100 protein-coding genes, 1 tRNA gene and 1 pseudogene (1 of these 102 cut by a window edge) are annotated in these 112,930 nt (G+C 68.5%); 51 read left to right on the top strand and 51 right to left on the bottom strand.

Annotated features, from left to right (window positions below; translation table 11 throughout):
• The first annotated feature begins 288 nt into the window (after positions 1 to 288).
• The 9 genes from KMW22_RS02980 to KMW22_RS03020 all read left to right on the top strand — a co-directional run bounded on the left by KMW22_RS02980 (position 289) and on the right by KMW22_RS03020 (position 11,715).
• The gene (locus KMW22_RS02980) at positions 289 to 1,986 is read left to right on the top strand and encodes a VanW family protein (protein ID WP_221088552.1); all 1,698 of its coding nucleotides are present in this window, start codon (positions 289 to 291) and stop codon (positions 1,984 to 1,986) included.
• Positions 1,987 to 2,478: 492 nt separating this feature from the next.
• Positions 2,479 to 4,164 (top strand): biosynthetic-type acetolactate synthase large subunit, encoded by a 1,686-nt coding sequence (gene ilvB / locus KMW22_RS02985; RefSeq protein WP_221088553.1) that lies wholly within the window; start codon positions 2,479 to 2,481, stop codon positions 4,162 to 4,164.
• The gene (gene ilvN / locus KMW22_RS02990; RefSeq protein WP_221088554.1) at positions 4,161 to 4,769 is read left to right on the top strand and encodes an acetolactate synthase small subunit; all 609 of its coding nucleotides are present in this window, start codon (positions 4,161 to 4,163) and stop codon (positions 4,767 to 4,769) included. Before ilvB ends, ilvN begins: the two co-directional genes overlap by 4 nt.
• Before the next feature lie 122 nt (positions 4,770 to 4,891).
• Positions 4,892 to 5,902 carry a ketol-acid reductoisomerase gene (ilvC, locus tag KMW22_RS02995; protein ID WP_221088555.1) on the top strand — a complete coding sequence of 337 codons (1,011 nt, stop codon included), beginning with the start codon at positions 4,892 to 4,894 and terminating at the stop codon, positions 5,900 to 5,902.
• 66 nt (positions 5,903 to 5,968) lie between these two features.
• Positions 5,969 to 7,693: an SWIM zinc finger family protein gene (locus KMW22_RS03000; protein WP_221088556.1), complete on the top strand. Its 1,725-nt coding sequence runs from the start codon at positions 5,969 to 5,971 to the stop codon at positions 7,691 to 7,693.
• Between the two features lie 352 nt (positions 7,694 to 8,045).
• Positions 8,046 to 9,596: a 2-isopropylmalate synthase gene (locus KMW22_RS03005; protein ID WP_221088557.1), complete on the top strand. Its 1,551-nt coding sequence runs from the start codon at positions 8,046 to 8,048 to the stop codon at positions 9,594 to 9,596.
• A 119-nt stretch (positions 9,597 to 9,715) separates the two neighbouring features.
• A complete protein-coding gene (gene lepB / locus KMW22_RS03010) occupies positions 9,716 to 10,552 on the top strand; it encodes a signal peptidase I (RefSeq protein WP_221088558.1) in 837 nt (278 codons plus the stop codon).
• Between the two features lie 66 nt (positions 10,553 to 10,618).
• Positions 10,619 to 10,987: a hypothetical protein gene (locus tag KMW22_RS03015; protein ID WP_221088559.1), complete on the top strand. Its 369-nt coding sequence runs from the start codon at positions 10,619 to 10,621 to the stop codon at positions 10,985 to 10,987.
• Between the two features lie 5 nt (positions 10,988 to 10,992).
• A complete protein-coding gene (locus KMW22_RS03020) occupies positions 10,993 to 11,715 on the top strand; it encodes a metallophosphoesterase family protein (RefSeq protein ID WP_221088560.1) in 723 nt (240 codons plus the stop codon).
• 154 nt (positions 11,716 to 11,869) lie between these two features.
• Here the strand turns inward: KMW22_RS03020 and KMW22_RS03025 are convergent, their stop codons facing one another.
• The 3 genes from KMW22_RS03025 to KMW22_RS03035 all read right to left on the bottom strand — a co-directional run bounded on the left by KMW22_RS03025 (position 11,870) and on the right by KMW22_RS03035 (position 16,350).
• Positions 11,870 to 13,666 carry a DEAD/DEAH box helicase gene (locus KMW22_RS03025; RefSeq protein WP_221088561.1) on the bottom strand — a complete coding sequence of 599 codons (1,797 nt, stop codon included), beginning with the start codon at positions 13,664 to 13,666 and terminating at the stop codon, positions 11,870 to 11,872.
• Between the two features lie 320 nt (positions 13,667 to 13,986).
• A complete protein-coding gene (locus KMW22_RS03030) occupies positions 13,987 to 14,964 on the bottom strand; it encodes a ferritin-like domain-containing protein (protein ID WP_221088562.1) in 978 nt (325 codons plus the stop codon).
• Between the two features lie 411 nt (positions 14,965 to 15,375).
• Positions 15,376 to 16,350 (bottom strand): RluA family pseudouridine synthase, encoded by a 975-nt coding sequence (locus tag KMW22_RS03035; RefSeq protein WP_221088563.1) that lies wholly within the window; start codon positions 16,348 to 16,350, stop codon positions 15,376 to 15,378.
• 195 nt (positions 16,351 to 16,545) lie between these two features.
• Here KMW22_RS03035 and KMW22_RS03040 point away from each other — a divergent pair, with 195 nt between their 5' ends.
• The 3 genes from KMW22_RS03040 to KMW22_RS03050 all read left to right on the top strand — a co-directional run bounded on the left by KMW22_RS03040 (position 16,546) and on the right by KMW22_RS03050 (position 18,190).
• Positions 16,546 to 16,797 carry a twin-arginine translocase TatA/TatE family subunit gene (locus KMW22_RS03040; protein ID WP_221088564.1) on the top strand — a complete coding sequence of 84 codons (252 nt, stop codon included), beginning with the start codon at positions 16,546 to 16,548 and terminating at the stop codon, positions 16,795 to 16,797.
• An 88-nt stretch (positions 16,798 to 16,885) separates the two neighbouring features.
• The gene (locus KMW22_RS03045) at positions 16,886 to 17,425 is read left to right on the top strand and encodes a sigma-70 family RNA polymerase sigma factor (protein ID WP_235692542.1); all 540 of its coding nucleotides are present in this window, start codon (positions 16,886 to 16,888) and stop codon (positions 17,423 to 17,425) included.
• 60 nt (positions 17,426 to 17,485) lie between these two features.
• The gene (locus tag KMW22_RS03050) at positions 17,486 to 18,190 is read left to right on the top strand and encodes an anti-sigma factor (protein WP_221088565.1); all 705 of its coding nucleotides are present in this window, start codon (positions 17,486 to 17,488) and stop codon (positions 18,188 to 18,190) included.
• 199 nt (positions 18,191 to 18,389) lie between these two features.
• On the opposite strand, the gene KMW22_RS03055 is transcribed toward KMW22_RS03050, so the two are convergent.
• The 3 genes from KMW22_RS03055 to KMW22_RS03065 form a co-directional block, all read right to left on the bottom strand.
• Positions 18,390 to 20,159 carry an ATP-binding protein gene (locus KMW22_RS03055; RefSeq protein WP_221088899.1) on the bottom strand — a complete coding sequence of 590 codons (1,770 nt, stop codon included), beginning with the start codon at positions 20,157 to 20,159 and terminating at the stop codon, positions 18,390 to 18,392.
• Between the two features lie 29 nt (positions 20,160 to 20,188).
• Positions 20,189 to 21,232: a DNA double-strand break repair nuclease NurA gene (locus tag KMW22_RS03060; protein WP_221088566.1), complete on the bottom strand. Its 1,044-nt coding sequence runs from the start codon at positions 21,230 to 21,232 to the stop codon at positions 20,189 to 20,191.
• A 92-nt stretch (positions 21,233 to 21,324) separates the two neighbouring features.
• Positions 21,325 to 21,951: a cyclic nucleotide-binding domain-containing protein gene (locus KMW22_RS03065; protein WP_221088567.1), complete on the bottom strand. Its 627-nt coding sequence runs from the start codon at positions 21,949 to 21,951 to the stop codon at positions 21,325 to 21,327.
• A 350-nt stretch (positions 21,952 to 22,301) separates the two neighbouring features.
• On the opposite strand from KMW22_RS03065, the gene KMW22_RS03070 reads away from it, so the two are divergent.
• From KMW22_RS03070 to KMW22_RS03080, 3 genes are all read left to right on the top strand, one after another.
• The gene (locus KMW22_RS03070) at positions 22,302 to 23,201 is read left to right on the top strand and encodes a histone deacetylase family protein (protein WP_328774575.1); all 900 of its coding nucleotides are present in this window, start codon (positions 22,302 to 22,304) and stop codon (positions 23,199 to 23,201) included.
• A 108-nt stretch (positions 23,202 to 23,309) separates the two neighbouring features.
• Positions 23,310 to 24,536, top strand: coding sequence for an MFS transporter (locus tag KMW22_RS03075; protein WP_235692543.1), 1,227 nt, complete (start codon positions 23,310 to 23,312; stop codon positions 24,534 to 24,536).
• 639 nt (positions 24,537 to 25,175) lie between these two features.
• Positions 25,176 to 25,841 (top strand): Type 1 glutamine amidotransferase-like domain-containing protein, encoded by a 666-nt coding sequence (locus tag KMW22_RS03080; RefSeq protein WP_221088569.1) that lies wholly within the window; start codon positions 25,176 to 25,178, stop codon positions 25,839 to 25,841.
• A gap of 320 nt (positions 25,842 to 26,161) precedes the next feature.
• Here KMW22_RS03080 and KMW22_RS03085 read toward each other — a convergent pair whose 3' ends face one another.
• Positions 26,162 to 26,887 (bottom strand): amino acid ABC transporter ATP-binding protein, encoded by a 726-nt coding sequence (locus KMW22_RS03085; RefSeq protein ID WP_221088570.1) that lies wholly within the window; start codon positions 26,885 to 26,887, stop codon positions 26,162 to 26,164.
• A gap of 206 nt (positions 26,888 to 27,093) precedes the next feature.
• Here KMW22_RS03085 and KMW22_RS03090 point away from each other — a divergent pair, with 206 nt between their 5' ends.
• The 3 genes from KMW22_RS03090 (at position 27,094) to KMW22_RS03100 (ending at position 31,607) form a co-directional block, all read left to right on the top strand.
• Positions 27,094 to 28,059, top strand: coding sequence for a TAXI family TRAP transporter solute-binding subunit (locus tag KMW22_RS03090; protein ID WP_221088571.1), 966 nt, complete (start codon positions 27,094 to 27,096; stop codon positions 28,057 to 28,059).
• Positions 28,060 to 28,140: 81 nt separating this feature from the next.
• Positions 28,141 to 30,297 (top strand): TRAP transporter permease, encoded by a 2,157-nt coding sequence (locus tag KMW22_RS03095; RefSeq protein ID WP_221088572.1) that lies wholly within the window; start codon positions 28,141 to 28,143, stop codon positions 30,295 to 30,297.
• A 128-nt stretch (positions 30,298 to 30,425) separates the two neighbouring features.
• Positions 30,426 to 31,607: an AI-2E family transporter gene (locus tag KMW22_RS03100; RefSeq protein ID WP_221088573.1), complete on the top strand. Its 1,182-nt coding sequence runs from the start codon at positions 30,426 to 30,428 to the stop codon at positions 31,605 to 31,607.
• Between the two features lie 149 nt (positions 31,608 to 31,756).
• Here KMW22_RS03100 and KMW22_RS03105 read toward each other — a convergent pair whose 3' ends face one another.
• The 8 genes from KMW22_RS03105 to purB form a co-directional block, all read right to left on the bottom strand.
• Positions 31,757 to 32,638: an amino acid ABC transporter permease gene (locus tag KMW22_RS03105; protein ID WP_328774576.1), complete on the bottom strand. Its 882-nt coding sequence runs from the start codon at positions 32,636 to 32,638 to the stop codon at positions 31,757 to 31,759.
• 81 nt (positions 32,639 to 32,719) lie between these two features.
• Positions 32,720 to 33,472: an ABC transporter substrate-binding protein gene (locus KMW22_RS03110; protein WP_221088574.1), complete on the bottom strand. Its 753-nt coding sequence runs from the start codon at positions 33,470 to 33,472 to the stop codon at positions 32,720 to 32,722.
• 187 nt (positions 33,473 to 33,659) lie between these two features.
• A complete protein-coding gene (locus KMW22_RS03115) occupies positions 33,660 to 34,841 on the bottom strand; it encodes an ABC transporter ATP-binding protein (protein WP_221088575.1) in 1,182 nt (393 codons plus the stop codon).
• Positions 34,842 to 35,367: 526 nt separating this feature from the next.
• Positions 35,368 to 36,444, bottom strand: coding sequence for a type IV pilus twitching motility protein PilT (locus KMW22_RS03120; protein WP_221088576.1), 1,077 nt, complete (start codon positions 36,442 to 36,444; stop codon positions 35,368 to 35,370).
• Positions 36,441 to 37,307, bottom strand: a complete 867-nt coding sequence (gene panC, locus KMW22_RS03125) for a pantoate--beta-alanine ligase (protein ID WP_221088577.1) — start codon at positions 37,305 to 37,307, stop codon at positions 36,441 to 36,443. The genes KMW22_RS03120 and panC overlap by 4 nt, the downstream gene beginning before the upstream one ends.
• Positions 37,300 to 37,668, bottom strand: coding sequence for a phage holin family protein (locus tag KMW22_RS03130; RefSeq protein ID WP_221088578.1), 369 nt, complete (start codon positions 37,666 to 37,668; stop codon positions 37,300 to 37,302). The genes panC and KMW22_RS03130 overlap by 8 nt, the downstream gene beginning before the upstream one ends.
• A 32-nt stretch (positions 37,669 to 37,700) precedes the next feature.
• Positions 37,701 to 39,812, bottom strand: coding sequence for an eCIS core domain-containing protein (locus tag KMW22_RS03135; RefSeq protein ID WP_221088579.1), 2,112 nt, complete (start codon positions 39,810 to 39,812; stop codon positions 37,701 to 37,703).
• Positions 39,813 to 40,141: 329 nt separating this feature from the next.
• Complete coding sequence (purB, locus tag KMW22_RS03140; RefSeq protein WP_221088580.1) at positions 40,142 to 41,449, bottom strand: adenylosuccinate lyase; 1,308 nt, start codon at positions 41,447 to 41,449, stop codon at positions 40,142 to 40,144.
• 182 nt (positions 41,450 to 41,631) lie between these two features.
• Between purB and KMW22_RS03145 the strand changes: the two genes are divergently transcribed.
• Positions 41,632 to 42,168, top strand: a complete 537-nt coding sequence (locus KMW22_RS03145; RefSeq protein ID WP_221088581.1) for a hypothetical protein — start codon at positions 41,632 to 41,634, stop codon at positions 42,166 to 42,168.
• Positions 42,169 to 42,402: 234 nt separating this feature from the next.
• On the opposite strand, the gene KMW22_RS03150 is transcribed toward KMW22_RS03145, so the two are convergent.
• Positions 42,403 to 43,059, bottom strand: a complete 657-nt coding sequence (locus tag KMW22_RS03150; RefSeq protein WP_221088582.1) for a hypothetical protein — start codon at positions 43,057 to 43,059, stop codon at positions 42,403 to 42,405.
• Positions 43,060 to 43,135: 76 nt separating this feature from the next.
• Between KMW22_RS03150 and KMW22_RS03155 the strand changes: the two genes are divergently transcribed.
• Positions 43,136 to 43,309 (top strand): hypothetical protein, encoded by a 174-nt coding sequence (locus KMW22_RS03155; protein WP_221088583.1) that lies wholly within the window; start codon positions 43,136 to 43,138, stop codon positions 43,307 to 43,309.
• A gap of 167 nt (positions 43,310 to 43,476) precedes the next feature.
• On the opposite strand, the gene KMW22_RS03160 is transcribed toward KMW22_RS03155, so the two are convergent.
• Complete coding sequence (locus tag KMW22_RS03160) at positions 43,477 to 45,132, bottom strand: chloride channel protein (protein WP_221088584.1); 1,656 nt, start codon at positions 45,130 to 45,132, stop codon at positions 43,477 to 43,479.
• A 196-nt stretch (positions 45,133 to 45,328) separates the two neighbouring features.
• On the opposite strand from KMW22_RS03160, the gene sodA reads away from it, so the two are divergent.
• The gene (sodA, locus tag KMW22_RS03165) at positions 45,329 to 45,952 is read left to right on the top strand and encodes a superoxide dismutase (RefSeq protein WP_221088585.1); all 624 of its coding nucleotides are present in this window, start codon (positions 45,329 to 45,331) and stop codon (positions 45,950 to 45,952) included.
• A 211-nt stretch (positions 45,953 to 46,163) separates the two neighbouring features.
• Here sodA and KMW22_RS03170 read toward each other — a convergent pair whose 3' ends face one another.
• The 4 genes from KMW22_RS03170 to KMW22_RS03185 form a co-directional block, all read right to left on the bottom strand.
• Positions 46,164 to 47,156: an MFS transporter gene (locus KMW22_RS03170; protein WP_221088586.1), complete on the bottom strand. Its 993-nt coding sequence runs from the start codon at positions 47,154 to 47,156 to the stop codon at positions 46,164 to 46,166.
• A 260-nt stretch (positions 47,157 to 47,416) separates the two neighbouring features.
• Positions 47,417 to 48,943: a tripartite tricarboxylate transporter permease gene (locus KMW22_RS03175; protein ID WP_221088587.1), complete on the bottom strand. Its 1,527-nt coding sequence runs from the start codon at positions 48,941 to 48,943 to the stop codon at positions 47,417 to 47,419.
• Positions 48,943 to 49,455, bottom strand: a complete 513-nt coding sequence (locus KMW22_RS03180) for a tripartite tricarboxylate transporter TctB family protein (RefSeq protein WP_221088588.1) — start codon at positions 49,453 to 49,455, stop codon at positions 48,943 to 48,945. The genes KMW22_RS03175 and KMW22_RS03180 overlap by 1 nt, the downstream gene beginning before the upstream one ends.
• A 286-nt stretch (positions 49,456 to 49,741) precedes the next feature.
• Positions 49,742 to 50,692: a Bug family tripartite tricarboxylate transporter substrate binding protein gene (locus KMW22_RS03185; RefSeq protein ID WP_221088589.1), complete on the bottom strand. Its 951-nt coding sequence runs from the start codon at positions 50,690 to 50,692 to the stop codon at positions 49,742 to 49,744.
• Positions 50,693 to 50,919: 227 nt separating this feature from the next.
• Between KMW22_RS03185 and KMW22_RS03190 the strand changes: the two genes are divergently transcribed.
• The 3 genes from KMW22_RS03190 (at position 50,920) to KMW22_RS03200 (ending at position 54,202) form a co-directional block, all read left to right on the top strand.
• Positions 50,920 to 52,521, top strand: coding sequence for an ATP-binding protein (locus tag KMW22_RS03190; protein ID WP_221088590.1), 1,602 nt, complete (start codon positions 50,920 to 50,922; stop codon positions 52,519 to 52,521).
• Complete coding sequence (locus KMW22_RS03195) at positions 52,518 to 53,228, top strand: response regulator transcription factor (RefSeq protein ID WP_328774577.1); 711 nt, start codon at positions 52,518 to 52,520, stop codon at positions 53,226 to 53,228. The genes KMW22_RS03190 and KMW22_RS03195 overlap by 4 nt, the downstream gene beginning before the upstream one ends.
• Before the next feature lie 95 nt (positions 53,229 to 53,323).
• Positions 53,324 to 54,202 (top strand): hypothetical protein, encoded by an 879-nt coding sequence (locus KMW22_RS03200; RefSeq protein WP_221088591.1) that lies wholly within the window; start codon positions 53,324 to 53,326, stop codon positions 54,200 to 54,202.
• A 285-nt stretch (positions 54,203 to 54,487) separates the two neighbouring features.
• On the opposite strand, the gene KMW22_RS03205 is transcribed toward KMW22_RS03200, so the two are convergent.
• The 3 genes from KMW22_RS03205 to KMW22_RS03215 are packed head-to-tail and all read right to left on the bottom strand — an operon-like array spanning position 54,488 to position 56,201.
• Positions 54,488 to 54,898, bottom strand: coding sequence for an inorganic pyrophosphatase (locus KMW22_RS03205; protein WP_221088592.1), 411 nt, complete (start codon positions 54,896 to 54,898; stop codon positions 54,488 to 54,490).
• The gene (locus KMW22_RS03210) at positions 54,895 to 55,263 is read right to left on the bottom strand and encodes a hypothetical protein (protein ID WP_221088593.1); all 369 of its coding nucleotides are present in this window, start codon (positions 55,261 to 55,263) and stop codon (positions 54,895 to 54,897) included. The genes KMW22_RS03205 and KMW22_RS03210 overlap by 4 nt, the downstream gene beginning before the upstream one ends.
• Positions 55,264 to 55,316: 53 nt before the next feature.
• Positions 55,317 to 56,201: an alpha/beta hydrolase gene (locus KMW22_RS03215; RefSeq protein ID WP_221088594.1), complete on the bottom strand. Its 885-nt coding sequence runs from the start codon at positions 56,199 to 56,201 to the stop codon at positions 55,317 to 55,319.
• A 135-nt stretch (positions 56,202 to 56,336) separates the two neighbouring features.
• Here KMW22_RS03215 and KMW22_RS03220 point away from each other — a divergent pair, with 135 nt between their 5' ends.
• The 3 genes and pseudogenes from KMW22_RS03220 to KMW22_RS03230 all read left to right on the top strand — a co-directional run.
• Positions 56,337 to 57,797 carry a lycopene cyclase family protein gene (locus tag KMW22_RS03220; RefSeq protein WP_221088595.1) on the top strand — a complete coding sequence of 487 codons (1,461 nt, stop codon included), beginning with the start codon at positions 56,337 to 56,339 and terminating at the stop codon, positions 57,795 to 57,797.
• 163 nt (positions 57,798 to 57,960) lie between these two features.
• Complete coding sequence (gene sdaAB / locus KMW22_RS03225; RefSeq protein ID WP_221088596.1) at positions 57,961 to 58,626, top strand: L-serine ammonia-lyase, iron-sulfur-dependent subunit beta; 666 nt, start codon at positions 57,961 to 57,963, stop codon at positions 58,624 to 58,626.
• Positions 58,627 to 58,818: 192 nt separating this feature from the next.
• Positions 58,819 to 61,053, top strand: a pseudogene (locus KMW22_RS03230) (EAL domain-containing protein); the annotation flags it as partial.
• Between the two features lie 10 nt (positions 61,054 to 61,063).
• Here the strand turns inward: KMW22_RS03230 and KMW22_RS19265 are convergent.
• The 4 genes from KMW22_RS19265 to KMW22_RS03245 all read right to left on the bottom strand — a co-directional run bounded on the left by KMW22_RS19265 (position 61,064) and on the right by KMW22_RS03245 (position 65,038).
• Entirely contained in the window at positions 61,064 to 61,900 is an 837-nt protein-coding gene (locus KMW22_RS19265) for an IclR family transcriptional regulator (protein WP_328774578.1), read from the bottom strand.
• A gap of 606 nt (positions 61,901 to 62,506) precedes the next feature.
• Positions 62,507 to 63,763 carry a glycosyltransferase gene (locus KMW22_RS03235; RefSeq protein WP_221088598.1) on the bottom strand — a complete coding sequence of 419 codons (1,257 nt, stop codon included), beginning with the start codon at positions 63,761 to 63,763 and terminating at the stop codon, positions 62,507 to 62,509.
• Positions 63,760 to 64,413: a TVP38/TMEM64 family protein gene (locus KMW22_RS03240; RefSeq protein ID WP_221088599.1), complete on the bottom strand. Its 654-nt coding sequence runs from the start codon at positions 64,411 to 64,413 to the stop codon at positions 63,760 to 63,762. The genes KMW22_RS03235 and KMW22_RS03240 overlap by 4 nt, the downstream gene beginning before the upstream one ends.
• Entirely contained in the window at positions 64,406 to 65,038 is a 633-nt protein-coding gene (locus KMW22_RS03245; protein ID WP_221088600.1) for a TetR/AcrR family transcriptional regulator, read from the bottom strand. The genes KMW22_RS03240 and KMW22_RS03245 overlap by 8 nt, the downstream gene beginning before the upstream one ends.
• A 134-nt stretch (positions 65,039 to 65,172) precedes the next feature.
• Here KMW22_RS03245 and hutU point away from each other — a divergent pair, with 134 nt between their 5' ends.
• A complete protein-coding gene (hutU, locus tag KMW22_RS03250) occupies positions 65,173 to 66,855 on the top strand; it encodes a urocanate hydratase (protein ID WP_221088601.1) in 1,683 nt (560 codons plus the stop codon).
• A 79-nt stretch (positions 66,856 to 66,934) separates the two neighbouring features.
• Here hutU and KMW22_RS03255 read toward each other — a convergent pair whose 3' ends face one another.
• Positions 66,935 to 67,495, bottom strand: a complete 561-nt coding sequence (locus tag KMW22_RS03255; RefSeq protein ID WP_221088602.1) for a Uma2 family endonuclease — start codon at positions 67,493 to 67,495, stop codon at positions 66,935 to 66,937.
• A gap of 32 nt (positions 67,496 to 67,527) precedes the next feature.
• On the opposite strand from KMW22_RS03255, the gene KMW22_RS03260 reads away from it, so the two are divergent.
• Genes KMW22_RS03260 through hutH form a run of 3 tightly spaced genes read left to right on the top strand, consistent with a single transcriptional unit; the run spans position 67,528 to position 71,212 of the window.
• Positions 67,528 to 68,436: an arginase family protein gene (locus tag KMW22_RS03260; protein WP_221088603.1), complete on the top strand. Its 909-nt coding sequence runs from the start codon at positions 67,528 to 67,530 to the stop codon at positions 68,434 to 68,436.
• Positions 68,433 to 69,713, top strand: a complete 1,281-nt coding sequence (hutI, locus tag KMW22_RS03265; protein ID WP_221088604.1) for an imidazolonepropionase — start codon at positions 68,433 to 68,435, stop codon at positions 69,711 to 69,713. Before KMW22_RS03260 ends, hutI begins: the two co-directional genes overlap by 4 nt.
• The gene (gene hutH / locus KMW22_RS03270; protein WP_221088605.1) at positions 69,710 to 71,212 is read left to right on the top strand and encodes a histidine ammonia-lyase; all 1,503 of its coding nucleotides are present in this window, start codon (positions 69,710 to 69,712) and stop codon (positions 71,210 to 71,212) included. Before hutI ends, hutH begins: the two co-directional genes overlap by 4 nt.
• A 29-nt stretch (positions 71,213 to 71,241) precedes the next feature.
• Here hutH and KMW22_RS03275 read toward each other — a convergent pair whose 3' ends face one another.
• A complete protein-coding gene (locus tag KMW22_RS03275; RefSeq protein WP_221088606.1) occupies positions 71,242 to 71,925 on the bottom strand; it encodes a histidine phosphatase family protein in 684 nt (227 codons plus the stop codon).
• 185 nt (positions 71,926 to 72,110) lie between these two features.
• On the opposite strand from KMW22_RS03275, the gene sdaAA reads away from it, so the two are divergent.
• On the top strand, positions 72,111 to 73,001 hold the full coding sequence (gene sdaAA, locus KMW22_RS03280) for an L-serine ammonia-lyase, iron-sulfur-dependent, subunit alpha (RefSeq protein WP_221088607.1): 891 nt from the start codon (positions 72,111 to 72,113) through the stop codon (positions 72,999 to 73,001).
• Between the two features lie 59 nt (positions 73,002 to 73,060).
• Here sdaAA and KMW22_RS03285 read toward each other — a convergent pair whose 3' ends face one another.
• From KMW22_RS03285 to KMW22_RS03310, 6 genes are all read right to left on the bottom strand, one after another.
• Positions 73,061 to 73,519 (bottom strand): hypothetical protein, encoded by a 459-nt coding sequence (locus tag KMW22_RS03285; RefSeq protein ID WP_221088608.1) that lies wholly within the window; start codon positions 73,517 to 73,519, stop codon positions 73,061 to 73,063.
• 23 nt (positions 73,520 to 73,542) lie between these two features.
• Positions 73,543 to 74,109, bottom strand: coding sequence for a hypothetical protein (locus KMW22_RS03290; protein WP_221088609.1), 567 nt, complete (start codon positions 74,107 to 74,109; stop codon positions 73,543 to 73,545).
• Complete coding sequence (locus tag KMW22_RS03295; protein ID WP_221088610.1) at positions 74,106 to 74,654, bottom strand: hypothetical protein; 549 nt, start codon at positions 74,652 to 74,654, stop codon at positions 74,106 to 74,108. The genes KMW22_RS03290 and KMW22_RS03295 overlap by 4 nt, the downstream gene beginning before the upstream one ends.
• Positions 74,651 to 74,959, bottom strand: a complete 309-nt coding sequence (locus KMW22_RS03300; RefSeq protein WP_221088611.1) for a PadR family transcriptional regulator — start codon at positions 74,957 to 74,959, stop codon at positions 74,651 to 74,653. Before KMW22_RS03300 ends, KMW22_RS03295 begins: the two co-directional genes overlap by 4 nt.
• Before the next feature lie 97 nt (positions 74,960 to 75,056).
• Positions 75,057 to 75,743, bottom strand: a complete 687-nt coding sequence (locus tag KMW22_RS03305; RefSeq protein ID WP_221088612.1) for an HAD family hydrolase — start codon at positions 75,741 to 75,743, stop codon at positions 75,057 to 75,059.
• Entirely contained in the window at positions 75,743 to 76,072 is a 330-nt protein-coding gene (locus KMW22_RS03310; RefSeq protein ID WP_221088613.1) for a histidine triad nucleotide-binding protein, read from the bottom strand. The genes KMW22_RS03305 and KMW22_RS03310 overlap by 1 nt, the downstream gene beginning before the upstream one ends.
• A 252-nt stretch (positions 76,073 to 76,324) precedes the next feature.
• Here KMW22_RS03310 and KMW22_RS03315 point away from each other — a divergent pair, with 252 nt between their 5' ends.
• The 4 genes from KMW22_RS03315 (at position 76,325) to KMW22_RS03330 (ending at position 82,328) form a co-directional block, all read left to right on the top strand.
• The gene (locus tag KMW22_RS03315; RefSeq protein ID WP_328774579.1) at positions 76,325 to 76,900 is read left to right on the top strand and encodes an HD-GYP domain-containing protein; all 576 of its coding nucleotides are present in this window, start codon (positions 76,325 to 76,327) and stop codon (positions 76,898 to 76,900) included.
• Between the two features lie 340 nt (positions 76,901 to 77,240).
• Positions 77,241 to 79,613 (top strand): diguanylate cyclase domain-containing protein, encoded by a 2,373-nt coding sequence (locus KMW22_RS03320; protein ID WP_221088615.1) that lies wholly within the window; start codon positions 77,241 to 77,243, stop codon positions 79,611 to 79,613.
• A gap of 296 nt (positions 79,614 to 79,909) precedes the next feature.
• The gene (locus KMW22_RS03325) at positions 79,910 to 80,824 is read left to right on the top strand and encodes a ferritin-like domain-containing protein (protein WP_221088616.1); all 915 of its coding nucleotides are present in this window, start codon (positions 79,910 to 79,912) and stop codon (positions 80,822 to 80,824) included.
• Positions 80,825 to 81,224: 400 nt separating this feature from the next.
• A complete protein-coding gene (locus KMW22_RS03330) occupies positions 81,225 to 82,328 on the top strand; it encodes a DNA glycosylase AlkZ-like family protein (protein WP_221088617.1) in 1,104 nt (367 codons plus the stop codon).
• Between the two features lie 10 nt (positions 82,329 to 82,338).
• Here the strand turns inward: KMW22_RS03330 and KMW22_RS03335 are convergent, their stop codons facing one another.
• Together KMW22_RS03335 and KMW22_RS03340 are read right to left on the bottom strand one after the other, a co-directional pair.
• Positions 82,339 to 83,313: a phosphotransferase family protein gene (locus KMW22_RS03335; protein ID WP_235692544.1), complete on the bottom strand. Its 975-nt coding sequence runs from the start codon at positions 83,311 to 83,313 to the stop codon at positions 82,339 to 82,341.
• Between the two features lie 32 nt (positions 83,314 to 83,345).
• A complete protein-coding gene (locus KMW22_RS03340) occupies positions 83,346 to 83,564 on the bottom strand; it encodes a hypothetical protein (RefSeq protein ID WP_221088618.1) in 219 nt (72 codons plus the stop codon).
• Between the two features lie 104 nt (positions 83,565 to 83,668).
• Here KMW22_RS03340 and glmM point away from each other — a divergent pair, with 104 nt between their 5' ends.
• Positions 83,669 to 85,000 (top strand): phosphoglucosamine mutase, encoded by a 1,332-nt coding sequence (gene glmM / locus KMW22_RS03345; protein ID WP_221088619.1) that lies wholly within the window; start codon positions 83,669 to 83,671, stop codon positions 84,998 to 85,000.
• Positions 85,001 to 85,152: 152 nt separating this feature from the next.
• The gene (locus tag KMW22_RS03350; RefSeq protein WP_221088620.1) at positions 85,153 to 85,659 is read left to right on the top strand and encodes a hypothetical protein; all 507 of its coding nucleotides are present in this window, start codon (positions 85,153 to 85,155) and stop codon (positions 85,657 to 85,659) included.
• 353 nt (positions 85,660 to 86,012) lie between these two features.
• On the opposite strand, the gene rpsT is transcribed toward KMW22_RS03350, so the two are convergent.
• Positions 86,013 to 86,291 carry a 30S ribosomal protein S20 gene (rpsT, locus tag KMW22_RS03355; protein ID WP_221088621.1) on the bottom strand — a complete coding sequence of 93 codons (279 nt, stop codon included), beginning with the start codon at positions 86,289 to 86,291 and terminating at the stop codon, positions 86,013 to 86,015.
• A 223-nt stretch (positions 86,292 to 86,514) separates the two neighbouring features.
• Here rpsT and recX point away from each other — a divergent pair, with 223 nt between their 5' ends.
• From recX to KMW22_RS03375, 4 genes are all read left to right on the top strand, one after another.
• A complete protein-coding gene (recX, locus tag KMW22_RS03360; protein ID WP_221088622.1) occupies positions 86,515 to 87,102 on the top strand; it encodes a regulatory protein RecX in 588 nt (195 codons plus the stop codon).
• Positions 87,103 to 87,652: 550 nt separating this feature from the next.
• Positions 87,653 to 87,729: transfer RNA gene (locus KMW22_RS03365), tRNA-Pro, on the top strand.
• A 57-nt stretch (positions 87,730 to 87,786) separates the two neighbouring features.
• Positions 87,787 to 88,503 carry a metallophosphoesterase gene (locus KMW22_RS03370; protein WP_221088623.1) on the top strand — a complete coding sequence of 239 codons (717 nt, stop codon included), beginning with the start codon at positions 87,787 to 87,789 and terminating at the stop codon, positions 88,501 to 88,503.
• Between the two features lie 226 nt (positions 88,504 to 88,729).
• A complete protein-coding gene (locus KMW22_RS03375; RefSeq protein WP_221088624.1) occupies positions 88,730 to 91,159 on the top strand; it encodes an EAL domain-containing protein in 2,430 nt (809 codons plus the stop codon).
• On the opposite strand, the gene KMW22_RS03380 is transcribed toward KMW22_RS03375, so the two are convergent.
• Both KMW22_RS03380 and KMW22_RS03385 read right to left on the bottom strand, forming a co-directional pair.
• Positions 91,149 to 91,730: a helix-turn-helix transcriptional regulator gene (locus KMW22_RS03380; protein WP_221088625.1), complete on the bottom strand. Its 582-nt coding sequence runs from the start codon at positions 91,728 to 91,730 to the stop codon at positions 91,149 to 91,151. The two genes, KMW22_RS03375 and KMW22_RS03380, sit on opposite strands and share 11 nt — an antisense overlap.
• Positions 91,731 to 91,822: 92 nt before the next feature.
• Positions 91,823 to 92,755 (bottom strand): S1C family serine protease, encoded by a 933-nt coding sequence (locus KMW22_RS03385; RefSeq protein WP_221088626.1) that lies wholly within the window; start codon positions 92,753 to 92,755, stop codon positions 91,823 to 91,825.
• A gap of 130 nt (positions 92,756 to 92,885) precedes the next feature.
• Between KMW22_RS03385 and KMW22_RS03390 the strand changes: the two genes are divergently transcribed.
• Together KMW22_RS03390 and KMW22_RS03395 are read left to right on the top strand one after the other, a co-directional pair.
• Positions 92,886 to 93,269 (top strand): ACT domain-containing protein, encoded by a 384-nt coding sequence (locus KMW22_RS03390; RefSeq protein ID WP_221088627.1) that lies wholly within the window; start codon positions 92,886 to 92,888, stop codon positions 93,267 to 93,269.
• 322 nt (positions 93,270 to 93,591) lie between these two features.
• A complete protein-coding gene (locus KMW22_RS03395; RefSeq protein ID WP_221088628.1) occupies positions 93,592 to 94,518 on the top strand; it encodes a histone deacetylase family protein in 927 nt (308 codons plus the stop codon).
• A gap of 358 nt (positions 94,519 to 94,876) precedes the next feature.
• Here the strand turns inward: KMW22_RS03395 and KMW22_RS03400 are convergent, their stop codons facing one another.
• Positions 94,877 to 95,758: a TAXI family TRAP transporter solute-binding subunit gene (locus tag KMW22_RS03400; protein WP_221088629.1), complete on the bottom strand. Its 882-nt coding sequence runs from the start codon at positions 95,756 to 95,758 to the stop codon at positions 94,877 to 94,879.
• Positions 95,759 to 96,193: 435 nt separating this feature from the next.
• Positions 96,194 to 96,964 (bottom strand): SIMPL domain-containing protein, encoded by a 771-nt coding sequence (locus KMW22_RS03405; protein WP_221088630.1) that lies wholly within the window; start codon positions 96,962 to 96,964, stop codon positions 96,194 to 96,196.
• 210 nt (positions 96,965 to 97,174) lie between these two features.
• Between KMW22_RS03405 and KMW22_RS03410 the strand changes: the two genes are divergently transcribed.
• Together KMW22_RS03410 and KMW22_RS03415 are read left to right on the top strand one after the other, a co-directional pair.
• Positions 97,175 to 98,767, top strand: coding sequence for a peptide chain release factor 3 (locus tag KMW22_RS03410; protein WP_221088904.1), 1,593 nt, complete (start codon positions 97,175 to 97,177; stop codon positions 98,765 to 98,767).
• A gap of 144 nt (positions 98,768 to 98,911) precedes the next feature.
• Positions 98,912 to 99,436: a C39 family peptidase gene (locus KMW22_RS03415; RefSeq protein ID WP_235692545.1), complete on the top strand. Its 525-nt coding sequence runs from the start codon at positions 98,912 to 98,914 to the stop codon at positions 99,434 to 99,436.
• A 67-nt stretch (positions 99,437 to 99,503) separates the two neighbouring features.
• On the opposite strand, the gene KMW22_RS03420 is transcribed toward KMW22_RS03415, so the two are convergent.
• A complete protein-coding gene (locus tag KMW22_RS03420) occupies positions 99,504 to 99,755 on the bottom strand; it encodes a hypothetical protein (protein ID WP_221088632.1) in 252 nt (83 codons plus the stop codon).
• Between the two features lie 97 nt (positions 99,756 to 99,852).
• Positions 99,853 to 101,484: a GGDEF domain-containing protein gene (locus KMW22_RS03425; RefSeq protein WP_221088633.1), complete on the bottom strand. Its 1,632-nt coding sequence runs from the start codon at positions 101,482 to 101,484 to the stop codon at positions 99,853 to 99,855.
• Between the two features lie 360 nt (positions 101,485 to 101,844).
• On the opposite strand from KMW22_RS03425, the gene KMW22_RS03430 reads away from it, so the two are divergent.
• On the top strand, positions 101,845 to 104,934 hold the full coding sequence (locus KMW22_RS03430) for an NAD(P)-binding protein (protein ID WP_235692547.1): 3,090 nt from the start codon (positions 101,845 to 101,847) through the stop codon (positions 104,932 to 104,934).
• A 56-nt stretch (positions 104,935 to 104,990) separates the two neighbouring features.
• On the opposite strand, the gene KMW22_RS03435 is transcribed toward KMW22_RS03430, so the two are convergent.
• From KMW22_RS03435 to KMW22_RS03450, 4 genes are read right to left on the bottom strand one after another with little or no spacing between them, the layout of a single operon-like run.
• Complete coding sequence (locus KMW22_RS03435) at positions 104,991 to 105,446, bottom strand: hypothetical protein (RefSeq protein WP_221088635.1); 456 nt, start codon at positions 105,444 to 105,446, stop codon at positions 104,991 to 104,993.
• Positions 105,434 to 105,973 (bottom strand): AAA family ATPase, encoded by a 540-nt coding sequence (locus tag KMW22_RS03440; protein ID WP_221088636.1) that lies wholly within the window; start codon positions 105,971 to 105,973, stop codon positions 105,434 to 105,436. The genes KMW22_RS03435 and KMW22_RS03440 overlap by 13 nt, the downstream gene beginning before the upstream one ends.
• A gap of 10 nt (positions 105,974 to 105,983) precedes the next feature.
• Positions 105,984 to 106,562: a hypothetical protein gene (locus KMW22_RS03445; RefSeq protein WP_221088637.1), complete on the bottom strand. Its 579-nt coding sequence runs from the start codon at positions 106,560 to 106,562 to the stop codon at positions 105,984 to 105,986.
• A 4-nt stretch (positions 106,563 to 106,566) separates the two neighbouring features.
• Entirely contained in the window at positions 106,567 to 107,655 is a 1,089-nt protein-coding gene (locus KMW22_RS03450; protein ID WP_221088638.1) for an aminopeptidase, read from the bottom strand.
• Between the two features lie 45 nt (positions 107,656 to 107,700).
• On the opposite strand from KMW22_RS03450, the gene purU reads away from it, so the two are divergent.
• Together purU and KMW22_RS03460 are read left to right on the top strand one after the other, a co-directional pair.
• Positions 107,701 to 108,585: a formyltetrahydrofolate deformylase gene (gene purU, locus KMW22_RS03455; RefSeq protein ID WP_221088639.1), complete on the top strand. Its 885-nt coding sequence runs from the start codon at positions 107,701 to 107,703 to the stop codon at positions 108,583 to 108,585.
• A 117-nt stretch (positions 108,586 to 108,702) separates the two neighbouring features.
• The gene (locus KMW22_RS03460) at positions 108,703 to 109,146 is read left to right on the top strand and encodes a hypothetical protein (RefSeq protein ID WP_221088640.1); all 444 of its coding nucleotides are present in this window, start codon (positions 108,703 to 108,705) and stop codon (positions 109,144 to 109,146) included.
• A gap of 156 nt (positions 109,147 to 109,302) precedes the next feature.
• On the opposite strand, the gene KMW22_RS03465 is transcribed toward KMW22_RS03460, so the two are convergent.
• Together KMW22_RS03465 and KMW22_RS03470 are read right to left on the bottom strand one after the other, a co-directional pair.
• Positions 109,303 to 109,650: a metal-sensitive transcriptional regulator gene (locus tag KMW22_RS03465; protein ID WP_328774580.1), complete on the bottom strand. Its 348-nt coding sequence runs from the start codon at positions 109,648 to 109,650 to the stop codon at positions 109,303 to 109,305.
• The gene (locus KMW22_RS03470) at positions 109,650 to 109,859 is read right to left on the bottom strand and encodes a CopZ family metallochaperone (protein WP_221088641.1); all 210 of its coding nucleotides are present in this window, start codon (positions 109,857 to 109,859) and stop codon (positions 109,650 to 109,652) included. The genes KMW22_RS03465 and KMW22_RS03470 overlap by 1 nt, the downstream gene beginning before the upstream one ends.
• Before the next feature lie 182 nt (positions 109,860 to 110,041).
• On the opposite strand from KMW22_RS03470, the gene KMW22_RS03475 reads away from it, so the two are divergent.
• A complete protein-coding gene (locus tag KMW22_RS03475) occupies positions 110,042 to 112,561 on the top strand; it encodes a heavy metal translocating P-type ATPase (protein WP_221088642.1) in 2,520 nt (839 codons plus the stop codon).
• A gap of 115 nt (positions 112,562 to 112,676) precedes the next feature.
• Positions 112,677 to 112,930 carry the 5' portion of a hypothetical protein gene (locus KMW22_RS03480; protein WP_221088643.1) on the top strand. The gene runs 157 nt beyond the window's last position, so the window shows 254 of its 411 coding nt (coding positions 1–254); its start codon is at positions 112,677 to 112,679; its stop codon lies off the right edge, out of view.

The raw sequence follows: 112,930 nt of genomic DNA on the forward strand, positions 1-112,930 counted from the left end.
TGTTCTTCGGGGGTCAGGACGATGTGTGGTGGACGAGGCTGGCGGGCCATGCGACACCTCCGCCCCCAGCTTCTTCCTCTCAATTCCAACTGTCAATGTTTTTCTCCATCAGACCACTAGGTGTAGGGCGCAAGGCTCCTCATCCCCTGCCCATGCCTCTTCTCCAGCCGCCCCCTGTCCAGCCCGGCCGAACCTCCGTTCCCAGCGGCCTTCATGAACCCCTGACCATGAGGGGAACGTGCGGTTTCTGCAATCGCGCGCCCGTGAACTTCCTTACACTGAGCACTGATGAAGCGCTGGGCTGGGGGACTGATGGGAGCGACGCTGGTGGGTGGAGCGCTCGCGGTGGGTGTGGCGACGCAGCCGGGGGGCACGCTGGCCCCGGGCCTGCGCATTGCCGGGGTGGAGGTCGGCGGCCTGACCCGGGACCAGGCCCAGGCCGCGCTGGCCGGGCAAGTGGCCGCCCCGCCCCAGGTCACGGTGCGGGCGGGCACGGCGCGCTGGACCGTGGACGCCGAGAAGCTGGGCTGGCAGGCCGACACCGCGCGCAGCCTGGACGCGGCGTTTGAGGCCACGGCCAGCCGCAACCTGCTGCAAAAGGTGCAGGGCCTGATCGGGCAGGCGCCCGTGCAGGACTTGCCCCTGAGCGTGACGGTGGACACCGCCCAGGCCCGCGCCACCCTGAGCGGCCTGACCGCCGCCCTGAACACGCAGCCCAAGAACGCGGCCATCTTCTTCGACAAGGCCACGAAAAAATACGCGGTCAAGCCGGGCAACCCTGGCCGCCAGGCCGACGTGACTGCAGCGGTGAACACCTACGCCGCCAACCCGGCCCAGACCACGCTGACCGTGCCGGTCAAGGAGTGGACCGCCAAATACACGGCCGCTGCCCTGCAGGTTCATGTGGACCGGGGCAACGCCCTGAACCGCTCCTTCATCGCTTCGCTGGACGGCACGGACCGCACCGGGGTGCTCAGCGCCCTGGAAGTGGCCAACCTGTTCTGGGTGCGCGAGGCCGGCATTGTGCCCGACGAGCAGACCCTGAAAGCCGCCTTTGGCCGCCTGACCGAGGCGGTGGACCGCCCCGCCCAGAATGCCCGCTATGTGCTGCAGGGCGGCAAGCTGGTGGGCACCAAGGAGCGGGCCGGGCGCGTGACCGACCGCGCCGCCGCCTACGCCCTGTTCCGCAAGGCGGTGCTGGACCCCACACAGAAAACGGTGGTGTTCCCCAGCAAGGTGCAGCAGCCCACCCTGACCCTGGCCGAACTGCCCGCCGCCGACCAGCTGCAACTGATCGCTGTGGGCAAGAGCACCTACTACCGCAGCAGCCCCGCGCGGCGCACCAACGTCGCCAACGCGGCGGCCAAGATCAACGGGGCCGTGGTGCCTGCTGGCGAGGTCTTCAGTTTCCTGAACACGCTGGGCGGCATTACCCCCCAGAACGGCTTTGTGGGCGGCCTGATCATCAGTGGCGGGCGCACGGTGGACGGCCTGGGCGGCGGCGTGTGTCAGGTGAGCACCACCGTCTTCCGCGCGCTGTACAACGCCGGGCTGCCAGTGGTGGAGCGCAATCAGCACTCGTACCGCGTGGGCTACTACGAACCCCAGGTGGGCTTTGAGGCCGCCGTGTACGACCCGGGCCTGGACCTGAAGCTGAAAAACGACACCAGCGGCCCCATCCTGATCAAGGCCGTGAACAACGACGCCGCCAGCACCCTGGAAGTGCAGGTCTGGGGCATCAAGCCCGCGCGCACGGTGACGGTTAGCCCGGCTGTGATCACCGCGCGCATTCCGCACCCGGGGCCGCAGTATGTGGTCAACCCGGCCCTGCGCCCCGGCACCGTGCGGCAGGTGGACTGGGCCGCTGACGGCTACAGCCTCTACATTACCCGCACCATCAAGGAAGGCGGCGTGGTCCGCACCGATCAGGTCAAGACGGTCTACAAGCCCTGGCGCGCGGTGTACGAAACCGGCCCGCGCGGGTAAGGCGGGGGTGGGGGAGAGGAGCGGCCCAGGTGGCACGCTCCTCTTTTCGTGGGTCGAGGGGTCGAGCCGTCGAGAGGGTCGAGAAAGCCTGGCCGGCAGTGCTCGACGCCCCGACTTCTGGACCCCTCGACCTGTGAAGCGGTTTTACAACCGGACAGCCCGCTGCCCATTCCCACCTCTCGACCCCTCGACCCTTCACCCCACCCCCTGCCGCCTCACGAACGCCCGTTTGTTCCCCACGCTGGAACGCCCAGGCGTCTAGACGCACCTTGCAGGCCCCTCAATGCGCCGCCTATGGTGGAGCCATGAGCGCGAAGATCGTGATCGTAATTCTTAGCACCGGGGGCACCCGAGGCTAGGTTGCGTCACCGCTTCGCCCACCCCCGCCCCAGATCAGGGCGGGGGCGCTTTTTTTCAGGAGGATCAGGCATGGGTTCAGAGCACGCGCCAGCGCAGCACGCACCGCACCTTTCCGCACCGCAGCGGGGCCAGATGAACGGAGCCAAGGCCCTGTGGGCCACCCTGGCCAACCACGGTATTTCCACGGTGTTCGGCTATCCCGGCGGGGCGATCATGCCGGTCTACGACGCCCTGACCTTCTACCCCGAGGTGCGCCATGTCCTGACCCGCCATGAACAGGGCGCGGCCCACGCGGCCGAGGGCTGGGCCAAGGCCACAGGTGAACTGGGCGTGTGTATGGCGACCAGCGGTCCCGGCGCCACCAACCTTGTGACTGGTCTGGCCGACGCCATGCTGGACAGTGTGCCGCTGCTGGCGATCACCGGCAACGTGGCCAGCCACCTGATGGGCACCGACGCCTTTCAGGAAGCGGACATCACCGGGATTACCCTGCCCATCACCAAGCACAATTACGTGGTGCGCGACGTGGCCGAGCTGCCGCGCATTGTGGCCGAGGCGATTCGCATTGCCCGCTCCGGGCGCCCGGGACCAGTGCTGGTGGATATCCCCAAGGATATTCAGCTGGCGGCTTTTGCCGGCCAGATCCCGGCGCCCCAGGCCCGCCCCGAAGCCCCCGCCCCCAATCCCGAGGCCCTTGCGCGGGCCCGCGAGCTGCTGCGCGGCGCCAAGAAGCCAGTGATGATGGTGGGGGGCGGCAGCCTGGACGCCGCCGCCGAAATCACCGCCCTGGCCCGCGCCTGGGACATCCCGGTGATCACCACCCTGATGGGCCTGGGCACCTTTCCCGCCAGCGATCCGCTGTGGCTGGGAATGCCCGGTATGCACGGCTCGGTGGCGGCCAACCGCGCGATCAGCGAGGCGGATGTGCTGCTGGGCCTGGGCCTGCGCTTCGATGACCGGGTGACGGGCCGTGTGAGCGGCTTTGCGCCCCACGCCGCCATCATCCATGTGGACCTGGACGCTGCCGAGATCGGCAAGATCGTGCGCACCCATGTGCCGGTGCGCGGCGACGCCGCCCAGGCCGCCCGCCTGCTGGCCGAGGGCGCCCAGCCGCTGCCCCGTGCCGAATGGCGCGCGCAACTGGACGCCTGGAAGGCCCGCACCGAGACCCCTGGCCACTGGGGCGCGGGCTACGCTGTCAAGGCCGTGGTGGACCGCCTGCGCCCCGACGACCTGCTCTCAAGCGATGTGGGCCAGCACCAGATGCTCGCCGCGCAGCTGGCCCGTTTTGAAAAGCCCCGCCGCTGGATCAACTCGGGCGGGCTGGGCACCATGGGCTTTGGCCTGCCCGCCGCCATTGGTGCCGGGATGGCCGAGCCTGGGGTGCGCTCGGTGGTCATTGCCGGGGACGGCGGCTTTCAGATGACGGCCCAGGAACTCGCCACGCTGAAGATGTACGACATCCGCAACGTGAAAATCTGCATCATCAACAATTCCTACCTGGGCATGGTGCGCCAGTGGCAGGAACTGTTCCACGAAAAGCGCTACTCCGAGGTGTGGCTGGGCGACTCCAACCCCGATTTTGTGAAGCTGGCCGACGCCTACGACGTGCCCGCCTACCGCGCCAGCACCGCCGAAGAACTGCCCGGCGCCATAGACGCGTGGCTGGCCAACCCCAAGAGCGCCCTGCTGGAAGTCGTGGTGCCGCACGAGCACGGCGTGTTCCCCATGGTCCCGGCGGGCGCCGCCCTGTCCGAGATGATCGAAACCGAGCCGGCACGCCCCGGCGCCCCCACCCCGGAGGCAAGCGAAGCATGACCCCCGAGCAGCCCACGCCCGACCACCTGCTGTCCATCCTGGTGCGCGACGAACCGCGCGTCCTGACCCGTATCACCGCTCTCTTTGGCCGCCGGGGCTACAACATCAAGAGCCTGTCGGTGGGCACCACCGAGCACCCCGGCGTCTCGCGCATGACCATCGTGGTCAGTGGCGACCGGGGCGTGGTGGAACAGGCCATGCGCCAGCTGGAAAAGCTGCACGACGTGGTCAAGATCATTGACCACAGCCTGGAAAAATACGTGGACCGCGAACTGGTGCTGGTCAAGGTGGCGATCAACCCCGAAACGCGCGTGGAGGTGCGCCAGATCGCCGAAGACTTCCGCAGCCGCATTGTGGACGTGGGCCGCCACGCCCTGACCTTCGAGGTGACCGGCGACGAGGGCAAGATCACCGCTTTCATTGAGCAGCTGCGTCCGTTCGGCATCCTGGAAACCATGCGCACCGGCCGCATTGCCCTGACGCGCGGCAGCAACGCCGATATTCCGGCCCACGTCTACCACCCCGGCGAAACCCAGACCCTCCAGCCCGTGCTCTCCGCCGAACCCCGCGAGGAACGGGCGCGCGAAGTGCCGAATCTGTTTTAGAGGAGGGTTGATGGTCGAGAGGTGATGGAAAAGGCCCATCACCATCAACCTTCAACCATCAACGGTCAACCTGCTCTAGTCCACAATCCCACCCAGCTCACGTTCTATAGGAGAATTCCCCAATGGCTGCGAAGATGTACTACGACCGCGACGTGTCCACCGCCCCCATCGAAGACAAGCTGATTGCGATCATCGGCTACGGCTCGCAGGCCCACGCGCACGCCCAGAACCTGCGCGACAGTGGCCTCAATGTGGTGGTGGGCCTGCGCGAAGGCAGCCCCAGCCGCGCCAAGGCCGAGCAGGCGGGCCTGCGCGTGGCGAGCATTGAAGACGCCACCCGGGAAGCCGACGTGATCATGCTGCTGATCCCCGACGAGCAGCAGCCCAAGGTGTACGCGCAGAGCATCGCCCCCCACCTGCAAGACGGCAAGGCGCTGGCGTTTGGGCACGGCTTTAACATTCACTTTGGCCGGATCACGCCGTCCGCCGGGGTGGACGTGTTTCTGGTGGCGCCCAAGGGCCCCGGTCACATGCTGCGCCGCGTCTACGCCGACGGGGCCGGGATGCCCGGCATCTTCGCCGTGCATCAGGACGCCACCGGGCAGGCGCGCGAGATCGCCCTGGCCTACGCCCGGGGCATTGGCTGCACCCGCGCGGGCGTGCTGGAAACCACCTTCAAGGAAGAAACTGAAACCGACCTGTTCGGGGAGCAGAGCGTGCTGTGCGGCGGCGTCACCCACCTGATTCAGGCGGGCTTCGAGACGCTGGTGGAAGCCGGCTACCAGCCCGAAATCGCGTACTTCGAGACGCTGCACGAGGTCAAGCTGATCGTGGACCTGATTTACGAGAAGGGCTTTGGCGGCATGCGCCACTCCATCTCCAACACCGCCGAGTTTGGTGACTACGTGACGGGCCCGCGCATCATCACCGCTGAAACGAAGGCGGAAATGGGCCGCGTGCTGGCCGACATCCAGCAGGGCAAGTTCGCCGAGCGCTTCATTGCCGACGCCGAAGCGGGCTTTCCCTTTATGGAGGAGCAGCGCGGCAAGATGCGCGACCACACACTGGAAGTCGTGGGCCAGGACCTGCGTGACAAGATGCCCTTTATCAGCAAGAAGGCGCTGGAAGTTTAAGCCGCTTCGCCTTGGCCGGCCCCCGCCCGCTGTGGCTGGGGGCCGCATTCTTTATGCTGGGCCCACATGGTCGAACTCTCGGTGAACGCGGCGCGGGCCCATGTGGGAGCCCAAGAGTGGCGCAAGGGGCAGCCCTACGTGGCGGGCTTGACGGCTCTGAGCGCCCAGCCGGACGGCGACACGGTGACCCTGAGTGGGGTCGCCCGGGGCCAGGAGCGCTACCGCGTGCAGGCCACCGTGCGCGCCGGAGCGGTCGAGGCCGCCCACTGTTCCTGCCCAGTGGGCGGCACAGGCGGCTGCAAGCATGTGGCCGCGCTGCTGGCCCGCGCCGCCGGGGCGCCAGAGGACTTCGAGGCGTGGCCGGATCTAGACGTCACGCTGGCCGCCCTGAGCGCCGACGAGCTGCGCGCCCTGGTCCGCCGGCTGCTGCGCCGCGAACCGGACCTGACGCGGCTGGTGGTGGCGGGCGGCTCCGGCGCAGGGCTGGCCGGACAACTGCAGGCCGCCTTTGCGCAGATTGCGTACGACCCCGAGGCAGACTGGGAAGGCGAGGGTCCTGACCTGAGCGACGTGTGGCCGCTGGCCGAGGAGTTAAGCCGCCTGGGCGAGACCCCCGGTGCCGACCCCCAGGCGCTCCTGAACGCGGCGGTGGCCCTGCTGGACGGCGCCGCCGAGCTGCAGGACGAGGACTACGGCGTGGAACTGCACGACCTCGCCGCCCCGGCCCGCAGTGCCCTGCTGCGGCTGCTGGCGCGCGAGCTGGCTGAGGACGTGCGCTCGTCCGCCCACGACGCGTTGCACGAGGCCGCCGAATTCGGCTGGAGCGCCGCCGAGATTGCGCAGGAAGGACAGGCAGACCTGTTCGCCGCGCTGCCCCCCGAGGACCGCGCCCTGACCCTGGGGTTCCTGCAGGGCCTCCTGGACGCCGAGGGCCGGGCCTACCGCCGCCAGGAGCTGGCGCGGACCCTGGGGGTGCTGGGCCAGCTGGGCGCGGGCGAGGTCACCCCCGAAGCCGAGGTGGCCCTGGCCCGCGCGGCAGGCGACCTGGAAGGGCTGGTGCGCCTGCTGCTGACCCAGGGCCGCCCGGCGGACGCCGTGGCCGCGCTGGGCGAGGGCCCGCGCCCCGTCCCCCCCCAGCAGGTGGAAGCCCCGTTCCGTGAATTCGGCCTGCTGGACGCGCTGGAAGCCCACGCCCGCGCCAACCTCCGGGTGTACGGCGCCCGGGCGTGGCTCTACGGACACTTCCGCGAGACCGGCCGTGACGCCGATGCCCACACCCTGGCCCTGGACGCGGTGCTGCACGGCACCGGCGACCACCCCGATTTCACCGCGTCCTTTCTGCCGCGCGATCTGGACTGGCTGGCGGCCCTGAAAGCGGTCAGCCCCGACTGGCCCGCCGACCGCGAAACGCTGATTGATCACTGGGCCCAGCAGCGCGTGAACCTGGGGCGCCTCGTGCTGTTTCTGCTGCAGGAGGGCCTGGGCGAGCGGGCCCTGCCCGTCCTCAGGCGCCAGAAGGCTGACCCGCTGCGGGTGCTGGGGCCCCACCTCGCCACGCGCCTGGCCCTGGCGCTGCCGGCAGCCGAGGCCAAACCGCTGCTGCTTCAGGCCGCCGCTGCCCACATTCAGGGCCGGGGGCGGAAGCACTACGCGGACGCCGCTGGGGCCCTGCGCTCGGCCGCGCCGCTGCTGGGCCACGAGGAAGTGCGCTCGGCGGCCCGGCTGTTCGTGCAGGAATACCCCACCCTGCGCGCGCTGAAAGAGGAACTGACCCGGGCGGGGCTGCTCTAAGGCGCTCGCTGTTGATCTTTAGATCAACCGAGCGGGCTGGAACAGCTGCGTCGCAGAGCGAGAAGCGAAAAAAGTGCCTCGCCCCGAGAATGGAAACGTTTCTGCGCTGTTCTGAAACGTTGCAATGGGAGAGGCGAGGCACTGAGGCTGCCTCCCCTAACGCGCGTTTGCATTAGACAACCTGCGCGGCCCTGGCCGGGGCCCCCTTACGCTGGGCCTATGTTCGCGTTTGGCCTTCTTCTTGCCCGTCCTCCGGTGGAGTGAGCGGCCAGACAGATACGGCCAACCAAGCCCCCAGAGGACACCCCTCCGGGGGTTTTCGCTTGCCTACCTTGCCCACAGGAGCCCTGCCATGACCCAGCCGCACCCCACCGCCCGCATCCGCATTTTCGACACCACCCTGCGCGACGGGGAACAGTCGCCCGGCGTGGCCCTGAACCACGCGCAGAAACTGGAAATTGCCCACCAGCTGGCCCGCATGGGCGTGGACGTGATTGAAGCCGGGTTTCCCATCGCCAGCCCCGGTGACCTGGAAGGCGTGTCGCGCATTGCCCGCGAGGTCCGGGGCCCGGTCATTGCCGGCCTGGCCCGCGCGAACCGCACCGACATTGAAGCGGCGGCCAAGGCGGTGGAAGCCGCTGAAAAGGCCCGTATTCACACCTTCATCGCCACCAGCCCCATTCACATGGCAAAAAAGCTGAACCTGGAACCAGACGCCGTGGTGGAGCGCGCCGTGCAGGCCGTCACCTACGCCCGCAGCTTCGTGGACGATGTGGAATTTAGCGCCGAGGACGCCACCCGCAGCGCCCCCGAGTTCCTGATTCGCATTTTCCAGGCGGCGGTGGAGGCTGGGGCCACCACCATCAATATCCCCGACACCGTGGGCTACACTACCCCCGATGAGATCCGCACGCTGTTTGCCCGGATTCGCGCGGCGCTGCCTGGGCACGTCATCCTGAGCGCCCACTGCCACGACGATCTGGGGCTGGCGGTAGCGAACTCTATCGCGGCGGCCGAGGGCGGCGCCCGGCAAATCGAATGCACCGTGAACGGCATTGGCGAGCGCGCCGGCAACGCCAGCCTGGAAGAACTGGTGATGGCCTTTCACACCCGCAAGGACCATTACGGCCTGGAGACCGGCATCCGCACCCGCGAGCTGTACCGCGCCAGCCGGCTGGTCAGCCGCTTAAGCGGGATGCCCGTGCAGCCCAACAAGGCTGTGGTGGGTGACAATGCCTTTGCCCACGAAAGCGGCATTCACCAGGACGGGGTGCTGAAGGCGCGCGAGACCTACGAGATCATGAATGCCGAGCTGGTGGGGCGCGAGGCCGCCGTGCTGGTGATGGGCAAGCACAGTGGCCGCGCCGCCTTCCGCAAGGCCCTGACCGACCTGGGGTACGCCGACCTGCCCGACGACAAGGTGCAGCACCTGTTTGCCCGCTTCAAGGACCTGGCCGACCGCAAGGGCCAGATCTACGCCGACGACCTGCGCGCCTTGGTGGAAGCCCGCAGTGACATTCCGCAGACCTTCACCCTGGAAGGCTTTCAGATCACCAGCGGCATGAACATGACCCCTGTGGCCTTCGTGCGCTTGAATACCCCCGACGGCCCGGTGGACGCCACCGCCCACGGCGACGGGCCTGTGGAGGCGGCCATTCAGGCCATCAACCGCATCACGCAAATTACCCCAGAACTGGAAACCTACCGCATTCAGGCGGTCACGGGCGGCGGGGACGCGCTGGGCGAGGTCAGCATTGGGGCGCGCTACGGCGAAACCAGTCTGCACGGCACTGGCGTGGCCACCGATGTGGTGGAGGCCAGCGCCCGGGCGTGGCTGCGGGTGATCAATCAGGTGGTGGCGGGCATGGGCAAGACGCGCAGCATCACCCAGACGACACCGTGAGGTGGCAGATGAAGGGGAAGCCCCGCTGGACTTGAAGGGCCCTCCTTTGGCCTGTGGGCGACCAGGCGCTGCTGAGGTTCCGCCTTGCAGCGCCCCGCAGGCCTCTACACTGACCGGGCATGTCCATCCTGCCCCTGCCTGATCCGTATCCCCGGCGGCCCTTCGTGGCGGGCCTGCTGGGGTTTGCCCTGGGGCCTCTGGGTTTGCTCTACACCAGCACGTTGCTTGCGATTGGTACGGCCGCGCTGCTGTTCGTGGCGTGGCCGTGGTTGTTGGGCGCAGAGTGGCGCCTTTGGGCTGCTCGCGTGGCGTTCGGCCTGCTGGCCTTCCTGTGGGCCGAGTACCAACCGCCCATGAACGGCTGGCCACGCCTGCTCCGGCTGGACCGCCCAGGCAAGCGCAAGGCCCTGCTGGTAGGGTTGGGACTCGTTGCCGCAGGCCTTGGCCTGTCGCAACTGGTGACCTATACCCGTACGTCCAGCCCTGTCATGCTGCCCACGGTTGCGCCGGGCGAATTTGTACGGGTACAGCGGCGTTTTGACCGGCAGCAGGCCGTGCAGCGCGGGACTCTGGTGGTTTACCGAATTCCTTTTTCCGGGACACAGGCCCTATCGCGGGTGGTGGCCCTGCCCGGCGACCGCGTGGAACTGCGCCGCGCCCTGCTGTATGTGAACGGTCAAGTGGCCGACGATCCGGCGCGCATCCAGGCGCTACGCGCTGCGGGTTGCATGGAGGAGGCGCTGCCACTGAACAATGAGGCGCAGATAGGTGAGGCGGGAGCTGTGACTGTACCGCTGGATCACGTTTTTGTGCTGGCCGATAACCGAGCGGATCTGTTTGAAGATTCCCGGACTTTTGGTCCGGTAGCGTTAGACCAAGTGGTGGGACTGGTGCAGGCAAACCGGCGACCCTTGACACTGACTTCAGCGCAATGCCGTCTGAAGCCTCTGCCTTAAGAGGGGTAGGAACGTTAAGCGGCTGGGTCCAGGCCTAACTTCACCTCGCCGTGGCAGCATAGCGGGGTGAATCCTTTGCTTCTGCGCACCGCCCTGATTACTGGCGTCGTGATCGGCCTGCTGAATATCGTTTTTGCCGCGCTGGATTACGGCCTGGAAAACCTGCCCCTGTGGTTTTACGCCGCGCAACTGCTGCTGCTCCCTGCCATGATTCTGCCCATGCGGTACTTTCCGCAGGCGTCGGGCACCCGTGACTTTCTGCAGCGCGCGGGGCTGTTCGCCCTGGGCTGGGCCGTCCCGTTTGCGATCTACAAATTTGCCCACGATGTCCTGAGCCCGGTCTTTGATCCGGTGGCGTCGCTGATTTCGTATGTGGTGACGGTGCTGCTCTTCTCGCTGATCTTTGCAGCAATCCGGCGGCCCAAGGCAGGCTGAGGGGCGTGCGGCTGGCCATTCTGGGTGACGTGCACGGCAACGCCTTCGCGCTTCAGGCGGTGCTGGACGACCTGCGCGCTTCGGCGCCCGATCTGGTGCTGAACCTGGGCGATACCGTCTGGGGCTGCGCTGACCCGGCCCGCGCCTGGGCACTGCAACAGGAACACGCGCCGCCCAGCGTGCGCGGCAACACGGACGAACGGGTCGCGGGGCTCAGAGCGGGCAAGGAAGAGATGCGCTCCTGGCTGCGTGCGCAGTTGCCTGACAGGATAGGAGAGACGCTGGCGGCCCTGCCCACCTTCATGGATGTGGCGGGGGGCGAGGTGCGCGTCGCCCACGGTTCCCCCCGCAGCCCCTGGGAAGACCTGATGCTCACGGAAGACGGCCGGTCTACCCGCCCCGCCCACTTCGCCGAATTGCGTGAGCGCCTGGGTGACTTTGCCTATGACAGGGGCGGCCGCGTGTGCGTGGTGGGGCACACCCACCGCGAGATGCTGAGTGTGGTGGACGGCGTAACTGTGGTGAATGCCGGCCCCGTGTCGCGCCAGAAAGACGGTCTGCCCCTGGCACGCTGGGTGGCGCTGACCCGCCGCGCGGGCGTCTGGACCCCAGAATTCCGCCGTGTTCCTTATAACGTGCAAGGTGCAGTGGCCTGGGTCCAGCAGCATGGACCTGATCGGCAGGCCGAGCACGAGGCCCAGTGGCTCAGCGCCGGCCGCGAACCCTGAGCGAGCGGCTGAACAGGCAGGAAGAGACGGGCCACTTTCCCCTAGGGAGCAGCCTGCACCTTGAGGCTCGCCCTGATGGTTGTGCTCCACCCAGGGGCTCGCATCCAAGAAAAGACCCCCTCCAAATCGGAGGGGGCCTTCTCTGGTCTGTCGCTTACCGGCCCGAGGGCACGAACTCGCGGTCAGCGAAGTCTTCGCGCTGGCGCGGGCCACGGTCATCGCGGTCGCGGCTCCAGCGGCCCTGACCGCCGCGTCCACCGCCGCCGCCCTGGCCGCCCCGGTTGCCGTAGCCACCACGGCCGCCGCCCTGGTAGCCACCGCCCCGGTTGCCGTAGCCGCCGTCCTCGCGGTCACGGTAGCCACGGCCACCCTGGTAGCCGCCGCCGTCGCGGCGCTCGCGGGTGGGCTGCTCGAACAGTTCGGGCAGTTCCTGGGCCACTTCCACGCCCACTTCGCCTTCCAGCGGGCTGGCGGCCATCAGCTTCTCCACGAACTCGCTGGGCACGTCGGCCACAGCGCCGCCGCGCCACTGGCGCACCTTGCCCAGGCGGCGGGTGTCAACGTCGGTGGTGCGGGCCAGCAGGGCCACGGCGCGCGCCACGCTCATGCGCTCGGCGTGCAGGATGATGGTGGTCAGACCCTCTTCACCGCTCAGTAGGCTGGCGGCCTTCACAGGCTCGGTCACGCCGCTGATCTTGGCTAGGGCGCGCGCCAGGGCTTCCAGGCCCAGTTCGCTGAACAGCTTCTCGGCCTCGGCCTGGAAGTTGGCGGCGGCGCTGGCGTCCACCTTGCGCACCATGTCGGCGCTGGCCCGCGCGCTGGCGGCGGCCACTTCCTTGGGGGTAGGCAGGGGGCGCTCGGTAAAGCGCACGCCAGTCACGCGCTCCAGGCCGGCCACTTCGCGGTTCTCGCGGTCACCGTACATGATGATCGCGGTGCCGGTGCGCCCGGCGCGGCCGGTGCGGCCCGAACGGTGCACGTAGCTTTCGGGGTCCTGGGGCAGGTGGTACTGCACCACAAGGTCCACTTCGGGGATGTCCAGGCCGCGCGCCGCCACATCGGTGGCGACGAGCACGCCCACGCGCCCGCTGCGGAAGGCCCCCAGGGCCCGCTCGCGCTGGCTCTGGGCCAGGTCGCCGTGGAGCGCCTCGCTTTCAATGCCACGGTGAATCAGCTCGTTGGCCAGTTCATCGGCCTCGCGCTTGGTGCGGGTAAACACGATGGCCTTTTCGGGGTTGTAGACAGTCAGCAGGTCGGCCAGCACGCGGGTGCGGGTGCGGCCCACCTTCACCTTCAGGTGCTCCACGGTCTGGGCGGCCTGGCTCTTGCCCTCGCCCACCATGTCCACGACTAGAGGGTCATTCAGGTACTTGCGGGCCAGACGGTTGATGTCGGCCGTCAGCGTGGCGCTGAACAGCAGGGTCTGGCGGGTTTCGGGGGTCTTTTGCAGAATCGTTTCAATCGCGTCGGCAAAGCCCACCGAGAGCATCTCGTCGGCCTCGTCCAGCACGGCGAACTGCACGTCGCTCAGGTCCAGGTTGCCGCGCTCCAGGTGGTCGATCAGGCGCCCGGGGGTGCCCACCACCACGTCCACGCCACGGCGCAGAGCGTTTTCCTGCGGGCCGTAGGCGGCGCCGCCGTACACGGTGACCGTCGAGAGGTGCGCGCCGCTCTTGGAGAACTCCTCGGCCACCTGCTTGGCCAGTTCGCGGGTCGGGGCCACCACAATGGCGCGCGGCAGGCGGGCGCGCTCACGGCTGGCTTCCAGCTTGGAGAGGATCGGCAGGGCAAAGGCCAGGGTCTTGCCGGTGCCGGTGCGGGCGCGGCCAATCAGGTCGCGGCCCTGCAGGGTGTGGGGAAGGCTGGCTTCCTGAATGGGGCTGGCTTCGGTGATGCCACGTTCGGCGAGACGCGCCGCGAGTTCGGGCGCAATCAGTTGATCAAAGTTCATTTGTCGTCCTTTCGGGAAAGTCCCCTGCAGAACTCCAAACGCCTTCAACCCTGAAAGCTCGTCCTTGAAAGTGGGGGCACTCTCCAGCCGCGTCGGTAAGTCCGGCGCGGCGCACGAAGAAAAATCATACAGGGCTGGAGGAAAAAATGCAAGCCACACAGCGCGCCAGTCGTGGGTTACTTCTGATGGCCAACCTATGAAAACCGCTGGGGCTCTGGAAGACGATCCAGCGCTCTGTTTCCCGCTCCTCTTGTTCTAGAAAGAACAGACAACCGCTCCGGGTACCACGTCCCGGAGCGGCTGAAGGGTTAAACGGTCGCTTAGAGCGCGAGGATGGCCGAGAAGTTGCCGCTCAGACCGTCGGGGAAGAAGCCCCCTTGGGTCTTGGTGCCACTCGTGTCGAGGAAGACGATGTTGGCCACCTGACGGGGGGTGCGGCTGAACGCAATGCCGTTAATGTCGGTGGGGACAATGTTGGCGCTGCGGGCCGGCACGTTGGGGTTCTGGTTGTTGGCGGCATTCGCGCTCAGGCCCTGGTCACGGTCATCGCTGCCGTCCACAGCGTCGCGCAGGTTGCTGATGGCCTGCACCACCTGTTCCACCGTCAGGCCGGCGGCGGCCTGCTGAGTGCGGCGGTTGTACAGCTGCGTGCGTACCGAGCCCGAGTGGTAGGCCTCGACGGCCAGAATCCCGGCCGCGTTCTCCAGGTTACCGCCCGCGCTGTCGTCCACCAGCAGGCGCGCGGCGCCCTTGTAGGCCGTGACACCCACGTCCTCGAAGATAAAGGCGCCGTGCAGGAAGAACAGCTCGTTGGCAAAGGGGTTGAAGTTGGTGATGACGCCGCCCGAGGCCGCGCTGCCAGCGGCCTGGAAGGCCGGGCCCAGGTCCAGGCGGGGCTGGGGTACGGCAACGCCGCCCAGGACTTTGCGAATCACTTTGACGTGGGCGAGCTCGTCATCGGCGATCTCGTGGGCCATCGCCAGCATGTCGCCGGTCAGGCCGGGGACGGCAACGCCGCCGCGTCCGGTAAAGCCAGCGGGCAGGATGACCTTGCTGGCGTCGCCGCCTGCAGCCGTCAGCTCGTCGAGCCGACCCACGGCCGCCAGGTAAAAGGCCGCTTCCAGGTACTCAAGGTTCAGGGCGAAGTTGAAGATGGTGGCGTCCAGATTGGCCTTGGCCGGATGGGTGGCCAGGACGTTGGTGCAGCCGCTCAGGACGGCGCCTGCGCCCATCAATCCGGCGGCCCCGAGGAACTTGCGGCGGGTGCTGTGGCCTGCGGTGCTGTTGTCACTGCTCATGGTGGAAACCTCCGGGAATAGGAACTGAACCAGAACGCTGGAAAAGAGGGTCAACCGTGGGCCCGCCGCTGGGTGGCCCCAGGTGGGGCCGCAGCGCGCTCGTTTGCCTTCACCGCAGGTGTATGCAGCGCCAGTCCGGTCGGATCAGTGGTTCCTCATTTCATGAACAAGCCATGAACATCTGGGGCAGGTCTCTGGCTACGCGGCGACCTCCTCCGGCAAATCAGGCCGGCCAGTCGCAGGTGGGCCTGCGCGGCGGTGCGGGCCCTGGGTGCAGAAAAAATTCGGTGCACAGGAAAAGAACGCAGCACGGGGGGCGCCCTGAGCCCATGATCCGCCCACCCATTCTGGAAGGCGTGAGGGTCGGAAGGCCCTGCGCAGGGGCTGTTGCTGGGCCGCTGGGGCCTGCTCTCAGTTCTGGGTTGGCGCCTCGGCCTGGGCGGGCCACTGGCCCCCCAGAGAAATCCATGCGCTGAGCAGGTCTTCTGGTGCAGGGGCGTGCAGGTGCAGGGCCTCGCCGGTCACCGGATGCGGCAGGGTCAGAAAGTGGGCGTGCAGGGCGTGGCGGCCGATCAGGGCGCTCTCGCGGCCATACACAGGGTCACCCAGGATGGGACTGCCCAGATGGGCCAGATGTACCCGGATCTGGTGGGTGCGCCCGGTGCGCGGCTGGGCCCGCACCAGCGCCAGGGTGCGCCCGTGGCCGTCCGGGCAGCGGGCCAGCGGCGTGAACAGCGTCTGGGCCTCGCGCGCATTGGCGCCGCCCACCGTCATGCGCTGGCGCTGCACCGGGTGGCGGCCAATGGGGGCGTCTACCCGCACCGCTTCCTCGGCGCGCCAGCCCCCGGCGGCAATGGCGAGGTACACCTTTTGCGTCTCGCGCGCCTTGAACGCCTCGGCCAGCCGGGCGTGGGCCGCCACCGTCTTGGCCACCACGATCACGCCGCTGGTGTCGCGGTCCAGGCGGTGCACGATGCCGGGGCGGTAGCCGTCCGGGCCGTCAAAGCCACCCTGCTGGGGCAGGCTCATGCGGCCCAGCAGGGCGTTCACCAGCGTGCCGGTGCTCACGCCCGGCGCGGGGTGCGTCACCATGCCGGGCGGCTTGTTGATGGCAATCAGGTGCTCGTCCTCATACAGCACGTCCAGCGGCACCTGCTCGGGGCGCACGGTGGCGTCTGGGGGTGGCGGGGGCGAAACCAGCAGCGCCTCGCCGCCGCGCAGCTTCAGGCTGGGCTTGGTCACGGTCTGGCCGTCTACCTGCACGTGCCCCCCCTCTATCCACCCGGCCACCTGCGAGCGGCTGGCCCCGCTGAGGCTGGCCACCACAGCGTCCAGGCGGCCTGGAGTGGCGGCAAACGGCAGGGCAGAGGCGGGGCCTTCGGTCACGGGGCGCAGTGTAGCGCCCGGCCCCAGTACGGCGCCCCCGGGCTGGTGGGGAGGAGGGCAAGGCCACTCATCTGGCCTTGAGGTGACCTTGACCCCTGGCGGGGGCAGTCATCCAGACAGAGCCGGGCGGCATAGAGCTGATCAGACCGGGTCTCACCACTGGCCCGGCGCTCGACCAACCCTGAGGAGGTTGCTATGCCCAATCTTGGACCTGCTGAACTGATCGTGATTCTTCTGGTGGCGCTGGTGGTCTTTGGCCCACGCAAGTTGCCGGAGCTGGGCAAGAGCCTGGGCCACGGCCTGCGTGAATTTCGCCGGAGCACCCAGGGCCTGAAAGAAGACCTGGGCATGGGGACCCCAGCCGCTGCACCCACGCCCCCAGCGGCGCCGGCCGCCGTGCCTATGGCCGCTCGCGAGATGGCCGTGGCTGAGGAAGTCAGAGGATAAAGCCCGGTTCATGAGCGCTCTCTAATGCCTGGGCTGTGTGCTGGCGCACTGCACAGGGGGGTGGACCTGTTACTCTGACCGGGCTCTCATGACGCCCTTTTCTTCCGATCTGCCTGATGAGGCGCTTATCCACGCCATGGCCGGGCGGCAGGAAGAGGCGCTGCAGGAACTACACCGCCGGTATGCCCGGCTGCTGTACGCCCTGGGTCGCCGCATGCTTCAGCAGCACGAGGATGTCGAAAGTTGCGTGCAAGACGCTTTTTTTAATGCTTGGCGACACGCGGGGCGCTTCGATCCGGCGCGGGCCAGTGCCAAGACGTGGCTGGTGAGCATTGCCCACCACCGGTTCCTGCAGGAACTGCGCGACCGCCCAGACACGCCGCTGGAACTGGAGGACTGGGACGCCCCCACACGCAGCCCGGACCCCACCGACCGTTTGATGGCCGAGCAGGCTGTGGATGGTCTGGAGCCGCATCACCGCGAACTGGTGGAATTGGCGTACTACCGGGGGTTTACGCACAGTGAGCTCGCCATTCTGACGGGTTTGCCTGTGGGTACAGTAAAATCCCGGCTGCGCTCTGCGCTGGACCGCATGCGCGTCGCCCTGACCCGGGCATCTGGTGCCTGAGGGCCCACCCTGCTGGTTCAAGGCATCCAAGGAAATCCATACAAAGACAGGTGAACTGCTGTGAACGTCAACCGTGAAGATCTGGTCAGTCTGGCGCTGGGGCTGCTCAGTGCCGAGGAGGAAGCGCGCCTGCGCGCCGCCCTCGACGCTGATCCAGCCCTGCGGGCGGCGTACCGTGAGGACCTGGAGACCTTGCACCGCCTCCCCGACACCTTGCCCCCCGCCGAGGTGCCTGAGGGCGCCCTGGAGCGCCTGATGGCCCGCGTTTGGGCGGAAGGGGCGCAGGGGGGACCCGCGCCGCTGCCGCTTCAAGGGCCAGCCGACCCTGCGCCAACCCAGGTGCCGCCCCCCACGTCCCGTCGCCGCCCGTTGGGGCCGGTGCTGGGAGGACTGGCGCTGGCGGCGGCCCTGGCAGCAGGTGTGCTCCTCCTGCGCCCCGCGCCGCCGGCTGATCTGCTGAGCGAATTCCGCGCGGTGCCTGGCGCGGTCGTGACCACCCTGGCCCGAGAAGGTGCCCCCGCCGGCCAGCTGGTGCGCCTGCCTGATGGCCGCGCCTATGCCCGCCTGAACAGTGCGCCGCCGGAAGGCCGGGTGTATCAGCTGTGGCGCCTGGAGAATGGCCAGCCGGTCTCGGCGGGCGTGTTCAGCGGCCAGGACATCCAGTGGCAGGGCGCGGCAGCTGGGCAAACGGTGGCGATCAGCGTGGAGCCCCCAGGCGGCAGCCCCCAGCCCACCACCACGCCCCTGCTGGTTCAGCAGCTATAAAACGATTTCCGGAAGAAGGCCGTCACGCAGACGGCCTTTTCTTGATTGGTGGGCCTTGTAGGGCAGTGGAACAGGGCTAAAACGGATATGCATTGCTGGGCGCCGGGTAACCATCCCGTTCAGTGCTGGATGGTTCGGACAAAGACAGCCGCCTGTATAAACGGCTGTCCTTGCGTGTGGGTCCGGCCCCCACTTCGCTTCACCTCAGCCAGTCTTCGGCCACATCCTGCGCGGCGCGGCCTCCCAGGTCGTCCACCTCGTCCTTGCGGGTGGCCCAGGCCGGGAAGGGGTAATTGACCAGCACCGGGTTGGGCACGTCCGGCTGGCTCACCAGCATCGTGCCGGGCTGCAAAATGCCCGCGCGGCTGCGGAAGCTCTGGGGCAAGAAGCGGTATTCGGGGCGCTCGGCTTCGGCCAGGTCCAGGCGGCCCACCACACGGATGGCGGCGTTGGACACGATGCGCCGCTCCACCTCGCTGGCGGTCTGCTGCGCGCCGATCAGGATGATGCCCAGCGAGCGGCCACGTTCGGCAATGTCCAGCAGCACGTCTTTAATAGGGCTGTGGCCCTCGCGGGGCGCGTACTTGTTCAGCTCGTCCAGCACCACGAACACGGTGTCCTGGCGGCCATATTTCTCCTTGTGCTCGAACAGGGCGCGCAGCAGCACGCCCACCACGAAGCCCTGGGCGTGGGCTCCCAGCTTGTGAATATCCACCACGCTGGTCTGAATGCCCTTGCGCAGCAGGTCCGGGCGGTACTGCGCGGCCTGCTGGGCGCTCAGGTCCCCGCGAACCAGCGGCGAGAGGTGCTTCTGCACGCCCCGCAGCCGGCGAATGAAGGCGCGCAGGGTGCCCTGGTTCTGCTTCAGCACCCATTTGGGGTCGCCCTCGCCGTCGTTCTGCTCCAGCAGCTTGTATTCCAGGTAGGCAATCAGCTGCGAAAAGGTTTCGAGGCGCGTCTTGCCCAGTTCGTCGAAGCGCACGGCTTCGTCCAGCAGCACGTCCTGGTCAGGGTCCCAGTCCTCCACGGTCAGGTAAGGAGCCGTGTCAGTGCCGGCCAGCCGGGCCAGCTTCTCCTCGATATTTCCAATGACGAACCCCAGGTTCAGACTGCTGGTCGCATCGGAAAAGACGTAGGGCAGCATGCGCCCGGCCGCGAACTCGCGCAGGGTGAACACGAAGGGCACCACGCCCCCGGCGCGCTGTTCCACGTCCGGCACGATGGCGCCGCCCCCGGGCTTGGGCGGGGCCAGAAACTGTACGTCGCGGAACGGTTCCACCGGCAGGCCCAGCCGGGCGTAGCGGCCCTGTCCCCAGCCTTTGCGGGCCTGCACGCCGCCTTCTTTTTCGGCGACGCGGCGGTTGGGCTGGTCCAGAAACAGCAGGTCCTCGCCCTTCACGTTAAAGATCAGCGCGCGGGTGTTGTGGCCCTCGCCGCGCGTGTTCAGCACGCCGCCCCGGAAGATGGAGTGCAGCAGGAACAGCGCGTAACTGGTCTTGGTGGCCACCCCGGAAATCCCGCTGATGTTGATGTGCCCGCCGGACTCGCCGTTCACGAACTGATAGTTGACCGGCAGCACCTGCCCGTCGGCCAGCAGGCCCCCGGCAAAGGCGTGGTCCATCTTGTCGGCGCTGAGGGCCAGACGCAGGCTCTCGCCCGTGGCATGGCGCACTTCATCGCCGGGCTGGGGCGGAATGAAGTCTTCGGGGTCCACGCGCGTGACCAGCACCCGCGCCGCGTAGCTGACACTGGCCGGTAGCAGGCCTGCCACCACGTCCTGCACGTCGCTGTCGAAACTCACCCCCTCGTGCCGGGTGCGCACATGGTCCACGATGCCGTAAAAGTGGACGGGCGCGCCGTTGGGCTTGCGGGTCTGCACGGCCACCAGATCGTCCATCTGCACGCTGGCGCCCGGCAGCACCGAGAACCAGAACGAGACTGGCGTGGCGTCTTCGGTGCCCAGCACCATGCCAATGCGGCCACCGCCCTCTGGGGTGCTCACGCCAGCACCTCGCGCCCCAGTTGCGTGGCAATGTGCGCGCGGATGCGCCGGGCCACGAGGTCAGAGCTGCCCATCGCCCGGTTCATGGCGTGTTCCAGCGCGGCGGTGGGAATCAAGTTCTGCGGCGCGCGGGCGTCCTTGTGCGCCTTGCTGCCCAGGCGGCACAGCAGCGTGCCCGACAGGTTCGCCACCTCCTTCACGATGGGCGGCAGGAAGTCCGGTTCTTCCGGGGCGTACATCTCCAGGCGCATCACGCCGCTCATGGGGTGCTGGTAGAACTCGGCCTCGCACAGGCGCACGTACCATGTAAAGCGCGTGGTTTTCCCGGTCTCGGAGGTGAGGTGCATGATGGGCGTGCGCTCGCCCGGCCTCAGCTGACCCAGCAGGCCCACGCGGTCGGGGGGCAGGTACTGGGTTTGCATGGTTTTCACGTAGCCCACCACCGCGCCGCCGAAATTGGTGGCCCGGCGCAGGGTGCCGTCCTGCAGGGTCAGGGCGCTCAGGGCCTCGCGGTCATCCTGCTCGTCAAAGGGCACCGCCGAGGCCAGCCCGTGCGAAAGTTCCTGCTCTTCCTGCAGCATCACGCTCTGCAGCTTGTGCAGCGGCGCCAGGGGCTCGGGGCCATCGGTGGGGATGGGGCGGTATTCCAGTTGCCCGGTGTGCGGGTGGCGCGGCGAGAGGGTGCAGGGGTCCAGCCGCAGGTCTGGCGCATGGGCCAGCAGCCGCCCGGCCCGCACCGACAGCAGTTCGGCCTGCCGGGTGCCGTGCGGGCACAGGCTCACGGCGCCCACCACGTAGGCCCCGAAGCCCCCTACACCCGCGCCGCCGTGGCCGTCTTCCACAAACACGCGCGACTCCATGCGGCGTTTGCCGTCCACCACGTACACGGTGCGTAGCCCCGCCGGCAGGGGGCGCGCGCCAATGGCCGCCCAGCGAGGGGTCTCAATATCAATCAGGTCGCCGCCAAAGGTCGCCAGCCCCAGTTGCCCACTTTCTATGTCCACCGGCCAGGGGTCCAGACGAATCCGCATGGGGCGCATTCTACGCGCCGGGCAGAATGGGTGGGCCGTAAGGTGCCCCGGGCACAAGCAAGCGCCGCCCCCAGAGGAAGCGGCGCCGCGCAGGATGAGGCTCAGCCGTGGTAGCCGCTGAGCAGCCGCAGGCCTTCTTCGTCGGTCAGGGTCAGGCAGCGGTAGGCGGGGCTCAGGAGGCCGTCATCGCGCATCTCACCGATCAGCTTGCTCACGCTTTCGCGGGTGGCGCCGGTGCCCTCGGCGATCAGTTCGTGGGTGGCGCGCACAAAGCGCGTGCCATCGGCGTGCTGGCCGCCCAGGGTGCTGTCCGCCAGATTCAGCAGGTAGCGGGCAATGCGCTCGCGCAGGTCGCCGTCCTGAATGTGCACGCCGTCGGTCATCATGCGCTGCAGTTGGGCGCCCAGGCTACGGGTCAGGTCCCACAGCTCGCCCACGCTGAGGTGTTCGGGGTGAATGGGGGTCAGCACGGCGTCGGTCAGGGCCACCACCTGATGCCCTCGCACCTGCCCTTGCAGGCACTCCTCGCCAAAAATGTCGCCGGGACGGATGTGGCGCACCGTCAGGTTGCGGCCCTGGGGGGTCAGGCGCACCGCGCGCATCAGGCCGCTGTCCAGGCGGTAGAGGCTCGGCGCACTGTCGCCCGCGTAGTACAGCGTCTGCCCGCGCCGCACAGTGCGGTGCAGGTCGGCGTGAATGGTCTGGGTGGCGGTGGCAACGTAGGTCATAGGCGCTCCTGAAGGGTGGGCGGGCGGCAGAGGGGGCGGCGAATTGAGCGCACTGTACAACCCTTGTACAAGGTTGAAACGTTCTCGGAACACAATTTAAAAAGTCAACTAAACCTGTTCGTGAAGCGGGAGGTTCAAGGCAGTTTGACATTCCACCTTTCGTCATTGGTCAGCTGTGGGCCGCGCCCACCCTTGACTGTTCTTTTAGAGTTCGCTCAAGGCCGAGTTGAGGAAACTGGGGCGCCACCATTGACTTTCTCCAGCCTGAAGCCCGCCCAGCGCCGGCGCCTGACCCAGACTGCAATCTGCCTTCAGGTTCGTATGCGCCTGCAGACGCCACACTGGGGCGCGTGACCGCCCACCCCTACCGGGCCTGGAGCCCCGCCTCGTTCACGTTTCCGCTGCCCGAGGGCCACCGCTTCCCCGCCTACAAGTACGAGGGCGTGCGCCAACGCCTGCTGCCTCACCTGCCCGTGCTGGACACGCCCGCCCTGGGCTGGGCCGAGGCGGCGCGCCTTCATGATCCCCATTGGCTGCGCCGCTGGCGCCGGGGCGAGATCAGCGCGGCCGAGGAACGCGCCTTTGGCCTGCCCTGGAGCTCCGGCGTGGTGGAACGGGCGCGCCGGGCGGCGGGGGGCTCGCTGGCGGCCCTGCACGACGCCCTGAAGGTGGGCTGGGGCGCCAATCTGGCCGGCGGCACCCACCACGCCTTTGTGGACCGCGCCGAGGGCTTCTGCCTGCTGAACGACGCCGCGCTGCTCACCCGCCACGCGCTCGACGGCGGGCTGGCGGGCCGGGTGGCAGTGCTGGATCTGGACGTGCACCAGGGCAATGGTACGGCGGCGCTGCTGGCAGGAGAGGCACGCGCCTTCACGCTCTCGGTGCATGGCGAGCGCAACTATCCCTTTCGCAAGGAACGGTCCTCGCTGGACCTGGGCCTGGGCGACGGCGTGACCGATGCCGAATACCTGAACGTGCTGCGCGTCCAGGTGATGCCGGCCCTGGAGGCCTTTCGGCCGGATCTGCTGCTGTACCTCGCCGGCGTGGACGTGCTGGCCGGTGACCGCTTCGGCCGCTTTGCCCTGACCCTGGCCGGCGTGCGCGAACGTAACCGTATGGTGCTGCGCTGGGCGAAAGCGGCGGCCATTCCCGTGGTCACCATGATGGCCGGCGGCTACAACAAGGACCACGCCCTGACCGTCGAGGCCCACGCCAGCGTCGTGCTTGATGCCCTGGATGTCCTGGGCTAGCTGAGTGGCCCCGGCCCTTCCTCTATCACCCATCAACCATCCCCCCTCTCCCCCCTGCCGTCCCTCGTATCCGATCAACGTTGAACCGCTGGGCGGATAATGCGCCGCATGTCGGCCCGTGCCCCCTGGAACCGCAACGAGCGCCTGGGCATTGCCAACGGCTGGGCGGTGTTCCTGGGCGACGGCTTTCTGAGCGTGTCGGTGGTGGTCACGGCGTTCGCGGCCAAGCTGGGGGCGCCCAACTGGGTGATTGGCCTGCTGCCCGCCATTGCGGCCGGGGGCTGGATGCTGCCGCAGCTCCTGGTGGCGGCCCGGGTGCGTGCGCTGCCCCACAAGCTGCCGGTGTACCGCTCGGCGGCGCTGGTGCGCACGGCCACCTACGTGGCGATGGTGCTGACAGCGGCCCTGCTGAGCCACCAGCCCGCGCTGTGCCTGACCCTGTTCATCCTGGCCATGAGCCTGAACGCTCTGGCCTCTGGGGTGTCGGGGCTGCCGTTCCTGGAGGTGGTCAGCAAAACCGTGACCCCGGAGCGGCGCCCGCGCTTTTTTGCCACCCGCAACCTGTACGGCGGCCTGCTGGCCTTTGGCGCGGGTCTGCTGGTGCGCGCCATTCTGGGTTCGGATCTTGCCTTCCCGCTGAACTACGCGCTGATCTTCGCGCTGGGCACCGCCGCCTTTACCTTTGGGTACTGGATTTTCGGGCGGGTGGACGAGCCGCCTGATCCCCCCCAGGCGCCCCACGGCACCCGGGCGGAACTGCGCGCGATTCCCGAAACCCTGCGCGATGGGCATTTCCGCGCTTTCCTCAACGTGCGGCTGCTGCTGGCCGCCGGTAGCATGGCCGAGCCTTTTTTCGCGGTATATGCCCTGCGCGAACTGCATTACGCCCCGGCGGCCCTGGGGGTCTTTGTGATGGCCTTGACGGGTGCCGCGCCCCTGTCCAACGTGGTCTGGCGCCGCGTGGCTGAGCGCAAGGGCTCCCGCCGCCTAATCCGCTACGCCACGGTGTTTGCGGGTCTTGCGCCGCTGTGGGCGCTCACGGTAGGTCTGCTGAACCTGAGTGCCTGGGCCTACCTGGGCGTGTTTCTGCTGTCCAGCGTGGCGAACCAGGGGTTCAACCTGGGTCACACCAATCACCTGCTCAACATTGCCCCGGAGCACGCCCGCAGCCGGTATATCGGCACGCTGAACACGCTGGTCGGTGCGGCGCTCTTTACCCCGGTGGCGGGGGGACTACTGGCCGACGGGCTGGGCTACGCGCCGGTCTTTGTGCTCAGCGCCCTGCTGTGCGCGGCGGCGTGGTGGCGGTGCGGTTGGCTGCGGCGGGATGCGTGAAGGGGGAGGCGGGGGCAGGGAGCGGTGCGCGGGGAGGCTGGCTCTGGGTGGATGGGTGGTTCCGTGTGGTGGGCAAGAGAGTGCTGACGGCGCAGGTTACCAGAGAGACTCTCTCGGTTACGGCAGCGCTGCTTGAGGTTGCGCCAAGAAGTTGTGTTGAGCTGGCGCAACCTCGGGTTTTTCCCTGCTTCCTGCTACTTGCGTCGAGTGGTTCTGGGCTCAGGAGCAGTTGGGCTCGACCTCTGGACTTCTCGACGATCTGACCCGTGACGTTGCTGGGCAGCTATGAGGCCCGCCCATGTTGGGTGGCTTCAGGCTCGAAGAGATCCAAGCTATCTGGCTTGAGAAGTTGGTGGCTTCAGGCTTGAGGGACGGCAGCTTTCCAAGTTGCCTCGCTTGAGAAGACTGCGTCCTTGCTTCCCCGAGGCTCAGCAGCGGTTCAACTCGACTTCTGGTCTTCTCGACGCCTTGACCCGTGACGTTGCTGGGTAGGCCTAGAGGCTGCCAAGAACAGGTTTGAATTTGAGGTGACGAAATCTGCAAGCAGCAGAATAAATTGGAGGCCGCCGAAGGCAACCCCATTCACAGAGCCTCGAAACCGCTTGCTTCCACCCTCAGCCATCAGCAAGGAGAGCCCCCATGAAACTTCTGCTTACGTCCGGCGGCATCACCAACGCGAGCATCAAAGGCGCCCTTATCGGTATGCTTGGCAAACCAATCGCTGAGTCTCGTGCGCTGTGCATCCCGACCGCGCAGTGGGGCCATCCAATGTGTGGCCCCACCTCCGCCCGGCAATTCATCACCGACCAGACCCCAGCGACCATGTGCGGCCTGGGATGGAAGTCGGTCGGCGTACTCGAACTGACCGCGCTCCCCAGCATCGGCCGAGATCGGTGGCTGCCGTGGGTGCAGGAAGCGGACGCGCTGCTCGTGGATGGTGGTGACGCAACGTACCTGAGCCACTGGATGCAGGAATCTGGACTGGCAGAGCTCCTCCCTTCACTGTCCGAGACGGTCTGGGTGGGGCTCAGTGCCGGGAGCATGGTGATGACACCCCGGATCGGCGTTGAGTTTGTCGCATGGCCGTCCGCACCCGATGACCGCACCCTTGGGGTCGTCGACTTCTCAATTTTTCCACACCTGGATCACCCGGAACTCTCCTGGAACACCCTGGCCTCAGCAACACGGTGGGCGGCTGGCATGACGGCGCCGTGCTACGCGATTGATGACCAGACCGCCATCAAAGTGATGGATGGGACCGTGGAAGTGATTTCCGAAGGCCAGTGGAAGCAGTTAACCACCTAGTCCTCTTCGCTGGTGCCCGTCCGCTTTTGCGATTGAGGTTTGGTAGACGCAACGGGTTGGTGGGCGTCACTGGGGCGTTCATCATTCTGTTCTTACCAGAGTGGAGCGCCTTCCCTTCAAACCTGTTCTTGGTAGCCTTTAAGGCCCGCCCATGTTGGGTGGCTTCAGGCTTGGGGGCGGTTCAACCCGACTTCTGGACTGCTCGACGCCTGGACCTATGACGTTGCTAGGCAGCCATGAGGCCCGCCCATGTTGGGTGGCCTCAGGCTCGGGGGCGGCCCCTCGCCTTTCTTGACCAAGTTCTATAGGCTTACTTGTTCTTAGTGCCCCAAAATCTTCCCCAAAAACGCCTTTGCCCGCTCGTGCTGGGGGTTCTGGTAAAAGGCTTCGGGGGTGGTGTCTTCCACAATCGTGCCCTGATCAAAAAACAGGATGCGGTCGGCCACTTCGCGGGCAAAGCCCATCTCGTGGGTCACCACCAGCATGGTCATGCCGCTGCGGGCCAGTTCCTTCATCACGTCCAGCACTTCCTTGATCATCTCGGGGTCCAGGGCGCTGGTGGGTTCGTCGAACAGCATCACCTTGGGGTCCATCGCCAGGGCGCGGGCAATGGCTACGCGCTGCTGCTGGCCGCCGGACAGCTGGGCCGGGTACTTGTGGGCCTGCTCCTCAATGCCCACACGGCGCAGCAACTCCAGGCCGCGCGCTTCGGCGTCGGCGCGGCGCTGGCGGCGCACCCGCACCGGGGCCAGGGTGATGTTCTCCAGCACGGTCAGGTGTGGAAAGAGGTTAAAACTCTGAAAGACCATGCCCACTTCCCGGCGAATGGCGTCCAGGTTCTGACGGCCGTTCAGGGGAATGCCGTCCACCGTGATCTGCCCCTGGTCGTGGGGGTCCAGCGCGTTAATGGTGCGGATAAACGTGCTCTTGCCGCTGCCCGACGGCCCAATGACCACCACCACCTCGCCGGGCTGCACCGTCAGGCTGACCCCGCGCAGGGCGTGAAAGCTGCCAAAGTGCTTGTGGACATCCCGGACGTCAATCATGGGCCCAGCGGACGGCCCACGGGCGGCAGGGTCAGCAGCGGCAGGGGAGAGCGGGCCTTGCGTCATAGCCCCACTGTAGTACGTGGGGGGCGCGCAGGCCCAAACGGGCGCTGTGGGCGGGCCAGAGCGGCTGTGGTACCATCCCCGCATTCATCATTCGGGGTCAGGGCGTGGGCCCTGGGCGCCCCATGCGGAGGACCGATTCCATGAAGACGCAGACCAAGATTGCCGCTGCCCTGCTGCTGGGCACCACCGCTGTCGCCCTGGCACAGGGCACCACCTTCCTGACCATCGGCTCGGGCAGCACCACGGGCGTGTATTTCCCGGTCGCCACTGGCATGGCCAAGATGATCAACGACGCGGGCGACGGCCTGCGCGCCAACGCCCGCTCCACGGGCGGCAGCGTGTTTAACGTGCAGGCCCTTGCCACGGGCGAACTGGATGCCGCCATTGCCCAGAACGACGTGGTGTACTACGCCTACAAGGGCACGGGCCTGCAGGCGTTCCAGGGCAAGGCCAACGCCAAGCTGCGCACCATGGCCGTGCTGTACCCCGAGGTGCTGCATGTGGTGGCCCGCAAGGACAGCGGCATCCGCTCCATTGCCGATCTGAAGGGCAAGCGCGTGGTCATTGGCGACCTGGGCTCGGGCACCGAACTCACCGCGCGGCAGGTGCTAGAAGCCTACGGCCTGGGCTTTGACGATCTGGGTCAGGCGCTGCGCGTTTCGCCCGCCCAGGGCATCTCGCTGATGCAGGACAAGCGCGCCGACGCGCTGTTCTACACCGTAGGCGTGGGCGCCAGCGCCATTTCGCAGATTGCCCAGACCGTGGACGTGGCGATGGTGCCTGTCAGCGGTAACCAGGCCGCCAGCCTGCTCAAGAAGTACCCCTTCTACGTGCGTTACAACATTCCCGCCAAGAGCTACAAGGGCGTGGGCGCCACCATTCCCAGCGTCGCCGTGCAGGCCACCCTGGTCTCCAGCACCGCTGTCAGCGACGACGCTGTGTACCGCACCATGAAGGCCGTCTTCGGCAACGAGGGTGCCGTGCGCGGCCTGCACCCCAGCCTCGCGGCCAACTTCTCCTACGAGAAGGCGGTCAAGGGCCTGCCCGCGCCGCTGCACCCCGGCGCCGTGAAGTTCTTCCGCGAGAAGGGCCTGAACGTCAAGTAAGGCCGCCCCCGGCCTGAATCCAGGGCCAGCCGAAGCTGTTTCGGACTGGCCCTGCCTTCTTTTTTGAACAGTGAGGACTGCATGAGTGACCCCACCCGACCCATAAGCACTGACCCCTCGCTCAGTCCCCCAGGCACCGAGATGTCCGAGGGCGAGCGCCGCGCCCTGGAGATCGTGGAAGCGGCCGAAACCGGCGGGCGCAAGGTGGAGGGCTGGCAGAAGTGGCTGGTGACGCTGCTGGCGGTGGGCTGGTGCCTGTTTCAGCTGTACGCGGCCTGGAACGGTGCGCTGGTGCCCACCACCCTGCGCGCCATTCACCTGGCGTTCGCCTTTGCGCTGGCTTTTCTGGTCTTTCCGTTTCGCAAGACGCCGGGGGCGCCGCAGACCCGGGTGCCCTGGGGTGACTGGCTTCTGGGCCTCGCCGCCACGGGCAGCGCCCTGTACTTTGTGCTGGAGTACGTGAACATCGCCAACAACGGCGGTATTCGCGCCGACGTGCCCCTGGATCTGGTGGCGGGCAGTGGGCTGGTGGTGCTGCTGCTGCTCACGGCGTGGCGCACCATCGGCATTGCCATGCCGCTGATCTCGCTGGCCTTCATCCTCTTTGCCTTCATGGGGGCCAAGGGGCTGATTCCCGCCATTCAGACGCCCTTCCATAACGGCTATACGTGGCCGCAGCTGATGGGCCAGCTGGCCACCAACACCGAGGGCATTTTCGGCACGGCGCTGGGCGTCAGTGCCCAGATCGTCTTTCTGTTCGTGCTGTTCGGGGCGCTGTTCGACAAGCTGGGCGCCGGGGACTGGTTCATGCGCGTGGCCCAGGGGCTGCTGGGGGCCTACCGGGGCGGCGCGGCCAAGGCCAGCATTGTCAGCAGCGCGCTCAACGGCATTATTTCCGGCAGTTCGGTGTCCAACGTGGTCACGGGTGGCAACATCACCATCGGCACCATGATCCGCACCGGCTACAGCCGCGAAAAGGCCGGGGCCATTGAGGTGGCCAGCAGTTCCAACGGCCAGCTGATGCCTCCGGTGATGGGCGCGGCGGCGTTCATCATGGCGCAGAACCTGAACATCGAGTACCGCACGCTGATTCTGGCGGCGGCCATTCCGGCCTTTCTGTGCTACGGGGCGCTGCTGGTGGTGTCGCACATTGAGGCGCTGAAGCTGGGCCTGAAGGGCATTCCGCGCCATGAACTGCCCCGGGTGCGCTCGGCCTTCGCGACGGGCTGGTATTACCTGCTGCCACTGGGCTACCTGATCGGCACGCTGACGGCCAACCCCGAAGCCACCCCGGAGCGCGTGGCCCTGAACACCATCCTGCTGATGCTGGGCATGATGTTCGTGCAGGAGGCAGTGCTGGCCGCCCGCGATGGACGCGGCGCCGGGCGGGGCCTGCTGGACGGCGGGCGCAAGATCATTGAGGCCTTTGAGGCGGGCGCGCGCTCCATGATCGGCATTGCCATTGCCACGGCGGCGGCCGGCATCATTGTGGGCATCGTGACCATCACGGGCCTGGGCTTCGGCATGGCCGAGGTGGTGCAGGGCGTCAGCGAAGGCTTCCGGGGCCTGCTGGGGGGGCTGTTCGGCGCGCAGGTGGCGACCTTTGGCGCCATTCTGATCGTGCTGGTCATGGCGCAGCTCATCGCCCTGGTGCTGGGCATGGGCCTGCCCACCACCGCCAACTACATCCTGATGAGCGCCCTGATTGTGCCCATCATCGCGGCCATTGCGGGCCTGGACACCTCTAACCCCGCCCAGATGCTGCCGGTCCACATGTTCGTGTTCTATTTCGGCATCATGGCCGATTCCACGCCGCCGGTGGCGCTGGCCGCGTTTGCGGCGGCGGCGATCAGCGGCGGCAACCCGGTCGCCACTGGCGTGCAGGCATTCCAGTACGAACTGCGCACCGCCCTGCTGGCCTACATGATGTTCTTTAACCCCCAGCTGCTGCTGATTGCCGATGGCCGCATGAACGGGATCGGCTGGACCGAGGCCATACCGATGGTGCTGTTTGCCTTTATTGGCCTCGTGGCTTTCAGTGCCGCCACCTTGCGCTTCCTGCACCGCCGTACCAACCTGCTGCAGACGCTACTGCTGCTGGTTGCCTCATTCATTCTGATCATTCCCACCAGCCTGATCTGGAACCTGGGCGCCCTGGGGATCATCGCGCTGGTGTACTTCTGGCAGAAGGCGGGCGCCCGCCGCGAGCCACCCACCCAGGCCCCGCTGGCCGCCTGAACCTCCTGTCTGTCTGCGCCCTGGCCGAGGTTTGGTCAGGGCGTTTTCGTTGCCCTGCAGAACCCGCTGGCCGCCTCACGGTCCCCCCGAACAGCGCAACTGCCGCGCCAAGCTGTCACCATAGACGGGTGACCCTTCCTGATCCGGGCTCCCGCACCCCGCTGCGTGCCCTGCGTGACGCTCCGTCTGTGCCCGAATTGCTGCGCCGCCTGTGGGGGTGGCCTGTGACGCGCCTGCTGGCCTACCTGGGGCTGGCGTGGCTGGCCCTGCGCGTGGTCACCTGGACCACCCACGCGCTGGCCAGCGTGATCGTGACGGTGGTGGTGGCCTATGCGCTGGCCTTTCTGGTGAACCCGCTGCTGGCGTGGCTGGAACGGCGCCGGGTCAGCCGGGGCGTGGGGGTGCTGCTGCTGGTCACCCTGTTTGCCGGCCTGCTGACCCTGCTGGTGGCGACCCTGACCGCGCAGCTGCGCGGCCTTGTGGAAAGCCTGCCCTACCTGAGCCTGAACCTGAAAAACCTGCTGAACACGGTGCTGGACTGGCTGGCCCGGGTGCCGGGCACAGCGGGCCTGCGCGAAAGCCTGACCCGCGCCATTGACGAGCAGACCGCCCGCCTGACCACCGACACCGGCCCCATCCTTGAACGGCTGGTCAACTCCGGGCCGGACGTGCTGGGCACGCTGAGCAGCCTTGTGGGCTGGCTGGGGCAGGTGGCTTTTATTATCACGCTGGCGCTGTATTTCATGTTCGAGTACCAGCGTTTTGGGCACGCGGTGATGAACCTGTTTCCCCGGCGCTGGCAGCCCACGCTGTACACACTCACCGAGGACATCAGCGAGAGCTTCGGCCTCTTTTTGCGCGGCTCACTGCTGACCACACTCAGCTGCGCGGTGCTGGCCACGGGCGGCCTGCTGGCGCTGGGGATTCCCAACGCGCTGGCACTGGGCCTGCTCAGCGCCCTGCTGAATCTAGTGCCGTACCTGGGCATTGTGGCGGCGGCGGCGCTGCCCATGCTGGAGGCCATTCCCCAGGGTTCGGGCAAGGTGGGCGCGGTGGCGGTGCTCTACTTTCTGCTGAACCAGCTGCTGGGCAACGTGATTGGCCCCATCATCATGGGCCGCAGCGCCCAGCTGAGCCCGGCGGCGGTGCTGATTGCCCTGCTGGTGGGCCTGGCGTTGGCGGGGGTGGTGGGCGCCATTCTGGCGATTCCGCTGTCTATCCTGGTCAAGCGCTGGACCGAGCGGTACTGGCTGCGCAGCAACCTCTACCGGGGCGAGAAGGGGATGCCTGCGCCTGCGCACAACGAATAGAAACCGGCCAAGGAATCTTCGGCAGGCAAAACCCGATTCCGTTCTGCGTTCAGTCCTGAATGCGGCAGCACTCCAGGTTGATGCCACGTCCTGAAGGCCAGAGAAGCGCGCGCCCCTTGCAGAGGAGCGCGCGCTTGATCTGAACAACCTCAGCGGGAAGCGATCTTGACCCGCTTTTCCAGCTGATCGGTGAACAGGGTGAGGACGGTGGTAAGGGCCAGGTAGACGCAGGCCGCCACCGCCAGGGCCGGAATGGGCTGGAAGGTTGAGGAACGCACCTGATCTGCAATCTTGGCGAGTTCCGTGACGCCGATCACGGCGGCCAGCGACGAGTCCTTGAGCAGCGCCACAATGTTGTTGACCAGGGCAGGCAGGCTGAGGCGCAGGGCCTGCGGCAAAATCACAGTTGACATCGCCTGGGACGTGCTGAGGCCCAGGGAGCGCGCCGCTTCCCCCTGGCCCCGAGGCACGCCCTGGATGCCCCCACGGATCACTTCGGCGTTGTACGCCGCCACATTCATGGACAGCGCCACGATGGCCGCCACAAACACCGACATCACCGGGATGGACGGAATGAGATTCAGGGTGTCTGCCCAGGTCAGCAGCGCCTTGTAGGGCGGCAGAATCTCTGGCAGAGCGTAATAGGCGAAGAGCAACTGAACGTACAGGGGCGTGCCCCGGACAATCCAAATGAGGAAGTTGCAGACCAGGGCCACCGCGCCGCGCAAGAGCCTGCCCGGCAGGCTGGAAGATGAGGCCAGCATGGGACTGCCAGCCATCTTGCCCAGCCCCAGCAGTACGCCCAGCACCAGACCGATCACGCCGCTGATGAGGGTGAGGTAGAGCGTGACCTGTGCGCCCTCTACAAAGAGGGAAGCATTTTCGCGGATGGCTGAAGGCAAGAATGGCTGCTGCAGGATCTGGGTAATCAGCCAGAACAGCACCAGAAAAGACACTGCGGCGCCCAGCAGCCAGAGGGCCAAGTTGCCTCCCCCGGCCACCGGACGCGCAGATTGGGATTTAAGAGTCACTCAGGCCTCGATTTTACAGTGAAGTCATTGGCCCAGCCTGTTTCCAGATGACCGGAGGAAAGGCTGGGCTCCAGGACGAGGTTATTTACAGCGGATGTCCTGACCGAAGTACTTGCTGCTGATCTTGGCGTAGGTGCCGTTGGACAGGGCCTTGGCCAGCGCGGCGTTCAGCTCTTTGAGCAGGCCACTGTTGCCCTTTTTCACGGCCATACCGATGCGCTCGCTGAACAGCATGTCGCCCTGCTGCAGCTTGCCCTTCTGTGCCTTGACCAGATCCAGGCCGGTGAACTTGTCGCCCACCCAGGCAGCGGCGCGGCCCGTCATCAGGGCGGTCTGCGCGTCGGTGTCCTTCGGGAACACCAGGGGCTTAACGCCGGGCAACTTCTGAACGCCAGACAGGTAGGTGGTCCCCACCTGCACGGCCACCACTTTGCCCTTCAGATCGGCGGCCGTTTTGGGTCCGCCCTTCATGCTCACAATGGTGCCGCCCGTGCAGTAGTGGGGATTGGCGAAGTCCACGGCCTTGGCGCGCTCCGGGGTGATGCCGTGGCTGGCGATCACGAAGTCAAAGCGGTCTTGCTGCAGACCAATCAGCAGGCCATCGAACGGCTGGACAACCCACTGAACCTTCAGGCCCAGCTGCTTGGCCAGGGCCTCGGCCAGTTCGACCTCGAAACCGCTCAGTTCCTTGCCTTTTTGCACGTTGAAGGGCGGGAACGCGCCTTCGGTGCCAATCTTGATGGTGCCGGACTGCTTGATGGCTTCCCAAGTGCGGGCCTGCGCACCGGAAGCGAGAAGGGTCAGGGCCGCGATGGACAGCAGGGTCTTTTTCATGGGCACTCCTTGGTAAGAAAAACCGTCTGGCCTGCGCGCGCGGCACAGGGGCATCTGGTCATGGGTGCGCCGATTCTAAAGCATTGCTTAGTGCGTGCGTGCCCCTGGCTTGGGGCACCAACCCAACACAGACAGGCGCCACCCCAGATAGCTCGGGGGTGGCGCCTGTCTGTAACGGCGTGGGTGTTTAGAAGGTGGTGGCCGTCACGTGGGTGGGCGCGTATTCGTAGCCCAGCCCTGGCGTGTCGGCCTGCCCACGGGTGCCAGCGGGCGTGCCCCGGTCAATGGCGACTTCGGTGGTGGGGTCAAAGGCGTGCAGACGGGTCTGGTCCACCACCAGCTCAATGGCGTCTCCGGGCATCACGTTGGCCTGGCCTTCCACCTTGGCGGTGATGTTCTGGCCCGCCACCTCAATAATCAGGTCAGTCTGGGCACCCAGGGGCTCGACGACCACAACCTGCCCGCGCAGCACGTTGGCGCCACGCGGAATATCGGTCATACCCACCATGCCCAGGTGCTCGGGGCGAATGCCCATCAACACGTCCTTGCCCTCGTAGGGCTTCAGGCTCTGGGCGAGGCGGCCCATGGCCGAGACGCGGCTCTCGCCAATCACGAACTCGCCGTTCACGACCTTGCCCGACAGGAAATTCATGGAGGGGCTGCCGATAAAGCCCGCGACGAACTTGTTCTGGGGGAAGTCGTAGAGGTTCATGGGCGTGTCCACCTGCATGATCACGCCGTCACGCATGACCACGATGCGGTTGCCCAGCGTCATGGCTTCCACCTGATCGTGGGTCACGTAGACAATCGTGGCGCCCAGGCGGCGGTGCAGCTGGGAAATCTGCGAGCGCATCTCCACGCGCAGCTTGGCGTCCAGGTTAGAGAGCGGCTCGTCCATCAGGAACACTTTGGGCTCGCGCACGATGGCGCGGCCCATCGCCACGCGCTGGCGCTGACCGCCCGAGAGCTCCTTGGGCTTGCGGCCCAGCAGGTGCTCGATCTGCAGAATCTTGGCGGCTTCTCGCACGCGCTTGTCAATTTCTGCCTTGGGGGTCTTGCGCAGCTTCAGGCCAAAGGCCATGTTCTCGTAGACGTTCATGTGGGGGTACAGCGCGTAATTCTGAAAGACCATCGCAATGTCGCGGTCCTTGGGCGGCACGTCGTTCACGACGCGGTCGCCAATCTTCAGAATGCCCTCGCTGATGTCTTCCAGGCCCGCGATCATGCGCAGGGTGGTGGACTTTCCGCAGCCCGACGGCCCCACGAACACCATGAATTCGCGGTCCTGAATGTGCAGGTTGAAGTCCTTCACCGCGTGGTGCTTGGTGCCGTAGCGCTTGTTGATGTGCTCCAGAACAACGTCTGCCATGTGTGCCTACCTTCGCCCCTGCTCTTATCCGGGAGTGGCGCCCTGCTCCCAGGAAAGGGGAGAGGACTGGTTCGGATAACCGGGGTACGTGAACGAGAATGCCCCTTGTTTCCACTAACGCCGCGCTGACACGCGCAGCTTACCATGCCCCCAAAGCCCAGCCATACGGGCAGGAACAGACAGGCCAGAGGTACAAAGAGCACCGGCTCCAGGCCCTGAATGGTGCACCTGGAGCCGGCAAGAAGGGGTTTGAAACAATGGCAAGAACAGTTTTCGAGCGGTGCAGGGCGGCCGTTGTGAACACGTCGCCTGGGAGGTCGGCCCCCTCAACACCCTCGGCCGCGCCGCTCTGCACGTCCCATGCAAGGGAGAGGGGTAAAAGGGGTAAAAACAGCGTGTTTGTCGAGCACCGCCAGATAGCACTCCGAAGCGGTCCCCATCATTGTCAAATAAGGAGTTCACCAGCGGGATGGCGCGCCCAAGGGCTTTTCCCACTTCCCACAACCCACTTCCCACAACCCGCCCTTCAGTACGCCGCCCCCGCCCGCGTGACCATCAGCTTCACTTCGTGCGGGCTGGTGGCCGCCGCCAGCGCCTCGTCCATGGTGATCAGCGTGTTGCGGTACAGCTGCACCAGATGCTGGTCGAAGGTGTGCATGCCGCGAATGTTGTCCTCGATCAGGGCGTCCTTGATCAGCGGGGTCTTGTCCTCGTCCTTGATGTAGTCCTGAATGAGGGGCGTATTCAGCATGACTTCCAGGCCCAGCACGCGGCCCACGCCGTCGGCGCGGCGCAGCAGGCGCTGGCTGATGATGCCCACCAGAGACTCGGCCAGTTGCAGCCGCACCTGATCGCGTTCGTAGGGCGGAAAGAAGTCGATGATGCGGTTGACCGAGCGCACGGCGTCCTGCGTGTGCAGGGTGCTGAGCACGAGGTGGCCGGTCTGCGCCGCCGAGAGGGCCGCTTCCACCGTTTCCTTGTCGCGCATTTCCCCGATCATGATCACGTCGGGGTCCTGGCGCATGGCGTACTTCAGGGCGGTGCGGAAATCGCGGGTGTCACTGCCGACCTCGCGCTGCACCACGATGCTTTTCTTGTTCTTGTGCAGAATCTCGATGGGGTCTTCCACCGTGATGATGTTGTAGGCGTAGGTGCGGTTGATGTGGTCAATCAGGCTGGAGAGCGTGGTGGTCTTGCCGCTGCCCGTGGGCCCCGTGACCAGGATCAGGCCGCGCGGGTTTTCGGCCAGCTTGCGCAGCACATCGGCGGGCAGACCCAGCGCCTCGAAGCCGGGGATGGCGTCCGAGACAATCCGCATGACCATACCCACCGCGCCGCGCTGCCGGAACACGTTGCAGCGGAAGCGCCCCAGGCCTGAAACGCTGTAAGCAAGGTCCAGTTCGTTGCGGTAGGTGAAATCGTCCCACTGGTCGGGGCTCATCAGGGCCTGGGCCAGCAGCTGGGTGTCGGGGGGCATCAGGGGCTGGGTGCCGAAGGGCACGAGTTGCCCGTCAATGCGGCCCATCGGCGGGCTGCCCGCCTGCAGGTGCACGTCCGAGGCGCGGCGGGAGACCATTTCGCGCAGCAGTTCGTCCAGGGTCATGCGCCGCCCTCCCCAGCATGTAGGGGCATGTTGTCAATCAGGCGCACCCCGAACATCCGGGCCGCCACAAGCACGCGGTTCATGGGATTATTGTCCACCATTTCGCCTGCCTGCATGTCACCGTCCACCACCTTCAGGTAGTCCAGGGTGACCTCTGGGTGGGCCGCCAGAACTGCGAGGCCGGCCGCCTCCAGTGCCTGGGTGCGCCGCTCGCCCCCGGTGTAAGCGGCCTGCACAGCCTTCAGGGCGCGCGACAGCACGGTGGCCTCGGCACGCTGCTCGCCCGTCAGGTAACTGTTGCGGCTGCTCAGGGCCAGCCCGGAGCTTTCGCGCACCGTGGGCACGCCGCGCACCTCCACGGGCACGTTCAGGTCAGTGACCATGCGGCGAATCACCGCCAACTGCTGCCAGTCTTTCTCGCCAAACAGCGCGTACTGCGGCTGCACCAGGTTGAAGAGTTTCAGGACCACCGTGGCGACGCCAGTAAAGTGCCCGGGCCGCGCGGCGCCGTCCAGCCCCTCGCTGACGCCCCCCACCGTCACCTGGGTGGCGAAGCCCGCCGGGTACATGGTCTCGGGCGTGGGGTGAAAGAGCACATCCGCCCCTGCGTCCCCGGCGATCTGCAGGTCGCGCGGCAGATCGCGGGGGTAGCGGCCCAGGTCTTCCTGCGGGCCAAACTGCATGGGGTTCACGAACACGCTCACCACCACCTGCCCGCCGGGCACCAGCCCCCGGGCCCCCCGGATCAGGGTCGCGTGGCCCTCGTGCAGGTAGCCCATGGTGGGCACCAGCGCCACCGGGCCGCCGCTGCGGGCGGCGCGCAGTTCGGCGGGGGTGGTCAGCAGGCGGGGGGCGTTACTCACGGCGCCCGTCCAGTCCCAGGGCGCCCACCACGCCGTCCAGCACCCAGGAAATCACGCCCAGAATCAGCGCCCCCACCACAGCGGCCCCAAAGCCCGACACGTTCAGGGCCGTGGCCGCCGCCACCAGCCACAGGACAATGCCGTTCACCACCAGGGTAAACAGCCCCAGGGTCAGCACGTTCACCGGCAGCGACAGCAGCAGCAGCACCGGGCGCACCAGGGCGTTCACCACGCCCATGACCACAGCGGCAATCAGAATGCTGACCGCATCCGCGCCGGGCACGAAACTGACCCCGCTGTACACCCGGGTCAGCAAATACAGCGCGAGCGCGCTGACCAGCAGCCGAACGAGAAAGCCCATGTGGGTGAGAATACTGCGCCCGGCACAGCGCCTCAGAGGTGCTTCAACTGAGGACTGGTGCCTTTGCTGATATACGCCACCTCCACCTTCTTGCCGCCGCCCAGATTGACCTTGAGATGGGTGTTCAGTTCGGCTTGCCGCTTGCCTGGGAACACATAGCAGACCTTGCTGATCTTCTCGCCGCCGTCGCCGTCGTAGCCTTTTCGCAAAATCCGCACGTAGTCGTCGTGCTGGTCGTTGTTTGTCCCGAGCGGCACCTTGGTGTAATAGAACTTGGCGTCATAGAGCGTTTGCGTCGCGCTGTCATAACTGTCGGAGGAGCGGGTCTGGTTCATCTGGCCCTGCTTGCTGACCGTCACCCGGCCCCCGCTCCCCAGCACGGTCTTGTCCACGAACGATTCGAACATGGAGCCCTTGCCTGACACACTGAACATGCCGCCATTGGAGTGGTCGTTGCTCACCAGCGTTTCGCAGACCTCTTCCATGGCCTCGCGGGTCTGCACCATGTCGGGGATATGGTTTTTGAAAAGGGCCTGGGTAAAGTGCGGGTACTGGTCGCCCTTGGCGGGCATTAGGTTCAGGACATCCTGATCGGTCAGCGGGACCACATTTAGCACGGCGTCCACTGCCACACGGTGCTTTTTGGTGATCAGCTTGTCCTCCATCGTGTCCACCTTGCGCTTCTTGGTTTTCAGGAGGTCAATGACGTCGTCGCAGTCAGCCAGCACAGTTCCCGGATTGGCTGGTTTGATGTCCAGGGCGCCGAATTTCTGAATGTAGCGGTCATCGGCTTCCCTGACGGCGGCGATGAGGGTGTAGGCCTTCCCTTCCTTGTAAATGGCTTTGAGTAGGGTCTGGTACTGGCTGTCGTAAAAGTTGGCCGGTGCGCCCTGTTTTCGGGACGACATGTCGTCAAATGCCTTGCGCAGGGCCAACTCTGGAAATTTCAGGTACAGCTCTGAGCGCTTGCCCTTCTTCTTGATTTGCCGCTGCACTGTGCCCGGCGCCGCCTGGGTTGCTGGGTGGGGTGCAGGACCCGCACCCGCGCCGCCCGGCCCACCCATGACAGCCAGCCGCTTCCCCATCTGCTGCGCTTCCTGCTCCTTCCCGGCGTCGGGGTCCAGGCCGGCCTGAACCCTACCCTGAGCCTGCTGCACCACATGGGTCGCCTCGTGGGCCAGGAGTTCCAGGCCAGAGGCGCTGTGCGGGTTGTACTGGTTCGCGGCGAAGTAGATGTCCGTCCCGGTGGTGAAGGCGGTGGCCTGAAGGCTGCTGGCCAGCTGGGCCGCTTCACTGTCCGTATGGACCCGCACGCGCGAGAGGTCGGCGTTCAGGCCCGCTTCCAGGTGGCGCAATACCGCTGCGGGCAGCGGCTCGCCCCCGCCCTGGCGCGCCTGCACCCGCTGTGTCACGGTCTGCAAGTGCTGCGCGGCCTGCTGGCCCTGCAATTCGGCCAACTCGTGCGTGCGGGCCGCGTGCTGGCCCTGCAGGGCGTGGGCTGTCATTGCCCGCTGCAGGGCGGCGTCCTGGGCCTGCACGCGCTGCACGGCCGCCGCGTAAGCCTGCGCACCGAACGGTTCCTGGGCGGCCTGCCGCTGCAACGCCGCCAGCAAGGTCTCCTGGTCCGCCCCCGCCTGCACATGACGCTGCACCACGCCCAGCGCGTGCGCGGCGCGTTCGGTGGCTGGTATATAGGGCGCAAATTGCCCGTAGGCCGCGCCGACCTCGCCCAGAGCCTGCCCGGTGACGGCGGCGCGCTGCACCGGCGCCAGCTGCGTGGGTGGGGGCGGCATCGTAGGGGCAGGCTGGCGCTGCCACGCGCTCAGGCTCAGCGGCGTGACCCCAGCTTCGGCCAGGGCGGCCCCGCTTTGGTTCACCTCGCCCTGGGCCCGCTGTACGGCGGCGGCCAGCCCACTCTGGGCCGCCTGGTCGGCGCGCAGCAGCGAGGCCGCCTGCAGGGTGGGGGCCACCAGCGCCCGTTGCACGGCGGCCGGGGTCGTCCGGCGCGCGGGTTCCGTGGCGGGTGGGGGTACGCTGTCCCATTCGGCCTCTTCTGGGCCTTGCGGCACAGGGGCGGGCGCAAGATGCGGCGGCAGGCGGAGGTTGGCGCGGGGCGAACGGAAGCGGGATGGGCGCTCAAACATGAAGGACCTCCGGGGTGGCGCCACCGTACCCCGCCGGGCGTTAGCGATCCGTTAAGGCCGAGGCTGGTGGGTCAGGGTTCTCCCAGGTCATTGCAGCGCCTGTCCGCGTTTTTTTTGAGGGGAGAGGCGCAGTCATCAACGGCCCACCTCCTCTCAGGCTGTTTCCATTGCTGCGCGGAGGTCGCCTTTCCGACCTCACCGCCCGAGGTTTGCTGGGGAAGAGTGGCTGGTCCACGATCAAGGCGCCGCTTCCCCGCCCCCAACTTCCCGCAACAGTGCCGGACCCCAGGGCCTATCCCCGGGGTCCGGCGTGGGCCAGCCTACTTCTCTTACAACCCGAAGCGGGCGTAGATGTCGTTCACATGACGCAGATACCAGTTCAGGTCGAACGCGGCGTTCAGTTCGGCGTCGCTGAGGGTGTTTTCAGGGTCGGCTTTCAGCAGGTCGCGCAGGCCCTCGCCGGTTTCCCAGGAGCGCAGGGCATTGCGCTGCACCAGCCCGTAGGCGGCTTCGCGTGACATGCCCTTCTCGTCAATCAGGGCGTGCAGCACCCGCTGGCTGTACACCAGTCCGCCCAGATCGTTCAGGTTGCGCAGCATGCGTTCGGGGAACACCTCGAGGTCACGCAGCACGCCGGTCAGGCGGCGGGTGGCGTAGCTGGCGCTGGCCGTGGCGTCGGGCAGAATCACGCGCTCGGCGCTGGAATGGCTGATGTCGCGCTCGTGCCACAGCGCCACGTTTTCCAGGCCGGTCGCCAGAAAGCCGCGCAGCAGGCGAGCAAAGCCAGTCACGTTCTCAGTCAGGATGGGGTTTTTCTTGTGCGGCATGGACGAACTGCCGGTCTGCCCCTTGCCGAAAGGCTCCATGGCCTCGCGCACCTCGCTGCGCTGCAGGTGGCGGATTTCCACGGCAATCCGCTCCAGGGTGGTGCCCAGAATCGCCAGGGCGGAGAGCACCTCGGCGTGGCGGTCACGGGCCAGGGTCTGGTTGGTCACGGGGGCGGGTTGCCAGCCCCAGCCGTGGGCCACCTCTTCCTCCACGCGCGGCGAGACGTGCGCGTAGGTGCCCACCGAGCCCGAGAGCATGACCACCTGCACGCGCTTCCGGGCGGCGTGCAGACGCTCGAGGTCGCGGTCCAGGGTGGCCATCCAGTTCAGGAACTTCAGGCCAAAGGTCATGGGCTCGGCGTGAATGCCGTGGGTGCGGCCCACGGTGGGCGTGTGCTTGTGGGCCACCGCCTGGGTGCGGCAGACCTCGCGCAGGGCTTCCACGTCCGTGATGATCAGGCCCAGGGCTTCGTCCAGCAGCAGATTCTGGGCGGTGTCCACCACATCGGTGCTGGTCAGGCCGTGGTGGATGAAGCGCGCCTCTTCGCCGTACCGGTCGGTCAGCGCGCGGGTAAAGGCCACGATGTCGTGGCGGGTCACCGCTTCTATCTCGGCCACCTTCTGGGCAAAGGCGTCGTCCAGGGGGTCGGCCTTGCTGCGCTCGGTGAGGGCCTCGAACGCTTCCTGGGGCACCTCGCTGTGCCGGGCCTGCGCCTCCATGGCCGCCAGTTCCACACGCAGCCACGCGCGGTATTTGCTGGCCTCGCTCCACAGCGCCTTCATTTCCGGGGTCAGGTAACGGTCAATCACGTGCCCGAGGCTAACACGCGTTGGCGCATGGCCCTGGGTCAGTGGTGTGCCGTATGTGCAGAGGTGTTCATGTGTGGACAGAAAGCCGTCAGCCAGCCATGACACTCTACGGACCTCACGACATCGCCCGCACCATCAGCTCAAGGACGGGCGAGATCGGTTCATTGACAGGAGGTATCCGCATGTCTAAACGCATTGCTCTGCTCGTGACTGCCGCGCTGACCCTGGCGCCTGCACTGGCCCAGACCACCCCGGCGCCCGCCCCCACCACCAGCACCGTGACCCTGCCCGGTCAGGTGCCAGCCCAGTTGAAAGACGCCTGGGCCAGCTTCCTGGCCTCGGGTGGCACGGCCAGCCTGCTGGACAGCAGCGGCGCCGTGATTGGCACCGTGAACGCTGACGGCACGGTCACCCTGAACGCGGGCAAGACGCTGGCCGACGTAAAGGCCGTGCGCCTGCAGCCCAAGACGGGGGACGCCACCACCGTGAACGTCACCCGTGACCTCACCCGTCCTGGCGCGATCAAGATCGAGTGGATGGGCCCGAACGGCAAAATGCAGTCCCTGCCGCTGCCAGCCGTGGTGAACCGCACCCTGCGCGCCGAGCCGCCGGCGCCGCCCGCCACCACGCCCGATGACAGCAAGAGCAAGGACGACAAGAACAAGTCCGACAAGGGCAAGCCCGATACCAACCCGGGCAAGGGCAAAGGCAAGTCCTAAGCCGCCCAGCAGGCCAGCGCCACTCCGAAAGGGGTGGCGCTGTTGCTGTGGTCAAGTGAGGAACTTTGAGTCTTCGGCTTTGCTTTAAGGCTGTCAGGGTGCGTGTTGTCGAAGATCAAGAGCTCGGCCAGGCCGCTTCCGACCTTGGGCAAAGGGGGCATGAGGAAACGCGGCGCGTTAGGCCGGTGCTCTTGGCTGGGGTCACCGTGAGCCCAGCCAAATGCTGATCTGCCTTCAAGGCAGACCTGGGCCCTGGGGCTGCACGCCCGGTCCGACGCCCGCCCACAGGAGGGTGTTGCCAGGGGCGCTCAGGGCCCCCAGCGGCAGATAGGCGTGCCAGCGGGGGTCGTAGGGCACCGCCTCGGGCAGGCCCATCGCTCGCTGCAGCGCGTTCTGGTAGGTGGCGCAGTCAAAGGCATTCACCTGGCCGCCCAGCAGGTACGGTGCCCCCTGAAGCCGTGCGACTTCGGCATTCATGGCGGCCCAGTGCTGGGGCCGCACGCCGCTGTCGAGCACCAGAATCAGGTCGCGCGACTTCAGGCTGTCCAGTGGTCGCAGGCGCGCCCCCGTGCCAATGGGGCCGGTTTCCTCGCTCAGTGCCGCCTCGCTGACCTTGCGGGTGATGTGGGTGCATTCGCCGTACACCGCCCGCACGCGCTGGCACCCCACGATCAGGCTGCCCAGGGGGGCCCGGCGGGCGGCGTCCTCCAGGGGCAGCACCCGGCTGGCTGGCAGCGCCGACTGGTTCAGCAGGTCTAGGGGTTGCCACGCCGCGTCGGGCACGGTGCGCAGGTCGTCCATGCGCGGCCCGGTGGTGGCCGGCAGGCAGCTGCTCAGCAGGCCAGCGGTGAGCAGCGGAACCAGCAGGGCAGGGCGGGACAGAGGCTTCACGGTGCTTCCACTATGCCGCTACAGTGCGGGGCATGAGGGTGCCCAGGTTGCTCTTCAGGCCCCGTGCGGGCGGCCCATGATCGTGGGCCTGCTGATTCTGGTGCTGCTCAGCGTGAATCTGGGCGGGTTGGCCAGTCTGGTGTTGCAGGTGGGGCGCGGCGAGTGGCTGGCCGCTGCTGGAACGGCCGTGATGCTGACCGTGCTGAACGTGCTGGGCTTTGCTCTGCTGCGGGACCTGCGCCAGCGCTGAGCGAGAGGTAGAGGCCTTCTCCGGGCTTCCCGGGGAAAAAGGCGGGACTCTTGGCGTCGCCCCTTGGGTTTAACGAAGGGACGGAGGAGTTCGCCGCAGCTCACCGTCCAGGCCCCTTTGCTTTCAGGTGAGGCGGTCGGTCATGGACCCTGGCCTCACTCCTCTCTTCACGAGCCGGGCAAACGCAGGATGCCTTCCAGCGCGGCGTAGGCATCCGGGCGGGCCAGGAACACCAGCTCGTCGCTGGGCGTCAGGCGCAGCTGGGGGCGTGGCAGGCGCACGGTGCCGTCGCGCACCACGCCCACAATTTCCACGCCGGGCGGCAGGCTGACCACCTGCATGCGGGCGCCGTGCCAGCTGGGCGGCACCGTGCGGCGGTACAGCTCGCGTTCACTGGACGGTGGGGGCAGCAGGTCGGCTTCCTGCAGGGTGGCTTCGGGGGCGTCGTAGGGAACGGGGGCGCTGGGGGCTGCTGTTGGCACGCGGCGGGGGCGCAGGCGCACGGTGTCGGGCAGCCACGCCGGGCCCCCGGCATGGACCGGGCTGTCTCGCCGGGCGCCCAGCTGCGTGGGCACCAGCCCACTGGTGCCGCTGAGGGTGTGGGCCAGTCCGCTGGCCACCAGCGCCAGGGGCAGTAGCGTTTCGCCGCCCCAGGTCACGGCCAGCAGGCCCGCTGCCAGCGGCACGTTCAACGTGACCGTCAAAAAGGCCACCGCGCCCACCATGCAGGCCACGGCGGTGTCAATGCCCAGCAGGCTGCCCATGCCGGTGCCGATCAGGCCGCCGACCGCCACCGACGGCAGCACGCCCCCGCCCAACGCAATGCGCGCGCCGATGGCCAGCAGCAGCCAGCGCCACGCGCCCTGCCCAGCGGCCTCCGGGCCCAGGAAGCCAGCCGCCCCCAGCTGCAACCAGCCGCTGCCGTCGCCCAGCACGGCGGGGGTGCTGAAGGCGGCAATGGCGGCGGTCAGGGCGCCAAACACCGCACCCACCACCACCCGCAGCGGGCCGTCAGCGGTCCAGCGTTCCGGCAGCACCTGACAGGCCAGCAGCGACAGCCAGCCCATCGCGGTGGCCACCAGCGCCACCAGTAAGAAGGCGGGGAGCTGCGGCGCGGCCGGCACCTGCACGTCGGGCATGCTCAGCAGCGGCGTAAAGCCAAAGGCCAGTCCGTAGACCGCCGTGCCCGCCACCGCCGCCAGCACGCAGGGCATGACCACCTCGAACTCGAATTCAAAGCGGCGGTAGAGCACCTCGGCCACCAGCACCGCTGCGGCCAGGGGCGCGTGCAGCACAGCCCCCAGCGCGGCGGCCCCGCCGGCCAGGGTCAGGGTACGCAGTTCCACGCCGTCCAGACGGGTCACGCGCTGCATCAAGCGGGCGCCCAGTTGCCCGGTCATGGTAAAGGCCGAGTCGCGGCCCACCATCAGCCCCGACCCGTAGCCCAGCAGGGTGCCGCCCAGTGTGCGCAGCTGCGCGATCAGGGGCGGCCACTGGCCCCGGGCGTGGTAGCCCCCCACCAGTTGCGTGAGGGGATCGCCGTGGCTGGACGGAATCAGCCACGCGCACGCCGCGCCGATCAGGGGCAGGGCCAGCAGCCCCCAGGGCTGGGCGGTGCCAAAGGCCATCATCAGGCCGCCCTCGCCGGTGGTGCCGGGCGGCGAGAAATCGGTGAGGCGGCTGCCCAGCCCCAGCAGCAGGTCCAGCGTCAGGCGCAGGACGATGCTCAGGCCCCCCACCAGGGCGCCCAGCAGCACGCTGAGCACCACCAGCCGCCCGGTTTCGAGGCGGTTGAGCACAGCGCGGGGCAACGGAGAACGCATCGGCGCCCATGCTAAGGCATTTGGCGCGGCGCGCGGTGGCACGGGGCGCAGGGCCGCAACATGAAGCTCAGCTTAACCGCGCGGGGCCTCACCTCATCTGTACGCGGCGCGTAAGATACTGGCCGGTTGTCCGGCTGCAAGCGCGAGCGCCGTGCCGCGCCTTGCCCCCCAGCCGGGATTGAAAAGGAGCACCATCATGGCCTACGAACTGCCCAAGCTGCCCTACGCCTACGACGCCCTGGAACCCCACATTGACGCCCGCACCATGGAGATTCACCACACCAAGCATCACCAGACCTACGTGGACAACGCGAACAAGGCGCTGGAAGGCTCCGAGCTGGCCAGTCTGCCGGTGGAAGAACTGATCCAGAAGCTTGATCAGGTGCCGGGCGACAAGAAGAATGCCCTGCGCAACAACGCGGGCGGCCACGCCAACCACAGCCTGTTCTGGCAGGTCATGGGCCCCCAGGGTGCCGGGCAGCCCAGCGGCGAACTGATGGACGCGATCACGGCCGCTTTCGGGTCCTATGACGCCTTCAAGGAAAAGTTTGAAGACGCCGCCAAGACCCGCTTCGGCTCCGGCTGGGCGTGGCTGGTCGTGCAGAACGGGCAGCTGGCCGTGGTGAGCACCGCCAACCAGGACAACCCTCTGATGGGCGAGGCCGTGGCCGGCGTGAGCGGCACGCCCCTGCTGGGCGTGGACGTGTGGGAACACGCCTACTACCTGAACTACCAGAACAAGCGCCCTGACTACCTGAAGGCTTTCTGGAATGTGGTGAACTGGGACGAAGTGGCACGCCGGTACGCCGAAGCGAAGTAAGGCCAAGACAGAAATCAGCGCCCCCAGCATCACAGCCGGGGGCGCTGATTTCTGTCTTGTATCAAGGGTGTGGACCAGCTCAGGCGGGCACTACATCGTCTAGAACAGGGGGCTTTCTGCGCCCTCGTCTGCGAAGCTCTTCGAGACCCATCATCTGCGGCGCCGCTTTGCCAGTGGGGTCAGATGGAACTGTGGTTGCTCAGCGTCTGGCTCAGGTCGCCGCAGGTTCCGGGCGGTTGGGCGCTGTGCGGGGGGTGGCCAGCAGCACGCCCAGGGCCAGCGCCACCGCCGCCGCGCCGGTGCCAAAGGTGGCCGCCGGGCCCAGCCGCGCGTACAGCTGGCCGCTGATCAGGGGTCCGGCGGCCTGCGCCAGTTCGCCCACGGCCTGGGCGCCGCCCTGCACGCGGCCCTGTTCGTGGGCCGGGGTTGCCAGCGAGATCAGGGTGGTCATGCAGGCGGTGTACACGCCCTCGCCCAGCGCCAGCAGCGCCACGCTGAGGTAAACGAGCAGGGCTGCGGGGTGCAGCGGCAGCAGGGCCAGACCCACCATGCCGCCAATCCCCAGCCCAAGCCCGGCGCGGGCCAGCCGACCCTCGCCCAGGGCGCGCACCAGGTGGGGCAGCAGCAGGCCCTGCGCCACGATGTCGCACAGCCCCGAGACCATCAGGACGGTGCCCACCTGCGCCGGGCCCCAGTGCAGGCTGTCGCGGGCCAGGATGGGCAGCGCCACCTGCATTAGCGAGAAGGGCAGGGCAAGCTGGGCGGCCAGGGCCAGCAGCTGGGCGTCCAGGGCCTCGCGGGCGGCGGTCCATTCACCCTGGGCGACCAGCGCCACCACCTCGCGGCCCCAGGGGCTGGCGCTCAGGGTGTCGTCCAGGGCGTCGGGGGCCAGCGCGGCGTGCCAGCCCAGCAGTTGCCGCGCGCCCCAGGGGTACAGTTCGGCCACCAGCGCCCGCAAGCGGCCCTGCCCCACGGCGCGTTCGGGCTGTACGGTAAACGGCGTCAGCACCACCGGGGGCATGGGGCGCAGGGTGTCGGCGCTGGAGCCCAGCAGAATCCGGTCCGCCGAGAACATCAGGCGTAGGGTGCGTTCGGGGAGGTTGTAATTCTGTTCCGGCCACGCCAGGTGCAGGTCCTCCAGTTCCCAGTAGCCCTGCACATGGTCGCGCAGTGGCGGGCTGGGGGCGTGGTGCCGGAAGCGCATGCCCCCACTGTGACAGGTGGGATGAGGTCCGCCTGTTTTCAAATTCCTTCGGGAAGGGGCGTCCCTGGGGGTTCACCGCCGTTCTCCCGTTAACGTGGTTCGGCCTGCGCTCTGTTCTGTTCAGCCTTCGGCAGGGCATGGCGTGGCCCGCACCATGCCCCGCTCCCTTCCAGAGCTGTTTCAGTCCTGCTGCGCCGCTGTGCACGCCCGCTTCAATGGAACGCCTGAGGCCAGGAGGCGGTTGGCGTCCAGCCCAACGGTCAGGCGCGTTTGGTCTCGTCCGTCCCGGCCCCCTGCGCTGCCAGCCGCCGCGCCCTGGCCTTAAAAAGCTGCGGCACCACCAGCGCCGCGAGCACCGCCACCAGCAGGAAGGCCGAGAGGGGCTGGCGCAGGAACACGGTGAAATCGCCGCTGCTGGCCTGCACCGCTGTGCGGAACTGGCTTTCGGCGGCGGGCCCCAGAATCACGCCGATGATGGCGGGCGTGACCGGAAAATCGAAGCGGCGCATGCCGTAGCCGATCAGCCCGAACAGGGCCAGCAGGTACAGGTCGAACACCGAGTTGTTCAGCGAATACACGCCCACCGTGGAGAACACCAGAATCGCGGCGTACAGGAAGGGGCGGGGAATCAGCAGCAGCCGCGCCCAGACGGGCGCCAGCGGCAGGTTCAGGGCGAGCAGCATCACGTTGCCGATGTACAGGCTGGCAATCAGGCCCCACACGAGGTCGCTGTTCGTGACAAACAGCAGCGGCCCGGGCTGCAGGCCGTAGCCCTGAAACGCCGCGAGCAGCATGGCGGCCGTGGCGCTGGTGGGCAGGCCCAGGGTCAACAGCGGCACCAGCACGCCCGCCGCCGAAGCGTTGTTGGCGGCTTCGGGCCCCGCGACGCCCTCAATGGCCCCCTTCCCGAACTCCTCGGGGTGTTTGCTGAGCTTGCGTTCCAGGGTGTACGACAGAAAGGTGGGGATTTCAGCGCCGCCTGCGGGCACGGCTCCAAATGGGAAGCCCAGGGCCGTGCCACGCAGCCAGGGTTTCCACGACCGGCGCCAGTCCTCGCGGTTCATGCGGGCGTTGCCGGCCAGCTTGATCACGTTGGCGCCGCCCTTGCGCAGTCGGCTGGCCACGTACAGGGTTTCGCCCACCGCGAACAGGCCAATCACCACCGTCACGAAATCAATGCCATCAAGGAGTTCCGGGACACCCAGGGTAAAGCGCGCCTGACCGCTTTGCAGGTCGGTGCCCACCAGTCCAATCGCCAGTCCGAAGAACAGGCTGATCAGGCCGCGCAGAGGCGAGCTTCCGAACGTGGCGCTGATGGTGACGAACGCCAGCAGAATTAGCGCGAATTTGGCGCTGGGTGGAATCTGCACCGCCACATTGGCAATTGCTGGGGCCGCGAAGGTCAGCAGGATGGTGCCGATGGTGCCAGCCACAAACGACCCGATGGCGGCGGTGGCCAGCGCGGCGGCGGCGCGGCCCTTCCGGGCCATTCTGTTGCCCTCCAGCGCGGTGATGATGGAACTGCTTTCGCCCGGGGTGTTCAGCAGAATGCTGGTGGTGCTGCCCCCGAACATCCCGCCGTAGTAAATCCCGGCAAACATGATGAACGCGCTGACCGGCGGCAGCTTGGCGGTCACTGGTAGCAGCAGGGCGACCGTCAGGGCCGGCCCAATGCCGGGCAGCACGCCCACCAAGGTGCCCAGCGTGACGCCCACCAGGGCCCACAGCAGATTCATGGGCGTGAGGGCCGTTTCAAAGCCGGTCAGCAGCGACGACAGGGCCTCCATCACAGCACCCCATTCAGCAGACCAGGCGGCAGACTCAGGCCCAGGCCACGGGTAAAGACCACGTAGGTGAGCAGCGCCACCGTTAGCGCCACGCCGATCAGCAGGGGCAGGCGGCGCTCACCGTAGGCGTAGCCCACGCTGGCGTACATCAGGGCCGTGCCCAGCACAAAGCCCAGGGGCTGCAGCAGCGCCGCGCCCAGCAGAAACCCCCCCAGAATCAGGGCGGCGGGGCGCAGGTCGGCAGGCTGGGTGGGGTCGGTGTCTTCTTCGACCGCCGGTTCGGCGCGGTGGCCCTGCAGGGCCGAGACCAGCAGCGCCAGCCCCAGCAGCAGCGTGCCGGCCGACACGATCAGGGGAAAGGCGCGCGGGCCCACCACAGCATTGATACCAAACGGAATCTGCAGGGTGCCCGCCAGCAGCAGGCCGCCCAGCAGCAGCACGCCCAGCGCCACCAGCAGATCAGGAACGCTGGGGCGCGGGCGGTGGGTGGGGGCAACGGAAGGGTCAGTCATAGGAACCTCGGCGGGCACAGGGTGTCCACGGCGGAGCCGGGCCCGAGGCGCGCCAATGGGCGCCTCTGCCCGGCTGGGGGTGTGGGCTCAGAACAGGGAGGAGGGCGGAACGGCGGCGATGGGCACACTCAAGGCGTTCGAAGTTGATCTTGAGATCAAACGAGTAAAGCGAGGATCGACAAAAGGACGTTGCACCGGGAGTGGAGACTGCTCGGCGCTCTCCTGAACAGTCGCCACGTGGGGTGCGACGTCCTTGGCTGGGCGCTAGACCGCGCGCCAGCCGCCGTTACTTCACCAGCCCAATGTCCTTCAGAATCTCGCGGGTGCGGTTGGCTTCCAGTTTCAGGAACACGTCGAACTTGCTGCCGCTCATGTACAGGTCCGTCCAGTTGCGCGCTTTCAGGGTGTCTTTCCAGGCCTTGCTGGCGTGCACCTTATCCATGGCCGCCACCAGCGCCGCCTTTTCGCTGCCGCTCAGGCCAGGGGGGGCCACGATGCCGCGCCAGTTGGCCAGTTCCACGTTGTACCCCTGCGACTTCATGGTGGGCACCGGAATCCCGGCCTGGGCCCTGGGCGCGCTGAGCCCCAGGGCACGCAGCTTGCCGGCCTTGATCTGGGCTTCGAACTCGCCGTAGCCCGCCACGCCAGCGGCCACCTGATTGCCCAGCAGCGCCGCCAGCGTTTCGCCGCCGCCGCTGAAGGGGACGTAGTTCATCTTTTTGGGATCCACGCCCGCCGCCTTGGCGAACAGGCCCACCAGCATGTGGTCGGTGCCGCCCGCGCTGCCGCCCGCAAAGGCGAGGCTGGGGTTGGCCTTCCAGGCGGCGGCCAAGTCGTCCAGCGTCTTGTGGGGGCTGCTGGCGGGCACCACGATCACCTCGTACTCGCCGGTCAGGCGGGCAATGGGGGTCACGCGGCTGAGGTCCACCTTGGAGCTGTTGGTCTGAATGGCGCCCACCATCACGAGGCCCATGGTCATCAGGAGGTTGCCGTCGCCCTTGCTGTTGTACAGCTGCGCCAGCCCAATGGTGCCGCCCGCGCCGGGCACGTTGAACACCTGCACGCCCCGGGCAATGCCCTCGCCCTGCAGCACGCTCTGAATGGCGCGGCTGGTCTGGTCCCAGCCGCCCCCCGGGCTGGCGGGCGCCATGATGCGCAGGCCGCTGAGGCCCTGGGCCGAAACGGTGGAGGTCAGCAGCAGAGCCGACAGAACAAGGGCAGCAGGTTTGAATGTCATAGGTGCCTCCGAAATAGGCAGAACAGAAGTGGTGGCGGGGGCCCGCAGCCGGGCAGAGGGCGCACTGGGTTGTGGTTGCCCTGTCACGCTACGCCCGCGCCCCCGCCCGAACAAGATGTTTTTTGCGTGTTGGCCGCACAGTGGCCCGCACGCAATGCACGGCCGTGAACGCAGTGAACAAAACCCTGGCGCAGGCCCGCTTAGCCCGTAGACTTCTGCCAACGATCATGCGCCGCTCTTTCCGCCGCCCGAACCTGCAGGGCCGCCTGGTGCGCCTGCACCTGCTGGTGCTGTGCGGCATGACGGTGCTGCTGGTGCTGGTGCAGACCGCGCAGCTGTACCGCGAGGCCCGCGAGCGGCTGGGCGAGCGCGCCGTGACCGCCAGCCGGCTGGTGGCGCAGTTGCCGCTGGTGGTGCAGGGCGCCCAGGCGGGCACCCAGAACCCGGCGCTGAACGCGCAGGTTAACCGCCTGCGCGTTCAGGCCGAGGCCGATTTCATCGTGGTGGGCAACCGCGCGGGGATTCGGCTGGCCCACCCGCTGCTAGAGCGCCTGGGCCGCCCGATGGAAGGTGGCGACAACACCGGGCCGCTGTCCGGGCAGGAGGTGGTGAGCGTGGCGCGTGGCAGCCTGGGCCTCAGTGTGCGCGGCAAGGTGCCGGTGTGGCGCGGCGGCGTGCCGGGCACCGAGGTGGTGGGCGTGGTAAGCACCGGCTACCTGATGCCGCAGGTGTGGCATCTGGTGCAGGGCGCCCTGGTGAGCCTGCTGCCCTGGTTCGTGCTGGCGCTGGCGCTGGGCAGCGCGGGGGCGGTGTGGGCCGCGCGGCGCCTGCGCGCCGAGATTCTGAACCTGGAACCCGAACAGATTGCGGCGCTGGCCCAGCAGCAGCGCGCGGTGCTGGCTGCCCTGCGTGAAGGCGTGCTGGCCGTGAACGCGGCCGGGCAGGTGACCCTCAGCAGCGCCCGCGCCGTGGCCCTGCTGGGGGGCGGCGCGGCACCCGCGCCCCTGGCGACCCTGTGGCCGGAACTGGCGGCCCTGACCGCTCCCCACCCCCCGGCGCGGGTGCAGAACCTGGAAGTGCCCCTGCGCGGCCAGCCCGTGCTGGTGAACCTGGAACCGCTGGAAGGCGGCGGCTTTGTGGCGGGCTTCCGTGACCGCGCCGAGGCCCTGGCCCTGGCCGAGGAACTCACCCACGCCCGGGGGTTTGTGGACGTGCTGCGCGCCCAGACGCACGAGTACCAGAACCGCCTGCATGTGCTCTCGGGCCTGCTGCAACTGGGGCGCAGCAAGGAGGCGCTGCGGGTGCTGAACGCCGAGATTCACGCCGACGCCCAGTTCCGGCAGCTGCTGCGTGACGTGCAGGTGCCCCGGCTGGTGGCCCTGCTGGCGGGCAAGCGCGAGCGCGCCCAGGAGTTGGGCATTGAGTTCCGGGTGGCCGAGGGCAGCGCCCTGAGCCCGGTCTGGGAGCGCCACGCCGATACCCTGGTGAGCGCCGTGGGCAACCTGACCGAAAACGCCTTCGAAGCCCTGGCCGGCGCGCCGGGGCAGGTGACCGTGCTGATTGGAGAGGACCCGGACGGCATGCAGATCGAGGTGGAAGACACCGGCCCCGGGGTACCGGCGGCCCTGACAGAGGCGCTGTACACCCAGGGCGCCAGCAGCAAGGGCGAGGGCCGGGGCTACGGCCTGCATGGCGTGCTGACGCGGGTGGCGGCATTGGGCGGCCAGCTGCGCCACACCCGGCGCGGCGCGCGCACGGTGTTTCAACTGAGCCTGCCCGCGCCGCATCTGCCCGCGCCACGCCTGCCGGTTCACGGGGGGCTGCAGTGACGCCCCTGGCGGGCGGGCGGGTGCGGGTGCTGCTGGTCGAGGACGACCTGCGGGTGGCCCGCGTGAACCGCGACCTGCTAGAGCGTGACCCCGAGGTGCATGTGGTGGGCAGCGCGGCCACCTGTGCCCAGGGCGACGCACTGGCCCAGGCCCTGCACCCGGACCTGATCCTGCTGGACGTGCACCTGCCCGACGGCAGCGGGCTGGGCCTGCTGCGCCACTGGCGCACCCAGGGCCGCACCACCGACGTGGCCCTGATCACGGCGGCCGACGACGAAGCCAGCGTGCGCCTGGCGCTGGCCCACGGGGCGTTTGACTACCTGATCAAGCCCTTTACGGGCGCCCGGCTGGCCGAACTGATCGCCCGGCACCGCGCCCGCCGCCTGCCCGGTTCGGCCGGGGCCGCGCGGCTGGACCAGGGCCGCCTGGACCGCCTGCTGGGCCTGAACCAGACGGCGCCTGGACCGCTGCCGCGCGGCATTGACCCCCACACCCTGGACCGGGTGGCCCAGGCCCTGGGCGCCAGCCCCCGGGCCGTGACTGCCGAGGAGGTGGGCGAACTGGTGGGCCTTAGCCGGGTTACAGCGTGGCGCTACCTGGAACATCTGGTGCGCAGCGGTCAGGCGGCGCTGGATCACCAGTACGGGCAGGCCGGGCGCCCGGTGAAGCTCTACCGCGCGGCGGTGGGCCAGGAGAACGGCGGCTGACAGGAGAGGGCCGTGCTGCGGCTGGTCCAGCACCCTGCACGACCCTGACGCCCTACCCAGTTGAGGGCTGGCCTTTTGCCTACACTGGGCGGGCCATGCGTGCCCCCCATCTTCTCGCCCTCTCGCTTCTGGCGCTGCTTGCGTGCAGCTGTGCGCCGCGCCTGACCGTCCGCCCCGCGCAGACCCCTGCCCTGGATCTGGCAGGCCCCGCGCCGGATGTGGTGCTGCTCAGTGTGTCCGGGCGCTGCGGCGTGCCCTGCGAGGCGCCGCACGACAACTGGGACTACCTGACCTCGCGCGGCACCGTGGACCAGGTGGCGCAGGCCCTGAGCGCCCAGGGACTGCGGGTGCAGGTGGCGGGGTACGCCAGCCATCCGCTGGCCGGCCACAGCTCTGGGCTGGTGCCGGCGCCCCAGCGGGGCTTTGCGGCGCTGCAGGTCGATCTGGACACGCTGGCCGCCACCTGGCTGGGCGGGCCCCGGCCTCCCCGGCTGGTCTTGCTGGGACACTCACAGGGCTCGGCGTGGCTGCATCACCTCACGCGGGTGAACCCGCAGGTCACCTTCGACGTGCAGATTGATCTGGACGGCATCTGTCTGGCCTGGAACACGGATTTTGGCCGCCTGGTGCGCGATCTTGCCCCGGGGACCGTCTCGCCGCTGGAAGCCTGCGAAACCTTCCGGGTGGTGGGGCAGAATGTCAGCGGCAAGGACGTGGTGTGGCCCAACGTGCGCGTAAATCTGGAGGTCCAGAGCCAGCGCCTGCCCACCCTGGATGCCCAGGGCTTCCCGGTGAATTACCTCTTTGAACTGGCGCCCAACGTGCGCCTGGACGGCACCCGCAGCGGCATTGAGCGCTACGTCTCGCCCCGCGAGGACCACAGCGCCGTGACCCGCCCGGGCAGCGAGGCCCTGGGCTGGGTGACCGCCCGGCTCGCGGCGCTGGCTGGGGACTGGAGCCGCGCCGCGCCGTAAGACTGGTGCCCGCCTGAGCAATGGTGCGGACAGTTTTCAAGCCATGCATGACGGCCGTTGCGAACACATCGTCTGGGAGGCCCGTCCCGTCACCCCCCTCCCAGCCTCCCCCGCAAGGGGGGAGGAGGAAACACAGCGGCGTCATCGCGTCGCTTCATGCGAAACGCTGAAACTGTCCGCACCATTGGCTGATCCGCTTCTGGATCGGAAACCAGCGGGTTCGTTCTCCGCAGGGGCGTTTGAGCCCTGTCTGCTGGTCTGCATGCAGTCGTTTTGCCCAGCAAGTCAATGGGTACCCGAATCCCCCGTCACCTGGGCCAGCCACGTCTGCGCGGCCTCGGCACCCAGCACCTGTGCCCCGCGTTCGGGGGGAAACCACGCCAGCAGCGCGTGGAGCCCCTGGGGCGCCCCGTCGGCCGCGCCAAAAATCACCTTGTGGTCGCCGTCGTGCAGGTGTAGCAGGCCACTGGGGACGTCCACGATCTCCTCGCCAGCGGGGCGGGGCGGGCCCAGCCACACCGCGTCCACCTCGGCGCCGTCGGCTGGGTTCAGGGTGCCGGGTAGGCAGCCGTAGTTGACCGGGGCGGCCAGCGGCTCGGTGCGCAGCGGTTCCAGACCTGCTCCCCGCCATACAAAGCGCTCGCGGGTGCCTGCCGTCCATTCCACCACCCCGCGCCACGCCCGGGGGGCACTCAAGGCTCGACCTCGTACAGTTCCACCTGCCGCAGCACCGTGCCGCCGAACGAGAGCACCGCGCGGTAAGCGCCCTTGTCAGGGGCACGCAGCGAGAAAGCAGCCTGACGCTGCGCCGCGTCCAGGTACACGCTGTCGGTGCCAATGGGCGCCGAGCCGTTGAACCACGCCACGCTGAGGTAGCCGGGTTCAAAGCGGCCGTCCACCTGCGCCTGCAGCCGCAAGCTGTCGCCGTCGCGGGTCAGGGTGGCCTGTGTCACGCGGGCGGGCAGCTGCGGCTCGATCTGCGGCGGAATCAGGGGCACAAAGTTGTAGCGGCACGCGCTCAGGGCCGGCGCGAGCAGCACACACAGGACAAGGGCGCGCATGGGGGCAAGTCTAGAGCATGGGGCCAGGGTGCACCCTCGCCCCCCCCGTTTCCTCAGCGCAGGCGCCGGGCCTCAATAAAGTCCAGCGTGGCCTTGCGGGTGCCGCCCAGGAAGGTCAGCGGGCGGGCCAGGGCCGCGATCACCGTGATGTGGTTCACCCGGGGCAGCACCGTGCGCGTGACTGGCACCCCGGCGCGTTTCAGGGCCGCTTCCATGTTCAGGGCGTTCTGCGGGTACACCGTGGTGTCGTTTTCGGCCACCAGCAGCAGGTGGGGCGGTGCGTCCGGGCGAACGTGGCGGTCAGGCATGACCTCGTCGGGGGTGGCGCCTTCGGGGAAGGCGCGGGCGCTGGCAAACTGCCGGAAATCGTAGGAGTAGGGCCCGGCCACCCCGATCACGCCGCGAAGGCTGGAGACGGGCACGCCCGCCTCGCGCAGCCATCGTTCATTGACCACCACCTCCACCGCGTTAAAGGCCCCGGCCGAATGGCCCATCACAAACAGGTTGTCGGCGTTGCCGCCGAAGGTCTTGGCCTGATCGCGCAGCACCTTCAGGGCCTGCGCGGCGTCCTGAATGTAGGTGGGGTAGCGGTTTTGCGGCGCCAGACGGTAGTTCATCACGGCCGTTACGTACCCGGCGCGCGCCAGCGACTCGCCCACGAAGGTGTGGCCTTCTTTATCGCCGCCCTCCCAGGAGCCGCCGTGAATGAACAGTACCACCGGGGCATTGGCGGCGTTCTGCGGGGCGTAAATGTCCATCAGGTTGCGCGTGTCCGGGCCGTAGCGCACATCACGGGTCACGTTCAGGCCCGACAGCGGCACCGAGCGGTTCAGGGTGCCCTGCAGGTTCTGGGGAGAGCAGGCGCTCAGCAGCAGCCCAGCGCCAAGGAGGCCGGCACCCAGCAGGCCAGTGCGCAGGGAGGGGGAGGGTCGGGTCATAGGCGGCAGCCTAAAGCGGCGGGCGGCGCGGCGGCAGGAACGCGGGGCACACTCCGCCTTTAGGCTTTGCCCACGCTTGCCCCTGGCGTGCGCGGGCACACTCGGGGACAGCAGCTGGGCAGTACCCTGCCGGGGATGTTCCGCGCGCCCCCGCTCCAGACCGATGTGCTGCTGATCGGGGGCGGCCCGGCGGCCCTGGCGCTGGCGGCGGCGCTGGCGCCCCACGGCGTTCAGGTGCAGGTGGTGGCCCCGCACCACCCCCGCCCCCCGGCCCCCACCTACGGCGCGTGGCTGGACGACCTGCCGCCCTGGGCCCAGGCTTGCGCCGCGCAGGTGTGGAGCGACGTACGGGTGTACACCGGCCCGCAGCCCACGCCGCTGCTGCGCCCCTATGCCCTGCTGGACAACGCGCGACTGCTGCAGGCCCTGCTGGCACGCGCGCAGGGCGCCCTGACCTGGACGGTGGGCGAGGTACAGGAGGCGCGGCCAGACGGCCACGGCTGGACGGTGCAGGGGCGCGGCGGCGAGCATTGGCACGCGCGGGTGGTGGTGGACGCCAGCGGCCACGCCCCCGCGCTGCGCCGGGCCCAGCACCCTGGCGGAGCGGCCCTGCAAACCGCGTTTGGGGTGGTGGGCCGCTTTGCGCACCCGCCCTGTGCGCCCGGCAGCATGGTCTGGATGGACTACCGCGCCCCCCACGGCCCGGGGCCAGAGGCCACCTTTCTGTACGCCATGCACCTGGGCGGCGACCGCTATTTCGTGGAAGAAACCAGCCTGATCGCGCGCCCAGCGCCCACCCGCGCGTGGCTGCGCGCCCGCCTGCACGCCCGCCTGCACGCGCAGGGCACGCCCCTAACGCACACTGAGTCCGAGGAATGGGTGGCCTTTCCCATGAATGCGGCGGCCCCCGGGCCCGGCGGCGCACTGGCGTACGGGGCGGCGGGCGGGCTGGTGCATCCCATCAGTGGGTTTCAGGTGGCCGGGGCGCTGCAGATGGCCCCGGCCGTGGCCCAGGCCCTGGCCGGGGCGCTGCAGGCCGGCACCGACCCCCACGCGGCGGGCTGGGCGGCCCTGTGGTCCCCGGAACGCCGGGCGGCGCGGGCGGTGCATCTGCTGGGCGTGCAGGCCCTGCTGAACCTCCCGCCCACCACCCTGCCTGCCTTTTTCGAGGCGTTCTTTGCCCTGCCCCCGGCGCAGTGGCACGCGTTTCTGGACCCGGCGACCCCGGCCGGGCCACTGGCCCGCACCATGCTGCGCCTCTTCGCGGCCCTGCCGGTCCCGGTGCGGCTGCCGCTGGCCCGCGCCGCGCTGGCCCAGCCGGGCACCAGCGTGCAGGCCCTGGCCGCGTCTCTGAAGAGGTCTTCTGGGCCTTCCCATCCGCAGGCCGGCTGGAGACGCGACCCTGGGCCCATGACCAACCCCGACCACGCCGACAACGCTGTGCGCCGCCACGAAGACACCGACCAGCATGAGGTGATCGAGGACGGCATGCAGGGGGCCACCGGCAGCACCGACGCCAACGGCCTGGACCCCAAGGCTGACCTGGGCCAGAAGCTGGAAGAACTGCGCGAGAACCTGGGCGGCACGGCGGAGTAAGGCGGGTGGGGCGCGTGGGTTAGCCCAGCGTCCGGACCAGGAAGCCACGAACTCGAAAGCCGTGTTCGCCTCGTGAGGCCCCTTCGGCCGCTTTGCCGGCAAGGGGCCTCGCGTTCTGTTTCCCTCCCGAACAGCCCACCTTCCCCCCGCCTATACTCGCCGCATGTCCCTTCTCGACATGATTGGCCCCGTCATGATCGGGCCCAGTAGCAGCCACACGGCGGGCGCCTGCCGCCTGGGGCTGGTGGCCCACCACCTGTTAGGCGAAACCCCCCGGCAGGCCCGGATTGGGCTGCACGCCTCGTTTGCCAAGACCGGGCGCGGGCACGGCACGCACCTCGCGCTGATTGCCGGGCTGCTGGGCTACCGCCCCGACGACGAGCGCCTGCCCCAGGCCTTCGAGCAGGCGCAGGCCGCCGGGCTGGCCTTCGAGTTCCACGACGCCGACCTGGGCGACGTGCACCCCAATACCGCCCTGCTGGAAGTGCAGGGCGAACACGAAGCCGTGAGCGTGCAGGGCAGCTCAACGGGCGGCGGCGTGATTCAGGTCACGCAGGTGCAGGGGCTGGGCGTGAATTTCAGCGGCGCCAGTCCCACCGTGCTGCTGCGGTATCCGGACACGGTGGGCATGATCGCCCGCGTGGCCAGCACCGTCGCGGCCGACGGGGTGAACATCGCCGCCCTGACCTGTACCCGGCAGACGCGCGGCGGTCAGGCGCTGCTGGCCATTGAACTGGACCAGCCCCTGAGCCCCGAGGCCCTGGCTTTCCTGCGCCGCTGGCCGGACATGCACTGGGTCCGGCTGCTGCCCAAGCTGATGGACGGTTAAAGAACGCGGGGTGTGAGGATTCTGTGGTAGGCGGCGCCCTATGGTGGCCGCAGCGTGGCCCTGGCTGCGCCTGCCCCCGCCATGACCAACCCCGCCCTGCCCCCCCCAAGCGACCTGCCCCCGCCCGACGCGGCGCGCGGCGTGACGCCCGGCGCTGACCTGCGCGAGCGGCTGCGCGCCCTGGAAGAAGGCATGTACCGCACCCCCGAGCATTCGGGCGTGGCGGTGCGGGGCCTGCTGGCCGAAGCGCAGGCCACCGGCGACACCTGGGCGCAGGGCTTTGCGCTGGTGCTGCTCAGCGGCTGCGCCTTTTACCTGGGTGACCCGCGCGAAACCATCGCGCTGGCCCAGGAGGGCCTGGCCCTGGCCCGCCGGGTGGGCGCCCTGGACCTGGAATGCCGCCTGATCAACGGGCTGGCGCTGGCCCACCACCGCCTGGGTGAATACGACCGCGCCTTTGACTGCTTCCTACAGACCCTGCGCCTTGCCCAGCAACTGGGCGACGATCCGGGGCGGTTCCGGGCGCTGAACAATCTGGCCAGCCTGTACACCGACACCGGCAACCTGCAGCAGGCCCTGGAGGCCATGCGCGAGGCCCTGAGCATCGCCCAGACCCTGAGCCCCACCTTTCGCGGCGCGGCCATGACGCACCTGATCGCCATTCATACGCGCCTGGGCGAGTACGAGCAGACCCTGGCGCTGGCCCAGGCACACCTGCCGCTGATTCTGGAACACTGCCCGCCGCGCTGGCTGGGCACCATTCAGCGTGACGTGGCGCGCGCCCTGCTGGCCCAGGGCCGCCCCGAGGAATCGCTGGCCGCCGCCCAGGAGGGCCTGGAGGAAGCGCACCGCCGCCAGGACCAGGAAAACATTGGCCAGTTGACGCTGGGTGTGGTAAGCGCCCAGCTGGCCCTGGGCCGTCTGGGCGAGGCCCGCCCCCTGCTGGACGAGGCCCTGGCCCTGAGCCGCGACATGGGCAGCCGTCCCCTGGAAACCGAGGCCCTGGCCCTGATGGCCACCCTCTGCGAGCAGGAGGGCGACCACCACGCCGCCCTGAGCTACACCCGCGCGCACTTTGAGCTGGAACGCCAGATTCATGCCAGTGAGGTCGAAAGCCGCTCGCAGCTGCTGACCGCCCAGATTCGCCTGGAACTGCTGCAGCGCGAAGCCGAAATCGAGCGCCTGCGCAACGTGGAACTGGCGCAGGCCAACACCGCGCTGCAGCAGACCCAGCAGGTGCTGCTGCACCGCGCCACCCACGATCCCCTGACCGGCGTGGCCAACCGCGCCCACTTTGGGCACAGCACCCAGCAGGCGCTGGATTCCCTGCAGGGCGGCGAGTACCTGGGGCTGATCTTTATTGACCTGGACAAGTTCAAACAGGTGAATGACACCCTGGGGCACCACGCGGGCGACCAGTTGCTGCAGGAGGTGGCCCGGCGCCTCAAGGGCGTGGTGCGCGCCTCTGACCTCGTGGGGCGCATTGGCGGCGACGAATTCACGGTATTGCTGCGCCGCGTGTCGGCCGTGCAGGACGCGCGCGCCGTGGCGGCCAAGCTGCTGAGCGTGCTGGCCGAGCCCTTCCGCATCGAGGGCCAGACGGTGCAGATCACGGCCTCGGTGGGCTGCGCGGTGGCCCCCACCGACGGCCAGGACGCCGAGGCCCTGCAGCGCCACGCCGATACCGCCATGTACCGCGTGAAGCACGCGGGCGGCAATCAGGTGCTGCACTTTGAGGCCGACATGGGTGAACCCGCCGAGCGCCGCGCCCTGGAACGCGACCTGCGCGGCGCCCACGAACGCGGCGAACTGCGCCTGCACTACCAGGGCCGTTTTGCGCTGGGCGGCCCCCGGCTGGTGGGCTTCGAGGCCCTGATCCGCTGGCAGCACCCCACGCGCGGCCTGATCTCGCCCGCCGTGTTTATCCCCATGGCCGAGGAATCACGCGCCATCCTGCCCATTGGCGCCTGGGTGCTGCGCGAGGCCTGCGCCCAGGCGGTGCGCTGGCGTTTCGCCGAGCGGGGCCTGTGCATGTCGGTGAACGTCTCGCCCATGCAGTTCGAGCAGCCCACCTTTGTGGCCGATGTGCAGGCGGCCCTGCGCGAGACCGGCCTGCCTGCTGGGCAGCTGGTGCTGGAACTTACCGAGAGCCTCGTGATGCGGGACCTGACCCTGGCGCTGGGCCATATTCAGGAACTCAAGGCCCTGGGCGTGCAGGTGGCGATTGACGACTTTGGCACCGGCTATTCCAGCCTCAGCGTGCTGCAGGCGCTGCCCTTTGACCAGCTGAAGATTGACCGCTCCTTTACCAGCCACCTCACGACCTCGGCCAGCCAGCGGGTGACGGCCCTGCTGAGCGCCATCATTCAGCTGGCCCACAGCCTGGATATGACGGTGACGGTGGAAGGCGTGGAGGACGACACGCAGCGCCGCCTGCTTACAGGTCTGGGGTGTGACCATGTGCAGGGCTTTCTGCTGGCGCGTCCCCTTCCGGAAGCGCAGGCCCAAGCCCTGCTGCCCGGCGAGGCCCTGGCGCCTGGCCCCGGAACCCCAGCGCCCAACTGACCTCGTCGGCGGCGTCGCGCAGGGCGCGCAGCAGGGTGTCGCGTTCGCGCAGCCGCGCGCTGGGCAGGCTAACCCCCAGTGCCGCCAGCACCGCGCCCCCCTCGCCCCGGATGGGCACAGCGAGGCTGCCGGTGCCGGGGGCCCACTCGTCCTGCGTCTGGGCAAAGGCGGCGGCGCGAATATCGGCGGCGTCCCGGGTCCAGGCGTCTGGGGCGGTTACGGTTTGTGGGGTAAAGGCGGCGGCCTGCGGCGGCAGGGGACGCCCGGCCAGGGCCAGCAGCAGTTTGCCACTGGCGGTGGCGTGGGCGGGCAGTTCAAAGTCCAGTTCGCCCGCCACGGGGGGGCCGCCCCGGCCCTGCACGCTGCGGGCCACGCACAGCACCCGCTCGCCTTCGCGCACGCACAGAAAGGCCAGACAGTGGGTGCGCCGCGCCACGCGCTCCATCGCGTCGTGCGCCGGGGCGTACCAGGGCAGGCTGCCGTACAGGGCGCTGGAGAGTTTGAGCAGCCGCCAGCCTAGGCGGTAACGGCCCCGGCCCACGCGCTGCAGCAGGCCCACGGCCGCCAGGGTGGACAGGGCTTCGTGGACGGTGGAGGTGGGCTGGTTCAGGTGGCGGGCCAGGGCGGAGAGGGTCCATTCCGTGTGGTCGGCGTCGAACAGTTCCAGGAGGTGGACGGCGCTTTCCACGGTGGAGAGGGTTCGGGGCACGGGGGGTATGGTAGCGGGGGGAGATGGGGTTTGGGGGCGGGGTTTGGTGGAGGTTTCTGCCGGCTTGCCCCACCCCCCCAGCCCCCCTACCCCGGAGGGGCAGGGGGGAGTTTTCCGCTGCGCTCGGCAAACGTTGACTGACGATTTAGGGCGGCCCGGCTTCGCCCCGCGTTGTACGCCGTGGCCCTTCTCCGCCCATCGTCGTACGCCCGCGCGCTGCGCGCACGACGGCTTCGTCTGGACCTGGGCGGTATGGGGGCAGGAAGGCTGGGTGCGGCCCAGAAGGTTCTACTTTTAAAAACCACCGCGCTGAGGGTAGGTGGCAGACAGTTCAACGGCTCAGCCAGAGAGACTCCAATGAACACGGCGCTTTTCTCCTCCCCCCTTGTGGGGGAGGCTGGGAGGGGGGCAAACGGGCCCAGCGTCCCACACAATCTTTCCGTCACCACCGCTCCCACACACTCGAAGGCTGGCCCTACCAAGTCGCTGGCTTGCCCGGCTATTTCTATGGCGGTGATAGCAAAAGGTGCTTGGTGAGGAGGGGAGAACGCTGCCTACGGCTGCCTCGCCTCTTTGATGGCCCCATCTCTCCGGGCTTGCTGGCCGTCAGCGGTGGCCCAGGGTCTGGGCGTAGCCTTCAATCAGGCGGATGGCTTCGGCCACGCCGTCTTCGGTGCGGATACGGCGGCCCAGGTCGGCGGCGCGCTCGCGCAGGGCGGGGGTCTGGGTCTGGCGCAGGGCGTCGGCCAGGCGGCGGGCGGTCAGGCGTCGCTGGGGGATGGGGGCGGGGCCTGCGCCCAGGGTGCGCACACGCTCGCCCCAGAAGGGCTGGTCGCCAAAAAAGGGTGTGATCACGCTGGGAACCCCCGCGCGCAGGCCAGCGGCGGTGGTGCCCGCGCCGCCGTGGTGGACCACGGCCGAGACCCGGGGAAACAGCCAGCTGTGCGGCAGGGGCGGGGCGGCGAACACGTGGTTGGGCAGGTCGCCAGCGGCCAGGCCACCCCAGCCGCTCAGCAGCACGGCGCGCTGCCCGGTCTGGGCCAGAGCGTCCAGCACCAGCGCGGTGGTGTCGGCCGGGTCGCGCAGGCCCATGCTGCCAAAGCCGATGGACACGGGCGCGGGCCCCGCCGCCAGAAAGGCCTCCAGGGCGGCTGGTGGGGTCCAGGGGCCCTGGGGCAGAAACCACGCGCCGGTCAGGTGCACGTGGGCGGGCCAGTCGCGCGGGCGCGGCACCACCGAGGGGCTCAGGCCGTACAGCAGCGGCGCGGGGGGCACGCCTGGGGTGGGGCGAGGCTGGTCGGGCAGGGCCAGGGCCCGGCGCATCGTCTGGGTGCCCGCCCGCATCCCCAGGCCCAGCGCCTGCCGGGCCAGCGCATAGGAGGCCAGATTCGCCGCGCCGCCCAGGCGGGCCACGCCAGCGGGCAGCAGGGGCGCGGGGAAGGCGCGGGTGGGGGTCAGCGGGACCACGGGCGCCTCCACCAGTGGCAGGCGCAGCTTCTCGGCGGCGGCCTGCGCGGCACTCTGACCCCCCAGGCCAGTCACGATCAGGTCGGCGCCCTGGGCCGCTGCGAGGCCCTGCGTCGCCCAGTGGCCGGCCGCCTCCTGCGCGGCGGCGGCGGTGTAGCGCTGCAGGGCCAGAAAGTTGCCCCGGCGCAGCAGGGCCTGCATCTCGGCCCCCGCCATCAGGGCCTGCGTGTTGCCGTGCATGGGCCAGAACGCCAGCCCCGCGCCGCGCGCCGCCGCCTCGAAATTCTCGTGGCTGGCGATGGCCACCGTGTGCCCCGCCTGCTTCAGGCCGGCCCCCAGCGCCAGATACGGCTGCACGTCCCCCTGCGAACCCAGGGCAAACAGGGTGATCTTCATGCGGCCCCCCCGGCGCGCGGGGTGCGCCGCCAGCGGGCCACAGCACCCACCAGTATCAGGGGAAAGAGTGCCAGCACCCCGGCCAGCAGGGGAGAGCCCTGGGCCAGTTGCCGCAGCAGCGTCACGCCAAACAGGGTCTGTGCGCTCCACAGGGCGCTGCCCACCACCGTGATCAGGAGGTACTGGCCCCAGCGGTAGCCGCCCAGCACGAAAAATGCCTCCAGTGCCGCGCCGCTGCCCAGCGCCAAGCGGGCCAGCAGGCCGCTCAGCACCGGGCGGCGCGCCACCCCGGCCGCCAGCCGCTGCAGCCACGCCGGTCCGTCCTGGCGGCTGGCGTGGCCCAGCCGGAACAGGGCGGCCCCCGTCAGCACGCTGCCCAGAGTGGTGCCGGCCCAGGTGAGCGCCCAGGCCAGGGGCAACGGAAACGACACCGTGGACAGCGCGCCCAGCAAGCCGTTCAGGTGCAGCGGCGCCCCCACCACGCACAGCAGTAGGTACAGCGCCGGGGCCAGGGCGCCGCTGTCGGTCACAGCAGCCTGGAGCGGCCCGGTCAGCCAGGGGGGGCGGGTCACGGCCAGCACCACGCCCAGCAGTGTTAGGGCGGCGGTGCCAGCGGCCAGCGCCCCGGTACGGCGCGCAGCGTTACGCATGGTCAGGTCCCAGGGTGCGCAGCAGGGTGTCGGTCAGCTCGTCGGGCAGGCGGGCCCAGGCGTCGCCGGGGGGCTCGTGGCTCAGGGCCTGTTCCAGCACGCGGCCCAGCACCAGGGTCAGGCCGGTGTGCAGCAGCGGGGTATCCGCGCCTGTGCGCGCCGCCAGGGCCTGGGCGCCCAGCTGCGCGGTCTGGGCCAGCCCCGCCGCAAACTGCCGCCCCAGCTCCGGCCGCACCAGCGCTTCGGAGACGATCACGCGGAACAGTGCGAAGTTCTCGCCCGCCAGGGCCCCCAGCGGCGCGGCCAGCAGCGTGCGCAGGAAGGTGCGCAGGTCGGCGCCGGCCAGGGCATGGGGGTCCAGCGCCGCGCGGGTCTGCTCGCCCAGCGCGTCAAAGAGGCCCAGCAGCAGCGCGTCCTTGTTCTGGAAATGGTTGTAGAGGGTGCCCTCGGCCAGCCCGGCCGCCCGCGCCACATCGCGCATGGTGGTGCGGTGAAACCCTTTCTGGGCAAAGGCCTCCTGGGCGGCTGCCAGGATCGCCGCGCGCCGCTCGGGGTCGGCCGGGGGGCGAGGCGCCGCGCGGGTGGATCGCCGCTCCCTCCTTTCTTCTTCTGAGTGAGTGCTCATTCATTCATCGTAGTCTCGGTCGTGTAAAGCGTCAAGTCATGTCCTTTCCGCGTTATGCGGAAAGTACTCTTGCTGCCGGTGCCGCTGGGGGGGACGATACGCGCAGATCTCAACCGCTGTTTCTAGGAGAAGCCATGACCCAGACCGCCGAGCCTGCCCCTGTCATTCGTGCGCCCCGTGGGCCCCAGAAAACCGCCAAAGGCTGGATTCAGGAAGCCGCCAAGCGCATGCTGATGAACAACCTGGACCCCGAGGTGGCCGAGCACCCCGATACGCTGGTGGTCTACGGCGGGCGCGGCAAGGCGGCGCGCAACTGGCCCGCCTTTCACAAGATCGTGGAGACGCTGGACCGCCTGGAGAACGACGAAACGCTGCTGATCCAGTCCGGCAAACCCGTGGCGGTGCTGAAAACCCACGAGTGGGCGCCGCGCGTGCTGCTGGCGAACTCCAACCTCGTGCCGCACTGGGCGAACTGGGAGACGTTCGACCAGCTGGACCAGGCCGGCCTGACCATGTACGGCCAGATGACGGCGGGCAGCTGGATTTACATTGGCACCCAGGGCATCCTGCAGGGCACCTACGAAACCTTTGCGGCGGCGGCCCGCAAGCACTTTGGCGGCAGCCTGAAGGGCACCATCACCGTGACCGCCGGTCTGGGCGGCATGGGCGGCGCGCAGCCGCTGGCGGTGAAGCTGGCGGGCGGCGTGAGCATCAATATCGAGATTGACCCCACCCGCATGCAGAAGCGCCTGGACACCCGTTACCTGGACGAGGTGGCCGACAACCTGGACGACGCCATTCGCCGCGCCGAAGGGTACAAGGCGCAGGGGGTGGCCCGCTCCATCGGCGTGCGCGGCAACGCTGCCGAACTGGTGCCCCAGCTGGTGGCGATGAACTGGACCCCGGACCTGATCACCGACCAGACCAGTGCCCACGACCCCATGTGGGGTTACATTCCGCCGGTCAGCGCCGATGAGGACGCCGGCAAGCTGCGCAGCGAACAGCCCGAGGAATACCGCCAGCGCGCTTACGCCGCGATGGCCGCGCATGTTCGGGCCATTCTGGAACTTCAGCGGCGCGGCGCCATTGCCTTTGACTACGGCAACAACCTGCGCCAGCGCGCCTTTGAGGCCGGAGTGAACAACGCCTTCGATTACCCCGGCTTTGTGCCCGCGTTCATCCGCGATTCCTTCTGCGAGGGCCGGGGGCCCTTCCGCTGGGTGGCGCTGTCCGGCGACCCCGAGGACATTTACGCCACCGACCGCGCGCTGCTGGAACTGTTCCCGGACGACGAGCGCCTGCAATCCTGGCTGACCTACGCCGCCGATCAGATCGCCTTCCAGGGCCTGCCCGCGCGCATCTGCTGGCTGGGGTACAAGGAACGCGACCAGGCCGCGCTGCTGTTTAACCAGATGGTGGCCGACGGCCGCCTGAAGGCCCCGATCATCATTGGTCGCGACCACCTGGACGCGGGCAGCGTGGCCAGCCCCTACCGCGAAACCGAAGCCATGAAAGACGGCAGCGACGCCATTTCCGACTGGCCGCTGCTGAATTTTGGTGTGGGGATCGCGTCCGGCGCGGCCTGGATGAGCTTTCACCACGGCGGCGGCGTGGGTCTGGGCTTCTCGCAGCACAGTGGGCTGGTGGCCCTGGCCGACGGCACTGAGGACGCCGCCAAGCGCCTCTCGCGCTGCCTGACCAACGACCCTGGTATGGGCGTCATCCGCCACGCCGACGCGGGCTACGACCTCGCGCTGGACGTGGCCCGCGAGCGGGGGCTGGACCTGCCCAGCCTGGGCATTGAGGACAGGAAGTAAGCGGATGGCGGATGGCAGATGGCAGATGGCCGGGGGCGGAAGGCTCATGGCTCATGGCTCATGGCCCATGGCCCAAGACTCAGGGCTCGATCACGCCGGCGTAGAGGTCGTCCAGGGTCAAGGCCACGCCCAGGCACGGCATGGGGATGGACTGCGAACCAGTGAACTCGCTGAGGGTCCACTCCTCGCCCTGGCGCCCGTAGGCGTAGACCCGGCGCTCACTCTGTTCTGCGATCAGGTAGGTCTGCAGGGTGGGAATGCCGGTGTACATGGCATATTTGCCCACGCGGTCGTTGGCAGCGGTGCTGGGCGACAGGACTTCCACCAGCAGGCAGGGCGCCGTTTCGTAGAGGGCGTGGGGAGCGTCAGAGCCGCAGACCAGCATCACGTCGGGGTAAAACAGGGCCGCGCCCACCTGCAGGCGCATGTCGGCCATGTGCAGCCGGCAGCCCTGACGCCGTGCGTGGGGAAAGAGAGTGCCCGCAATATTCATGCAGATCAGGGAATGGCGCTGGCTCACCCCAGCCTGAGCGTGCAAGGGGTAGACGAAGCCAGCCACGTATTCCCTCTTGTACGGGCTCAATTCTTCGGTGCGCAGATATTCCTCCACGCTCATGGATTGAAACGCGGGGTCAGTCATGGGTTTATGGTACGCGCCTGGGGGCGGGCCGCATGAGTGCCCCCACCCACCTGCCCTACGGCGGCATAGCCACCTTTGCCCGCGCGCCCCTGGTCGAGCCCGGCGGCGACTGGCAGGCCGATGTGGCGGCCCTGGGCATTCCCTTTGATATTGCCCTGGGCTTCCGGCCCGGCGCCCGCTTTGCCCCGCGCGCGCTGCGGGAAGCCAGCCTGCGCAGCGTGCCGCCCTTTACCGGCCTGGACGGCGTGACCCGGCTGGCCGGGGTCACCTTTGCCGACGCGGGGGACGTGGTGCTGCCCAGCCTGGAACCCGAACTGGCCCGCGAGCGCATTACCCAGGCGGCGCGGCTCCTTCGGGGGCGCTGCCGCATGCCGGTCTTCCTGGGCGGCGACCACAGCGTGAGTTTTCCGCTGCTGCGCGCGTTTGATGATGTGCCGGCCCTGCACGTGGTGCAGCTGGACGCCCACCTGGACTTCACCGACACCCGCAACGACACGCGCTACAGCAACTCCAGCCCCTTTCGCCGGGCTGCCGAAGCGCTCCCCAACCTCGTGCACATCACCACCGTGGGCCTGCGCGGCCTGCGCTTTGATCCCGAAGCGGTGGCGGCGGCCCGCGCCCGGGGTCACGCTCTGGTGCCCATGACCGACGTGCAGGCCGATCTGCACGCCGTGCTGGAGCGGCTGCCGCGCGGCCAGAACGTGTACTTGAGCGTGGATGTGGATGGCTTTGACCCCAGCGTGGTGCCCGGGACCAGCAGCCCGGAGCCCGACGGCTTCACCTACGCCCAGGGCATGGCGGTGCTGGCCGCTGCCGCCCGGCACAACACGGTGGTGGGTCTGGACCTCGTGGAACTGGCCCCGAACCTGGACCCCACGGGCCGCAGCGAACTCCTGATGGCCCGCCTGATCATGGAAACGCTGTGCGAGGTGTTCGCGTGAGCGAGGTGCTCTTCACGAACATTGCCCAGCTCGTCACTCCAGGGGCTGGGCTGCAGCGTGGCGCGGCCATGCGCGAGCTGACCGTGATTCCTGACGCGGCCCTGCTGGTGTCCGGCGGCGTGATCCGCTGGGTGGGGGAGAGGGCCCAGGCACCGTCGGCGGCCCGCGAACACGACCTGGGCGGCGCCGCAGTGGTGCCGGGCCTGGTGGACCCCCACACCCACGCGGTCTGGGCCGGGGACCGCCTGGCCGACTTTGAAGCGCGCGTGCAGGGCGTCCCGTACGAGGACATCCTGGCGCGCGGCGGTGGCATTCGCAGCTCTATGCGGGCCACCGGCGCAGTCAGCGTCGAGGAACTGGTGCGTCTGGCCCGGCCCCGCCTGCAGGCCCTGCAGGCTTCCGGCGCGACGACCATAGAGGTCAAGAGCGGCTACGGCCTGGACTTCGCGGCCGAGCGGCGCATGTTGGAAGCCATTCGGGCTCTGCAGGCTGAATTTCCCCTGGTGCCCACGCTGCTCATTCACGTTCCACCCACCGAGGGCCGCGCCGAGTACGTGCAGGCCGTCTGCCAGGAATTGATTCCCGAAGTGGCTCAGGCGGGGCTCGCCTCCGCTGTGGACGTGTTCTGCGAGAAGGAAGCGTTTGCGATCGAGGAAACCCGCGCGATCTTGCAGGCGGCCCGGGCCCACGGTCTTCAGCTCAAACTGCACGCCGACCAGTTCCATGCCATCGGCGGCACCGAACTGGCGTGCGGGCTGGGGGCGCTCAGCGTGGACCACCTTGAGGCCAGTGGCTCGGCGCAGATTGCCGCGCTGGCGGGCTCTGAAACGGTGGCGACGATTCTCCCCGGCGTGACCCTGCACCTGGGCCTGCCGGCTGCGCCGGGCCGCGCCCTGATTGACGCGGGCGCGGCGGTGGCGGTGGGCACCGATCTGAATCCAGGCTCATCCCCCGTCTTCAGCACGGGGCTGGCCCTGGCCCTGGCCGTGCGCCTGTGCCGCCTGACCCCCGCCGAGGCCCTGACCGCCGCCACCGTGAACGCCGCCGCCGCCCTGGGCCTGACCGACCGGGGCGCGCTGGCCGTGGGGCAACGCGCCGATTTCCTCGCTCTGCACAGCAGGGACTGGCGCGATCTGCCTTACACCCTGGGCACCAGCCCCGTGCGCGACGTGTGGGTGGGTGGGCAGCAGGCTATGAGCCATGAGCCTTGGGCCATGAGGCAGGCTTCCATCAACCATGACCTGTCAACCATTCGCCTTCCGAAGGAGGCCCCGTGATTCTCGATCAACACCTGACCCTGGACCAGTTTCTGGCCGTCGTGCGCGGCGGCGAGCAGGTTGAACTTGCTCCTGCGGCCCGTGAGCGCATCGCCCGCGCCCGCGCCGTCATTGAGCGCATCGTGGACGGCGACGCCCCCGTGTACGGCGTGAACACCGGCTTCGGCAAGTTTGCCAATGTGCAGGTGCCGCGCAGCGGCCTGGAACAGCTGCAGCACAACCTCATCATCTCGCACGCCATTGGGGTGGGCGAGGCCCTGCCCACCGAAGTCGTGCGCGGCATGCTGCTGCTGCGCGCGCAGTCGCTGGCGCTGGGCCACTCTGGTGTGCGGATAGAAGTCGTGGAGCTGCTGCTGGCCTTCCTGAACCGGGGCGTGCACCCGGTGATCCCTGCGCAGGGCAGCGTGGGCGCCTCGGGCGATCTGGCCCCGCTGGCGCACCTGGCCCTGGCGCTGATTGGCCTGGGCGAGGTGGAGTACGGGGGCGCCGTGCGGCCCAGCGCGGACGTGCTGGCCGAACTGAACCTGCGTTCCGTGCAGCTACAGGCCAAAGAAGGTCTGGCCCTGATCAACGGCACGCAGCTGATGGGCAGCCTGCTGGCGCTGGCAGTGGCCGACACCCGCACGCTGCTGGGCACGGCGAACCTGGCGGCGGCCCTGACCGTGGAGGCCATGTACGGCTCGCACCGTCCCTTTCAGGCCGACGTGGTGGGCCTGCGCCCGCACCCCGGCGCCGTGGCGGTGGCCGGGGAGGTGCGCACCTTCCTGCGCGACTCCGAGATTGCGCCGTCGCACTTGGTGGGCGACGGCAAGGTGCAGGACGCCTACTCGCTGCGCGCCGTTCCCCAGGTGCATGGCGCCAGCCTGGACGCCCTGGACCACGCCGCGCGGGTGCTGGCCGTGGAATTCGCCTCGGTCACCGACAACCCGCTGATTTTCCCGGAGACTGGCGAGGTCGTCTCTGGCGGGAACTTTCACGGGCAGCCGCTGGCCGTCACCATCGACGCGCTGAAAGTGGCGGTGGCGGAACTGGGCAGCATCAGTGAACGGCGCTGCGAACAGTTGCTCAATCCCTCGCTCTCGGGCCTCCCCGGCTTCCTGACGCCGCAGGGTGGGCTGAACAGCGGCTTCATGATCGCGCAGTACACGGCCGCCGCGCTGGTTAGCGAGAACAAGGTGCTGGCCCACCCCGCCAGCGTGGACACCATTCCCACCAGCGCCAACCAGGAAGACCACGTCAGCATGGGCGCCCACGGCGCACGGCAGCTGCGGGCCATCCTGGAAAACGTGCAGAATGTCGTTGCCATTGAACTGATGTGCGCGGCCCAGGCGCTAGATTTCCAGCAGCTGCGCGCCGGACGCGGGGCCCAGGCCGCCTGGGAACACATCCGCGCGCAGATTCCCAACATGACCAGCGACCGCTACTACCGCCCTGATTTGTTGAAGATTGTGGCGATGGTCCGCAGCGGCGAACTCCTGCGCGTGGCGCGGGACGCGTAAGGGCAGATCGGGGGGCCAGCGGGCACCCTTCAGTGCCGCACCCAGTCGGCTGGCAGGTGGTCCACCCGGTTGAGCCAGTGCAGGGTGCCGGGCTGGCCATCCTCGGGGGCCTCCAGCAGGGTGGTGGAGAGGTGCGCCAGCCGGAAGGTGGGCGGCGTCCCGGTGCCGGCCCACCCCAGGGCGGCGCGAATCAGGGCCCCGGCGAAGTCGTGGTGGGTGATCAGGGCCAGGGTGTCGCGCTCCCCATGCGCCGCGCGCAGCCCGGTCAGGACCCCCTGGGCCCGGCGTTCAAACACCGCCTCCTCCCAGGCTTCCGCGCCGCCGTCCCAGGGCAGGCCGGTCAGCTCCTGTGGCCACACCAGTGCCGGGCAGTCGCCCCGCAGCGCGGCGTGGTCGCGCCCCAGGACGGGCGCGAAGTGGCCCGCTGGGCCAGTGGTCAGCCCTCCGTATTCGTAGGCGGCGGCCAGCCCGTGCGCCGGCAAGCCCAGGGCCTGCGCGAAGGGGGCGGCCGTCTGCACCGCGCGGGTCATCAGGCTGGTGTACAGGTGGGTGACGCCGTGATTCTGGGCCGCCAGGTGTGCCGCTGTGTGCTGCGCCTGCTGCCGCCCCAGCGGGGTCAGCGGCGGGTCGGGCAGGCGCCGCTGGGCGTAGTCTGGCCGGTGCTCGGTGAGGTTGTTCTCGGACTGGCCGTGGCGGATGAGCAGCAGCTTCATGGGTCAACCTAGCGCGGCCCACCCCCTCTGGCCCGCCGCTTATGACTGCGCCCCCTGCCTGGCCGTCCATGCGCTCTGGACGTCTTCACCCAACCCGGATTCAGCTAGACAGGGCGCGGCGTACCATGAGAGCCCATTTTCCCGGTCTGTTTCCCCGCCCGCCCTGTTTTGCCCACAAGGACGCCATGACGACGCTTGACGACATTCTGAATGCCCCCGCCCCGGCTTCGGCCTGGATTCTGGCCCAGGACTGCCAGGAAACCGGCCTGAACCCCGACGACATCCGCGCCGAGATGCTGCGCCGCATCCGCGAAATGCGCGCCAGCATTGAGCGTGGGCTGCAGAGCGACGCCAAGAGCATTACTGGCATGGTGGGCTGGAATGCCAAGGGCCTGTGGGACGCCCCGGACGTGCTGGGCGCGCCGCTGCTGAAGCGGGTGCAGGCCTACGCCATGGCCGTGAACGAGGAAAACGCCCGTATGGGCCGCATTGTCGCGGCGCCCACGGCGGGCAGTGCGGGGACCATTCCCGGCGCCCTGATCGGCGTGGCTGACCACCTGGGCCTGGAAGACGAGCGGCTGGTGGCCCCCATGATTCTGGCGGCCGGCATTGGCAAGGCGATCAGCAAGCGCATGTTTATTTCCGGGGCGGCGGGGGGCTGTCAGGCAGAAATCGGCTCCAGCGCGGCCATGGCGGCGGCGGCGGTGGTGGAACTGCTGGGCGGCACGCCGCGCGCAGCGGTCCACGCGGCCAGCCTCGCCCTGATGAACACCATTGGGCTGGTGTGCGACCCGGTGGGCGGCTACGTGGAGGTGCCCTGCGTGAGCCGCAACGCCTTCTACGCCGTGCACGCCGTGAGCGCCGCGCAACTGGCGCTGGCCCAGCTGGAATCCTTTATTCCCCCCGACGAGGTGCTGGGCGCAATGGCCTCGGTGGGCCGCATGATGCCCGCCGCCCTGCGCGAAACGGCCGACGGTGGCCTGGCCCAGACGCCTACCGGTCTGGCGGTCACGGCCCGTATGGAGGGCAGAGACAAAGAGGGCCCCGGTGGCATGATCGAACTGCCGCTGGCGTAAGTGGCAGGGAAAAAGAGCGCCCGGATCTGCTTCGTCCGGGCGCTCTTTTTACGGTGGGCTTACCGGGCCGCAGCCTGCCGCCGCTGTGCCCACGTCTGCGCCAGCGCCGCCCCCAGGGCCGCCAGCACCGCCAGGGCAAAGACGTCGTTGTTGTCAAAGGCGGGCGAGTTGGGCGCGCCCAGCGGTCCATTGGGGAAGGCCTGCAGCCCCACCACGAACAGCCAAGCGCCCGGCAGGAAGGCCAGCGCGCCGGCCCCGGCCTCCAGGGGGCCAAAGCGCCAGCGGCCCAGGCCGGAGCCCAGCGCGAAGGCCACCGCCAGCACGCCGGGCCACAGCTGATCCGGCAGGCTGTCGCCTTGGGCGCGAAACACCAAGGAAAGAAGGAGTTCCTGGGCGGCCCCCAGCAGGGCGAACACCACGGCGGCGCTCAGGGCCTGTCGCCAGCCAAAGCGGTTGGCCGCCAGCCTCGTTTCCATCGCCCAGCGCGAATCCTGTACCGATACGGCTTCGTTTTCCATCCCTTGCCTCCATTCTTCGGGGGTCATGCGCGGCTCCGATGCAGTGCGTGGCGGAGGCGGTGCCCAACAAGGGCACAAAATCCGATGAGCAGGGTGCCCATGACCAACCGCTCTGGGGAAAAGCCGCTGGCATAGCCCGCCAGATCCACCGTGTGGGTGCCGCTCAACGTGGGGTAAGAGAGAACCTCGTGTGTGGAGGTGTAAAGCCACGCACCGACGCCCATGGGGAGAAAGGCTAGGCCGCCCAGTACAGCCAGGAGGCCAGGCGTAAAACGCAACAGCGCCATCATCCCGGCCAGCAGGGCAGGAATAAACAGTTGGCCCAGTTCAAACAACCGGGTGTAGCCCAGGTGGGTCATGACCCATCCGCCCACAGGGTTGAAGTCGCGCAACACCGAGAAGCGGATGGCATGGTCGGTCAGCACGGTCAGGGCATAGCCCAGTCCAGCCAGCAGCAGGCCATAGATTCCCACCTGCAGGCCCCAGGCCACCGGTTGCAAGGCAACCCTGCGCGTCGCCCGGCTCCACGCTGCGTCCTGCACACTGCTCGCCTCATTCTCCATCCCCTGTCGCCACTCTTCGGGGGTCATGCGCGGGCCCGGCGCCCCTGGAAGGGCAGCCCCAGCACAATCCCCAGCGCCGCGACGCCCAGGGCCACCGCCAGGGGATAGGCCGGAAAGCCCATGAAGTCACGCAATACCAGATTGCCCAGGGTCGCGATGGTCAGCACCGAGGCCAGGGCCGCCAGCAGAATGGCCCAGTGAGGCACGCGCAGGCGGCTGGCCACAGCGGCCACCAGAAACAGGGCGAGCAGCAGACCCATTACGGGCAGCTGGGGATCGCTGCTGTCGCGGATCGTGTGCACCGGCTGCGGGTTGCCCAGCACGTTCCACTTCACGAAGGTCAGCGTGTCCACGCCGTTGCGAGCCGCTTCGCGCACCATCACCGGCCACTGGGTCCCCAGGGTGACAGCGGCACTGGTCGCCACACCGAGGCTCAGGCCCACGCCGCCCTGCAACGCCTGACGTCCCAGGGCCGCGCGGCGCAGATGCAGCCTGGTGTCGCGGGCCCACGCGGCGTCTTGGGCGGTGTGCGCTTCATTCTCTATGCCGGCCTTCCATTCGTCTGGGCTCATGTCAGGGCTCCTTTGGTGCGGGTGCGGGGGGCTTGGCCTTCGGCGTGCCGCTGCCGGGCCAGTTCCAGCCCTGTCTGTGTCAGGCGGTAGATGTGCCGGGGGGGCTTGCCGGGGTGCGGCGAGTCTTCCCACTGCGCGTCCAGATACCCCTGGTCGTGCAGGCGCTGCAGGATGGGATACAGCGTGCCACTTTTCAGGCCGGTGCCCTTGCTCAGGTCGTAGCCGTAGGTGTGCGCCGGGTACGCCCGCTGCAGGGCCGCCAGCACGGCGCGGGTGGGAGGACTGCTGTTGGGCAATGGAGGCATATCCCATTAACAACATATGTAGACTTTGAAGTCAAGCGGTTCGTTGGAGAAGGAGAGAGGAGGGGGCAAATCAGCCCCCCTCAGTACCAGCGCCCTGCTACGGCGAGGGAACCAGCAGGCCCAGCGCCGCCTGTAACTCAGCGTGCGAGTGCAGGACCCGGGCCACGCCCAGTTCACGCAACCTCGCCTCGTCGTCCGGCAAGATGTGGCTGCCCGCCAGCAGCGCCCAGACGGTCATGCCCGCTGCCAGTCCGGCCTGTGCCCCCGGGGCACTGTCTTCCACGACCAGGCAGCGCCTCGGCTCGGCGCCCAGCGCGGCGGCAGCGTACCGGTACAGCGCCGGGTCCGGCTTGCCCACGCCGCCCACGCAGGCCGGGTCAAAGGCCCGCCCGGCCAGCAGCGTGTCCAGTCCAGCCCCCCGCAGTTTCAGACCCAGGCGGTGGCGCTCGCTGTTGCTGGCCACCGCAAAGGGCACGCTCGCCGCGTCCAGGGCGCGCAGGGTGTCGGCGGCCCCCGGTACAGGCGGCACATGGTCAAAAGCCGCGTTAAAGCGGGTGTTCAGCAGCGGCAGAAAGTCTTCGGGGGCCCGCCAGCCCCGGCCTTCTTCCAGGGCGCGCACCACGCCTTCAAAGCGCTGCCCAGCCGTCAGGCGCGTGATCTCGGCAGAGCTAAGGTTTAACCCTTGGCCCCGGAAGATCTCGGCCCACAGCTCGGTGATCAGGGCTTCGGTGTCCACCAGCACGCCGTCAAGGTCGAACAGCACGGCGGCGAAGGGCGTGGGCATCAGGTATCGCTGTCTGGACCGTTTTCCCAGCCGGCCAGCACGTGAATATGCGTGTGGAACACCACCTGGCCGCCCCCGGCGCCGCAGTTCACCACCAGCCGGTAATCCTGGGCGTGCTGGCGGGCCACCTTCACAGCCGTCAGCCACAGCTCGCCCATCTCGGCGGCGCCCGTGATCTCGTCCACGCGCGCCGTCACCTTCTTGGGAATGACCAGCAGGTGAATGGGCGCTTTCGGGGCAATGTCGCGGATGGCGATAAACCGCTCGTCCTCGTACACGATCTCGCTGGGCAGCTCGCGCGCAATGATGCGCTCAAACAGGGTGGTCATGGCTGCACTGTACCGGGTCCCCGTCTGCCTGTCGGCTCGTGGCTGTCAAGCAGCGGCTGAAGAGCAAAAACAGCCAAACATGAAGACTCCACAAGAGTTCTGTCACAGCGAATTTTTCACACTCTGGGCATCAAGGGCAGCCCAGACGCTGGACCAGACGCCGCAGTGCCCCGGCGTATTCAAGGGAGGCCTTATGCGCGCAGGGGTGTGTGGAACAACCGCAGAGCAAGCAGGCGGTGAGCGGTGACAGGTGTGCTGCTGTCCCCAGTTCCACTGACGGGCTTGCTGTCGTCATTGACACCGGAACTGCGGGAGCATGGTGAACGCGTGGCCTATCTGTGCCAGGAGGTGGGGTTGGCGTTGGGCCTGAGCCCCCAGCACCTCGACGATCTGCGGGTGGCGGCGTGGCTTCACGACCTGGGCAAGCAGGACCTGTCCAGCGAGATGCTGGCCAAGACAGGTCCCCTTACCCCTGAGGAGTGGGCCCAGATCCGCCGCCACCCGGAACTGGGTGTCCACCGTGCCCGCGCGGTACCAGGGCTCTCTGCAGGCGTACTGGCGGCCATCCTGTCGCACCATGAACGCTGGGACGGCGGCGGCTACCCGCAGGGCCTGCGCGGCCACGAGATTCCCCGTCTGGCGCGGATCATCGCTGTTTGCGATGTCTACGACGCATTGCGCAGCGCCCGGGTGTACAAGCCGGTCTGGACGCCGGCTGCAGCCCTGGCCGAGGTGCGCCGGGGTGGTGGCGCGGCCTTTGACCCCGAAGTCCTGGCGGCCTTTCTGGCCCTTGAGTGGCATGCCCGCTCCAGCAGCGAGGCCCCGTGAACGGGTGAGAACAGACGCTGGGTGGTGACCGCAGTAGCCCGTTTCACCCAGGGGCCATCTGTGGTTGTCCACTTTTAACGCCTCTGGTGTTCGCACCCTTTGCCCAGACTTGGTCAGTGCGCCTCCGGTCTATGGTCCAGCGCTCTCCTATTGAACAGTGAATTTGGATGTTCCCCGTCCTTGCGGCTTTGCAGGCCCGGTACCCATCAACCTGTGTCTGCTGCTCACCGCACTGATTGGCAATTGGCCAGTGTCGGTGGCAGCCCTTTCGGGGCCAGTGCGCTCACTTCCTCCCTTCGGGGGCGATGACGAGCCCATTAAGAAACCTTCATACTGGGGCATGACGCCCTGGTCTGCCGAGGAGGAAGCGCGACTGGCGGTCCTGAGCCGGTATCAGCCGCTGGTTGGGCTCCCGGACACGGCCCTGGCGCGGGTCAAGGTGCTGGCTGCGCACCTGTTCGGGGTGTCCATCGTTTCGGTCGGGCTGCTGGATATAGATCAGGAGTGGGTTCAGGTCGGGGGCGATCTGGGCGGAACGCACGGGCCGCTCCTGGCCCCGCTGGGCGCAACCGTGGTGCTCAGCGGGCAGGTGGTGAGTACCGGTGACGCCCGTCAGGACCCCCGCTTTGCCGGCCACCCCCTGGTGACGGCCGGGCCGCACGTGCGCTTTTACGCCAGCGCTCCACTGCTGAGCCCCGAAGGCGACGTCATCGGCGCGCTGTGTGTGGCCGATTCGCAGGTGCGCCCGGCACTACAAGGCGAGGCGCTGGCACGACTGACCGACATGGCCGCGCTGGTGATGAACGAACTGGAACTGCACCTGACCGCGCAAGTCCTGGCGCGCAAACAGGTGGCTCTGGACCACATGAACCGTGACCTGCGTGTGGCGCTGTCCAGTGCTGAAACCATGACGGCGGTGGCCGAACTGGCCGATCTGGACCTGAGTCCGCAGCAGATGGCGCTGCACGTGACCGAGCTCACTGCCAGCGCCCTGGATGTGGACTGGGGCGCGCTGGTGGCGGTGCGGGGTGACCGGGCCTTTTCTTTCGGAGCGTGGCATTCGCCGCGCGGTGAGGCGCTGGCCCAGCTGGCCTCGCGCGGGATTCGGCGCGAGGAAGGCGGCATGACCTGGGAGGCCCTGAGTGCCGGACAGCCGCTGTTTGTGGACGATTACCCGGGCAGCCACTTCGCCCACCCGGAAAGCCGGAAGACGGGCGTGCAGGCGGCGGCAACCGCGCCCCTGGGCGAGTTCGGCGGCACCTCGTACCTGATGGGCTTTGTGCGCCTGAGTCCGCAGCCCTGGAACCGCACCGACCGCCACCTGATCTACGCGGTGTCGCGTGCGGTGCGCCAGACCCTGCGCCGCGCCGAGGAACGCGCCGCGCTGCGCGAAGCCCAGCACCGCCTGCAGCTGACCCTGGACAGCGCGCCCCTCATTCTGTGGGCCACCGACCTGAGCGGCACGTTTACCCTTTCAGAGGGCCGGGCCCTGACTGGGCTGGGCACCCGGCCGGGGGTGGCGGTGGGGCAGTCCATCTACGAGCTGTATGCCGGCATTCCCGAGATTCGCCGCAACGTTGAGCGCGCCATGTCAGGCGAGGCCTTTGTGGCGCAGGTGCAGGCGCAGGGCCGCGTCTTCGAGGCGCGTTATGAGCCCATGCGCAACGCCGAGGGGCAGCAGACCGGCACCGTGGGCCTCGCCTACGACGTGACCGGGCTGGTGCAGGCCGAGCAGCAGGCGCGCCGGGACCAGATGCGCGCCGAGGCGCTGCTGCACCTCTCGCAGCTGCTCAGCGGCGACCAGCCGTTCGCAGAGGCAGCCGGGCGAGCCCTGGGCACCTTGCAGCAGGTGCTGGGCCCCGGCTGGTTTGTGCTGTGGGCGCGCCAGGGCCAGCGCTTCGTGCCGCTGCTGCAGGTGGGCGAGGCCCCGGGCGCGGTGCAGCGCCACCAGTCGCAGGGCATTCCGGCGGCGCAGTACGAGGCTCTGGGGGTTTTTCAGCAGCACTCTGTCTTTCTGGGGCCGGCCGAGCTGCCCGCCGACGCCCGCGACGACGGGATGCGCGGCGCGGCCCTGCTGCCTATTGATCTGGGCACCGCCGAGACGATATGGCTGCTGGGGGTCTACCGCGCGGCCCCGGATTTCGAGGTCTGGACCGCCGATGAGCGGCAACTGTTGGAAGCGGCGGGGCGCCTGCTGTGCGCCGGGGCCCAGCGCCTTGAGCAGGTGGAGGGTCTGGCCCGCGCGGCCCAGACCGACACCCTGACGGGTCTGGGCAACCGGCGCGCGCTGGACTTGGCCCTGGAGCGCGCTTTTGCCCAGGCACACGAACGGAGCGAGCAGGTCACGGTGGTGTCGGTGGACATGGACGGCCTGAAGCATTTCAACGACACCGAGGGCCACGCCCGGGGCGACGCGCTGCTGGTGACCTTTGGACAGGCGCTGCGTGAAGCGGTGCGCCGGGGAGACCAGGTGTTCCGGCTGGGCGGCGATGAGTTCGTGGTGGTCATGGTGCATGGGCACGCGCCGTCCCTGCCCGCCGAGCGGGTGCAGGCCGCCGTGCGCCACACCTGCGCCGCCGGTTTTCCAGGCGTTCAGGCCAGTGCGGGGGTGGCCTGTTTTCCCGAAGACGGCCACACCCCAGAGGCGGTGCTGGCCTGCAGCGACGCGCGGATGTACGCCCAGAAGATGAGCCGCCGCGCCGACCCCACCTGACCCAGCGCGGCCCCTGACCCAGCACGGCGCCGTGCCCGAGGCCCGCGCGGTCTGAAGCGGCAAGCCACCCCCTCTTGGTGAGGGTCGGCGGCCTATTCAGGCTCCCGGCCACTCTTCACCGAACGTTTATGCGTGCCCGTGGCCCTGATCCACTGGGCGGCTCCTGGCATACAGCCAGATGTCCAGCGCGCGTGCCTGTCTTCGCGGGGCCGCGCACCCCCCTTCTTTCTGTCACCACTTTGAACCCGCCTCCGTGCGGCGTTCAGCGGTGCCCTCTGGCCCAAGGAGGCCCCCTCATGTCCGATTCCAATTTGCCTGCTGTTGTCACGTCCGACCCTGCTCTGAACCGCCGCGCCGCCCTGGGGTTGCTGGGCAAGGTGGGGCTGGGCGCCGCCGCCTTTGGCCTAAGCGGCGTCGCCAGTGCCGCGCCCGCCAAGAACATTGACGCCGACGTGCTGAATTTCGCCCTGAACCTCGAATACCTGGAAGCGGCCTTCTACCTCGCGGCCGTGGGTCGCGTGAACGAACTGCGCCGCATTGGCGGCGGCGCCGAGATCCGCCTGCCCGCAGGCCTGGACCAGAGCCGGGGCATGACCTTCAAGGACAGCGCCGTGCAGGCCCTGGCCCGCGACATTGCCGAGGATGAACTGCAGCACGTGAAGTTCCTGTATGGCGCGCTGGGCAAGGCGGCGGCGCCCCGGCCCGTGCTGGACCTGAACGGCGCGTTTCGCGCGGCGGGGCAGGCGGCCTCTGGCGGCAAGATCACCGGCTTCAATCCGTACCTGAATGATCTGTTTTTCCTGCACGGCGCCTTTATTTTCGAGGATGTGGGCGTGACCGCCTACAACGGGGCGGCCACCCTGATCACCAATCCGGCCTACCTGCAGGCGGCGGCGGGCATTCTGGCCGTGGAGGCCTACCACGGCGGCGCCATCCGCACCATGCTCTACCAGCAGCGGCAGGTCACGGCGGCGGCCGGGCTGTACGTGGGACAGGTGGTGCAGGCCATCAGCAACCTGCGCGGCAAGGTGGGCGGCATGAAAGACATGGGCCTCACCGACAGCCGGGGCATGGCGGTCTTTGCTCCGGCCGACAGCAACGGCGTGGCCTACCCGCGCTCCACCCGCGAGGTGCTGAACATCGTGTATCTGGCCCCCGGCGCGGCAAAGGGCGGCTTCTACCCGAACGGCCTGAACGGCACAATCAAGTAACACCGACGCCGACAGACAGCGGTCTTCCGTTCCGCCCAGGGGAGAAACGCACCCCCTCAACGCCACGCCAACCGCTGTCTGTCGCGCTCGCACCATATGACCTGAAGGGTTCACCTTCAGGCCATGTGCTTATCACTCCGAGTCGCTCGCAGAAGCGATTCAATCCAAAGAGAACAAGCGGGCTTTCAGGCGTGGAGCGGACAAACCGGTTCTGTCCCGGTTGGTCAGCGAAACAGACGGCATCCGTGAAAGAGCGCAGCGGAGGGAAGCAACCGTTCCACCTCTGTTCTGCACGGTTCGGGGCGGGTGGGGGAGACCCGGCCTGCCCCAGGTTGCTGAGCACGCCTTCACGCTGAGCCCGCGCCCAGCCGCGCCTCCGCCCTCTGCTAGCCTGCGCCCCATGACCATCACGTCCTCGGCGGTGCGGGCTGCCGCGTTTCGCACGCTGGCGCCGCAGCCCAGCCTTCAGGCCGCGCTGGACACGCTGGGCTTCGTGCAGGCCGATCCCATCCGCGCGCCCGCCCGCGCCCAGGACCTCACCCTGATGGCCCGCCTTGCGGGGTACCGCGCCGGTGACCTGGAAGCGGCCTACCCCACCCTGGACGCCGAGGAAGACATGCTGCCCAACTACGGCTTCGTGCCCCGGCGCGTGCAGGCCCTGCTGCACCCCCGCGAGGTCGAGCCGAAGGTGCTGCAGACCCACCCGGAGCTGGCCGGGGCGGTGCGCGCCTTGCTGCACGAGGCTGGCGAGCTCCACCCCCGGCAGGCGGCGGCTGGGCTGGGGCGCGGCGGGGTGGTCAACGCCTGGGGTGGGCAGTCCAGCGCGACCACCCGCGTGCTGGACGCCCTGCACCGCCGGGGCGAGGCGCGGGTGGTGCGGCGGGAACGGGGCGTGCGCGTGTACGGCCCGGCGCCCCATCTGGCCGCGCTGCGCGCCGCGCCTCTGCCCGAAGCCGAGCGGCTGCGCGGCGCGGTTCACCTATTGGCCGGGCTGTATGGCCCGCTGCCCGAAGCCAGCCTGGGGTATCTGGTGGGGCTGTCTCACTACGGCTTTCCGCATCTGCATGGCGCGCTGCGCGCCGCTTTTCGCACGGCGGTGCGGGAGGAACTGGCAGGCGCGGTGGTGGACGGCGTGCGCTACGTGTGGCCCGCCGACTGGCCCCCAGAGGCCGATGCGCCCCGTGGCGTGCGGGTGGTGGGCCCCTTCGATCCGCTGGTGTGGGACCGGCGCCGCTTTGCCCACCTGCACGGCTGGACCTACCGTTTCGAGGCCTACACCCCGGCCGCCAAACGCCAGCTGGGCTACTACGCGCTGCCCGTTTTTCAGGCCGAACGGGCGGTGGGCTGGGCTAACCTGCAGCTGCAGGGCTCTGCGCTAGAGGCCCGAGTGGGGCTGGTGCCGGGTATCCGCCGCACCGCTGCCTTTAACCGCAGTCTGAACGCCGAATTGGACCGCTACCGAGCCTTTCTGGGCGCCGCCGAGGTGCAGGTGGCCGAACTCTAGGCCAGGGGCTTTACTCCCACCACGCCTCCACGGCAGCGGCCAGGGCCTGCTGAACCCCGCTGCTTTCACGGCGCTGCGCCTGCCGGGCCGTGGACAACAGGTTCAGGGCCAGTCCCGCGCGCTCCTGGGCGGCCAGTTCCGCCGTCGACAGGGACAGACCCTGCTCGGCCAGCGCTGCCTGATAGGCCTCGCGCAGGGCGGGCCCCAGGCGGGCCCGCTCGGTGGCGTTCAGCCGCAGCGCCAGCAGGTGCGCCAGGTCCTCGCCGGGCACGCTGGGATGCACCTGCCCGTAGTCAATGAGTTCTGGGGGCCCGCCGTCTCTGGGCCACAGCACCTGCCCGGCGTGAATGTCGCCGTGCACCAGCGTCCACACGGGCGCGCGGGCCAGCAGGTCGGGCAACGCCTGCGCGGCGGCCGTCAGGGCTTCGGCCGCGTCCGGCACATCCGGCGGCGCGGTAGGGGCCGCCGCGCGGGCCAGGACCTCGCCGGGCTGCCAGCGCCAGCGGCCCCGTAACAGGGGCTGGCCCGGCCCCGCCCAGAAAGCGTGCAGCCCGGCCAGCAAGCGCACCACGTCCAGCAGGGCCGCCTCGCGCTGGGGGTCGGTGGCAAAGGCGCCCCAGCCCCAGGTGGCCTCGGTCCGGTCCACCGTCAGCAGGTGGGCCAGGGGCGGGCCTTGCTGCGCGGCGCTGTGCAGGTACCGGGCGTGGGGCACCGGCGCGTGCGGCGCCAGGTCGCGCAGGTAGGTGCTTTCGCGGTGCAGGCGCTCGGCCGCGCGGGAGTCGCGCCAGCCAGCGGGCAGGTATTTCAGGAACAGCGGGCCGCCGGGGCTGCGGTAGCGCGCAAAGGCGGCCCCCTCGCCGGTCCAGGTTTCCACCACACGCGCCCCGGGGAAGGTGGCGCGCAGCCCCGGCGGCCACACCCAGGGTCCGCTGGCGGGGGCGTGGCCGCGTAAAGTGGCCGCCCAGTCTCCCAGGCGGCGCGGCAAAAACAGGCGGCTCAGGGCGGCGGGCGCTCCGCTCAGGTCAGCAGCGAGACGAGGCCCGCCACCGATCCCCCGGCGGCCAGTGCCGCAAATACGAAGGCCCCCAGGCACCCCGAGGACCGCTTCACCGTGCGGTAGTGGCCGCTGTGGCCGTAGCCGTGGCGCTTGTGGCTGCTGTGGCTGCCGTGCCCCAGGAAACCGCCCTTGTGGCCGCTGCGACTGAACGAAAAGGACCCTGCCGAAAATCCGCTCATGCCCTACGGTACGCAATCGGGCGCCCCAGGGTTGCGCTCCTTTAACTCGGTTCAATGTTGGGCATCAGGAGTGACGCACTCGCAGGCGTATCATGCGGCAGATCATGAGCGAACGGAAGTATTTCGGAACGGACGGCGTGCGCGCGGTCGCGGGCGCCCATCCCCTCACGGCTGCCTGGGTCATGGACCTGGGCGCGGCGGCCGGGGAGATTCTCAAGGCGGGGCGCGACCACGCCAGCGTGGTTATCGGCAAGGACACCCGCCAGAGCGGCGACATGCTGGAAGCGGCGCTGGCGGCGGGTCTGACCAGCCGGGGCGTGAATGTCATTCATGTGGGGGTGCTGCCCACCCCGGGCGTCAGCTACCTCACCCGCTACCTGGGCGCCGATGCCGGGGTGGTCATCAGCGCCTCGCACAACCCCTACCAGGACAACGGCATCAAGTTCTTCGGCGCCGATGGCCAGAAGCTCAGCGACGCCACCGAACACCAGATCGAGGCGGCGCTGGACGCCCTGGCGGATCTGCCGCCCGTGACCGGGGTGAACCTGGGCGGCGTGACCAACTACTCCGAGGCCGAGCGGCTGTACGTGGGCTACCTGCGCGGCCACGCCCCGGACCTTAGCGGGCTGCGCATCGCTATGGACTGTGCCAACGGGGCCGCCTACCGCGTGGGGCCCAAGGTCTTTCAGGCGGCGGGCGCCGACGTGTTCGCGGTGTACACCACCCCGGACGGCCGCAACATCAACCGCGACTGTGGCAGCACCCACCTCGACCACCTGCAGCGCATTGTGCGCGAGGGCAATTACGACCTTGGCGTCGCCTTTGACGGCGACGCGGACCGCGCGCTGTTCGTGGACAGCCGGGGCAATGTGGTGCACGGCGACCACATGCTGCTGCTCAACGCCCGCGCGCGCGGCGAGCAGGGCGTGGTGACCACCATCATGGCGAACATGGCCCTGGAGGTAAAGCTGCAGGAAGCCGGCATTCCCCTGGAACGTACAGCGGTGGGCGACCGCTACGTGCACGAGCGCCTGCACGAGCGGCACCTGAACCTGGGCGGCGAGCAGAGCGGGCACGTGCTGTTTCTGGATATCTCGCCCACCGGTGACGGCGTGCTGAGCGCCCTGCTGACCCTGAAAAGCATGAAGGCCCTGGGTACCACCCTAGACGCCCTGTTCGACGACCTGGTGATGTACCCGCAGACCCTGGTGAACGTGCGCGTGGCCGACAAGAAGGCCATTGCCGCCGACGGCGAGGTCATGGCGGCCGTGGCCCGCGCCGAGGAACAGCTGCGCGGCAAGGGGCGGGTGAACCTGCGCCCCAGCGGCACCGAGAACCTGATCCGCGTGATGGTCGAGGGCCAGGACGCCAGCGAGATTCACGAGATTGCGCGCGTGCTGGCCGGTGTGGTGCAGTCGCGCGGCGCCCCGGCCTGAGCGTCCCCCGCTGGGGGCATTCCCACGCCCCTCATGGCGCGCTGGGGTAAAACAGCGCCAGTGCGCCCAGCGCGGCCCCCCGCTCATTCGTCAGACTGGGGTCAAGCGCTGGGTGTGCAATGGGTCCATTCCCTGCCTTTGGAGGTTGCACCATGAAACAGAACGTCCTTTCTGCGGTGGCCCTGCTCAGCGGCCTGTCGCTGGCCGTGGCCCAGAGTGTTCCCGCGCCCCTGAAACTCACCTCGACCACCTCGGTGGTGACGCAGACCACGCAAAACGGCAAGACCGTTGAAACCTTCACGGACGCCAGCAAGGTGGCCGTGGTGCCCGGCACCCTGCTGGACATGGCCCACACGTGGCAGAGCGTGAGCAAAAGCGACCTGCGCAACATGAAGCTGGACATGAAGGTGGACCCCGCCACCACTTTCCGCAGCGCCGCGTGCACCCTCAGCGGCGTGACCACCCTGTTCAGCGCCGACGGCGGCAAGACCTTCGGCGCGGCCCCGCTGAAAAAGACCGTGATCGTCACCGAAAACGGCCGGCAGGTCCAGCGGCAGGTGGAGGTCAAGCCCAGCGAGTACACCAATGTGCGCTGGCAGCTGCCTGTGGTGAAGGCCGGCAGCGAGGGCCGCTGCGGCATTCGCGTGGTGGTGAAGTAAGCGCAGGCCACTGATAAAGCGCCCCCAGCCGGGTTCGGTGGGGGCGCTGTTCTCTGGATGTGGTGGTGTGGGCAGGCTTTGCCGGCCAGGGAGAAAGGTTCGTCACGCCCTTAAAACATATGGTGCGGACAGTGTTCAAGCGTGGCGAGGAGCCCACGAGAAAAGCGTCGTCTGGGACGCTTGACCCACTTGCCTCCCTCTGCTCCACAGCTCTGCGATTTCCCCATAAGGGGGAGAGGGAAAACAGCGTGTTTGTCGGGCTGTCTTCTGCAGAATGCTGCACCTGTCTGCACTGTTGCTAAAAGCGCGCCGGGGATCAAACCCCGGCGCGCGCCTTTGTGTTTGTGCTGTGCTTAGCCCTGTTGCGCGGCCTTGGCGCGGTTAATCGCCTTGGCCAGACGGCTCTTCTTGCGGGCGGCGGCGTTCTTGTGCATGGTGCTGCCCTTGGCGGCCTTGTCAATCAGGCTCTCGGCGCGGCTCTGCAGCGTGGCCAGGTCCTCGGCGCCGGTCTGGGCGGCGACCACGGCCTTTTTGGTGAAGGTCTTGATGGTGCTCTTGCGGCTGCGGTTCAGCAGGCGGCGCTTGAGGCTCTGGCGGTGACGTTTCTGGGCGGACTTGTGACGCAGGGCCATGTGTACTCTCCTTGTTCTCCCGCCGCCGGTCTGGCGGTGCGGGGCGGTTCCTGCCCGCAGGCGGGAACGCGAGCGTCCGAGGGGCCCCGTCAAGCAGGGCGGCCGCTTCGGCGCGCCGGGGCAGCGGGGCTGCTCGCCGGGCCACCCACCCCAAAGCAGGCAGTGGGCAACCTCGTGACTATACCTGCCTTTGGTTGGGGTGGCAAGCGGCATACTGCGGCCCATGACGGGCCGATACCGCAGGGCACAGGGGCGCCGGGCGCCGGCACCTGAAACAGAGGGCGACGACGCCGCGCCGCGTACCCCCCGCCGTCCCCCCACCCCCGAAGAGCAACGCGACGCCCTGCTGGCCTACGCCTTTCGCGCCCTGGGCCAGCGCGCCCTGAGCGCCCAGGAACTGCGCGCCCGTCTGGAGAAACGCAGCGACGACCCCGAACTGGTGGCGCTGGTGCTGGCTCGGGTGCAGGAACTGGGTTACCAGGACGACACCCAGGTGGCCCGCGCCGAGAACACCCGCCGGGGGGTGGGTGCCATGCGCGTGCGCCAGACCCTCAAGCGCCGGGGCCTGGACGACGACCTGATTCAGGACACCCTGCAGACCCGCGACCCGGCGCGCGAAGCCGAGGAAGTGGCGGCCCTGCTGGAGCGCCGCTGGTCATCGTTTGCCCGCAAGCGCGACCCCCAGGCCAGCGCCTTTGCCTTTCTGGCCCGGCGCGGGTATCCCGGCAGCATGATCTGGCCCGCCATCCGCGCCTTTGTGGCCAATCAGGGCGAGGAACCCGAGTGGAACGGGGAAGAGGACGAGGGCTGAAGATCTGCAATAGGGAAGTCGGCCAACCATCCGGGCACGGCGCGGTGGTGGGCATTGGCAGGAGAGCAATGCTTTCTGGGACGCCCTGCCCGTTTCTTTCCTGTGTCGCCCTCTGAGTCCTTTTCGGTCGCGGCGCAGACCTGCCAGAAAAAGGGCATCGCTCTGAGCATGGTCTCCCGCCGGCCGCCTCAAGTGGCCGGACCTTCACTCAACAGGACGGCCAAAACAGGATTTTCCCCGCGTCGCACGGCACTCAGGTCAGCCGAAGGCAAGGGGGTGAGCGGCCTCGCGGAAGCTGCAGCGCAGCGCGAAGAAGAGGAGAGGCGGGGCGACGGAAATGGAAAAGCACCGCTGCGCTCTCCCCAATCTGCTTTGAAATCAGAGTCGTCCTGCATCAGCGGTAAGCCCCCTGCATCCTGCCTCTGAGCCATCTGCCATTTGCTTTCCACCATCTGCCATCCGCCGTCTACCCTTCGCTTGACACCCCCCCAGGGCGCGCGTAGACTACCCCCTGCCCTGCCGCCTGCGGCGCGGGTGTTGGTCGGACTTTCGGGGCGTAGCGCAGCCTGGTAGCGCACTTCGTTCGGGACGAAGGGGTCGGAGGTTCGAATCCTCTCGCCCCGACCAGCTTAGGACCACGGCCCTCCCCAGCGCGGGAGGGTTTTTCTGTACCGGAGCCCCTGTATGCGCGTATACGCCATTGCCGACCTGCACCTGGCCTTTGTGACACCCAAACCCATGACGGTGTTCGGGCCGCAGTGGGCTGGCCATCCGCAGGCCATTTTTGACCGCTGGCGCGAGGTGGTGCGCCCACAGGACCTGGTGCTGCTGCCGGGCGACCTGTCGTGGGCCATGCGGCTGCCCGAAGCGATGCAGGACCTCGCGCCCGTGGCGGCGCTGCCGGGCACCAAGGTGCTGCTGCGCGGCAACCACGATTACTGGTGGCCCACGGCCAGCAAGCTGCGTGCCGCCCTGCCTCCAGGCATGCTGGCCGTGGTGAACGACGCCGTGCGCGTGGGCAACGTGGTGGTGTGCGGCACGCGCGGCTGGCTGACCCCCGGCCACGAGCCCTTGCCCGCCGATGACGCGCGGCTGCTGGAGCGCGAGGCCGAGCGCCTGACCCTGAGCGTGAAGGCTGCCCAGGCCCTGCGCCAGCCCGGCGATCACCTGCTGCTGATGCTGCACTACCCGCCCGCCACGCCGCCCTACCCGCCCAACCCGCTGACCCGCGTGATTGAGGCGGCCCAGCCCGAACTGATTGTGTACGGCCACCTGCACGGCGTGCCCCCCGAACGGGCCATGCGCCATGTGGGCGGCATTCCCGCGCATCTGGTGGCCGCCGACGGCCTGAAATTCGTGCCCAGGCTGCTGCTGGACACAGCCGCCGAGCCGATGCTCTAGAGCAGTTGACATCAAGATGATGTTGGGTCTCGACGCTCTCCCCTCGTGGAAGAGGGCCTCGCGCCGCGAGGGGTGAGGGGGGTTTTTGTCAACCGCTCTAAACGGGCGCGCGCGCGCCATTCATCCCCTCAGATTCAGAACTCTGTGAGAGGGCGCCCCCTATCTTCAGCCTCTCAGACCCCATCGAACGCGGTGTTCACAGGGTCGCCTTTGGAGGTGAAGGTCCATGTCGCTGCAGACGTCTTCTTTCCGCCCTGGGGCTGCGGCGTGCCCGGAGGTGGACCGCCTGAACGACGAGGCCGACGCCGTGCTGATGCTCTCCATGCAGCGGGCCCAGGAACTGGCGACCCAGGCCCTGGCCCTGGCCGAGCGCAGCGGCTATGAGGCCGGCGTGGCCCGCGCCCGCATGCTGATTGGCTACGGCCACTTTTACCTCGCCAACTATCCCGAAGCCGGCGCGGCCTTTCAGGAAAGTGCGGCGCTGGCGGCCCGGCTGGGCCTGACCGCCATTGAGGCGCGCAACCTCAACGGGCTGGCCATCACCCTGGTCAAAACCGGGCAACTGGGCGAGGCCCTGGAATACCACCTGCGCTGCCTGCAGATGGTGCAGGGCATTGGCGACCGGGTGGGGCAGGGGCGCACGCTGAACAACATTGGCAACCTGTACCTCGACCTGCGCGATTACGCCACGGCGCTGCCCTACCACCTTGAAGCCCTGCAACTGGCCCGGCAGATTGACCACCCTATCCTGATGTCCAGCGCCTCCATCAACGCGGCGCTGGACTACCACGAACTGGGGCGCTTTGAAGAGGCCCTGGCCCTTAATGAAGCCACCCTGGCCCGCGCCCGCGAAGCCGGCTACCGCCAGCACGAGTTTCTGCTACTGGCCAACATGGCCGCCAATCTGCTGGCCCTGGGCCGCCTGGACGAGGCCATGACCCATGCCGAGGCCGCCACACGCGGCTCTGATGAACTGGGGGACCGCGAGAACCTGTGCGACGTGCTGGTTACGCAGGGCCGCGTGCTCGCGCGCCAGGGCGAGCTGGCCAGCGCGCGCGGGGTGCTGGAACGGGCCCTGACCCTGGCCGACGACCTGCGGCTGACCCTGCGGCAGGCCGAGGCCAACCTGCACCTGTCCGGGGTGCTCGAAGCCCAGGGTCTGTACCGCGAGGCCCTGCACCACGCCCGCCGCGCCGCCACCGCCGAGCAGGCCCTGATGGCCGATGTACTCAGCCGCCGCACCCAGGTGCTGGCCACGCAGCTGAAGGTGGAACGCCTGGAACACCGCGCCGCACAGGAACAGCTGCGCAACCAGGAACTGTCCAGCGCCAACGCCGCGCTGCAGCAGGCCCAGGAGAGGCTGGCCTATCAGGCCCAGCACGACGCGCTGACCGGGTTGCTGAACCGCGCGGCCTTTGAAAGTCACCTGCAGGAAGCGGTGCAGGGCGGCCAGCCGCTGGGCGTGCTGTTCATTGACCTGGACCACTTTAAGCAGGTGAACGACACCCTGGGGCACGCGGTGGGCGACCAGCTGCTCATTCAGGTGGCCGAGCGGCTGCGGCGCTCCGTGCGCGAGGGCGATCTGGTGGCGCGGCAGGGCGGCGACGAATTCACCGTGCTGCTGCGCCGGGTGCGGGCCCACGAGGAAGCCGAGTCGGCCGCCGGGCGCATCCTGGCGGCCCTCAGTCAGCCCCTGGTGTTGGCCGGGCGCGAACTGACAGTCACGGCGTCCATTGGGGTGGCCCTGTCGCCCGAGGACGGCGCCGACGTGACCACCCTGCAGAAAAACGCCGACCTCGCCATGTACCTCGCCAAGCGCGAGCGCCACGCGGTGCGCCGCTTTCAGGCCGATCTGGGTGCGGCGGCCCTGGAGCGGCTGGAACTGGAGCAGGCCCTGCGCGTGGGCATTGACCGGGACGAACTGCGGCTGCACTACCAGCCCATCGTGGAGGCCGGGTCGCTGCGGCTGGTGGCGCTCGAAGCCCTGGTGCGCTGGCAGCACCCGGACCTGGGCCTGCTGCCGCCCGGGCGCTTCATTCCGGTGGCCGAGGCCAGCGATCTGATCGTGCGCCTGGGCGAGTGGGTGCTGCGCGAAGCCTGCCGCCAGCTGCGCGAGTGGCGCGCGGCGTGGCCGGAGTTGTGCCTGAGCGTGAATGTGGCCCCGCGCCAGTTTGCCCAGCCCGGCTTTGCCGCTGGCGTGTGCGCCCTGCTGGCCGAATATGGCCTTAGCCAGGAGGCCCTGATTCTGGAAGTCACGGAAGGCGCCGTGATGGACGAGGCCGGTACCCCCCACGAGGCGGCGATGGGCGGCACCGGGCTGAACCTCGCGCTGGACGATTTTGGCACCGGCTACTCCAGCATCAGCCGGCTGCACCGCCTGCCCGCGCAGTGGCTCAAGATGGACCGCTCGCTGATTCAGGACCAGGGCGAAGCGCCGGGGGGGCGCTCCTCGCGGCCCATCGTGCGCGCCCTGATCACCTTTGCCCACGAAGCGGGCCTGAAGGTGGTGGCCGAGGGGGTCGAAACCGCCGAACAGCTGCAGGAACTGCAAGCCTGGGGCTGCGACCTGATCCAGGGGTATCTGATCGCCCGCCCCACGCCGCCGGACGCCCTGGACCTGCACGCTTTGTTTCACCCGGCCCCCTCTACACGCTGAGCAGCCCCAGCGCCACGCCCCGGGCCACTGCCCCGGCGCGGCTTTGCACGCCCAGCTTGCTGAAGACCGCCTGCACGTGAAACTTCACGGTGCTCTCGCTGACCCCCAGCTCGCGGGCGGCACGCTTGTTGCTGTAGCCCTCGGCCAGCAGGGCCAGCACGTCGTGTTCGCGGGGGGTCAGGGTGACGTCGGCGGGCAGGGGGTCGTCGTCTGCCGCTTCCGGGTGCAGGGTGCCGGGCGGCGTCACCACCAGCCCCGCCGCCGCGCCCAGCACGCCCGCCACCAGTTCGCTGGGCGTGGCGTCCAGGGGCAGGGCCGCCCAGCCGCCGCTCAGCACCTCGTGCAGCGTGCCTGCCCAGGCGAGAGAGCCCAGCGCCACCACCGCCTGCCCGGCCAGCGCGGCGGCGTCGGGCAGCCAGCGGTCATCCACGATCAGCACGTCGGGGCCCTCGTCGCCGGCCGGCGGGTGCAGGCCAGCCCCGGCCAGAATGGCCTGCACGCCCGCCGCCAGCACGGCCGATTCCAGGGCCACCCCCACGGTGGGCAGGCCGGGCACCCCGGGCGGCGTCATGCCTGATGGTAGCCCGTCCGCCCGGCGGGACGGGGGCTGGGGTGGCCTGGGGGGGCCATGGGCGCCCCCCTCCAGCCCACGCGGCGCTTCGATCAGCGTTCTCCGACCGTCACAGTCACGTCCTGTTCCTCGCCGGCGCGCAGCACCTTCAGGGTGACCGGCTGGTTCGCGCGGCCCCGCACCCGCCCCAGCAGGTCGCGCGGATGGCGCATCGCCTCGCCGTTCAGGGCCAGCAGCACGTCGCCCACCCGCAGGCCCGCCGCTTCACCGGGGCTGCCCGCTTCCACCTGCACCACCGTCAGGCCCAGGCGCCCGGCGCGGCGCGCCCAGCCGCGCTCCCATGAGGGTCCCCGGGGGCCCCCACGCCCGCCCCGCTGCGGGCCGCTGGCGGGGCCAGCACCCTCACGCGGCGCGTCCTCAGGCCCCGGAAAATGCACCGGCTGGGTGGCCAGCCCCAGGTAGCCGCGCGGCACGCGGCCGGTGCTGGCCAGCAGCGCGGCCACCTCCAGCGCGCGCTGGGCCGGCACCGCCAGCAGTTCGCCGCGCGAGACCCCCGCGTTCAGCACGCCTGCCAGCCCCCCGTCCGCCCCCAGCAGCGCCCCGCCACTGACACCCCGGAAGGGCGCGGCGCCCGTGGGCAGCCAGCCTCCCCCGGGCTGGGGCAGGCGTTCCATGAAGCCCAGGGTGGCCTGCAGGCCGCTGCTGGGGCGGCCCACCGCCAGCAGGAGCTCGCCCACCCGCACCTCGGCGGCTGGGGCCAGTGCTGGGGCGTCCAGGCCGTCCACCCGCAGCAGTGCGAGGTCGGTGGATGGGTCGCGGCCCGCCACCACCGCGCTCCGGCGCTGGCCGTCGGCGCCAAGAACGGTCACGTCGTCGGTGTGCAGCAAGTGGGCCACGGTCAGCACCTGCCCGGAGGCCACCACGGTTCCACTGACGGGGCGGGCGGCCAGCACGGTCACCAGACTGGGGGCGGCGGCCTGAACAGCGTCGGCCAGGGCACTGGAAAGATCAGTCAAGACGGTCATGCTGCTATGGTGCGCCGCGCGGCGCGAGAAAGCGCCCTCCGAGCGGCCAGCCCGGTCCCCTGGCCGAATGGGGGGGCCGAATGGAGGGGGGGACGGGCCCCCTGCACTGTTCTCCCCCTATGCTGCCCGTGTGTCCCAGACCCTGCTGACCCTGCCCAGCGAATACGCCGTTTCGCAACTGCCCGCTGGCGCGGCGGTGCCCACCTGGGCCACCACGGGCGAGGTCTGGTGCGTGATGTCCGCCCCCGATGAACTGTCGGTGGTGTGCGCCGCTGCCCAGGTGCCTGACGGCATTCGCACCCAGCGCGGCTGGCGGGCGCTGAAACTGGTGGGCCCCTTCGAGTTCACCCTGACCGGCATTCTGGCGAGTGTGCTGAACCCCCTGCGCGACGCGGACGTGGGGATTTTCGCCCTCTCCACCTACAACACCGATTACGTGCTGGTCGCAGCGGCGGACCTGCCCCGCACCGAGGCCGCCCTGCGCGCCGCTGGCCACGAGCTCCGCCCGGGGTGATCTGGGTGACGCCCACAGGCAGGAAGAGACGCGGCCTGCCAGCTCCAGGCTGAAGGGCCCTTTTCCTCCTCCAGTTGGCTTGAATCGCCTGGGCCAGACACAGGTCGGCGCAGTAGGCGGAAGCTCTGCAGAGGGGGCATCCAGCTGCTGGCCTCACGCCCTCTGGGACCGGCCGCGCGCAGGCGGAGACGACTCTGCGCGCCCTTTGACGCCCCAGGACAGCGGGGAAAGAGCGGGCTCTCAGTGAAGGCGTGGGCCAACCGCTGCGGGTCCGGGGCTGGGCCCCGCAGACAGAAGCGGGACGCCCTGTACCCTGCGGGGCGTGAACCCGCCGCACCCCTTCCGGGCCCACACTGCGTTCCGGCGCGCGGCCTACACGGGGCAGAGCGCGCCGCGCCGCCAGTTTCTGCCGCGCGAGTCTCTGGTGACCCTGCTGGAACAGGCCGCCGCTCGCCTGCCCCTACACGACGCCCCGGACCTGGACTGGGCCCTGGCCGAGCGGGTGCACGACCCGGCCTACCTGCGCCGCTGGCGCGAGGGACAGGTGACCCGCGCCGAGGAACGTGCCCTGGGCTTTCCCTGGACGCCGGCCGTGACCGCGCGTGGCCTGGGCAGCAGCGGCGCCACCCTGGCCGCCACGCGCGACGCCCTGGCCCGGGGGTGGGGGCTGAACCTGGGCGGCGGCACCCACCACGCCTACGCCGACCACGCCGAGGGCTTTTCCTTTCTGAACGACGTGGCGATCAGTACGCGCTGGCTGCTGGACACGGCCCAGGCCGCGCGGGTGCTGGTGCTGGACCTGGATGTGCACCAGGGCAACGGCACCGCCGCCCTCTTTGCCAATGAACCGCGCGTGCTGACGGTCAGCGTGCACGCCGAGCACAATTACCCCTTTCGCAAGGAGCGCAGTGGGCTGGATGTGGCCCTGCCCGACGGCACTGGGGACGCCGAGTACCTGGCCGCCCTGGACCAGCAGGTGGCACCCGTGGTGGCCGCCTTTGACCCGGATTTCGCCTTCTATCTGGCCGGGGCCGACGTGCTGGCCGGCGATCAGCTGGGCCGCCTTGCCCTGAGCCTCGCCGGGGTAAGGGCGCGGGACCGCCGCGTCTTTCGCTGGGCCGCCCGCACGCGGACCCCCCTGGTCACGGTGATGGCAGGCGGCTACCACCGCGATCCCGACACCCTGATTCAGGCGCGGCTGAACACCCTGGATGAGGGGCTGGCGGCGTTTGTGGCTGCCTTTTCCTGAGGCAAAGAGGGACGCAGCTCCAGGCCGCCCCCGTGTCCTGCAGGCCGCCGTGGTTCGCGGCGTCTGCCACGTTCATACGGCCTGAACAGGACTTGATTCTCTCGTGATCGCTTGCCGTCTTGCCCTCTCCCCTGGTGGGAGAGGGAAGGAGGAGCGGAGCGACGGAAGGGTGAGGGGGCCACCGCGTGGCTCGGACGGGTGTGGAATCACTTGAGTCCCGTATCACACGGCTTCCGACCGGAGCGGCGCAGCAGGGAGGGAAGACGACAGATCTCCGGGAATGAATGGCAGGTCGCCTCAGTCAGATGGGGCGCTGGGCAGCTGACCGCCCAGCGGCGCCACGGTCCATCCCCTGGCCTTACTTAAACCAGGGCCAGAGCTGTTCCTTGAAGGTGACGTCGCTCCATTTGGGGTGAAAGCCCTGCGTTTCCTGCAGTTGCGTCAGTTTGGACAGGGCGCACTTCTGGTAGTTCAGCAGGGCGGCGCGCCGCTCTGGCGTCTTGAAATCGCGCGTGACCAGCAGGCGCTGCACGGCGTAGGTGTTCACGCCCTGGCCCAGGCCGGGGTAGCGCAGGGTGGCGGGGCGGTAAAAGCCGTTCACGCGCGCCGGGGCAATGTTCAGCGGCACCAAGCGGTAGGCGGCAGGGTTCAGGGCCTTAATCCAGTCCACCGGCTGCCCGGCCACGGCCAGCACGGCGTCCACCTGGCCCGCGTTCAGGGCGGCCATCGCCTCGTCACGGCCCCGGTACTCCTGAATGGTCATGGGCACGCCCGCCTTGGCACTCAGGACCCGGGCAGTGATGACACTCCCGTCCCAGGCGCCCAGTTTGCGCCCCTGCAGGTTGCTGAAGACCTGAATGCCGCGCACGCTGGTCCGGCCCAGCAGGTTGGTGGTGACGGCCGGGCGCGCAATGAGGTGCACCTCGTCGAAGTTCAGGGGCAGCAGCGTTTTCAGGGCGCGCACGCGCGGGTCCTGGTCAATCTGGTCGCGCGCCTTGAGCACGTCCAGCTGCACAAAGGCCAGCGACACCTGATTGTTCAGCAGCAGTTCCAGATTCTCGACACTGCCCGAGGTCTGGCGCTGGCGCAGGAACGACGCGCCGGTGCACACCTGCCCCAGATCGCGGAACATGTCGGCAGCAGTGCTGCCTTTGGGGCTGGTCGCCACGTCCAGGTAGGCAGAGGTGGCGGCCAGGGCCGGGGAACTGAGCAGCAACAGGGCAAGGGTCTGTCGGATCATCGTCAGGTCTCCTGTGGGGCGAGGGGGGGCTTCGCCCTGCCGTCATCACAGCAGCCGGCCTTCAGCCGCGTGTCAGCTGCCGGGTTGCAGCGGGCGCGGCCTGTCAGCGCAGGTTCAGCGGCGCATGTACAGCGGCGTCCTGTTCTGCCTTGGGGCCGGAGCCCCTCATACGGGCTGGCGTCCATCTCCGTCACAGCCAGCGAAGAGCTCGATGGCCCGCTCCTGGAAAGCCGCCCGCGTCCAATGCCCGGATATCTGTCTGTTTTCCCTCGCTGCCGCGCCGCTCTGCGAGTCCCTCCAGCCGGAACACTCCCGGAACACGTCACGGAATGGTTCGGAAACCGTGTCAGGCCCAGCACCGCCGCTGGCGGCCACCGGACCCCTCCTGGCTCGGCGTTCCGGCCTCAAGAGGTGGTCGCCCTGGCCCCTTTGACCTTACCGCACCACGAAATCAATCTCGACCACGGCCGTCACGTCCTTTTCCAGGCTGCTGGTGTCGTAGCTGCCGCTGTCCTCCACGCTGGTTTCAAAGCGCGGCGTGATCTGAAACACGCCCATGCGGGCGGTTTTCACGGCGCCCACCTCGTTCCCGGCACTCTGGGCAATGGCCTGGGCGCGGCGCTGGGCGTCCTGGCTGGCTTCTTTCAGCAGGGCAAGGCGCACGTCGGCCAGTTTGGTGTACAGGTAACTGATCTCGCCGCTGGCCACCGTCACGCCGCCCGTGCTGGCCTCCACAAAGGCCGAGGTCGCAGCGCCCACCGCCGACTGCACCCGCTCAATCTCGCCGGACTGCACCCGGTAGGCCTGACTGACCACGTAGCGCGTGCGCTGCACTTCCTCGTTCTCGCCGCCGATGGTTTCAATCACGCTGTAGGTTTCGGGCCCGGCACTCACGGGTTCGCGCCGCAGTTCGCCGAGGGCAAAGCCCTGTGCCTTCACGTAGGCGTCCAGCGCGGGCTGCGCGGCCCGGAACTGGGCATAGGCGCTCTGCAGGCTGCTGTCGCTGGCAGAGCGCACGGTAAAGGTCCACACCGCCAGATCCGAGGTAATGGAGCGCCGCGCGCTGCCAGTCACGTTGATCACGTCGCTGGCGTTTTTCAGGTCCGCCAGCCCGCGCACCACCACGAAGCCGGTGGCCAGAAAAGCAGCGGAGGCAATGGCTGTGGCCAGCACGGCGCTTAGGCCAGCGCGGGAAGCAGGGGTCATGCCCTTCAGCGTACGGGATTGGGGAAGGGAACTGTGCGGCCGGTCAGTCCTGCTGCCCGCGCCGCGTGGCACCCCAGCCCCCGGGCCGCTATCATGGGCGGCATGACGGCACTCCTCACGCCCCCCTAGCGCGAGTCGAGGCCGCGCTTTGTTCACCCCACCCGCAGCCGGGCCGCGCCTCTTCAGGCCCCCGCAGGAGCACCCATGACCATGCCCGAACAGCCCACGGCGGCGCTTGCCAGCGAAATCGCCCGCCGCCGCACCTTTGCCATCATCTCGCACCCGGACGCCGGGAAGACCACCATCACCGAAAAACTGCTGCTGTACGGCGGCGCTATTCAGGAAGCGGGCAGCGTGACCGCCAAGGAAGGCCGCAGCCACACCAAGTCCGACTGGATGAGCATTGAGCAGCAGCGCGGCATCTCGATTTCCAGTTCGGCGCTGACGTTTGAATACGGGGGCCGGCACATCAACCTGCTGGACACCCCGGGTCACCAGGATTTCAGCGAGGACACCTACCGCACCCTGACCGCCGCCGACTCCGCGCTGATGGTGCTGGACGCCGCGCGTGGCGTGCAGGCGCAGACCGAGAAGCTGTTCGCCGTGTGCCGCAACCGGGGCATTCCCATCCTGACCTTCGTGAACAAGATGGACCGCCCTGCCCAGGACCCCTTTGAGCTGATTGCCCAGGTGGAAGGCACCCTGAAAATCACCGCCGTGCCCCTCACGTGGCCCATTGGCGACGGCCCGGATTTCAAGGGCGTGTACGACCTGCAGACCGCGCAGGTGCTGGCCTTTGAGCGCACCTCGGGCGGCAAGCACCGCGCGCCCGTGCAGACGGCTGGCCTGCACGACCCCCAGCTGGACGAGCTGGTGGGCGCCGACCTCGCCGCCAAGCTGCGCGAGGACGTGGAACTGATTCAGGGCGCCATGCCCGAATTCGACCCGGCCGGCTTCCTGAACGGCGAGCTGACCCCGGTGTTCTTCGGCAGCGCCATGAACAACTTCGGCGTGGAGCACTTCCTGCAGAACTTTGTGGACCTTGCCCCACCCCCCGGCCCCGTGGAAACCAACCTGGGCGAGCGCCAGCCCGACGCCGGATTTGCGGGCTTCATCTTCAAGCTGCAGGCCAACATGAGCAAGCAGCACCGCGACCGCACGGCCTATATGCGCGTCATGAGTGGCCATTTCGAGCGCGGCATGGACGTGACCCACACCCGCACCGGGCGCAAGCTGCGGCTGTCGCAGGCGCACACCCTGTTCGCCCAGGACCGCGAGAAGGTGGAAGAGGCGTACCCCGGCGACATCGTGGGCCTTGTGAACCCGGGCGTGTTCCAGATTGGCGATGTGGTGAGCGTGGACGGCAAGGTGACCCTGCCCGGCTTCCCCCGCTTTACCCCCGAAACCTTTGCCACGATCAGCCTGCGCGATGTGGGCAAGCGCAAGGCCTTTATGAAGGGCCTGACCCAGCTGGCCGAAGAAGGCGTGGTGCAAGTCTTTTACCCCACCGACGGCGCGCGTGATCCCTACCTGGGCGCCGTGGGCCCGCTGCAATTCGAGGTGTTCCAGGCCCGTCTGCAGGAGGAATACAGCGTGGACGTGGAACTGAACGTGACGGGCTACCAGCTGGTGCGCTGGCTGGCCGGCGACCCCAGCAACGTGGCCCGCTTTGCCCGCCATGTGGAAGACGACCAGGGCCGCCCGGTGATGCTGTTCCGTAGCCGCTACGACCTGGAATACACCGCCGAGCAGCACCCGGAGATCGAGTTCCTGCCCCTGCCGAAAGACCTGACGAGGGTGTAAAGAGGGGTGTGGGCTGTCGGGTGTGGGTTGTGGGAAAACCTGTTCCTACAACCCATTCCCCACAACCCCCTGAAAGGTTCCCGTGATGGGCCGCGTGCGATCTTTGCCCGGATGCGCGCGGCTTTTGCAGTGGTGTTTGGCGGAATGGTTCTGGCTTCGGCGCAGGCGGCCCCGCCGCCCGGCTACGTGTTGCAGGGCATGCCTCTGGTGCGCCAGACCTACAACGCCTGCGGCCCGGCCAGCCTGACTCAGGTGCTGGCCTACTACGGCCTGAAGATGAACATGGCCGACGTGAGCCGCCAGACCCGCCCTTCGGAACGCTCGTACATGAGCGCGCAGGCCATCGTGAAGTTTGCGCCCACGGTGGGCCTGGAAGCGCGGCTGTACACAGGCGGCAGCCTGAATACGGTGCGGGCCGCCATTCGCAGCGGTATCCCGGTGATTGCGCTGCAGTCGCATATCACGGCGGCCGGGCAGGTGATTCCGCACTGGCGCGTGCTGGTGGGCTACAACGACGCTTCCGGGCAGGTGTACATCATGGACCCGCTGCTGGGCTACGTGGCCATGCGCTACAGCGATATGGCGCGCGTGTGGGCGGACCAGCGCGGCCAGTTCGCCTTGATGTACCCGCCAAAACTCTCGGCCACCGTTCGGAAAGTGGTGGGGTAGGGAAGGCCAAGGACAGCCAGCCACCGAATGGCAGAGGGAAGTTCTCGCCCGCCCCGATCTCTGGGTGTTAAAGGCCGGGTTCAGCGCCGGGGTCGGCTGAGAAGAACACTTCAACGCCGCAGAGGCGGTCGAGGAGGTCGGCCTTGAGGTGGGCGACCACCACGGTCACAGCGGCCTGCGGCCTTCCTGAACTCAGGTTCCGGTCCACCCATTCCACGGCCACCACTTGTCTGCGGCGGTGGCGGTGCGGTGCCGGAAAGCCCGAAAGCCAGTCACCGGTCCTGACAGTGCCCTGGAGGTCAGCCAGCTCAAGCGCCACGCCACGCCCCGTCACCTGAAAAACGGCTGTGACCCTGGCAGAAGCATGTGGCGGGTTCATGTTCATTCCAGCGCTTGTTTCTAGAAGCGCGTCCGTCTCAGGTCAGTAAGGACGGACGCGCTGATCCCTTTTTTGACATCTTCTGCCGGTACATGCGCTGGTCCGCCTCCTCGAAGGTGCTGATCTTGGGGGTGTTCCCGGTATGGGCCACGCCGAAGCTCACACCGGAGGTGGGGTATTCGGCCTGCATCGCCTGCTCAATCTCGCGCAGGCGCATCACCAGTTGCTTTTCCAGGCGGGGCGGGGCCAGCACGGCGTATTCGTCGCCGCCCAGGCGGTAGGTGGTCACGCCCTCCTCGTCTTCCAGGCTCTGCAGGTGCCGGGCAAAGGCGCGCAGCAGTTCGTCGCCCTTCAGGTGGCCCTGCTTGTCGTTGATCCCCTTCAGGCCGTCGAGGTCCATCACGATCAGCAGGCGGTCGCCGGGTTCGTTGAAGGCCTGCTCGAAGGCGTAGCGGTTGTGCAGCCCGGTCAGTGTGTCGGTGCGGGCCAGGGTCAGGGCGCGCTGCAACTGGACAATCGACGCCTGATTCTGGCGGCTGAGCAGCCGGATCAGGTCAGCCAGCGCAAAGGCCAGCAGCAGGCCGTCCAGGGTGCCGCCCAGCAGGGTAAACAGTTCGGAGTTAAAGGGCACGTCGGGCGTCAGGCCCACGTTCCCGGGCAGGATGATCACGGCCGGCACAAACAGCGCCAGCAACCCCAGCACGAAAAACCGCGCCGGCTCGAAGCCCTGGCGCCAGCTGAGCACCCCGGAAATCAGCGCCAGCACCAGCCACAGCGCAATCAAGCCTGTGGCCAGCACATGGGCGTAGGGCAGCAGCAGGAACGAGGCGGGCAGCAGCGCCAGCGACAGCCAGATCACACCCCGGCTGAGGCGGGCCAGGCGCGGCAGGCGGCTATCCAGCTGCAGAAAGTGCAGGTAAAACAGCGTGTTCCACACCGGCAGCAGGAAGAACCAGAGGTAGTGCAGCCGCAGGTCACGCAGGCCGAACACGTCGGCGGGAATGTGGAAGGTAAAGGCCCACCCGGCGCAGTAGGTGAGCATGTAGGCGGCGTAGTACAGAAACGAGCGGTTGCGCGTGCCCGCATACACGAACAGGTTGTACACCGACAGGGTAATCAGGGCGCCCAGCGCCGCCAGAATCAGGAAGTTCTCGCGCGAGACGGTGCGGCGGTAGTCGGCGCGGTTGGCGACCACGAATTCGGGTTGCGAGGCGTAAAAGGGGCTACTGAAGCGCGCCACCAGCCACGCCCGCTCGCCAGGGGCCAGGGTGATGTCCACCCCGTAGTGCAGCATGTAGGCGTGTTCGGCGCGGTAGCCGGTCTCGATCTGCTGGGCCGGGCGCCCTTCGCGGTACAGCCGGGCACTGACCCGCTCAATCAATGAGCCCTGAGGCGCAAACACCCACTCGGTGTTCTGGGTGGGGTTGCGCAGTTCCATGACCAGCCAGGAATCGTCGCCGGTCAAGCGCACGCGGGGAATGGGGCTGAGGGTGCCCGCCCAGGCCGGCACAGCGGCCCCGCTGTCTGGAAAGGTGCCTGCGGCGCCCTGGTACAGGGTGGTCTTCACCACCAGCGCGTCGCCGGGTGCGGCGTGCCCTTGCCCGGCCAGCAGCGCCAGCAGCAGAGCAAGAACCGTCAGAACAGTACGGGGCCAACGAGCTGAATTCACGAACACTTTCCTCCCAGAGAGTGACCTCAGTATAAAGTGAGGAACCTCACGCCAGGGTCTTTCAGGTGGAGAACATTGTGAGCGGGTTTAGTCCAGAACCGGCCAGAGCGTGAAGGTAGAGCGCGAGCAACAAGTGGGAAAAACGCGCGGAGGCAGGGCGAAAAACAGGCCGGGGCACGGGGGAGGAAGCGGCGGCGGGTGGCGGGCGAATGGGTTCGCCCCATCATCACCTGCCCGGGGCCGGGCGGGCTTTGTGCAGTGGGTGGGTCAGCCCCCCCATTGTGCCCTCATGCTTTTTCATGAAGACTGCGTGAAGCCATGCCCAGACCTGATTACCTTTTCCTCCCGGGCTCTGTCCTCATGCACTCGCCACTGGTCCTGCAGGGCGCCGACATGCGCGGCTTCTTCCTGAAAGGGGACCCAGAGAAGCTGCAGGCCACCGTGGACGCGGGCCTCAACCGCGCCGCGCAGGGCCACGCCACCTTCAAGGTGCTCTCCTCATACGTGATGCTCACCTTTACTCGGGTGGGGCACGCGCACTCCGCGCACCCCAGCGACGCGGCCAAGGGCTGGATCACCGAAACCGACATCATCACCTGGATTCCGGTGGGCCAGCTGGACGACCGGGGCCGGCTGCAGCACCTGTATTTCTACCCGGCGCACATCTGGGTGGACGACACCATGGCGCTGATCAACGGGCGCGAGTTGTACGGCTATCCCAAATACGACTGCCAGTACGACATGCCCGCCGCTGGCGAGGCCGGGGATTTCCGGTTGCGCGTCAAGGGCTTCGAGCCGTTCTCGCCCGAGACCCAGATCGCGTGGCACCCGCTGCTGGAGGTCACGCCCCACGCGCGCGGCGGCCTGCTGGGCGGCCTGAAGGACCGCGCCCACCCCATCCGCTCCTTTGCCGATCTGGTGAAGGGGGCCTTTGAAGGGCTGATGCACCTGCCCGACTTCCTCATCCCCGATCTGGCCGGATGGGAAGACCTGCTGTCGCTGCTGGCCGAACCGCGCACCGACCAGCTCTTCCTGAAGCAGTTTCCGGACGGCACCGGGAGCAAGGCGGTGTATCAGGCGGTGGTGGCGGCCCCTGCCGTGGTCGACGCGGTCCACGGGGGGCAGCTGTTCGGGCAGGAGTACAGCTGCACGTTGCACGAGGTCGCCTCGTTTCCCCTGCAGGAGACGCTGGGCCTCGCCCTGGGCGAGCAGCCCGCCCACCTGCCCTTTGAGGTGCGCTTTGACTTCACCGTCACCGAGGCCACCGAGGTCACGCCCCCGGCCCGCACCGCGCCCGAGAAGATCGCCATTCTGGGCGGCGGCGTGGGGGCCATCAGCGCGGCGTATCACCTGACGCAGGAAAAGGACTGGCAGGAGAAGTACGACATCACCCTGTACCAGATGGGCTGGCGCCTGGGCGGCAAGGGGGCCAGTGGGCGCAACGCGGCGGCGGGCCAGCGCATTGAGGAACACGGCCTGCACATCTGGTTCGGCTTTTACGAGAACGCCTTTCGCATGATTCAGGGCATCTACGGCGAGCTGAACCGGCCAGAAGGCGCGCCGCTGGCGACGTGGCAGGACGCCTTCAAGCCGCACGATTACATCGTCCTGAGCGAGCACATTGGGGAGACGTGGCGCCCCTGGCCGCTGATGTTCCCCCACCGCCCCGGCACCCCCGGCGACGGCGCCGAGCACCCCATGTTGTGGGAGGCCACGCAGGCCCTGCTGGCCCAGATCAAGAAGTGGCTGGCCGAGATCTGCCACCTGCACGTGCCCGAACCTGTGGCCGCCCCGCAACAGCAGCCCGGCGAGCACGATTCCTGGCTGCACCACCTCGCCAAGGCGCTGCAGGCCGATGTGGAGCATTTGGCCCTGAGCGTGGTGCATTCGGTGGAGGGGGCCTGCCAGCTGGCGGCGGCGCTGCCGGGGCGGCTGCACGGCGCCGAGGACGATCACGGCGTGCTGGCCCACACCCTGCAGGGCATCAAGGGCTGGATTGACCATCTGCTGTGCGCCCTGCTGGACCGCGACGACGAGATCCGCCGCGCCTACATCTGCCTGGACCTGGGCGTGACCACCCTGCTGGGCTTCCTGCGCGACGGCGTGCTAACCCACGGCTTTGACGTCATCAACGACATTGACCTGCGCGACTGGCTGATCAAGCACGGCGCCAACAAGCGTTACAGCGTGAACAGCGCGGTGATTCGCGGCTTCTACGATCTGGTCTTCGCCTACGAAGGCGGCGATTACGACCGCCCCAACGCCGAGGCCGGCACCCTGCTGCGCGCCATGATGCGCATTGGCCTGAGCTACAAGGGCAGCATCATGTACAAGATGCAGGCCGGCATGGGCGACACCATCTTCTCGCCCGCGTATCAGGCCCTTAAGGCGCGTGGAGTGAAGTTCAAGTTCTTCCACAAGGTCGAGGAACTCACCCGCGACGGCGACGAGGTGGGCACCATCCGCCTGACCCGGCAGGCCACCGTGGCCAGCGGTGACGCCCACTACGATCCCTTTGTGTACGTAAAGGGTCTGGCCTGCTGGCCCAGCGCCCCGAACCTGGACCAGTTGCTGCCCGCCGAAGCCCAGGCCCTGCGGGGCAGCGGCGCCAACCTGGAATCGCACTGGAGCACCTGGCCGCAGGTGTACGAGCAGACCTTTGGCAAACCGCTGCCCGAAGTGACGCTGACAAAAGGCGTGGACTTTGACCGGGTGATTCTGGGCCTGTCGGTGGCCTCGGTGCCGCTGGTGGCCCCGGAGCTGGTGGCGGGCAGCGAGGCGCTGAAAGCCACCACCGAGCAAGTGAAGACCATTCCCACCCAGGCCTACCAGCTGTGGTTCAACCAGACCCTGGATGAGCTGGGCTGGACCAGCCAGCCGCACGGCCAGCAGCCGGTGCTGAGCGGGTTTACCGAGCCCTACGACACCTGGGCCCCCATGGACCAGCTGCTGGAGCGCGAGGATTGGCCGGACACGCCGGGCGCTCCGCGCAATGTCTCGTACTTCTGCTCGGTGTTTCCCGACGAGGGCCTGCCGCCGCCCAGCGACACCGCCTTTCCTGTCCACTGTGCTGAGCAGGCCAAGGCCGGCGCACTGCATCAGGTGCGCCAGCAACTGACCGCTCTGCTGCCCGCTGTGGGCCCGGCTGGCGAGTTCAACTGGAATCTGCTGAGCGTCCCCGACGACACCCAGGGCGAGGCCCGCTTTGACGCCCAGTACTGGCGCGCCAACATGGACCCTTCAGAACGCTACGTGATGAGCGTGGTGGGCAGCAGCCAGCACCGCCTGCGCGCCGACGAATCCGGCTACCGCAACCTCGTGCTGACTGGCGACTGGCTGAAAACGGGCCTGAACGCCGGCTGCGTGGAAGCCGCCGTGATGGCCGGCATCCAGGCCGCGCAGGCGATTACGGGCGTGAAGGCGCCGATCCCTGGCGAACGGGACGTGTAACCGGGCGGCGCGACGGGCCGGGCCGGCGAGCAAGAGCGGCCCGACCCGTCGGCGGTCTAGTCCTCATCGTGAACCGGCGAGAACAGGCCAGCCAGAAACGGCTGCGCCCCGGAGAGGCCTCGCAGCACTTCGTGCACCCGGATCTCCTGCCCGGGGCTCAGGGTCCGGGTGCGGGCGTAGACATCCAGGCCGGCTGGGGTAAACGGGGTGCGGGCAAAGACCGTCACCGCCCAGTCCTCCTCGGCGTGCAGCACCTGCCAGCGGCTGGGGGTCCAGCGGGTCAGGAGGCTCAGGCCGCGCCATTCCCAGCCGCCGCCCGGCAGGGGCCGGTCCAGCCCCACGATCACGCCGGGCCGACCGCCCCGCGTGAAGCGCACCGTGTCCACCACCCGGCCGTCCGGCAGCGGGGCGTAGGTCACGCTGGGATTGTCGCGCGTGCGCCACAGCGGCAGGCTGGTGCGCACCACGAACCAAGTGCCAGAGAGCACAGCCCAGTCACTCACACGGGCCATGTCAGCCCCAGGACTGCTTCCACTGTTTCGTCCAGGGTCAGCTGACTGCTGTCCACCACGGCCCAACCGGCGGCCCGGTAGGCCTCGGGCGGCATCTGCCCATAGAGGCCGTCAATGAGGGGCACCAGACTCTGCGTGTCGTAGGTCTTGTTCGTGCGGGTCCGGTTGCGGTGATGGGCCACCTCCAGGGTGGTGAACAGGCGCACCGGGCGCACGTCCAGCCCCGTCCACTGCGCGGCCATCGGCGCCACATCGGCGGGCCACAGCACGTCGTCAATCGCCACGGCAAAGCCCGCTTCGGCGTACAGGCGGGCGTGGTGGGCGGCGGCCGTGCGGGCCAGGGCAAACTGCCGCACGGCTTCGGGCGGGTGGTCCAGGCTGGGGTGGGCAAGGCCAGAGACCACCAGCTCACGCAGGTCGTCAATGGGCAGGTGCAGCCCCAGCGGAAAACGCGACAGCAGCGCGCGCGAAACGCTCGTTTTGCCCGCGCCCGGACTGCCGCTGAACACCCAGATGGTCCCTGTCATGCGGGCCATCCTAACGATTGGACGGGGGAGAAGGAGCCTCAGCTGCCGGGCGCAACTCGTACAGGGCCGGATCGGCCAGCAGGGCTTCCGTAAGGCTGGGCTGGGCCAGCAGGCGGCGCAGGGCCTGGGCCACCCGCAGCATGACGAGGCTGGAGGTGCCCACCACATCGTGCCCGGCCACCTCCAGCGTGAGGGTGCCAGCGGGGAGGGCAAACGGCTCTGATGCTGCGGGTTCGGCCAGCCCCCGCAGCACGGCGGCGTGAAATTCGCCGGGGAGCCCAGCGCGGCGATCTGGTGCGTCGCCGTAAGGCACCTCGTCCAGCGGCACCGGCGCCGGCAGCACCACCACGAAGTCGCCTTCAGAGGTGGGCGTGAAGCTCCCACCCAGCAGCCCAAAACGTGGAATGCCAGAGACGAAGTCCAGACTGACCGCCGCGTGGCGCTCCGGCCAGAGACCCAGGCCGCCCCCAGAGACACGCACTTCTGTTCCAGGCGGCAGCCGGTACCCAGCGGGCAGGTCGTCCACCCAGACATGCACCGACAGGCTGCCCGGGTGGGGCCTCCGGAGGCGGGGCCGGTATCTCGGCATGGCCTCAGATCAAGAACTGGCCGTTTTCCTGCACGACCTCGCCGTCCAGGCTCAGGCGCCCGCCCGCGCGCAGGTCGGTGATCAGGTCCCAGTGCACGGCGCTGGCGTTCACGCCGCCCGTCTCCGGGTAGCTCTTGCCAATGGCCAGATGCACGGTGCCGCCAATCTTTTCGTCAAACAGGATGTTGCCGGTGGGCACCTGAATGCCGCTGTTGGTGCCAATGCCCAGTTCGCCCAGGCGCCGGGCCCCGGGGTCGGTGTCCAGCGCGGCGTGCAGCACGGCCTCGCCTTCCTCGGCGGTCGCGTTCACCACCAAGCCGCCCCGGAATTCCAGCCGCGCCCCGCGCACCACCTGCCCCTGGTACTCGGCGGGCACGGTAAAGGTCACCACGCCCTCGGCGCTGTCCTCTATGGGCCCGGTAAAAACCTCGCCGCTGGGCATGTTGCGCCGCCCATCGCTGTTGGCCCACGTCCGGCCGCCCACGCGCAGCGTCAGGTCGGTGCCGGCCGCCTCAATGCGCACCACGTCCGCGCGGGTCAGGCGCTCGATGATCCGGGCCTGCATGGCGCGGATCTCGCCCCAGGCGGCCACGGGATCGGGGCGGTCCAGGAACATGGCGCGCATCACGAAATCCCCGAACTGCTCCGGCGTCATGCCGGCCTGCGCGGCGGCGTGCGCGGTGGGGTACAGGGTCAGGCTCCACTTCTTGCGGGCGCGCTCGGTGGCAATGGGGGCGCGGGCAGCCAGCAGGCGGGCGCGCCGGGCGGCGTCCACCGGCTGCCCCGGGGTCGGGGTCAGCACCCGCAGGCTGCCGTCCAGGGCCTGCACGTCAGCCAGATCGGCGGGGTGCGCGGCGTCCAGCACGGCGTCGGTGGCCAGTTCGGCAAAATCGTCGTCCTGGCCGGGGTAGTCCACGCGGGGCACCGGGCGCGCGCCCCGGGTCAGCAGGGCGCGGGTCAGGGCGCGGAGCAAGGGCGTGGCCTCCTGTCCGCCCGCCACCAGCAGCCGCTCGCCGGCATTCGCCATCAGGCAGTAGTCGGCCAGCAGCGCCGCGTGAAGCTCCGGGTCGTAGGGGAGGAGGTTCGTCTGCACGTCCGCGAGGCTACCACTGCCGGGCCTGGGATATGCTCGCCGGATATGACGGTTCCGGCTCCCGCGCTTGACCCCCACAACACCGCTGTTCTGACCATCACCTGCCCGGACCGGGGCGGCATCGTGGCCGCCGTGTCGCAGTTCCTGCACAACCACGGCGCCAACATCCTGCACAGCGACCAGCACAGCACCGACCCCCAGGGCGGCACGTTTTTCATGCGCATGGAGTTTCACCTCTCGGGCCTGGATCTCGCCCGCGAGCCCTTTGAACGGGCCTTTGCCACCGTGGTGGCCGCCCCGTTTGGCATGACGTGGCGCGTGACCTACACGACCGAGCCCCGGCGCATGGCGGTGCTGGTCAGCAAGTACGATCACTGCTTTCTGGACCTGCTGTGGCGCAAACGCCGGGGCGAACTGAATGTGGAGATCCCTCTGGTGATCAGCAACCACGAGGACCTGCGCCGCGACGCCGAGATGTTCGGCATTCCCTTTCATGTGGTTCCCGTCACCAAGGACAACAAGGCCGAAGCTGAGGCCCAGCAGGTGCGGCTGCTGCAGGAAGCGGGCGCCGAGTTCGCCGTGCTGGCCCGCTACATGCAGATTCTCTCGGGAGATTTCCTGAATGCGTTTGGCAAGCCGGTCATCAACATTCACCACTCGTTCCTGCCCGCCTTCGTGGGCGCCAACCCGTACCGCGCGGCCTTTCAGCGCGGCGTGAAACTGATTGGCGCCACCAGCCACTACGTCACCGAGGAACTGGACGCCGGGCCGATCATCGCCCAGGACGTGGTGCCGGTGACTCACCGCGAGACCCCGGAGACCCTGATGCGCCTGGGCCGCGATGTGGAGCGGCAGGTGCTGGCCCGCGCGGTCAAGGCCCATGTGGAAGACCGCGTGCTGGTGCACGGCAACAAGACTGTGGTGTTCTGAGCCAGGAGTTTCCGGGCCCGTCTGTTCCTTTCTGGCCGCAGTCGCAGAAACCCAAGCTCCCCTGTCCATACCACTCTGTCCTTGAGCTGACCGCTCGGTAAGGGATAGGCTGGGGGCATGGAAAGCCTGTATCTGGTGCTGCTGACCCTTCACAACCTCAACCGCTGGGTGATTCTGCTCACGGGCATCTGGGCGCTGGCCGCCAGTGTGATGGGCCGCTCGGCGGGGCGGGCGTACACGGCGGCCGACCGCCGCCCGGTGGTGGCCTTTATGGGTAGCCTGCACCTGCAAGTGGTGCTGGGCCTGCTGCTGTTCGCGTTCATGGGCATGCAGAACATTCCCGTGTTCGCTGGGGCCCCGCGCCAGAGCTTTCAGTGGGAGCACCTGGGCCTGGGCGCGCTGGCGGCGGTGTTCGCCACCCTGGCCAGCAGCCGCGCCCGCAAGGCGACTACTGATCAGGCGAAGTTTGGTGCGGCGGCCCTGTGGAGCGGGCTGGCCCTGCTGACTGTGCTGCTGGCGATTCCCTGGTGGCGCCCCCTGCTGCGCTTCTTCGGCGCGTAAAGCTGGATTCAGACGACGAAGGGCAAGCCTTGACCGGGCTTGCCCTTCGTTGTGCGTTTCTCAGCTGTGCAGGCGGCAGTCCGTATTCTTTCCTGCTCCCTCTGGTCGAAAAAATGCCGTCACGCCTGACGGCATTTTTCGGAAGTCGTATGAACGTTACAGGTACTTCAGCACGTCCATTAGTTCGTCCACCAGTTCCTGCTCGTCGCCCCGGGTGGCGGCGGTGGCCACATGCGCTTCCAGGTGTCCGCGCAGCACCACGCTGGCGGCGCCGTCCAGGGCGCCCTGCACCGCCTTGATCTGGCGCAGCACGTCCACGCAGTACACGTGGGGGTCGTCCAGTGAGCGGCGAATGCTTTCCAGGTGGCCGCGTGCAATCGCCAGCCGCCGCGCGGCGCGCTTGCGGCTTTCTTCCGGCATGCACAGGTGACCCGCGTGGGTGTGGACCTCCACCCCCTCCTCGGGGGTCGGGGCCGGGCAGTGGGCGGCTGGATGGTCGGTCATCAGGGGGTGGAGAGGCTGGCGCCGTAGCCCTCTTCCTGCACGGCGGCAATCAGCTGCTCGGGCTGGGCGGCGCCCTGTACCACGGCTTTTCCAGTCTGCAGATTCACCTGCACGTCGTCCACGCCGGGCACACTCTTCAGGGTTTTGGTCACGGCGGTCTGGCAGTGGCCGCAGGTCATACCCGTCACATCCAGTTCAATCTTGGTCATAGGGTTTCCTCCTGTTCAGCGTATACCCTCCCCCTGGGGGTGTCAATGGTCGGAATCGGCTTTTGCGTCATAGTGCATGTTTGGCCCTTCCGGTCTTGCGCATCCTTGCCCAACCGCCTATGCTGAGGCCACTTGGTATCCCCCTGGGGGGGATTGGGCAAAGGCCCGGAAGGAGAGACGCGATGCAGAAAACCATCGAGCTGGGCGTGCAGGGCATGACCTGTGCCAGTTGTGTGGGGCGGGTGGAGCGCGGACTGAAAAAGGTGGAGGGGGTGCAGGAGGCCACGGTGAATCTGGCCACCGAGCGCGCCACCGTCACCTACGACCCTGCTCTCACCAGCCCGCAGGCGCTGCTGGACCGCGTGCAGGACGTGGGCTACGAGCCAGTCACGGCCCAGGCCGAGTTCGGGGTCCAGGGCATGACCTGCGCCAACTGCGTGGGCCGCGTGGAACGGGCGCTGAAGAAGGTGGACGGGGTACTGGCCGCCAGCGTGAATCTGGCCACCGAGCGCGCGACCGTCACCTACCTGCCCCAGAGCGTGGCCCCGGGCGAGCTGAAAGCGGCCATCCGAGAGGCGGGGTATGAGGTGCTGGACGCCCAGGCCGGGCAGGCCCGCGAAGATCAGGAACGCGCTGCCCGCGAGCGCGAGGTGGCCGAGCTGCGCCGGCAGGTGACCTTCAGCGCCGTGTTTGCCGTGCCGCTGCTGCTGCTGGCCATGGCCCCCATGCTGATTCCCGCGTTGAACGACTGGCTGATGGGCACCTTTGGGCACGGCGTGATGACCACCCTGAACTGGGTGATGCTGGCGCTGGCGCTGCCCATTCAGTTCGGGCCGGGGCGGCGGTTTTACCGCCTGGGCTGGAAAAGCCTGCGGGGCCGCTCGCCGGATATGAACGCCCTGGTCATGATTGGCACCACGGCGGCCTTTGCCTACAGCGTGGTGGCCACCGTGGCCCCGGGCCTGTTCCCCGAAGGCACCGCCCACGTGTACTACGAGGCGGCGGGCGTGGTGATCACGCTGGTGCTGCTGGGCAAATACTTTGAGGCGCTGGCCAAGGGCCGCTCCAGCGAGGCCATGAAGACCCTGCTGGGCTTGCAGGCCCGCACCGCCCGGGTGCGGCGCGGCGACCAGGAACAGGACGTGCCCACCGACGAGGTGCGCGTGGGTGACCTGATTGTGGTGCGCCCCGGCGAGAAGATTCCCGTGGACGGTGAGGTGGTGCAGGGCGGCAGTTACGTGGACGAAAGCATGATCACGGGTGAGCCGGTGCCCGTGAGCAAGCAGCCCGGTGCGGGCGTGGTGGGCGGCACCATCAACGGCCACGGCGCCCTGACCTTCCGCGCCACCCGCGTGGGCGCCGATACGGCGCTGGCCCAGATCATCCGGCTGGTGGAAACCGCCCAGGGCAGCAAGCCGCCTATTCAGGGCCTGGCCGACCGGGTGGTGGCCGCCTTTGTGCCGGTGGTGCTGGGCATTGCCGCGCTGACCTTTGTGCTGTGGCTGCTGCTGGGGGGGCCGTCTGCCCTGAGCTTTGCGCTGGTGACCACGGTGGCGGTGCTGATCATCGCCTGCCCCTGCGCCATGGGGCTGGCGACCCCCACCAGTGTCATGGTGGGCACCGGCAAGGCCGCCGAACTGGGCGTGCTGTTCAAGAGTGGCGGCGCGCTGGAAGGGCTGCAGGCCGTAGATGTGGTGGCCCTGGACAAGACCGGCACCCTCACCCGGGGCCGCCCCGAACTGACCGACCTGTTGCCCGCCCCCGGCATGGAGCGGGGAACCGTACTGCGCCTTGTGGCCGCCGCCGAGAGCCAGAGCGAGCACCCCATTGCCCGCGCGCTGGTGGAGGCCGCCGCCCGCGAAGGCCTGGGTGTGCCCCGCCCTGAAACGGTCGAGGCCGTACCCGGCTTCGGCCTGAGCGCCGTGGTGGAGGGCCGCCGCGTGCAGGTGGGCGCCGACCGCTACATGGCGAGGCTGGGGCTGGACGTGACCCCCTTTGCGGCGCAGGCCCAGGCCCTGGGCGACGCCGGCAAGAGCCCGCTGTACGCCGCGCTGGACGGCCAGTTGGCGGCGGTGCTGGCGGTGGCCGACCCCATCAAGGAGGGCAGCCCCGAAGCGGTGCAGGCCCTGCACCGCCTGGGCCTGAAGGTCGCCATGATCACCGGGGACAACGCGCGCACCGCGCAGGCCATCGCCCGGCAACTGGGCATTGACACCGTGCTGGCCGAGGTGCTGCCCAGCGGCAAAAGTGACGCTGTCAAGGCACTGCAGGCGCAGGGGCAGCGGGTGGCTTTTGTAGGCGACGGCATCAACGACGCGCCTGCCCTGGCCCAGGCCGATGTGGGGCTGGCCATCGGCACCGGCACCGATGTGGCGGTGGAAACCGCCGACGTGATCCTGATGAGCGGGGACCTGCGCGGCGTGCCGGGCGCCTTTGCCCTGAGCCGCGCGACCCTGCGCAATATCCGGCTGAACCTGTTCTGGGCCTTTGCGTACAACATCGTGCTGATTCCGGTGGCGGCGGGCGCGCTGTACCCGGCGCTGGGCTGGCTGCTCAGCCCGGTGCTGGCGGCGGCGGCCATGGGCTTTTCCAGCGTGTTCGTTCTGAGTAACGCCCTGCGCCTGCGGGGGTTCCGGCCTCCGGTGCGCCCCGGGCCTCCGCCCCCGGTCCCGGTGCCCACGGGCACGCCCAGCCCAGCGTAAGCTGGCCAGCGAAGCGGGTGGGGGCGAGTGGGCCCCCACCCCGTCGCGGTTTGGTCCGTCCAGTCAGACGGTCCACTTCGTCCCCTTCGAGCCTCTTTTCCCTGGAGAACCCTGCATGTCCAAACTCACCGTTGGTCCCTATATCGCTTCACTTAAGACAGGTCCGGCGCAGGTGCGCGACCGTCACGCCTTCCTGTCGCGCGCCCGGCTGCGCGACGAGGTGCCCAGTGTGGCGGGCCTGCCGCTGGTGGGCCTGGGCGGCTCGTGTGGCAAGCCTGCTTTTTTGCTGCCGTACCTGATTCGCTGGACCGACGAGAACACCCTGGCCCTGGAAAGCGTGGCCACCGAGTTCGACTGCTTCGTGGAATA

The organism is Deinococcus aquaedulcis (assembly GCF_019693445.1).
In the GTDB taxonomy this organism is placed as follows: Bacteria; Deinococcota; Deinococci; order Deinococcales; family Deinococcaceae; genus Deinococcus; species Deinococcus aquaedulcis.

Coding starts and splice junctions, on each gene's coding strand:
- KMW22_RS03325 (WP_221088616.1), top strand. CDS start 79,910: ATGTCCGATTCCAATTTGCCTGCTGTTGTCACGTCCGACCCTGCTCTG.
- KMW22_RS03305 (WP_221088612.1), bottom strand. CDS start 75,743: ATGCCCACGCCCTTCGCCGCCGTGCTGTTCGACCTTGACGGCGTGCTG.
- KMW22_RS03120 (WP_221088576.1), bottom strand. CDS start 36,444: ATGACCCTGGACGAACTGCTGCGCGAAATGGTCTCCCGCCGCGCCTCG.
- KMW22_RS03145 (WP_221088581.1), top strand. CDS start 41,632: ATGTCTAAACGCATTGCTCTGCTCGTGACTGCCGCGCTGACCCTGGCG.
- KMW22_RS03005 (WP_221088557.1), top strand. CDS start 8,046: ATGACCCAGCCGCACCCCACCGCCCGCATCCGCATTTTCGACACCACC.
- KMW22_RS03030 (WP_221088562.1), bottom strand. CDS start 14,964: ATGAGCAGTGACAACAGCACCGCAGGCCACAGCACCCGCCGCAAGTTC.
- KMW22_RS02980 (WP_221088552.1), top strand. CDS start 289: ATGAAGCGCTGGGCTGGGGGACTGATGGGAGCGACGCTGGTGGGTGGA.
- KMW22_RS03085 (WP_221088570.1), bottom strand. CDS start 26,887: ATGATTGACGTCCGGGATGTCCACAAGCACTTTGGCAGCTTTCACGCC.
- KMW22_RS03055 (WP_221088899.1), bottom strand. CDS start 20,159: ATGGTGCTGGGCACCGAAGACGCCACGCCAGTCTCGTTCTGGTTCTCG.
- rpsT (WP_221088621.1), bottom strand. CDS start 86,291: ATGGCCCTGCGTCACAAGTCCGCCCAGAAACGTCACCGCCAGAGCCTC.
- KMW22_RS03440 (WP_221088636.1), bottom strand. CDS start 105,973: ATGACAGGGACCATCTGGGTGTTCAGCGGCAGTCCGGGCGCGGGCAAA.
- KMW22_RS03170 (WP_221088586.1), bottom strand. CDS start 47,156: ATGCGCTTCCGGCACCACGCCCCCAGCCCGCCACTGCGCGACCATGTG.
- KMW22_RS03220 (WP_221088595.1), top strand. CDS start 56,337: ATGTTCCGCGCGCCCCCGCTCCAGACCGATGTGCTGCTGATCGGGGGC.
- KMW22_RS03370 (WP_221088623.1), top strand. CDS start 87,787: ATGCGCGTATACGCCATTGCCGACCTGCACCTGGCCTTTGTGACACCC.
- KMW22_RS03445 (WP_221088637.1), bottom strand. CDS start 106,562: ATGCCGAGATACCGGCCCCGCCTCCGGAGGCCCCACCCGGGCAGCCTG.
- KMW22_RS03180 (WP_221088588.1), bottom strand. CDS start 49,455: ATGACTGACCCTTCCGTTGCCCCCACCCACCGCCCGCGCCCCAGCGTT.
- KMW22_RS03245 (WP_221088600.1), bottom strand. CDS start 65,038: ATGAGCACTCACTCAGAAGAAGAAAGGAGGGAGCGGCGATCCACCCGC.
- KMW22_RS03255 (WP_221088602.1), bottom strand. CDS start 67,495: ATGACTGACCCCGCGTTTCAATCCATGAGCGTGGAGGAATATCTGCGC.
- KMW22_RS03155 (WP_221088583.1), top strand. CDS start 43,136: ATGATCGTGGGCCTGCTGATTCTGGTGCTGCTCAGCGTGAATCTGGGC.
- sdaAB (WP_221088596.1), top strand. CDS start 57,961: ATGTCCCTTCTCGACATGATTGGCCCCGTCATGATCGGGCCCAGTAGC.
- KMW22_RS03260 (WP_221088603.1), top strand. CDS start 67,528: ATGAGTGCCCCCACCCACCTGCCCTACGGCGGCATAGCCACCTTTGCC.
- ilvN (WP_221088554.1), top strand. CDS start 4,161: ATGACCCCCGAGCAGCCCACGCCCGACCACCTGCTGTCCATCCTGGTG.
- KMW22_RS03340 (WP_221088618.1), bottom strand. CDS start 83,564: ATGAGCGGATTTTCGGCAGGGTCCTTTTCGTTCAGTCGCAGCGGCCAC.
- KMW22_RS03040 (WP_221088564.1), top strand. CDS start 16,546: ATGCCCAATCTTGGACCTGCTGAACTGATCGTGATTCTTCTGGTGGCG.
- KMW22_RS03025 (WP_221088561.1), bottom strand. CDS start 13,666: ATGAACTTTGATCAACTGATTGCGCCCGAACTCGCGGCGCGTCTCGCC.
- KMW22_RS03115 (WP_221088575.1), bottom strand. CDS start 34,841: ATGGCAGACGTTGTTCTGGAGCACATCAACAAGCGCTACGGCACCAAG.
- KMW22_RS03065 (WP_221088567.1), bottom strand. CDS start 21,951: ATGACCTACGTTGCCACCGCCACCCAGACCATTCACGCCGACCTGCAC.
- KMW22_RS03110 (WP_221088574.1), bottom strand. CDS start 33,472: ATGAAAAAGACCCTGCTGTCCATCGCGGCCCTGACCCTTCTCGCTTCC.
- ilvB (WP_221088553.1), top strand. CDS start 2,479: ATGAACGGAGCCAAGGCCCTGTGGGCCACCCTGGCCAACCACGGTATT.
- KMW22_RS03460 (WP_221088640.1), top strand. CDS start 108,703: ATGGAAAGCCTGTATCTGGTGCTGCTGACCCTTCACAACCTCAACCGC.
- KMW22_RS03400 (WP_221088629.1), bottom strand. CDS start 95,758: ATGATCCGACAGACCCTTGCCCTGTTGCTGCTCAGTTCCCCGGCCCTG.
- KMW22_RS03275 (WP_221088606.1), bottom strand. CDS start 71,925: ATGAAGCTGCTGCTCATCCGCCACGGCCAGTCCGAGAACAACCTCACC.
- KMW22_RS03295 (WP_221088610.1), bottom strand. CDS start 74,654: ATGAGCCCAGACGAATGGAAGGCCGGCATAGAGAATGAAGCGCACACC.
- KMW22_RS03430 (WP_235692547.1), top strand. CDS start 101,845: ATGCACTCGCCACTGGTCCTGCAGGGCGCCGACATGCGCGGCTTCTTC.
- KMW22_RS03285 (WP_221088608.1), bottom strand. CDS start 73,519: ATGGAAAACGAAGCCGTATCGGTACAGGATTCGCGCTGGGCGATGGAA.
- KMW22_RS03045 (WP_235692542.1), top strand. CDS start 16,886: ATGACGCCCTTTTCTTCCGATCTGCCTGATGAGGCGCTTATCCACGCC.
- KMW22_RS03175 (WP_221088587.1), bottom strand. CDS start 48,943: ATGGAGGCCCTGTCGTCGCTGCTGACCGGCTTTGAAACGGCCCTCACG.
- KMW22_RS03330 (WP_221088617.1), top strand. CDS start 81,225: ATGACCATCACGTCCTCGGCGGTGCGGGCTGCCGCGTTTCGCACGCTG.
- KMW22_RS03090 (WP_221088571.1), top strand. CDS start 27,094: ATGAAGACGCAGACCAAGATTGCCGCTGCCCTGCTGCTGGGCACCACC.
- KMW22_RS03350 (WP_221088620.1), top strand. CDS start 85,153: ATGAAACAGAACGTCCTTTCTGCGGTGGCCCTGCTCAGCGGCCTGTCG.
- KMW22_RS03000 (WP_221088556.1), top strand. CDS start 5,969: ATGGTCGAACTCTCGGTGAACGCGGCGCGGGCCCATGTGGGAGCCCAA.
- KMW22_RS03185 (WP_221088589.1), bottom strand. CDS start 50,692: ATGACATTCAAACCTGCTGCCCTTGTTCTGTCGGCTCTGCTGCTGACC.
- KMW22_RS03290 (WP_221088609.1), bottom strand. CDS start 74,109: ATGACCCCCGAAGAGTGGCGACAGGGGATGGAGAATGAGGCGAGCAGT.
- recX (WP_221088622.1), top strand. CDS start 86,515: ATGACGGGCCGATACCGCAGGGCACAGGGGCGCCGGGCGCCGGCACCT.
- KMW22_RS03300 (WP_221088611.1), bottom strand. CDS start 74,959: ATGCCTCCATTGCCCAACAGCAGTCCTCCCACCCGCGCCGTGCTGGCG.
- KMW22_RS03215 (WP_221088594.1), bottom strand. CDS start 56,201: ATGACCCGACCCTCCCCCTCCCTGCGCACTGGCCTGCTGGGTGCCGGC.
- KMW22_RS03235 (WP_221088598.1), bottom strand. CDS start 63,763: ATGAAGATCACCCTGTTTGCCCTGGGTTCGCAGGGGGACGTGCAGCCG.
- KMW22_RS03415 (WP_235692545.1), top strand. CDS start 98,912: ATGGTTCTGGCTTCGGCGCAGGCGGCCCCGCCGCCCGGCTACGTGTTG.
- hutU (WP_221088601.1), top strand. CDS start 65,173: ATGACCCAGACCGCCGAGCCTGCCCCTGTCATTCGTGCGCCCCGTGGG.
- KMW22_RS03380 (WP_221088625.1), bottom strand. CDS start 91,730: ATGACGCCGCCCGGGGTGCCCGGCCTGCCCACCGTGGGGGTGGCCCTG.
- sodA (WP_221088585.1), top strand. CDS start 45,329: ATGGCCTACGAACTGCCCAAGCTGCCCTACGCCTACGACGCCCTGGAA.
- KMW22_RS03320 (WP_221088615.1), top strand. CDS start 77,241: ATGACGCCCTGGTCTGCCGAGGAGGAAGCGCGACTGGCGGTCCTGAGC.
- KMW22_RS03465 (WP_328774580.1), bottom strand. CDS start 109,650: ATGACCGACCATCCAGCCGCCCACTGCCCGGCCCCGACCCCCGAGGAG.
- KMW22_RS03435 (WP_221088635.1), bottom strand. CDS start 105,446: ATGGCCCGTGTGAGTGACTGGGCTGTGCTCTCTGGCACTTGGTTCGTG.
- KMW22_RS03475 (WP_221088642.1), top strand. CDS start 110,042: ATGCAGAAAACCATCGAGCTGGGCGTGCAGGGCATGACCTGTGCCAGT.
- sdaAA (WP_221088607.1), top strand. CDS start 72,111: ATGACGACGCTTGACGACATTCTGAATGCCCCCGCCCCGGCTTCGGCC.
- KMW22_RS03160 (WP_221088584.1), bottom strand. CDS start 45,132: ATGCGTTCTCCGTTGCCCCGCGCTGTGCTCAACCGCCTCGAAACCGGG.
- KMW22_RS03190 (WP_221088590.1), top strand. CDS start 50,920: ATGCGCCGCTCTTTCCGCCGCCCGAACCTGCAGGGCCGCCTGGTGCGC.
- KMW22_RS03385 (WP_221088626.1), bottom strand. CDS start 92,755: ATGACCGTCTTGACTGATCTTTCCAGTGCCCTGGCCGACGCTGTTCAG.
- purU (WP_221088639.1), top strand. CDS start 107,701: ATGACGGTTCCGGCTCCCGCGCTTGACCCCCACAACACCGCTGTTCTG.
- glmM (WP_221088619.1), top strand. CDS start 83,669: ATGAGCGAACGGAAGTATTTCGGAACGGACGGCGTGCGCGCGGTCGCG.
- KMW22_RS03075 (WP_235692543.1), top strand. CDS start 23,310: ATGTCGGCCCGTGCCCCCTGGAACCGCAACGAGCGCCTGGGCATTGCC.
- ilvC (WP_221088555.1), top strand. CDS start 4,892: ATGGCTGCGAAGATGTACTACGACCGCGACGTGTCCACCGCCCCCATC.
- KMW22_RS03310 (WP_221088613.1), bottom strand. CDS start 76,072: ATGACCACCCTGTTTGAGCGCATCATTGCGCGCGAGCTGCCCAGCGAG.
- KMW22_RS03240 (WP_221088599.1), bottom strand. CDS start 64,413: ATGCGTAACGCTGCGCGCCGTACCGGGGCGCTGGCCGCTGGCACCGCC.
- KMW22_RS03060 (WP_221088566.1), bottom strand. CDS start 21,232: ATGCGCCCCATGCGGATTCGTCTGGACCCCTGGCCGGTGGACATAGAA.
- KMW22_RS03410 (WP_221088904.1), top strand. CDS start 97,175: ATGCCCGAACAGCCCACGGCGGCGCTTGCCAGCGAAATCGCCCGCCGC.
- KMW22_RS03210 (WP_221088593.1), bottom strand. CDS start 55,263: ATGCGCGCCCTTGTCCTGTGTGTGCTGCTCGCGCCGGCCCTGAGCGCG.
- KMW22_RS03130 (WP_221088578.1), bottom strand. CDS start 37,668: ATGGGCTTTCTCGTTCGGCTGCTGGTCAGCGCGCTCGCGCTGTATTTG.
- KMW22_RS03405 (WP_221088630.1), bottom strand. CDS start 96,964: ATGACCCCTGCTTCCCGCGCTGGCCTAAGCGCCGTGCTGGCCACAGCC.
- KMW22_RS03095 (WP_221088572.1), top strand. CDS start 28,141: ATGAGTGACCCCACCCGACCCATAAGCACTGACCCCTCGCTCAGTCCC.
- KMW22_RS03470 (WP_221088641.1), bottom strand. CDS start 109,859: ATGACCAAGATTGAACTGGATGTGACGGGTATGACCTGCGGCCACTGC.
- KMW22_RS03375 (WP_221088624.1), top strand. CDS start 88,730: ATGTCGCTGCAGACGTCTTCTTTCCGCCCTGGGGCTGCGGCGTGCCCG.
- KMW22_RS03200 (WP_221088591.1), top strand. CDS start 53,324: ATGCGTGCCCCCCATCTTCTCGCCCTCTCGCTTCTGGCGCTGCTTGCG.
- lepB (WP_221088558.1), top strand. CDS start 9,716: ATGTCCATCCTGCCCCTGCCTGATCCGTATCCCCGGCGGCCCTTCGTG.
- KMW22_RS03135 (WP_221088579.1), bottom strand. CDS start 39,812: ATGTTTGAGCGCCCATCCCGCTTCCGTTCGCCCCGCGCCAACCTCCGC.
- KMW22_RS03080 (WP_221088569.1), top strand. CDS start 25,176: ATGAAACTTCTGCTTACGTCCGGCGGCATCACCAACGCGAGCATCAAA.